The sequence below is a fragment of the Aliirhizobium cellulosilyticum genome (assembly GCF_014198105.1).
GTDB classification, from domain to species: domain Bacteria; phylum Pseudomonadota; class Alphaproteobacteria; order Rhizobiales; family Rhizobiaceae; genus Neorhizobium; species Neorhizobium cellulosilyticum.
The window spans coordinates 288,122-403,464 of record NZ_JACIGW010000004.1 but is presented as its reverse complement, the minus strand read 5'-3'; the positions used below and the strand labels follow the sequence as shown (position 1 = coordinate 403,464).

Here is a 115,343-nt window from a genome sequence, read left to right as displayed (position 1 = left end):
AGGGTGCAGAGATCTCGCGTCGCCTCGACCAGTTGCGGCTGGAAAAATTTCCTCCGAATGCAAGGAAGACGTTGCGCCTGTTCTCCATGGCCGAAGTCGCGCATTATCTCGGCGTCAGCCCCAACAATCTGAAGCGACTGCATCTCGAAGGCAAGGGACCGACCCCGAAGACGTCTACCGGCGGCCGCCGTTTTTATACCGGCGAGCAGATGCGCGAACTGCGCTTTTTCCTCGACAAAACCGGCAAATCCGACGCCAAGAAATACGTCCCGCATCGAAAGGATGGCGACAAGCTGCAGGTGATCGCCGTCGTCAACTTCAAAGGCGGTTCCGGCAAAACGACGACGACGGCCCATCTTGCCCAGCACCTGGCGCTGACCGGCCATCGTGTGCTTGCCATCGATCTCGACCCGCAGGCCTCGCTTTCCGCACTTCACGGTTTTCAACCGGAACTGGACCGCAACCCTTCGCTTTATGACGCAATCCGTTATGACGACGAGAAGAAGCCGATTGCCGATATCATCCAGCAGACCAATTTTCCGGACCTGGACATCATCCCGGCCAATCTGGAACTGCAGGAATACGAATACGATACGCCGCTGGCGATGCAGACGTCGAGCGAGGGCAAGCGTTTCTTCACCCGGCTCGGCAAGGCGCTGCAGCAGGTCGAGGACCGTTATGACGTGGTGATCGTCGACTGCCCGCCGCAGCTCGGTTACCTGACGCTGACGGCGCTGACGGCCGCGACCTCGGTGCTGATCACCGTCCATCCTCAGATGCTCGACTTGATGTCGATGAGCCAGTTCCTGCTGATGCTCGGCAACATCATCAAGACGATCAAGCGCGCGGGTGCCAATGTCGAGATGGACTGGCTACGGTATCTGATTACCAGATATGAGCCGACCGATATTCCGCAGGCCCAGATGCTCGGTTTCATGCAGTCCATGTTGGCTGAGGAAATTCTGAAAAATCCGATGGTGAAGTCGACGGCGATCTCCGATGCCGGTCTGACCAAGCAGACGCTCTATGAAGTCGAGCGCGCCAACTTCACCCGCGAAACCTATGACCGCGCCATCGACTGCATGGACAGCGTCAATTTCGAGATCCAGGGGCTGATCCACCGTGCCTGGGGGAGGATGTGATGGCGCGTAAGAACCCTTTTGCCAATGTGATGAACGAAGACCGGCCGGATAACGGCGTGGCGCTCGATTACACCGTCAAGGGCGCGTCCCGGACCATCATGTCGACGATCGACGAGCTGGCCGAACGCGCCGACAAGATGCTGGAAGGCGAAACCGTCGTCGAGCTTTCGCCGGAGACGATCGAGGAATCCTTTATCCGCGACAGGCTGGAAGAGGATCCGCAGGCGTTCGAGGATCTGGTCGCTGCCATTCGCGAACACGGGCAGACCAGCCCTATCCTCGTGCGCCCTCACCCACATCAGGATGGCCGCTACATGGTGGTTTTCGGCCACCGGAGGCTGAAGGCGGCCACCGCGCTCGGTCGCAACGTTCGTGCGGTGGTCAAGCCGATCTCCGACCGTGAACATGTGATTGCCCAGGGGCAAGAAAATTCCGCTCGTGCCGATCTGTCCTTCATCGAAAAGGCAACCTTTGCTCGTCGGCTTTCAGAGTTACACTACGACAATGACAGCATGATTGTGATGACCGCCTTATCTGTGGATAAGGCGACGCTCTCCAAGATGATGTCGGTCGCCAACATGCCCCGCGACATTCTCGACGCGATAGGTGGCGCCAAGCTGCCGGGTCGCGACCGCTGGTATGAACTCAAGCTGCTTCTCGAACGTCCGGCCAATCTCGCGAAACTGCGCGAAGTTCTGGCTGCGACCGATCTTGAGGGTTTGAACGGAGACGCCCGTTTTGCCTTCGTCGTCGATGCCCTGACCCGCAAGAAAGCCTCGGGTTATGCACGGCCGCCGAAGAAGTCGAAATGGGTTCCCAAGGATAAAGGCATTGCAAGGGCGGTCTCGGCCGAAATCCGCAACGACGGGAAAAGTTACACATTGGCATTGAAGGCCAAAGACGCCGTGGGTTTCGGTGAATTCATCGCCGACAGCCTGGACGATCTTTATGCCGAATATCGCCGGCTCATGAAGGAATAGGACCGACCAAAAGAAAAAAGCCCCCAAAACGTTTCCGTCGTGGAAGCTTCTCTCTGATTAAGCACCTGCAGAATCGCATTTCCACGAATCACAGTCAAGAGTTTTTGGCATCGTTTTGGTGAGCGGCTTTCTTTTGCCTGAAGAAAGGTGAAGGGAAAGATGCGAACTGGACTTGTGACGACGCCTTTCGGGCGGCGGCCGATGACGCTCGCCTTGGTAAAAGGCCAGCTGCAATCGTCCGACGACCGGATGAAGCGTCCTGTCGAAAAATGGAAGGTTTTCCGCGATATCTCGGAAGCCCGTCAACTGCTCGGTCTGCATGACCGTGCGCTTGCGGTTCTCGATGCGTTGCTGACCTTCCATCCGAAGAACGAATTTTCGGCCGGCGACAGGCTTGTCGTCTTTCCGTCGAATGCGCAGCTTTCTGTTCGTGCCCATGGCATAACCGGCACGACCCTGCGGCGTCATCTTGCGGCCCTTATCGAAGCCGGTCTCATCCATCGTCGCGACAGCCCGAACGGCAAGCGCTACGCTCATCGCGGACATGGCGGCCAGATCGAGCACGCTTACGGTTTCGACCTTGAGCCGCTGATGCTGCGCGCTGCGGAACTTGCCGGACTTGCACAACAGGTTGCGGCCGAAAAGATCCGCTTCAAGCGCGCCAAGGAAGCCCTCACCCTTTGCCGTCGCGACATCCGCAAGCTTTTGACCGCAGCCGTGGAAGAAGGCGCGGATGGTGACTGGTGCATGATGGAAGAGATTTACGAGACCCTGATCTCCCGCCTGCCCCGATCCCCCAACCGGGAAACGGTCGAAACCCTGCTCAGCGAAATGGACACTCTTCGTACGGAAATCGTCAATCGTCTGGAAACGCAGGTAAAAACCGAAAAAACAGACACCAATGACACCCAGAATGGATGCCACATACAGAATTCAGATTCCGAATCCATCTATGAACTTGAACATGGCTCTGAGAAGGAGCTTGAAGGAAAAACCGAGCCAACCAAGCTCAGGCAGAACGCGACGCAAAAAACGTTTCCGCTGAGCATGGTGCTGCGGGCCTGCCCGCAAATGCTGGATTATGCGAGAGGCGGCCAGATCGGCAACTGGCGTGATTTCATCGCAACCGCCGTTCTGGTTCGCTCCATGCTGAGTGTCAGCCCGTCAGCCTATCAGCAAGCCTGCGAAACACTCGGGCAGGAAAATGCCGCCGTGGCACTGGCCTGCATTCTTGAGCGTGCCGGACATATCAATTCCGCTGGTGGTTATCTGAGAGACCTGTCGGCAAGGGCACGGCGTGCCGAGTTCTCGCTCGGGCCGATGCTGATGGCGCTGATAAGGGCCAATGCGAGTGAGGGCCTCAAGCGAACGGGATAGCTTTCAAAACCCGTCGTTGACGGCAGTCAAAATCCCTATTTTCTTCAAATATTTCCGTTAGATACGCGGAAGTGAAGGACTTTCTTTGACTATAAATATCTCTATCGAGACGAATGCGCCTGTAATAAGTGTCGCGGTGGAGAAGAGACAATAAGAAAAGGGCCGCTCCTATTTTGTAAGAACGGCCCAAACCGGGTTTCGAATTATCAGACGATGCCGCCGCTACCGCCCACCACGGCCGGGCGCTCGCCTGCAACCTTCTTCCGATAACCGCTCTTGCGATAGGCGGCGATCGGGTCGATTGCACCACCGGCACGGCGACGGGCTTCGGCAAGGATCGGCTCGACATCGGTGCGGTAGGCGCGTTTCAGTGTGTCGGTTGCCATCAGGGCATCGTTGTCCTGCTGATAACCGTCCAGCGCCTTGCGGTCGACGATCAGGGCCTGGGCATAGGCGCGGCGGATTTCGTTGGCGCTGGAAATCAGGCTCTCGATTGGGTCGGTGACGTTATGCGACTGGTCGATCATGTGGGCCGGGTGGAAACCCTTGACCCCACGGTTTTCGGCATCGACCAGTTCGTTGAAGACGAGGAACAGGCGATAGGGGTCGATCGAACCCGCATCGAGATCGTCATCGCCGTATTTGGAATCGTTGAAGTGGAAGCCCCCGAGTTTCTTGAACTGGATAAGGCGAGCAACGATCATTTCGATATTGGTATTGGGCGCATGGTGGCCGAGGTCGACGAGGCAGAAAGCCTTGTCACCGAGCGTCTGGGCGATCAGCAGATTGCTGCCCCAGTCCTGAACGACCGTGGAATAGAAGGCCGGTTCGTACATCTTGTGTTCGGAAAACAGCCGCCAGTCGTCCGGCAATGCCTTGTAGATATCGGCCATCGACGAGAGATAGCGTTCGAACTGGCGGGTAAAGTTGGCCTGGCCCGGAAAGTTGGACCCGTCGCCGATCCAGACGGTCAAAGCCTTGGACCCGATGGCGTTACCGATCTCGATACATTCGATATTGTGCTCGACCGCCTGTGCGCGGGTTGCGGCATCGGTGTGGCTGAGCGAACCGTATTTGTAGGAATGCGCCTGGCCCGGTGCGTCGGAAAACGTGTTGGAATTCATCGCATCGAAGCCGAGACCGAGCGAATTTCCCTTTGCTTTCAGGTCTTTCGGGTCTGTCTTGTCCCACGGGATATGCAGTGAGACGGTCGGTGTCGCGCGGGTCAACTCATTGATGACGGAGCAGTCTTCCAGCTTGTCGAAAATTCCGCGGGGTTCGCCTTGACCGGGAAAACGGGCAAACCGGGTACCACCGGTACCGACGCCCCAGGAGGGGACGGCGACGAAGAATTCGGAGACCTTTTTGGTGATCGCTTCGATGTCGATGCCGCGGCGGGACAGGTTTTCGCCGAGCGCCGCATAGTCCGAGCCGAGTGCTGCCTCGTTGCTTTTGTTGTGTTCGCCGATCACATCGGCCGAAATCATCTGGTCCGTCATTTTTCCTCCTCCGCCGAGCGAACGAACTGGCTCCGCCTGCGTTATTGTGTGCAATTATTTCAAAGACGAGGATTTCATGGACGTCATTCGCATCCTTCTCGCCATCATCCTGCCGCCTGTGGGCGTGTTCCTACAGGTCGGCATCGGCCTGCATTTCTGGCTGAATATTCTGCTGACACTTTGCGGCTATGTGCCCGGGATCATTCACGCGATCTGGGTCATTCTGCGTAAGTAGCCGCGACCTGCCACCGGGATCAAATTCCACGGTAGCAGGCAGATGTGCTTAGCGGGTAAAACTCTGGGCGTTACCGGCATCGACATTGATGATGTTGCCGGTCGATTTGGCCGAGAGGTCCGAGGCGAGGAAGTAGATCGCTTCGGCAATGTCTTCAGGGAAGACGTTGAGCTTGAGCATCGAACGCTTGCGGTAATGTTCCTCCAGCTCGGTCACGTCGATCTTGGAAGACGTGGCCCGCTGTTCGCGCCACTCGCCGCTCCAGATTTTCGAGCCGCGCAGAACGGCATCCGGATTGACGGTGTTGACGCGGATGCCGGCATCCGCCCCTTCCAGCGCCAGACAACGGGCGAGATGGATCTCGGCAGCCTTGGCCGTGCAATAGGCGGACGCATTGGGCGAGGAAGCCAAGCCGTTCTTGGAGGCGACGAAGACGACATTGCCGCCGATCTTCTGGCGACGGAACAGGCGGAAGGCCTCGCGCGAGACGAGGAAATAACCTGTTGCCAGAATGTCGATATTCTTGTTCCACATCGCAAGCGTAGTGTCTTCCACCGGTGCCGAAGAGGCGATGCCGGCATTGGAGACGAGAATATCGACGCCGCCGAATTCGACGGAGGCTTCGACAAAGGCCTTTGCCACCGCATTTTCATCGGTCACATCCAGCTTGACGCCACGTACGGCGTCGGCACCGAAGCGCTTGGCAAAATCCGCTTCCGTTTCCGTGAGCGCGTTCTGGTCAATATCCGCCAGAACCACGCAGGCACCCTCGCCGATCAGACGGGTTGCGGTGGCGCGGCCGATGCCGCCGGCACCGCCGGTGACGAATGCTACCTGTCCTGCCAGGCTTTTCGGCTTCGGCATGCGCTGCAGCTTCGCCTCTTCCAGCAGCCAGTATTCGATATCGAAGGCTTCCTGTTCCGGCAGTCCCTGATATTCGGAAACGGTCGAAGCGCCGCGCATGACATTGATTGCATTGACATAAAACTCGCCGGCAATACGCGCGGTCGCCTTGTCCTTGGCGAATGAGAGCATGCCGACGCCCGGAACCAGGAAGATGACCGGGTTGGGGTCACGCATTTTCGGCGAGTTGTCGTGCTTGCAGGTCTCGTAATAACGGGTGTAATCAGCGCGGTAATCTTCCAGCGCCTTGTCCAGACCGGCAACCACTGCATCCGCATCCGGCTTGGAAGGATCGAAATCGACGATCAGCGGGCGGATTTTCGTGCGCAGGAAATGGTCCGGGCAGGATGTGCCGAGTGCGCCGAGCGGTGCGAGGTTCTTCGAATTGACGAATTCGAGCACGGCATCCTGATCATCGAAATGACCGAGCTTGCGTTCCGCCTTGCCGATACGGCCGCGGATTTCCGGCATCAGTTTTGCGGCAATGTCGCGGCGTTCTTCCGCACCGAGGCTCTTTGTAACGGCACCGCCGAAGATCGTCTTGCCTTCGGTCTGCTTGGCAAACCACTCGATCGCCTTGTTGATGATCTCCAGCGTCAGAAGATAGCAATCCTTGGCGTCATCGGCCCAGGTGAACAGGCCGTGGCTTTCGAGAACCACACCCTTGGCGGTCGGATTGGCCTTGACGAAAGCTTCGAGATCCAGCCCGAGCTGGAAACCGGGACGGCGCCAGGGGAGCCAACCGATATCGCTGCCGAAAATCTGCTGGGTCAGTTCCTTCGAATTCTTCGAAGCGGCGATCGCGATGATCGCATCCGGATGCATGTGGTCGACATGCGTAAACGGCACGAAACCGTGCAGCGGCGTATCGATTGATGCGGCGCGCGGATTGAGGTTGAAGGTGCAATGCGGCAGGAAGCCGACCATGCGGTCTTCATCTTCGACACCCTTGTAGATACCCTTCAGCGCTTCCAGCTTGTCCATGTAGAGAGTGGAGAAGCCATCAAGCTTGATGGTGCCGACATCGCCGCCGGAACCCTTGACCCACATGACCTTGACCTTTTGACCGGTCAGCGGATCGGTTTCCATGACCTTGGCGGACGTGTTGCCGCCGCCGTAATTGGTGATGCGTTTGTCGCTGCCCAGAAGATTGGAGCGATAAAGCAGCTTGCCTGGCTCATCAAGCTTGGCAGCGTAAGCATCATCCCAGCGGTTATCGAGAAGGCGGATTTGGCCCGACATGTCGTCCTCCCTGACGGTATTTTGTGACGACGCTGGTCCTCCTGCGCCGTTTGTGCGACAGGATATCGCGCGATGTTTGGTCGCTTGTCAATCGTAATTGATCAAGTTCGATCATGTTGCGTTGCGGTAAAATCAATCTTGATCGTTTATGATTGACAACTTTAGGAAACTGATAATAGTTGGCCTCAGGAGGAGACCATGCACGAACGCGAACGACATCGCATAATCTTGAGCGCGATCCAGGAAAAGCCTGTGATCACGGTGCAGGATATTGCCGATCTGACGGATGCGTCCGAGGCGACGATCCGCCGGGATATCGCGTCCCTGCATGTTCAAGGCAAGCTGCGCCGGGTGCGCGGCGGGGCGGAGGCGGTGCATCCGCCGCAGATCGGTCAGCTGGCGGCGCGATCGTTCCGCGTGTCGGAATCGGTCAATATCGATAAGAAACGCTCAATTGCGCGACAGGCCGTCGATCTGTGTGACGAAGGTGAATCGATCATCATCAATGGCGGAACGACGACGTTCCAGATGGTGCATTACATGGCTGCGCGCCGGATGCAGGTGATGACGAATTCCTTCGCGATCGCGGAACATCTGGTCAAGCATTCCAAGAACAATGTGACGGTGCCGGGCGGCACGATCTATCGTGAACAGAGCCTCATCCTGTCGCCTTTCGACAATGACGCAATCCGCAATTTCTACGCTCGCCGCATGTTTATCGGCGCGCAAGGGATTGGCCCTCTCGGGATCATGGAGCCGGATGCACTGGTGATCCAGAGCGAGCAGAAATTGATGAGCCAGGCCGAAGAACTGGTGGTTATGGTCGATTCATCGAAATTCCAGCGGCGGTCGAGCATGATCCTGTGTCCGCTGGAGCGCGTGACGACCATCATCACCGATGACGGCGTCTCGGAGGATGCGAAACGCATGGTGGAGGATGCCGGCGTGACGCTGATTATCGCCGGTATGGCAGGTGCTGCACATAAGGGTGAGGAAGATACCCCGTCGGTCGCATAAGGCGTCGACGGGAGGAAATGGACATAAGTTCAATCTTTGGGAGGAGAATTGGCATGAAACTTTCGAAACAACTGGCGAAGAAGCTGGCTCTTGGCGCGGCATTGGCCGTTGCCATGATGTCGTCTGCGGCGAATGCTGCCGACATGAAGATCGCACTTGTGGTGAAATCGCTCGGTAACGGCTTCTTTGAAGCCGCCAACAAGGGCGCACAGGAAGCGGCGAAGGAACTCGGCGGCGTCGAGATCATCTATACAGGCCCGACCTCGACGACGGCGGAAGGCCAGATCGAAGTGATCAATTCGCTGATCGCTCAAGGCGTCGATGCAATCGCCATTTCCGCCAACGATCCGGATGCGGTCGTGCCGGCGCTGAAGAAGGCGGCGCAGCGTGGCATCAAGGTTATCTCCTGGGATAGCGGCGTGGCACCCGAAGGCCGTATCCTGCAGCTCAACCCGTCTTCGAGCGAGCTGATCGGCAAGATGTGCCTGCAGCTTGCAGCCAGCCATCTTGAAGGCGGCAAGGGCGATTTCGCCATTCTGTCCGCCACCACCACCTCGACCAACCAGAATATCTGGATCGGCGAGATGAAGAAGCAGCTGAAGGATTTCCCCGGTCTCAACCTCGCCACTACGGTTTATGGTGACGACCTTGCCGACAAGTCCTATCGTGAAGCCCAGGGTCTTTTGACCTCGCAGCCGAACGTCAAGGTCATCGTCGCGCCGACCACGGTCGGCGTGCTGGCGGCATCCCAGGCGGTCAAGGATGCCGGCAAGATCGGCCAGGTCTATGTGACCGGTCTTGGTCTTCCATCCGAAATGGCGGGCGCCATCAAGTCCGGTGCGACCAAGGAATTCGCCATCTGGAACCCGATCGATCTCGGCTACAGCGCCACCCAGATCTCCTATCATCTGGTGAAGGGTGACGCCGACGGCAAGCCGGGTTCGGAAATCCCTGCCGGCCGCATGGGCAAGATCAAGATCGGTGACAACGGCGAGGCCGCGATGGCCGATCCGTTCATCTACGACGCCAAGAATATCGACGAGTTCTCTAAGATCTTCTGATCCCTCCCGGGACTTCAAGGTCCGGCGCCGCCAGCTTTTTGGCGCCGGACCAGCGATGACTTCCAATTGGCAGATATGATGATGACCGCAGTTGAACGGACGGGCATGGAGATGGCGCCTATTCAGGATTCGAGATCCGCGGACCGGACGACGATCCTGGAAATGCGTGGAATTTCCCAGATTTTTCCCGGTGTTAAGGCGCTGGATGGCGTCAATATCTCGCTTCATCCGGGTGAAGTGACTGCCCTGATCGGCGAGAACGGCGCGGGGAAGTCGACGCTGGTGAAGATCCTTACCGGGATCTATGTGCCGAGCGAAGGCGAGATCCTGATCGATGGGCAGCCGGTCAGCTTCTCAAGCGCGCAGGATGCCGTCGATGCAGGTGTCACCGCCATCCATCAGGAGACAGTGCTGTTCGACGAATTGTCGGTGGCGGAGAACATTTTTCTTGGGCATGCGCCGCGCACCCGTTTCGGTCTGATCGACTGGAAGGTGATGAATGCGCGCGCTGCCGAATTGCTTCACGCGCTGGAAAGCGAGATCGACCCGACTATACGGCTAAAAGATCTTTCGATTGCGCAACGGCATCTGGTGGCGATTGCCCGGGCGCTGTCGGTCGAGGCACGCATCGTCATCATGGACGAGCCGACCGCTGCCCTTTCCCGCAAGGAGATTGACGATCTGTTTCGCATTGTCGAGGGCTTGAAGAAACAGGGCAAGGCGATCCTGTTCATCAGCCACAAGTTCGACGAGGTTTACGAGATCGCGGAGAATTTCGCGGTGTTTCGCGATGGCCGGGCTGTGGGTCACGGGCGACTTTCCGAGACACCGCAGGATACGATCGTGCGGATGATGGTGGGCCGCGATGTTTCTAACATCTTTCCCAAGGTCGAGGTGGCGATCGGTAAGACCGTGCTTTCGGTCGAGAATTACTGCCACCCGACGGAATATCGCGACATCTCTTTCGATTTGAAGCGCGGCGAAATTCTCGGTGTTTATGGCTTGGTCGGTGCCGGTCGTTCGGAAATATGCCAGTCGCTGTTCGGCGTGACGCGGCCGTCTTCCGGTCAATTGGTGCTAGAGGGCGAGACGATTTCCATTCGCTCGCCGCGCGATGCGATTGCCGCCGGTATTGTTTATGTGCCGGAAGAGCGCGGTCGCCACGGGCTGGCGCTGCCCATGCCGATCTTTCAGAACATGTCGCTGCCCTCGCTGGCGCGCACCTCGCGATCCGGTTTCCTTAAGGCCGCCAATGAACTGGCGCTGGCGCGCAAATATGCCGAACGGCTGGATCTGCGTGCCGCAGCCCTTTCCGTACCTGTTGGTACGCTTTCGGGTGGCAACCAGCAGAAGGTGGTGATCGGCAAATGGCTGGCGACGCTGCCGAAGGTGATCATTCTCGACGAACCGACCAAGGGGATCGATATCGGCTCCAAGGCGGCGGTGCATGGTTTTATCAGCGAACTGGCCGCCGAAGGCCTGTCGATCATCATGGTCTCTTCCGAACTGCCTGAAATTCTTGGCGTGTCGGATCGGGTGCTGGTGATGCGCGAAGGTTTGTCGGCCGGGATATTCGAGCGCTCGCAGTTGAGCGCCGAGACGCTGGTGCGCGCCGCCACCGGAAATGCCTGAGGACGCAGAGATGAAGAAACTTCTGAAACACCGCGAGCTGCTTCTGGTCGGCATTATCGCCATCATGGTGGCGGGTTTTGCCACTCGTGCCCCCGGTTTTGCAACGCCCGGAAATCTCGCCAATATCTTCAACGACACATCGATCCTGATCATTCTGGCGCTCGGCCAGATGACGGTGATCCTGACCAAGTCGATCGACCTTTCGGTTGCTGCCAATCTCGCCTTTACCGGCATGGCGGTGGCGATGTTGGATGCTGCCTATCCCGGCATGCCGCTGGCGCTGCTGGTTATTCTGGCTGTGGGTATCGGTGCGGCTCTGGGCGCCATCAACGGCATGCTTGTCTGGTGGCTGCGGATCCCGCCGATTGTCGTGACGCTCGGCACGCTCACCATTTATCGCGGCATGGCCTTCGTGCTGTCGGGTGGAGCATGGGTGAATTCGCACCAGATGACGCCCGGTTTCCTCAACTTCCCTCGCCTGCCCGTTCTGGGTATGCCGCTTCTGTCATGGATGGCGATCGGCATCGTGCTGATGATGTGGGTGGTGCTGACGCGAACGCAGTTCGGCCGCGCGACCTATGCTTCCGGCGGCAACCCGACCGCGGCGGTGTATGCTGGTATCGATATCGGCCGGACACGGTTTTTCGCCTTCACCCTTTCGGGCGCGCTGGCTGGATTGGCCGGATATCTCTGGGTGTCGCGTTATGCGGTGGCCTATGTCGATGTCGCGGCCGGTTTCGAACTCGATACGGTGGCGGCCTGCGTCATCGGCGGTATCTCGATTGCCGGTGGCATCGGTACGGTCGCCGGTGCCGTGCTTGGGGCGCTGTTTCTCGGCGTGATCAAGAACGCCCTGCCCGTCATTGGCATCTCGCCCTTCGCGCAGATGGCGATTTCCGGCATCGTCATCGTCGCCGCCGTTGTTTTCAATGCCCGCGCCGAACGCAAGGCCGGGCGCATTATCCTGCGCGACCGTGGCGCCAAGGAGGTTTCCGCATGAGCGACACCCGCGACATGAGTGCTGAAACCAGAACCCGTTCCGCCATTCCCGATCGGCTCGGCACGCCGGTGAGCCGGCTGCTCGGCAGCTGGGAAGTGCTGCTGTTCGGCGTGGCAATCGCGATCTTCATCGCCAATTCCTTCGCCTCTCCTTACTTCCTCAACGCCTGGAACCTTTCCGACGCGACGTTCAATTTCACCGAAAAGGCGATGATCGCCTTTGCCATGGCGATGCTGATCATTGTCGGTGAGATCGATCTTTCGGTTGCTGCGATCATTGCGCTCGCCTCCACCGCCATGGGGGCAGCAGCCCAGATGGGGATTGGTGCGCCGGGGCTGGTGGCGGTCGGCATCAGTGTCGGGCTTGTCTGCGGTGCGATCAATGGCACGCTGGTCTCGGTGCTGAAACTGCCCTCGATCGTCGTCACCATCGGCACGATGAGCCTGTTTCGCGGGATTTCCTACATCACACTCGGTGACCAGGCCTATGGCAAATATCCGGCCGATTTCGCCTACTTCGGGCAGGGTTATGTCTTCTGGGTCTTCTCGTTCGAATTCGTGCTGTTCATCGTGCTCGCCATCATCTTCGGCATCGTGCTGCACGCCACCAATTTCGGCCGTCAGGTTTTCGTCATCGGCAATAACGAATTTGCGGCACGTTTTTCCGGCATTCCGGTCGAGCGGATCAAGTTCAAGCTGTTTCTGCTGACCGGCCTGATGTCTGGCATTGCTGCGGTCTGCCTGACTTCACGACTGGGCTCCACCCGCCCCTCGATCGCTCAAGGCTGGGAACTGGAGATCGTCACCATGGTCGTGCTCGGCGGCGTCTCCATTCTCGGCGGCGCGGGCACGATTGCCGGCGTCGTCATCGCGGCCTTCGTCATGGGCCTCGTCACCTTCGGGCTCGGTCTTCTCAACGTGCCGGGCATCGTCATGTCGATCTTTGTCGGCCTTCTTCTGATCATCACCATCGCGCTTCCCATCGTGGTGCGCCGCATCAGGTTCATGAGTACAAAATGATTTTAGAGAAATACGCATTCAAGATGAAACTGAACCCCGGCATGGAGGCCGAATATCGCAAGCGCCATGACGAGATCTGGCCGGAACTGAGCGCGCTTCTGCGCGAGGCGGGTGTGCGGGATTATTCCATCCATCTCGACCGCGAGACAAACACGCTGTTCGGCGTGCTGTCGCGGCCGGTCGACCATTCAATGGCGAGCCTGCCGGAGCATCCGGTGATGAAGCGGTGGTGGGCGCATATGGCGGATATCATGGAGAGCAATCCGGACAATTCGCCGGTTCAGAGCGATCTGGTCACGGTGTTTCATCTGCAATGAGTGCATTCGAAAGGATCGCCGTCCTCGATATCGGCAAGACCAATGCAAAGGTCGTGATCTTCGATGCCGCGAGCGGCGCGGAAATCGAGATGCGGCGCATGCCAAACCGGGTTCTCTCAGGCCCGCCCTACCCTCATTATGATGTCGAAGCGCTCTGGGCTTTTCTGCTTGAGACGCTGGCCGATTTCGCCAAGGCGCCGGGCTTCGATGCCATTTCGATCACGACACACGGCGCTGCGGCTGCGTTGATCGATGCGGATGGGCAATTGGCCTTGCCGGCTCTCGATTACGAGCATCAGTATCCCGAAGATATCCAGCGGGCTTACGACGAGATCCGCCCGGATTTTGCCGAGACCTTTTCGCCGCGTCTGTCCGGTGGACTTAATCTGGGTGCCCAGATCCATTATCAGAAGTCGGTCTTTCCCGAGGCGTTTTCGCGCGTCCGGGCGATCCTGACCTACCCGCAATATTGGGCCTACAGGCTGACCGGTGCCGCTGCCAACGAGGTGACGTCGCTCGGTTGCCATACGGATCTCTGGAGGCCCCATGAGGGACGTTATTCCTCGCTCGTCGATGTGTTGGATATTCGTGACCTGATGGCTCCGGTGCATTCGGCCTTTGATCAGGTCGGTATGGTCCGCGCTGATATTGTTTCGGGAATTTCCCTGTCCGAACCTGTGCCGGTGTTTTGCGGCATTCACGATTCCAACGCTTCCCTTTTGCCGTACCTTACGGAAAGGGACGCATCATTCGCTGTGGTTTCGACGGGTACATGGGTCATCAATTTCGCCGTTGGCGGCGATGTGGACCGGCTGGATATGATGCGCGACGCATTGGCGAATGTCGACGCATACGGACGTGTCGTCCCCTCGGCCCGTTTCATGGGTGGCCGGGAGTTCGAAATTCTGACAGGCGAACTGGGCATTCTGGATCAGGATCGGGCAAGGGCCGCATTGCCTGGCGTTATCGGGAAACGCCTGATGCTGTTGCCGAACGTCGTTCCCGGATCAGGGCCGTTCCCGGGGCGCGAGCGAAAATGGGTGAATGGGCAGAGCGCGTCTGCTGATGAGCGATGGGCTGCGGCCTGTCTCTATTTTGCGCTGATGACGGAGACCTGCCTTGATCTGGCAGGCGGCAGGGGGCCTATCCTCGTCGAAGGACCGTTTGCTCTCAACGCGCTCTATCTCAGTCTATTGTCCAGCCTGACGGGCAGGGGAGTATTTGCCGTTCCGGGTTCGACCGGCACGAGCCAGGGGGCGGCTCTGTTGGCGGGCATCAAGCCGGCTGACCGCCGTGGCGTTCCGGCCGTTGCAATCGATGGCGTCGGCCTTTCTGGTTACAGGGCGGATTGGCTCGCCAGCGTTTGAGCCTTGCGCTGGCCGGATAGGGTGCGGAGAGCCCAGTTGCCGGATGAGGCTGTTGACAGCTGTCAACAGCGATCCGCTTTATTGCTTTGGGGGCGGGTCAGGCGGGGGACGCGCTGCCTATCGGTCTTGGTTCCGATATGTCACAGTCTTTCGTAGGATTGCGCGTCTCGCCCCCGGCAATAGGGGAGGGGCATCTTTCCGAGCTGCGCCGAAGCTGTGCTGATTGATACGTCAGGGGAGGGCTGTTGACAGCTGTCAACGTCTTCCGCAGGTGCCGGAAAAACAAGGCTTTTGATAACCGGGATCGCATATTTTCAGACGATGCTCTTAAGCCTATAATACGAATCAGCAGGATTTGCCTGCATCGAGCCTTCAGCCAGATATGGTTAACTATCCGGTAGCGAAACGAAACGTTTGATTAGGTTTCGTATCGTGTTGCTGACGTCTATTTTTCAAGAAGTTAGCCTGTCGGGATTTTCCGCATAACGATGTGATCTCGACACCATCTGTCCCATATCCAGGCTATGCCCAAGGGTTTCACGATCCGTTAACGGACAGGCTGCTGCGGCTCCATCTTTCGTGCTCGAGACACGTTTGGCTGTAGGCTCAGCTCTCCGTGTCCGATCGCAGGTTTCAGTCGGCGGCGTGTCTCGCTGGGGCTTTCGGCGTAACTGGCGCGGTAGCTGCGCGAAAACGCCGAAGCGGAGTTGAAGCCGGTTTCGGCGGCAATATCGGCAAAGCTCGCTCTGGTCTCGATCACCTTTCGACGAGCGGCGTTGAGGCGGAGTGCGAGATAGTGGGTATGAGGCGCGACACCCATCGTCTGGTGAAAGAGATCCTGAAGGTGGCGGATGCTGACGCCCGATCGTCTGGCAAGTTTTGACAGAGAGAGCGGTGCCTCGACCGTCTTCTGCATGAGCTTCACTGCAGCCTGTACGCGCGGGTCGATTTTTCCCGTGCTGCTGATGAGCGGATGATCGGGACGATCTTTTTCGCTGCGCTCCTGTTCGTAAATGAACAGCCTCGATATTTCGAGCGCCAGTGAATAGCCGTTGGTGCGGCGGATCAGTTCCAGCATGAGGTCGAGCGTCGGGAGAGGCCCACCGGTGGTGATACGCTTGGCGTCGATGACGAACCGCTCGCGGACCATGGTGACCTGCGGGTAGGCGCGGGAGAAATCGTCGAAATCCTCCCAATGGCTGGTAGCCGAAAAACCGTTGAGCAGACCGGCTTCGGCAAGGATGAAAGCGCCGCTCTCTATGCCGGCGATCGATGTCCGGTGGCGGGCGGTGCGCGACAGGAGAAATTTCAGTTCGCGGGTTGCCGCGCTTTTCCAGTTGTAACTGGCCAGAACAAAAAGCGGATCGGTTTCGCGGGCAGGGCGGAATGGGCCTGAGACAGGTGCGGGGATGCCGGATGTCGTCTCGACCGGTCGGCCGTCAGGAGAGTAGATCGTCCAGCGGTAGAGATTTCGCCCGGCGATACGGTTTGCAGCGCGTAAGGGCTCGATGACCGAGGATAGCAGAATGAGGTTGGTTTCAGGCAGGAGGAGAATGTCGATATGCTGGTTATCATCCATGCGCTTCCCTTTGCAGCATTCCGAAAATGTATAGAGCAGCGCCGATAGTGGAAAGCATTTTCCTTTTCCCTCGCTCGTAATGGCGGCAGCGAAAAGGAGGGAACAATGCCGCTCGAGATGAACCGCGAGGTCTTCATTACCTGTGCCGTGACCGGTGCCGGCGATACGACCGGAAAATCCGGTCACGTTCCGATCACCCCGAAAGAGATTGCGGACTCGGCTATCGATGCCGCCAGGGCAGGGGCGGCGGTGGTTCACTGTCACGTTCGAAACCCCGAGACCGGGGCAGCGGCGCGCAACCTCGAACTCTACAGGGAAGTCACCGATCGCATTCGGTCTGCTGATGTGGATGTCGTGTTGAACCTGACGGCTGGCATGGGTGGCGATCTGGTCTTCGGCAATGTCGAGGCGCCATTCCCTTATAATCCCGATGGCACCGATATGGCGGGTGCGACCGAGCGTGTTGCGCATGTGGGCGACTGCCTGCCGGAAATCTGCACGCTTGATTGCGGCACAATGAACTTTTCACTCGGCGATTACGTGATGACCAACACGCCTTCGATGCTGCGCGAAATGGCGCGGCAGATGACGGCGCTCGGCGTGCGTCCCGAGATCGAAGCCTTCGATACCGGTCACCTGTGGTTCGCCAAGCAACTGGTGGAGGAGGGGCTGATCGAGGACCCGGTGCTGATCCAGCTCTGCATGGGCATTCCCTGGGGTGCGCCGGACGATCTCAACACATTCATGGCAATGGTCAACAACGTGCCGAAGAGCTGGACCTTTTCGGCCTTCTCGATCGGCCGAAATGCGCTTGCCTATCCGGCGGCCGCGGTTCTTGCCGGCGGCAATGTCCGGGTTGGGCTTGAGGACAATCTCTACGCCGGCAAGGGGCAGCTCGCCACCAATGCGCAGCTTGTGGAGAAGGCTGTCGGGGTGATCGAGGGCATGGGGGCGAAGATCATCGGGCCGGATGCGGTGCGCGAGAAGCTGAAGCTGGTGAAGCGGTAGAGGTCGGGGTGTGCCCCTCATCCGCCTGACGGCACCTTCTCCCCGCGTGCGGGGAGAAGGACAGGTGTCGCAACGTCTCCGTTCCTCTCGAAAGTTGAGCAGGGCACGTCCCCTCTCTCCGCTTGCGGGGAGAGGGTTAGGGTGAGGGGCAGTGGTTAGGCCGGACGAAACAAGGGAAGAATTCATGACTACCATCCAGAAGGCCGCCTGTATCGGCGGGGGCGTGATCGGCGGGGCATGGGCGGCCCGTTTCCTGCTCGGCGGGATAGACGTGTCGATGTACGATCCGCATCCGGAAGCCAAACGTATCGTCGGCGAGGTACTGGCGAATGCCGAGCGCGCCTATGCCATGCTGACCATGGCGCCGCTGCCGCCGAAGGGAAGGCTGACCTTCTGCGAGAGCGTGGAAGAGGCTGTCGCAGGGGCTGACTGGATTCAGGAAAGCGTACCCGAGCGCGTCGACCTCAAGCGCAACGTGCTCACCGAGATCGACAGATATGCCGATCCGGAAGCGCTGATCGGTTCGTCGACCTCGGGCATCATGCCGACCGAACTGCAACGTGACATGCAGCATCCCGAGCGGATGTTCGTCGCCCATCCCTATAACCCGGTTTATCTTCTGCCGCTGGCCGAACTGGTCGGTGGGGAACGGACCTCGGCCGAAACGCTGGAACGCGCCAGAGACAGGCTTGCACCGATCGGGATGAAGGGCGTCATCCTGAAAAAGGAGATAGAGGCGTTTGTCGGCGACCGGCTGCTGGAAGCCATATGGCGCGAGGGGCTGTGGCTGATCCATGACGACATCTGCGATACCGAGACGCTTGATGACGTGATCCGCTATTCCTTCGGCATGCGCTGGGCTCAGATGGGCCTGTTCGAAACCTATCGGATTGCCGGCGGCGAGGCGGGCATGCGCCATTTTCTCGCGCAGTTCGGCCCCTGCCTTTCATGGCCCTGGACGAAGCTGACGGATGTGGTCGATCTCGATGATGCGCTGGTCGACAAGATCGCCGCGCAATCGGACGCGCAGTCCGGCGCTCGCGGCATACGCGAGCTTGAGCGTATCCGCGACGAGAACCTGATCGGCATCATGCAGGCTCTCAAGGCGGGAGATGGCGGAAAGGGCTGGGGTTCTGGGAAGGTGCTGGCCGATTTCGAAAAGCTTCTCTGGGCAAAGGGTGGCGGCAGGAAGGATGCGCCGGACATTTCGCAGCCGTTGCGCCTGGTCGATACAAGGGTAAGCGCTGCATGGGTGGATTATAACGGTCACATGACTGAACACCGTTATCTGCAGGTTTTCGGCGACACGTCCGATGCGCTTTTGCGGCTGATCGGTGTCGACTTCGCCTATGTCGAAGGGGGACACAGCTATTATACGGTCGAGACCCATATCCGGCATCTCGGCGAGGCAAAGCTCGGGCAGGTGCTTTATGCAACGCTGCAGGTGCTCGGCTTCGATGAAAAACGCATCCGGTATTTTACCACCATTCATGATGCGCAGAGCGGCGAGGTGCTTGCGACAGCCGAGCAACTGATGCTGCATGTGAGTGCCAAGGCCGGCAAGTCTTCCGCCGCACCGCCGGAAATTCTGGCCAGACTTGCGCCCATAGCAAACACTCATGCCAGGCTGCCGGTGCCGCAAGGGGTAGGGCGGTCCGTGGGGCAGAAGGTCATGTAGGGTGCGGTTACGTCCAACAAGCGATCCTTCTTGCCAGATCAGGGAAACGGCCTGATCCGGTAAGGACGCCACAATTGCGAAACCGAAAAAGCCGCCGAGGACATTCCCGGCGGCTTTTTGCTCATTGGAGGTGGCTCTGGATCAACCGGCCTTTGCCTTCAGCTCCAGCCTGCGACGGTGAAGGACCGGCTCGGTGTAACCATTCGGCTGCTCGCGCCCCTTCAGAACCAGATCGAGTGCCGCCTCAAACGCGATAGAGCCGTCGAAGTCTTTTGCCATCGGACTATAGAGCGGATCACCGGCGTTCTGGCCATCGACCACCTTTGCCATGCGCTTCATCGTCTCGACGATCTGGTCTTCGGTCACGACCTTGTGGTGCAGCCAGTTGGCCATGTGCTGGGCCGAGATGCGCAGGGTCGCGCGGTCCTCCATCAGGCCGACATTATTGATGTCCGGCACCTTGGAGCAGCCGACGCCCTGGTCGATCCAGCGCACGACATAACCGAGAATACCTTGTGCATTGTTGTCGAGTTCGCGGCTGATTTCCTCCGGCGTCCAGTTGGGGCGCGGCGCCACCGGCACGGAAAGAATGTCGGAAAGCTTGGCTCGGGCACGGCTCTTCAGGCTCTTCTGAACTGCTGCCACATCGACCGTGTGATAGTGGGTAGCATGCAGCGTTGCCGCCGTCGGTGACGGAACCCAGGCGGTATTGGCGCCCGCCTTCGGGTGGCCGATCTTCTGCTCAAGCATCGCCGCCATGAGGTCGGGCATCGCCCACATGCCCTTGCCGATCTGGGCATGGCCGGAAAGACCGCATTCGAGCCCGATATCGACATTCCAGTTCTCATAGGCCGCGATCCATGCAGCCTGTTTCATGTCACCCTTGCGGATCATCGGGCCGGCTTCCATCGAGGTATGGATTTCGTCGCCGGTGCGGTCGAGGAAGCCGGTGTTGATGAAGACGACACGATCCTTCGCAGCCCGGATCGCTTCCTTGAGGTTGACCGTCGTGCGACGCTCCTCGTCCATGATGCCCATCTTGATGGCATTCCTGGGCAGGCCGAGCGCCTCTTCCACGCGCGAAAAAATTTCGGCGGCGAAGGCTACTTCTTCCGGCCCGTGCATCTTTGGTTTCACCACATAAATCGAGCCAAGCCGTGAATTCTTCCTGCGGCCCTTAGGGCCGCCGGTCCGGCCGATATCGTGGATGGCGATCAATGCGGTGACCATTGCATCCATGATGCCCTCCGGCACCTCAGCGCCGTCGCGATCGAGGATGGCCGGGTTTGTCATCAGATGGCCGACATTGCGAACCAGCATCAGCGATCGGCATTTGAGCTCGAAACTCGAGCCGTCCGGTGCCGTATAGTCAAGATCAGGATTGAGCTTGCGGGTGAATGTCTTACCCCCTTTGGACACCTCTTCCGTCAGATCGCCCTTCATCAGGCCGAGCCAGTTGCGGTAGACGACGACCTTGTCTTCGGCATCGACGGCTGCGACCGAATCCTCGCAGTCCATAATCGTGGTAATCGCCGATTCAACCCAGACATCCGAGATATGTGCCGGATCTTGCCTGCCGATTGCGGTCGTCGCATCGACCAGGATCTCGACATGGAGATTGTTCTTCTTCAGGAGGATCTGCGTCGGCGCCGCAGCTTTACCCAGATAGCCGGCAAATTGAGCCGGATCGGTGAGCCCCGTTACCTGTCCATCGGTGAGCGTCACGAACAGGGCCGAGGCATCAATCTTGAATGACGCAACATCGTTCCAGCTCGCGCCGGAGAGCGGTGCAGAGCGATCAAGAAAATCGCGCACCCAGGCAATGACTTTCGCACCGCGGACCGGATTGTATCCCTTGCCCTTATCGGCGCCCTCGTTTTCCGGGATCGCATCGGTACCGTAAAGCGCATCATAGAGCGAACCCCAGCGAGCATTGGCAGCATTCAGGGCGTAGCGGGCATTCATCACCGGCACGACCAACTGAGGGCCGGCGATAGTGGCGATTTCCGGATCGACGTTTTCTGTCGAAACCTGGAAATCGGGGCCTTCGGGCAGAAGGTAGCCGATCTCACGGAGAAAGGCCTCGTAGGCCGCCATATCGCTCGGGGCACCGTTCTTCCGGTACCAGTCGTCTATCTGAGCCTGGAAGGCATCGCGCTTGACGAGAAGGGTGCGGTTTTTCGGAGCCAGCTCGTGGACGATCGCCGAGAACTGCTCGAAAAAGCGATCGGTATCGACGCCCGTATCGGGAAGAGCTTCCTCCACCAAAAAGCGATAGAGTTGCTCGTCAATCTGAAGACCGGCGATTTCCTTGCGTGCCATACGGTTTCTCCCCTAAAACGTTTCTATTCTGCGAAAGATGGCGGCGAATGATTGGTAATTACAACAGACATCAATGAAAATGACTTGTTCCCAAAAGGATAAAATCATTTTTTTGAACCTGTCGTTTCCCAATAAGGTTCTGGTCCGTAGATCCGCTGAAGATGTTCCGAAAATGCGCGAACCTTTGGCGGAATGAACTGACGGCTGGGATAGACAGCCGAGACCGTTGTGTTTTGCGGCCCTTCGTAACCTGGAAGCACCTGCACCAGACGGCCTGTCGAAAGCTCCGTGCCGATATCCCACGTGGAGCGCAACGCTATGCCAAGTCCGGAAATCACCGCTTCACGGACAACTTCGCTGGAATTCGTCTTCAGTTTGCCCTCGGGACGATAGGTGAGAGGTCCTTCCGGCCCATCCAGTCGCCAGGGCTCCCCGTTGTGTGCCGGCAGGCATGTGTGATTTGCAAGCTCCCGCATTGTTTTTGGAACGCCGAACCTCTCGAGATATTCTGGAGAGGCGCAGAGTATCCGTCGGGTTGCCGCCAGTTTTCGCGCGACCAGTCCGGAATCCTTGAGAGCGGAGATACGGATGGCGAGATCATAGCCTTCACTGATGATATCCGTGAAGGCGTCAGACAACACGAGCTCTACAGAAACATTCGGATAAAGCTCCATAAAGCCTCTGAGATGCGGTGCTACATGCATTCGCCCGAAAGAAGTCGGGGCACTTACCCTCAACTCGCCCGCGATTTCTGCGGAACGTCCCGAAACGAAATTCTCGGCTTCCTGCACGCTTGCCAGAATCTCGATAACACGCTCGTAAAATGCTTGCCCCGTCTCGGTGACCGCGATCTGTCGGGTCGTTCTCTGGAGTAGTCGTACCCCTAGTGAAGTTTCAAGACGCTTGATCGCCTTGGAGACGACGGCAGGAGAAAGGCCGAGAATGCGGCCGGTCTCCGACATGCTGCGCGTCGACGCGACCTTGGCGAAAATCTGGAGATCGCCCAAGTCTTTCATCGATATTTTCTCCCCGCCAGAATAAATAATTTACATTATTTCCCATAGCGGACCTTAGAGGATTGCACCAGATTTCGATTTCGTGCACGAACCCTGCCGAATTCTGGAAGTCTTGTGGTGTTGGTTGTCAAGCGTCTTGAGGAATAGCGCTCCATCAGCGACGCTGACCGCACTTACCGGCGTGTCGCAGCAGCATTGTTGCCAGTCCCATGCCTATGTTTGGCGTGTGCCTTCAAGATTCCGGCGCCCGAGGGCGGACACATCCAGATGAAATCCCACATCGTTCCAACCAAGGGTGTCCCCGGTTGGAACGTAGATTTCACAGGGTGGGCGGCTTGATATCGAAGCAGTCTCGCGTGGTTGAATAGGCGCTACCTCCCATCCTTCCAACGGCGTCGAGTGCCATCGGGTCTATGTGGAAACGCTCGTTGATGATGTCGCTTCGCAGTCGTGCGGCGACGATCTCGCCAAGAATAATTTCTCGCGATTTACCCAGGTCGATGAAGCTATGCAGCCTGCATTCCAGTGCCGCGGGAGATTCAGCGATTGCTGGAGACGCGACCTTGATGCCCGTACGAAGGGTCAATCCCGCCATTTCGACTTCGTTGACATGTTCGTCAAACGGGAAAGCGGTGGTGTTCATTGCATCTGCGAGCGAATGGGAGACTATGTTCACCGTAAAAACGCCGACATCGCGAATGTTGCGAGCGGTGTCCTTTGAACGGCCATCGGCTCGGTATTCGATGCCTAGGCCGATGATCGGCGGATCGGAACTGAGGCAACCGAAAAAGCTGTAAGGGGCTGCATTGGGCCGGCCACCGGCATCGACCGTCGTTACCCAGGCGATTGGCCTGGGTACGATCGTGCCTATCATGATCTTGTATTTGTCGCGCGGCTCTATTTCCGAAAAATCGATGGTAATCGTGTCTGTCATTGACCTGCTTGAATTCCTTAAAGATATCCCTTCGGCCATGATGACGGCCGAAGGGAAAGAAGGCTTGCCTTTCGGCGGCTATTACTGGCCTGCGTCGATTTTCACCTCGGCCATTGCTTGTCTTTCCAGGCCGTACTTCTTGAGCAGGGACATATAGGTACCGTCCTTGATGAGTGAGGTGATTGCTCCCGCCACCGCGTCACGCATGGCCGGGTCTTTCTTGCTAACGGCAAGACCGAAAAGTGTCTCGATCAGCGGATCGCCGACGAGAACATAGGTGTCAGGCTCGTCTCGCATTAGGTGGCTTACATATTCCGGGCCAAGCACGGCGGCATCGAGACGACCCTGCTTGAGATCCAGGCGCGCCGCAGTGGCCCCTTGCGTGCCGTTCACGGTCATGGCCGCCTTGCCGGCGCCGACGCAATTCTTTTCATTCCATGCTTTTGTAGCAGGGAAATAATTCGTTGAACTGGGCGCTCCCACGGTCAATCCGCAGAGGTCGGCACCGGTCTTCAACTTTTGTGCATTGGCAACAGTCGTGAAGGGCTGTGCCCCGGTGCGCAGATAATCCACGAATGTCATTTTCTCGCGGCGGCTCGGAAGATCGCTGATCGCAGTTCCCACAAGATCGACGCGCCCAACTTCCAAGGCGGTCGCCAACTGTTCGAAACTCAGTTCTTCCCATTTGACCTCAATACCCATTTTTTGGGCCATTGCGGTGACCAGGTCGACATTGAAGCCAAGTCGTTCATTGGTCTTCGGGTTCCGATAGGCCATCGGCGGATAGGTCGATTCGATCGCGACAATTATGTTGCCTTTTTCCTTCAGTGCTGGCGGCACGACAAGTTCCGAGGCATTCGAGGTGTATGGAGCAAGCAGTGTCGCGGCGAGAAAAACGGCCGGGGCGAATATTGATTTTGCACTTTTCATATCTGTTCCCATTTTTTCTTTGTCACAGAGTATCCGGCCGCTAGCGTTGCCGGACTGGTATGCGTGGAAAGAATGCGAATGAGAATTTTTTCAGCCCAACGAATTAATTTCGTAGAATCTAGTCGCATTTGGACTAGATCGGGCTGACGTGATGAAAACCGGGCGGTTGGCAAGGATGTCTATTCGCGCGCCGAATAATCCTGCCCGATTTATTATAGTCAGGGCCAAAAGTACTCAGGGAGTGCGACCGCGTGAATAGAAGGCTCAAACCTGCGTATTCCGTGTGGCGTGTTGTTCCATCGCGACCCTAACGCTTCGAAGAAAGGCTCTTGCAACACGCGATAATGGCCTTTTCCCTGATTGCACGGCCGACGCACTGACCTCGCAGGACGTGCTGAGCGGGCGCACCACGATCGCATCCTGTTGTACACAGAGCGGCGATAAAGGATCGACGATCGCAACCCCTACCCCATTGCTGGCCAATATGCAGGCCGCGTGGCAATAGCGAACCTCGATCGAGAATTGATACGGCACGTTGGCCTTGTCGAAAATTGTGCGAACAAGATTTCCCATGCGCGTGTGACGGTCGAGCGCAATGAACGTGTGCTGTGCCAAATCCTCCGGCATGATGATGGTTTTATCCGCAAGTGGATGTCCAAGCGGCATGACGCAAACCATGCTGCCGGAGTAGAGCCGTTCGGTGTCAAGCATCGGCTGGTGCTCGCCCAGCGCCATGACAAAGCCCAGCTCTGCAATGCCGGCGTCGACGCTGTCCAGAACATGCTCCAATCGTCGTACATCGAAGGAGACCTTCACATTGGGCATATCGCGTCGGAACGCCGACAGCGCCTTGGGGATGATGCTGTAACCCATGGGTGGGGTCGCAATGATCCGCACATGGCCGGCCTTGTGTTCACGAAAGTCCTGCACCCGCAATTCAAGCGCGGCGTGCAGCGAGAAGATCGGCTCGGAGTCTTCATACAGCGAACGGGCTTCCATGGTCGGAAACAGGCGGTTGTTAATCCGCTCGAACAGGGGAAAGCCGAGTTGTGTTTCCAGATGCTTGATTGCATTGCTGACCGCTGGCTGAGAGAGCCCTAGCTCACGCCCCGCGCCTATCGTCGTTTCGTTGCGAATGACCGCCCGAAGCAGTTCCAGTTGACGCAGGTTCATATAATTTCGCTCGATATATCCATGCTATTCCATTCAATATGCAAATAGTATGCCGCATGGGAACTCATTCACCTATAATCACCTCGAATAGCAGGACGGTTTTTATAATAGCCGTCTCGACTGCCGTCATGAGCACCTCTCGGCTAAGCTATGGCAATCAGGTGCTCCGGATTTTGTGATCCTGCAAGTCCAGCGCCAAGTGCTTTGTCGGCTTCCTTTCCTCGAATAAAAGTCATGCAGATATTGATCATCAATCCGAACTCGTTGCTCGAAGCAACGGAGGCCATCGATGAAAGCATCGCGGAGATGCGCCTTGCGGGCGCGCCGCAACTGCGTGTCGAGAGGCCTGAGGACGGCGCGTTTTCACGATTAATGGAGTAAGGACATGCCGCAAGTGCCGCAGAAGGCAACCGGAACCACAGCCGTTTATGGCAGCTATGTCCTCGTTCGCGAGGAAGGCTTGCCGGTTGTCAAACGCGACCAGTGGGTGGTGATCGAAGGAGATCGCATCGCTGCCGTTTCCGCATCTCGGCCGGCGAGTGCCGATCATGTGCTCGACCGTCCCGGCCGGTTCATTCTTCCGGGGCTGTTGAACCTGCACAATCACTGCTTCTCCGAAGCTGTCGCCCGTACCCATGCGGAGGACGGTGGCGGTCGCAAGAATAGCCAGAGCGTCGTCTACAGCGTGCTTCTGCCTCTGACGAAAAGCGGCATCGACATCCTGACGCCCGAGGAGCGCATGGCGATCGGGCGTCTCGGCATCCTGCAGCTTCTCAAGGGTGGTGCGACGACGGTGATGGAACCGTTCCGCAACGGGATACCCGAAATGTTCGATGCGGCGCTCGAAATGGGACTGCGTTTCTATGGTGCTCCCTATCTGTTTTCCAGCGCCAATCCGAAGGCTGATGCAAAGGGCGTCGTGCAATATGATGTTGCTGACGCGTCAGGCAGCGATTCCGAGCGAGATCTTGCCACCTGGAACACTATCCACGGCAAATGGCATGGACTGGACGGCGGGCGTATCCAGGTCACAATGAGCCCGCATGCCACGGATACTTGCGATCCCGACCTGCTGCGGGCAGCTCACGCACGTGCCCGCGAACTCGGCGTCCAGGTGACCACACATCTTGCCCAGAGCGTGCGTGAAGTCGAAGTGATCGGCCAGCGTTACGACGGGCGTACCCCTGCGGAATATCTCGACTGGCTCGGCCTGCTCGGACCGGATCTTCTGGCAGCGCATTGCATTGCCTGCTCCGATACCGACCTCGACCTGATGGCAAAACGCGACATGACGGTTCTCAACTGCCCGCGCGTTTTCGCGCGCACCGGCAAGACGGCGGCCTTCTCCCGTTTCGCCGAAAAAGGCATTCGGACCGTGGTCGGCACTGACGGCTACAACATGGACCTGCTCGGAGAGATAAATGCGGCAGCAATGATTTCCAAGATCGTCTCCGGCGATGCGACCGTCGCATCCTCGCCGACGATGATCGATGCCGTGACGGCTCAGGCCGCGGCCGCGATCAAGCGCCCGGACCTCGGGGAAATCCGCCCCGGTGCCACCGCCGATTTGACGATAGTCGACATGACCCATCCTCATCTACAGCCGCTGTTCGATCCCATGAAGGCGCTTGTCGCGCTCGCCAACAGGGCCAACATCGACAGTGTCATCGTCGATGGCCGGGTTCTGGTCGAGAATGGCGGCTACACGCTGGGTGATGAGGCGGCAATCACCGCGGCAGGAAGTGCCGCTATCGCCCGCATATGGGACCTGCCGGAAGCCCGGGCGGCCTTCGCATCCTGATCCGGAGCGTTAGCCTCACTCGCTGACGCATTCAATTGACGAATGTCGGACGTGGGTCGGCAGTCAGTAGCGACATAAAAAAGGGAGGCAATTGCCTCCCTTTTCCGTTCTCTGTTTGTGACTGGCCGTGGAAGCGTCCTCAGGCCTCCGTTTCCCATTCCGATCCCCAGACCTGAACCTTGTGATCCACTGAAATCTCGCGGAATTCACGCTTTGGCGGAACATAGTCGATCGAGCGAATGGGGCTTTTCAATTCCAATGGCGCGGCGGCGCTTGGCCCCCGGCGTAAAGTGGGATCGGGGATCGGGACGGCTGAAAGCAGGCGCTTGGTGTAGGGATGCTGCGGGTTCTCGAAAATTGCGGTCCGCGAGCCGATCTCGACGATTTCGCCCAGATACATGACCGCCACCCGATGGGCGATGCGTTCCACCACCGACATGTCGTGACTGATGAAGAGGAATGAGACGCCGAGAGACGCCTGCAATTCCATCATCAGGTTGACGACCTGTGCCTTCACGGAAACGTCCAGCGCCGAGACGGATTCATCGGCGACGATCAGCTTCGGGTCCAGCATAAGCGCACGCGCTATGCAGATGCGCTGACGCTGGCCGCCGGAGAATTGGTGTGGAAACCGGTCGATCGCATCCGGCCCCAGGCCGACGCGGCGCAGAATTTCCGCGACCTTCTCCATGGCCTCAGCGCGCGTGCCAAGGCCGTGTTCGAGGAAAGGCTCGGCAATCGAAGAGCCAATCCGCGCGCGGGGATTAAGGCTGGAGAATGGATCCTGAAAGATCATCTGGATACTACGACGCATCCGACGCAGGTCGGGGCCACGAACCGACTTGGCATCGAACCCGTCGACGGTGATGGAGCCCGAGACCGGCTCGGTCAGCCTCATGATCGAGCGCCCGGTCGTCGACTTGCCGCAACCGGATTCTCCGACCAACGCCAGCGTTTCGCCTTCGGCAATCGAAAAGGAAACATTCTCGACCGCATGAACCCGGCCTGAGATGCGGTTGAGCAGGCCTGAACGGATGTCGAACCGCGTCACCAGGTTCTGCACGTCAAGGACCATCGGCCGGTAACGAGCCGGTGCCGCTGCCGGTTTCTCCGGTTCCTGAATTGCGCCGGTTTCCATATCCACCTTGGGGAAAGGAACCGGCAGTTCGGTGCCGCGCATGGAGCCGAGCCGGGGCACGGAAGCCAGCAATGCCCTTGTGTAAGGATGGGCGGGCTGCTGGAATATCGCTTCGGTATGCTCGGTTTCCACCTGATCGCCTCGGAACATCACCACCGTGCGGTCGGCGATCTCGGCGACGACGCCCATGTCGTGGGTAATGAACAGCACGGACATGCCGCCGTCTGCCTGCAGCTCGCGGATGAGGTCGAGGATCTGCGCCTGGATGGTGACGTCGAGCGCAGTCGTCGGTTCGTCAGCAATGAGCAGTTTCGGGCGGCAGGCGAGCGCCATCGCGATCATCACACGTTGCCGCATCCCGCCGGAAAGGTTGTGCGGATATTCCGCCAGCCGCCGTTCGGCGGCTGGAATGCGGACACGGTCGAGCAGCCTGCGTGCCTCGGCGAGCGCCTCGGCGTTGGAGAGATCGCGATGCCATTTCAAGGCTTCCGCCAGCTGGAAGCCGATGGTCAGAACCGGATTGAGGCTGGTCATCGGCTCCTGGAAGACCATTGCCGCCTCATCACCGCGCAGGGCCTGCATGGCCTGCGGCGGCAGATCGAGCACATTGCGGCCGTTGAGCAATATCCGGCCGTCGATCCGGCTTGTCGCCTTGGGCAGGAGCCGCATGATTGCAAGAGCCGTAACGCTCTTGCCTGACCCGGACTCGCCGACCACGGCGACAGTCTCGTTGGCGCCGACATCGAAGGAAATATTGCGGACGACAGATTTCCAGTAATCGGCAGAACCGAAGGAAACGGTGAGGTCGCGCACGGAAAGGACTGCATCGGAAGTCGTTTCAGGTGCCGGATGAAGAGTGTCTGACATGATCATGGCGCTCACCGGGACGTCGTTCTTTGGGCATTGCGGGGATCCAGCATGTCACGCAGACCGTCGCCGAGGAGATTGATGGCGAGGACCGTGATCGACAGGAAGACCGCCGGGTAAAAGATGATGAAGGGCTTCACCAGCCAGAGGGCACGCCCCTCCGCCATGATATTGCCCCAGGAGGGAATGACGGGAGGCACGCCCGCTCCGATGAAGGACAGGATCGATTCCGAAATCATCGCGCTGGCGCAGACATAGGTCGCCTGGACGATCAGAGGCGCAAGCGTGTTGGGAAGGATGTGCTTGAAAATGATCGTTGGCAGGCGCGTGCCTCCGGCGACCGCGGCTTCGACATAGGGTTGTTCGCGCAGGCTGAGCACCGTGCCGCGCACCAGGCGCGCCGTTCGCGGGATTTCCGCAATGGTGATGGCGATGATGACGTTGGTCACCGACCCTTTGCTGATCGACATTAGCGCCACCGCAAGCAGGATCGCCGGAATGGACATGAGGCCGTCCATAAACCGCATGACGACGGCGTCGATTGCCTTGACGAAACCCGACATCAGGCCGATGGCAAGGCCGCCAATCGTCGACAGAACCGCCACCGCAAAGCCTACGATCAACGAGACCTGGGCACCGTAGAGAACGCGCGTATAGAGGTCGCGACCGAGCATGTCTGTGCCGAACCAGTGGCTGGCCGAGGCGGGCTGGGCGCGGCGTGCGGCGTCGATATAGGACGGATCGGTGTTCGACAGCAGCGGTGTGAGAAATGCGATCAGAAGGATGATGCCGAGCAGGATGGCTCCGGCAATGACAGTGGGATAACGCGTCGTTTCCTTGAGGAAGCCGCTTGCGGATGTGTTGATGGCAGACATCGTTTCGCTCCCTTCAATAGCGGATGCGTGGATCGACGAAGGTGTAGGCGATGTCGATCAGCAGGTTGACGAGAACGTAGGAAATGGAAAACAGCAGGACGATCGCCTGGATCACCGGGTAGTCGCGCCGCATGATCGATTCCATCGTCAGGCGTCCGAGGCCCGGAATGGCAAACACGCTTTCCGTTACGACGGCGCCGCCGATAAGAAGCGCGACCCCGATGCCGATGACGGTGATGATGGGAACCGAGGCGTTCTTCAGCGCATGGACGAACAGGATAGCGCGACGACCGACGCCCTTTGCTTCGGCAGTGCGGATGTAATCCTGCTGCAGCACTTCCAGCACGGCCGTTCGGGTGATGCGGGTAATCAGTGCGATATAGGCTGAACTCAACGTCAGACACGGAAGAACGAGATGCTGGAACCAGCGCGAAACACCCTGGCCGATCGGTGCATAACCCTGAACCGGCAACCAGCCGAGCTTCAGGGAAAAACTCCAGACCAGCGCATAACCGACGACGAAGACGGGAACGGAAAAACCGAGGACGGCAAAAACGGTGATGAAGTGATCGACCTTGGTGCCGGCGCGCCATGCGGCGATGACGCCGAGCGGCACGGCGATGCAGACCGCCAGGATGAGGGTCGGCAGCATCAGGGACAATGTCGGCTCGATCCGCTGCCCGATCATTTGCGACACAGGCATATTGGTCAAAAGAGAGGTGCCGAGATCGAACTGCATGATCGATGCAATCCAGGTGCCGAACCGTAGGAGAAAGGGGTCGTTCAGCCCGAGATTGGCACGAATGCGCGCAATGTCTTCAGCCGTCGCGTGTTCGCCGGCGATGACCGCCGCAGGGTCGCCAGGCGTCAGATAAAGAAGTGAAAAGACGATGAAGGCGACGATCAGCATCACCGGGATGGTCGCCAGGATGCGTCTCAAAATATAGGCATACATTGACTGTCCCCTTATGCGCTGTTTTCGGCGAAGGTATTCGCTCGCGTCGCTGTTTTTTCCAGAGGGGAATCGACATGGTCGGCGACCCACAAGGCAAGCAGGGCACATGCCTTCATGAAATCGTCGATCTCCATGGCTTCGTCCGGATTGTGGCTGCCGTTTTCGTTTCGAACAAAGAGCATGGTCGAAGCGACGCCGGCTTCCGCAAAAGCTGCCGAGTCATGCGATGCCGGGCTGCCGATCTGAGTGACGTCGAGGCCGGCGGCCACGGCCATCGCCTGCATTTCCGAGATGATCTTTTGCGACATGACGCCGACGGCTGCGCTGGCACGTTTGCCGAGTTCGAAGCGCACATCGCGTTCACGTTCTATGCGCGCGACCTGTTCAAGGAAAAAGGCCTCGAGCCTTGCGAGCACTGAGGGGTCGTAGGCACGGACATCGAGGCTGAAGGCGAAGCTGCCTGGTACGCTGGTCATGCCATGGACTGCTGCATCGGTGTGGAAGCGCCCGAACGTCACGGCCAGCGGCACGCCGGCTGTCTGCTCCTCACGCCATTTTGCGTCCATCGCCATGGCAAGGTCGGCTGCCGCCATCGCTGCATCCCTGCGAAAACGCCGGGGCGTGCCGACATGGTCCTGACGGCCAATGATATTTGCTTCCGGATAGCGGAAATTACCGGGAATGCCGCTGCAGATCGCAAGCGGCATCTGCATCTCGGCGAGGCTTGGTGCCTGCTCGATATGAACTTCCAGAAAAGCCCGGATGGACGAAGGGTCAAGGGATTTTTCCCGGCGGCCGATTGCCTCCGGATTGCCGCCGCATTCGGCGATATGTTCGGCCAGTGTCCGGTTTGTATCGATCCGGCGGGCTTCGAGCCCGCCATCCGGCAAGGTGCCCAATGCCGACCGGCTGCCGATATAGGAAACGCCGAACCAGACGCTTTCTTCCGCCCTGACGCCCATGGCGATGACATCGCAAGCGGGCTTGATGCCCAGTTCCTTCAGGGCGGCGATTACCGTCAGTCCGGCGACAACCCCTGCAGCGCCATCAAAATTGCCGCCATGCGGGACGCTGTCGAGATGCGAGCCCATGATGATTGAGCCTGCGTGCGGGTTGCTGCCTTGCCAGGTGGCAAATGTGTTGAGGGCAGCGTCCCGCGTGATGGTCAGGGATAGTGCCTTTGCGTGGTCGGCGATGAGTGAATGTGCGAAATTCTCGCCGGCACCGTATGTGTCGCGAAGGATGCCGGGCTTGCCGGGGCTGCCGGCTGCGAGTGTCGCGAAAAGATGTTCGACATCGCCACGGCGTGCTTCGACGGCGGAGAGAATCTGCTGAATGCTAGGGGGCATGGAATCAGGGCTTCTGCTGGTGTGATGGCCGGCCCGCCCGAAGGCGAGAAGCCGGCTCCGGCTTGGTGGGGCCAGCCCGTTCGAAACGAGACGGGCGGCCCCAGGGATCGCATTGGGGTCAGACGCGGCGGACGTTCCAGAAGACGGACGTGCCCTTCATAATACCCTCGATATCGGCGCGGTGCAGAGCGGGCTGCTTGTACTGGCCGATCGGATAATAGGGCACTTCTTCGAAAGACAGCTTCTGGATATCGTCTGCGATGCGGACCTGTTCGCCAGCGTCCGCAGTCTCGATCCACTGTGTGCGAAGGGCTTCCATCTTGTCGCTTTTGTACCAACCGGGAAAGACGCCATCGCCGCGAAGCGTGCTGTGGCCGAGCGGATTCAACCAGTCGATGCCCTGCCAGTTGCCGACGAACGCATTCCAGCCGCCTTCTTCTGCCGTGCCCTTGTTGACGCGCCGCTTGAGGACCGATCCGAAGTCGATCGCCACATATTCGACGTTCATGCCGGCCTTGCGCATCACATCGGCTGCGATATCGCCAAGCGGCTTCTGAGCGAGTGAATCGGCTGGAACGAGCAGAACGACTTTCTCGCCATTATAGCCTGCGGCCTTGAGCTCGGCCTTGACCTTTTCGTAGTCGCGCGGACCGGTAAACACGTCGAGGCCGCTCTTGCTGGCCATCGGGGTATTCGGGGTGAAATAACCGAGCGGCGAATAGCGGAAGCGCGGATCCGAGCCGGCGACCGCCGTCATGAATGCTTCCTGATCGATGGCCCCGAGCAGGGCCTTGCGGATGGCCGGATTGTTGAAAGGCGGTTGCAGATGATTGACGCGCATCTGGCAGGTGAAGCCTAGGTCGTCGAGGATCTGGGTTCGCAGGTTGGAATCGGCCTCGACAAGCGGCATGAAATCATGCGGCATCGCTTCCTGCCAGTCCTGCTCGCCGGCCTGGACAGCGGTCGTTCCCGTTGCTGCGTCGGGCATCGTGGTCCATTCGACGCGATCGAAATTGACGATCTTGGGTCCGGCAGTCCAGTCCGGTGTGCCGCTTTCACGCGGCTTGTACTTGTCGAACCGTTCATAGACATTGCGCGAGCCCGGTACACGCTCGCTGGCGACATAGCGGAAAGGGCCGCTGCCGATCATTTCCGGGATCTGCTTGAAGGGATCCGTATTGGCAAGCCTTTCCGGCATCATGAAGCAGGCCGGCGAAGCCACTTTTCCAAGCGCCAGAGGAAGATAGGGGAATGGACGCTTCAGGCGGAAGCGGATGGTCTTGTCGTCCGGTGCCGAAAGCTCGTCCGTCACCTGCATCAGCGAGCTGCCATAGGTGTCGCGTGCTGCCCAGCGGCGGATACTTGCAACGCAATCGCGCGCCAGAACCTTCTCACCATCATGCCAGAACAGCCCGTCGCGCAGCGTCAGCGTCCAGAGCTTTCCGTCATCCTCGACCGTGTGACCCTCAACCATCTGCGGCGACACTTCGAGGTTCTTGCTCATTCCGTAGAGCGTGTCGAAAACCATGTATCCGTGGGTACGGCTCACCTGAGCGGTCGTGGCGACGGGATCAAGAAAGGCAAGATCGATGACGGGAATGAAGCGCAAGGTCGATTGCGACGCCGCACGTGTAATGGAGGGGCTCCCGATAATCGTCGCGGCCGCAGCGGCCTGAAGGAAAGTTCGGCGTCTAAGCATGTGTTCCAGCCTCTTTGACGACGCAAGCCAACTCGCGCGCAGAGCATGGCTCTGCACGAGTGATCAGGTCGCGTCTTTGTTGTTATGACTTGGAAAGAATGCCGCAGGGGGTCAGCACAAAGCAATGGATGCTAGTATGAAATATCGAGGCGTTCTATTCATCTTCTGAATAGCCCGGTAGATCAGAATCTCATCGATATTCTGGACGTAGTCCGCCTCCGGCTGGTGCTGGGTACCTAATCTCTTGCGAGAGCGCCTTCCCTGTTAATCCATTGCGTGAAAAGCCGCATGGACTGGCTTGTGGGAAGACTGCGCGGGCGCGCGAACCAATAGCCGTAATCGCTGCGGTATCCGATACCTGCGGGGTTCACGAGACGGCCGGAGGCAAGTTCCTCAGCGATCAGCCCCTGCGGAATCAGCGCCATGCCCTGGCCGGCGAGAGCGGCACGTATCACCATTGTATAGTAACCAAACCGCATCGTATGGCGTGCTTCGAGGGTTGGGCTGCCGTGGAAGGCAGCCAGGAATGGCCAGTGAAATGGTGTCTGGGGATGTTCAAGCATTACACCCTTCGAAGCAGCTTCGACCGATGCTGGCTCGCCTATTTTTTCCCAATAAGAGGGCGCACTGACAAGACGGATATCGTGACCAAACAGATAGTCTCCTTCCTCATCATCAGACGGCTTTACAACGAAACGAACCATACCATCGGGAACTTCGGTCTGGGTCTTGGAGACGAAGGTCGTGAACTGTACCTCGATTTCCGGATGAGCCTCGGTAAACTGGGCGAAGCGCGGCAGGAGCCAACGATCCCCGAAGATCGGCGGCACCTGAAGGCGAAGCACGCGAGGCCCGGGTTTCAGACGTGAAACTTTCAGGGCTGCGTCTTCCATCGCCTTGATGGCAGTGCGCGCATGCTCGATATAAATGCTTCCCAGCTCCGTCGAGATCATGCCGTTCGGCGTGCGAATGAAGGCGGGGCCGCCAATGGCTTCTTCGAGATTTATCAACTGCTTGCTGACTGCACTCTGTGACAGCGACATGGGCTCGGCTGCGGCGCTGGTAGACCCTCTTTCAGCCACGGCCAGCAGCACCTGCAGTCCCGTCATCGAAGGGAATTGTTTACGACCTGCCACTTCGACCTCATGCAGCATTTGGCGCTCCGTTGCCCGCACATGTCGGACAAAACGGAATGCGGGAAGAGAAGGGATATGGGACGCATCTCACGTGAACCCGCATCACCTTGCCATAGCTGTGTTCAGAATAGGCCCTATACCATCCACTGGCTAGTCGCTTTCTTCATAGGGCAACCAATTATCTTCGCTTGCCTCTTTATAGGCCCAGTGAGACCGTTGCCTAAATTTTTGACAAATAAGGGAACACTGATGTCTGAACCGACACAGCTTTGGGGTGGGCGTTTCAAGTCCGGCCCGTCCGAAGCACTTGCCAATCTCTCTCGCGCACATCCCTCGTATTTCCGTCTCTATCGCGAAGATCTGGCCGGTTCCCGCGCGCATGCTTCCGAACTCAAGCGCGCTGGCGTATTGGACGAGACTGAATTCACCACGATCCGTGCCTCACTCGATCAGATCGAGCTCGACATTGCCGAAAAACGCGAAGAGCCGATCCCGTCGGACGAGGACATTCACACCTTCATCGAGCGCCTGCTGATGCAGCGTCTCGGCGCCCTCGGCGGCAAGTTGCGCGCCGGACGTTCGCGCAACGACCAGACCGCCAACAACACCCGCCTCTATCTGCGCCGCATGGCCCGCGAAATCTCGCGCGGCATCATCGATGTCGAGAAGGCACTCGCCGCACAGGCTGCAAAGCATACCGAAACCGTAATGCCCGGCTTTACTCACCTGCAGCCGGCACAGCCTATCGTGCTCGGCCATCATCTTATGGCGCATGCGCAGAGCCTGTTGCGCGATATCGAGCGTTTCGAGGATTTCGATCGCCGCTTCGATCGTTCTCCGCTCGGTGCAGCCGCTCTTGCAGGTTCAGGCATCGTCAACCGCCCGGATCTGGCTGCCATCGAGCTCGGTTATTCCGCTGCCTGCGAAAACTCGATCGACGCCGTTGCAGCGCGTGACCACGTTGCGGAATTCCTGTTCATCTGCTCGCTGGTCGGCGTCAGCCTGTCGCGTCTGGCGGAAGAAATCTGCATCTGGGCCTCCAAACAATTCAGCTGGGTCAAGCTGCATGACAGCTATTCGACCGGCTCGTCGATCATGCCGCAGAAGAAGAACCCCGACATTGCTGAGTTGACGCGTGGCATGAGCGGCACGCTGATCGGCAACGTCGCGGGCTTCCTGGCGACGATGAAGGCCATGCCGCTTGCCTATAACCGCGACCTCGCCGAAGACAAGCGCGTGCTGTTCGAGAGCCTCGACGTTCTCGAACTCATCCTGCCGGCTTTTGCGGGCATGGTTGAAACGCTGGAATTCGACGTGGCCAAACTGCGTGAGGAAGCGCCTAAGGGCTTCACGCTGGCAACCGAGGTTGCCGACTGGCTGGTCTCGCAGGGCGTGCCGTTTGCCCAGGCTCACGAAATCACCGGTGCTGTCGTCCGTTACTGTGAGGAACACGGCCACGATCTGGCCGGCCTGACGGAAGCCGATCTGCCGAATATCGATGATCGCCTGAACTCTGGCGTTCTAAACGCCATCACGATCGAAGGTGCGCTTGCAAGCCGTACCGGTTATGGTTCCACCTCGCCGGCAAGCGTGCGCGATCAGATCGCGCGCTTCAATGCCGCATTGGAGGCCAAGGCCGCTTTCGCTGCCGCCGAACTGCTTCAGGCGGGCGCAGCAGCCGTACCGCAGCACACGCGAGGCGCGCGATGAGCACAGCAGACGTAACATCTTCGACCAATGACCAGAAATACGAAATCGCCCATCTGAAACTGGTGCCGAAACGCCATATCGGGCGGATGATCGCAGCAGCCATCGTGCTGCTGATCCTCGCGGCGATCGTGCGCGCCTTCAGCGTCGGCCAGATCGAATGGAGCTATGTTCGCGACTTCCTCTTCGCCCCGGCCATTTTGGAAGGATTGAAGAGTACGCTGATCATGACGGTTGCAGCAATGGCGCTGGGCATCGTCCTCGGCGTCGTCATTGCGATCATGCGTGTATCCGGCAATCCGGTGCTTTCCTCGATCGCGATCGGCTACGTCTGGATCTTCCGTGGAGCGCCTGCGCTGCTGCAGCTGATGATCTGGTTCAACCTGGCGCTGATCTTTCCGACGATGGGCATCCCCGGTTTATTCGAGTTCCGCACCGTCGACATCATGACGCCGTTTGTCGCCGCCATGCTCGGTCTCGGCATTTCGCAGGGTGCCTACACGTCGGAAGTCGTGCGAAGTGGTCTTCTGTCGGTTGACAGCGGCCAATATGAGGCCGCCCGCGCGATCGGTATGACGCAGTTCAAGATGCTTCGTCGTATCGTGCTGCCGCAGGCCATGCGCGTCATGGTGCCGCCGATCGGAAACGAGGTGATCGGCATGGTCAAGCTGACTTCGCTTGCCAGCGTCATCCAGTATTCGGAAATCCTCCACAACGCCCAGATCATCTACTTCGCCAATACCCGCGTGCTCGAACTGCTTCTGGTCGCGTGCTTCTGGTACCTCGTAGTCGTCACTCTTCTGTCGATCGGCCAGTACTATATCGAGCGCTATTTCGGCCGTGGCAGCAAGTCCATCACGGCGTCGATGTGAGGTGTGAGATGACCAAGGATATTATTGTAAAGGCCGTCGACGTTACCAAGCTCTACGGCCCATTCACCGCCCTCGACAAGGTCAATCTGGAGATCGCCAAGGGCGAAGTCTGCTGCATCATCGGTCCGTCGGGATCGGGAAAAAGCACGTTCCTCCGCTGCATCAACCAGCTCGAGAAAATGAACTCGGGTGCGATCTGGGTGAATGACGAACTGGTGGGTTATCGCCGTGAAGGCAACAACCTTCACGAGATCAACGATGCGGACATGGCGCGCCAGCGCCGGCGGGTCGGCATGGTCTTTCAGAGGTTCAATCTTTTCCCGCACATGACTGCGCTGGAAAACGTGATGGAAGGCCCCGTTCAGGTTCTAAAGGAGCCTGTGGCGGAAGTTCGCAAGCGCGCCGAGGATATTCTCGTTCGCGTCGGGTTGAGCGACAAGATTGGTCATTATCCGTCGCAGCTTTCCGGTGGCCAGCAGCAGCGCGTGGCAATCGCCCGTGCGATGTGCATGCGCCCCGATCTGATCCTGTTCGACGAGCCGACGTCTGCACTCGACCCGGAACTCGTTTCAGAAGTGCTGGACGTGATGAAGGATCTCGCCGCGAGTGGCATGACGATGATCGTGGTGACCCACGAACTCGGCTTCGCCCGAAATGTCGCCAACACCGTGGCCTTCATGGAGGCGGGAAAGATGGTTGAGATCGGCCCGGCATCGGAAGTCCTGACCTCACCGAAAAGCCCGCGCACTGCGGAATTCATCAGGGCTGTGCATAGTTGAGACAATCGGGCAGGCAGGAATTTTCCTGCCCGCAAATCAGAAAACAAACATCAATCCAATCCAGGTTCAATAAGGGGAACTTACATGAAGACTGCATTCATTGCCCTCGCGGCAGTTCTGGCATCGACGGCCGCACATGCCGAGGGGCTGCCGGACCGCGTCAAGACCGCCGGCAAGGTCGTCGTTGCCAACCAGCCGAACTACCCGCCGATGGAATACAAGGATCCGGCCACCAACACGCTGATGGGTGTTGACATCGATCTCGGCCTGGCGCTGGCAAAGCAGCTCGGCACCACCGTCGAATGGGCCGATATCGGCTTCGAGCAGATGGTTTCCTCGCTGGAAACCGGTCGCGTAGACCTTATCCATAGCGGCATGAGTGACTTGCCGAAGCGTCGCGAGACGCTCGACTTCGTCGACTACATGAAGTCCGGTGCACAATTCTACACCTCGGCTTCACGCAAGGAAGAGTTCAAGACACCTGCCGACTTCTGCGGCAAGACGATCGGCATGAGCCGTCGTACCTCCTTCCCGGATGAAACGGCGAAGTGGAGCGCCGCCAACTGCGAAGCAAAGGGTCTTGCTGCGATCAAGGTTGTAGGCACTGAAGGTTCGGCGGATGCGCGCGCCCAGCTGAAGCAGGGCCGCCTTGACGGCGCAGTCCAGGGGTCTGAAACCCTTCCATACCTGACCAACCTGGAAAAGAACACTTATGCCATCGTCGGCGAGCCCTTCACGGCTGTCTACCAGGGTATTGCCTTCTCCAAGAAGGATCCGGCCCTGCGCGATGCCTATGCCGCGGCCCTCAAGGCTCTGATGGCATCCGGCGAATACAAGGCCATCTATGCCAAGCACGGTCTCGAAGGCACGATGCTCGACGGCATCTACATCAACGGCGAAGCCGTCAAGTAACGCCCATATCAGGATGTCCGGACGCGAAATCTCGCGTCCGGATGCATCTGCGGCATCTGCTTTGAAGATGGCCGCTTCGTCGAGCATCTCCAGAGCATCCCATGAACCGTTCTCTCGCCGACTCGCCGGTCGACAGGCTGGCCCGCTTCGTTTCCTCTCTCGACTATGACGCCCTGCCGGCGAATGTCGTTGCCAAAGCCAAGACCCATATTGCCGATACGCTGGGCGCCGCCCTGGCTGGCGCGCGCTCCAATGAGTTCGCCATTTCGGTAAAGTCACTTCGACCCGCCGGTCCCGTCCCGCTTTGGGGAACCGGTCTTGCTGCCTCGACCCGTGACGCTGCAATTCTCAACGGCTGTGCCGCGCATGCTTTCGAGCTGGACGATTCCGGCGGCTGCGACCATTCCGGCGCCGTGGTGCTGCCGGCCTTGTTCTCGGCATTGCACGAGATAGGTCGACCAATGGACGGCCAGCGGATGATCACTGCTGTGGTCGCAGGCTATGATGTCGGGCGACGCGTCCTGGAGGCGACGGGCGGTTATGATGCCCATAATAGTCTCGGGTGGCACTCGACCGGCACCTGCGGCACTATTGGAGCGGCGGCCGCATGCGCCAACCTGCTGGGTCTCGATGCAGCCGCGACACGGGATGCCATCACTCTGGCCACGAGTTTTTCCTCCGGCCTTTGGGCCTTCATTCATGACGGCTCGCAGGCGAAGAAGCTTCACGCCGGCCGCGCTGCCGAAGGCGGCCTGCTCGCGGCCTTGCTGGCCTCAAACGGCTTTGCCGGCCCATCCCGCGTTTTCGATGATGTATGGGGCGGTTTTTTCAAATCCTATAACAAGTCCGCCTGCCAGCCCGAATTGCTTGCCGAAGGCTTGGGCGAAGTCTGGAAGGTCAATCGAGCCGTGCTGAAGCCTTATGCATCCTGCCGCGGTGCGCATTCGGCCGTCGATGCACTTGAAGACCTCCTGTCGGAAACCGGGCAAAACGCCTCCGATATCCAGCATATCGACCTGCGCATGAGCGCCATGCTCAAAGACATGTGCGGCGCCAAGGTGGGCGCTGCGATGGCCCCGACACAGATGAGCCTTCCCTATGCGCTGGCAGCGCGCTGCACATTCGGCACGGCCGGCCTGCAGGCCTATACCGAAGAGCATCGTAATCATCCTGATGTTCATGCGATGATGGACCGGATCGATGTTGCGGTCGATGAGGCAATGGATCCGATGGCCGAGCCGGTCGTGACGCTTCGGTTCAAGGATGGCATGGTGGTCGATCGCATGGTTCCCCGCGCGACCGGTTCCGCCGAGCGGCCAATGCAGGCAGCTGCCGTCGAAGCCAAGTTCCGCGAACTTGTGGCGATGAGCCTTCGATCCGATCAAGTCGAAGCCTTGTGGAAAACCTTGGGCTCGCTCGAACGAATCGAAGACTGCTCTGAAATCGAAGCGCTGATGGCAGGCAATGCCGACAGCATCCCCACCTTCCGTTGAAAGCTCAAGAGATGACATTCGATCTTTCCCCACGCCCGCTGAACCCCGCTCCAGCCACACCGAAGATGATCTGGCCGAATGGTGCAAAGAGCGCTTTGTTCATCGGCTTTGACGTTGATGCTGAGACCGCCTGGATCGGCAACAATCCCTCCAATGTCGACCGGATGGTCACGACATCGCATGGCGGTTACGACGCGCGCGTGGGCATCGCCAAGATACTCGAACTGATGGCGGAACTGGGCCTGAAGGGCACGTTCTTCACACCCGGCTGGACGGCACTCGCCCACCCAGCGCAATGCGAGGCGATGGTCGCTGGCGGCCACGAAATCGGCCATCACGGTTACCTTCACAAGCTTCCGGACCGGACCAAGCGCGATGAAGCCTTTGAAGAGATCGACCGCGGTTTTGACGCGCTAAAATCGGCTCTCGGCATCCGTCCGGTCGGCTATCGCGCGCCTTCCGGTGAAAATTTCCCCGAACTGCTCGCTTATCTGAAGAAGGTCGGAATTCGCTACTCCAGCTCTTTCCGCGACGACATTCTCCCCTATCGCCATGCCGGTCCCGATGGCGCTGTCGGACCGGTCGAAATCCCCGTCAATTTCGCGTTCGACGACTGGAATTTCGGTATGTCGAGCCGCACCAGCTCGCGTCCGCTGTTCGGCCGCGATCCCGTGCTCCAGCTGTGGAAAGACGAATTCGAGGCGACCCATGCCTGGGGTGGCGTCACTACGCTCGTGCTGCATCCCCAGGTCTCGGGCCGGCCGATGCGCTGGCACATCCTGCGCGATTTCCTCAAGCACGTCATCGACAAGGGCGACGTCTGGATTGCCACTGGAGCCGAGATCACAGATCATTACGAGACGCTCGAGGCGGCTTCGGCCCGATAAACAGTTAGCATAGCGAAGGATTTGACCATGGCTCTCGATGAAGAAGCGCTCAAGCGTCTGCGCGAACGGTATGGCGAAGGCCATGGCGGAAGCATCCACGACCCGGAATTTCGCGCGGTCGCCGACCGCATTTTCTCGGCTTCCGGAACACGGGCAGCGCCGTTCAGCGGCATCCCGACCTTGCTCGACGCGACTTACCGGCAGATCGATCCGGCAAAGCCGGATCTCTCCGATCTCGATGTAGCGCTGATCGGCGTTCCGATGGATCTTGGCGTCACCAATCGACCTGGCTCTCGTTTCGGGCCGCGCGCCTTGCGATCGATCGAGCGCGTCGGGCCTTATAACCACGTGCTGAAAACCGCACCACTTTTCGAGATCAATGTGGCCGATATCGGTGACGTGCCGTTCCGCAGCCGCTACCGGCTGGAAATGAGCCATGAGGATATCGAGGCGCATTTCAACAAGGTCATCGATGCCAATGTCATTCCACTGGCAGTCGGCGGCGATCACTCGATTACCCACCCGATCCTCAAGGCTGTTGGTCGTGACAAACCGGTCGGCATGATCCATATCGATGCCCATTGCGATACCGGCGGCGCCTACGACCTGACGAAGTTCCATCACGGCGGTCCGTTCCGCAATGCCGTTCTTGACGGCGTGCTCGATCCGACCCGTGTGATCCAGATAGGCATTCGCGGCGCCGCCGAATATCTCTGGGAGTTTTCCTATGAGAGCGGCATGACGGTCATCCATGCCGAGGAAATCGGCAAGATGGGCATCGAGGCGGTCATTGCCAAGGCACGCGAGGTCGTTGGCGACGGACCGACCTATCTCTCGTTCGATATCGACAGCCTCGATCCGGCCTTCGCTCCCGGCACTGGCACACCGGAAATCGGCGGCCTGACCAACCGTCAGGCACTCGATATCCTGCATGGGTTGAAGGGCCTGAACTTTGTCGGCGGCGACGTCGTGGAAGTCGCACCGCAATACGATGCGACCACCAATACGGCCCATAACGGTGCACAGATGCTTTTTGAAATTCTGAGCTTGATCCGATTTAGCCCGGCTGTTTCGCCGCGGTCCTGATCATCGTTGAAGCATGTCTCCCGAAGCGGATTTCCTGCTTCGGGAGAAACGCTCTAAACAACACAGAAGATAATGGCCGATCCCATATCCACGCCCTCAACCAGCCCTATAGCTTCGGTCATCGAGAGCCTCAAGCAGGTCGTTGGCGCGCAAGGCTGGAGCACCGACGAAGCCGAGCGCCGCAGCCATGCAACCGACTGGGTAGGGCGTTTTTTTGCCGATCCTCTCCTTGTCCTGAAACCGTCAACCACCTTCGAAGTCTCGGAGATAGCAAGGATCTGCAACGACAACGGGCTGAAGATCGTGCCGCAAGGTGGGAATACCTCGCTGGCCTGCGGTTCCATTCCGACAGGTCAGGGTGACGAGGTCATCGTCAACCTGTCCAGGCTCAATCGTATCCGTGACATCGATATGTTCAACGACACGATTTCAGTCGATGCCGGCTGCACGCTTGCCTCCGTACAGCAGGCCGCCGAGCAGGCAGATCGACTATTCCCCTTAAAGCTCGGATCGGAAGGCAGCTGCCAGATCGGCGGCAATATTGCCAGCAATGCGGGCGGAACGAATGTCTTGCGTTACGGCAACATGCGCGACCTCGTTCTCGGTCTCGAAGTCGTACTCGCGGACGGTCGCATTCTTGATGGAATGCGGGCGCTTCGCAAGGATAACACGGGCTATGATCTCAAGCATGTCTTCATCGGCAGCGAAGGAACGCTCGGCATCGTCACAGGAGCCGTTCTTAAACTTTTCCCCATGCCCAGCACGGCTGTCGCAGCAGTCTGCACCGTTCCGTCTCTGCAGTCTGCGCTTGATCTTCTAATCCTGTGCAAGAAGCACGGAGGTGAAAGCCTCACCACTTTCGAACTGATGCCACGCGCCGGGCTCGAACTTGTGTTCAAGCATTTTCCATCAACCCGCTTTCCACTCGGGGAGCTACAGGACTGGCAATTGCTGATTGAGTTCAGATCGAATGACGGAGAGGAGAGGGTTCGCGAACTTTTCGAAACCATTCTGTCTCAAGCGTTTGAATCAGAGTTGGTCGTCGATGCGGCGATTGCCCAGTCCATCCAGCAAAACAGGGATTTCTGGGCACTGCGCGAAGGATTAGCGGAGGCGGACTTCATGGAAGGGGCTGTGATCACCACAGATATCTCCTTGCCTCTTTCCGCCGTTCCGGCATTCATGGATGCCTGCTCACGTGCCGTGCTCGCAATTGTTCCAACGGGACGCGTTATTGCCTTCGGCCATCTTGGAGATGGAAATATCCATTTTGGCCTGCTGCAACCGCTGGGTTCTGACTCTGAGCAATTTCTTAGCCGGGGCAATGAAATCCAATCCATCATTCACACCATGGCGCTGTCGATGAACGGCTCCATGTCTGCCGAGCACGGGTTGGGTTTTGTGAAAAACGATGCGGTCGCCCAATATCGCAGCCAAGTGGAACATGATCTCATGCTGACGATGAAAGCAGCCTTGGACCCGAAGTCGACGCTCAATTTGGGTAAGGTTCTGAGAATCGAAAATGGCGCGTTTAGCGCATGCAAGACCTAGGTGACAAACAACATTTCCGGACGGATCATGAGGGCGCAAAAACAAGCGCTTTGATTTTTAGTCGGATAGATTGGGTCACGGCATTCTTTAAATGCCAGGAACACCGCGGCCCCGATGCGTATCAACGCGATCGGGGCCTCGATTTTATCAAGCCAGATCGTCCGGCAGGACGCCGGCCGGAATGTTCTGATAGCTCACGGGCCGCAGAAACCGTCGGATAGACATGGTTCCGACCGAGGTTGCGCCGAAATTGGTACTGGCCGGATAAGGACCGCCGTGAACCATGGAGTCCACGACCTCGACGCCCGTTGGAAAACCGTTGACCAGAACCCGTCCCGCCTTGCGCTCAAGGATAGGAAGCAAATTCCGAGCAAGGGCGGTGTCTTCATCCGCCATCTGCATTGTGGCCGTAAGCTGGCCCTCGAAATTCTTTGCCAATGCAGGCATTTCATCAGCCGAAGCGACGCGCACGACAAGGCCAAGCGGGCCGAAGACTTCCTCGGATAGAGCATGATCTTCGATGAATGCCTCGGCCTGCACCTCGTAGAGATTTGGGCGGCATTCACGTCCGGTGCTTTCGGTTGCAAGCACTGAGCGAACGGAATTGCGGCCATCAAAGCGCGCCTTTCCGTCGTGATATGCCTGCGCTATCCCTGACGTCAGCATGGTTTGCGGAGCCGTCTTGGCAAGAGCTTCGGCCGTTGCCGCGACGAAAGCATCGCCTTCGCTGCCGCGAGGAACGATCGCGATGCCCGGATTGGTGCAGAATTGCCCGGCTCCCATGACAAGCGATCCCGCCCAACCGGCCGCAAGTTCTGTTGCCTTCTCCTTCAGCGCGCCTGGAAGTACGAACATCGGGTTGACCGATCCGAGTTCACCAAAGAACGGGATCGGTTCGGGGCGCTGTGCGCAAAGATCGAACAATGCTCTACCGCCCGCGAGTGAGCCGGTGAAGCCGACAGCCTTGATGAACGGGTTTTTGACAAGAGCGTGGCCGACGTCCCGCTTGCCGCCTTGGATAAGCGAGAAGGTTCCCGGATGAATGCCGCAGCTTTTGATGGCGGCAAAAATGGCCTCTGCGACGATCTCGCTGGTGCCTGGATGCGCCGAATGGGCTTTGACCACAACGGGGCAACCCGCGGCAAGCGCTGCAGCCGTATCGCCGCCGGCTGTGGAAAATGCCAAAGGAAAGTTTGATGCGCCAAATACGGCGACCGGCCCGATCGGACGTTGCATCAGCCGTATTTCCGGTCGAGGTGCAGGTTTGCGATCCGGCTGAGCCTCGTCATGCCGGCGATCGAGATAATCGCCCTTGAGGATATGGTCGGCGAAAAGTCTCAATTGTCCCGTCGTTCGACCTCGCTCACCCTGCAGGCGGGCGGCAGGCAAACCGGTTTCGGCACTACCGATTTCGGTTATCGCTTCGGCGCGCGCCTCGATCTCGTCCGCGATCGCGTTGAGAAAGGCCGCGCGTTGCGCCCTGCTGGTATAGCCGTAGGACCAAAATGCCTCTTCTGCGGCCGCGCAAGCGCGGTTGACCAGATCTACTGTTCCGACCGAAAAATTAGATATCTCGCCATGTGCCGGATCGTTGGAGAAGGTTTCGGCTGTTGCTACCCATTCTCCGGCGACCAGATGCTGGCCATGTGGTTTAAACACGATTTTCACTCCAGTTCATTGAAATCATGATGCTAAAGATTGAGCGCGCAGGTTTTAAGTCTGCACGCTATGGTCGCTCAGCGTCCGTGTTTCTTGCGCCAAGCCTCATATTTTTCTCGGTATTCGTCCTTTGTTTGAGGGTATAGGCCGATGATCGCATCACCGGCTTTGACCTGTTCAAGAACAAATTCCTCGTAGCTTTCCATTCCGGTGCATTCGTCAGCGAGCTCATCTGCCAGATGCGCCGGAATGACCATAACGCCATCGCGATCTCCGACCAGCACGTCCCCTGGAAAAACCGGGGCGTCGCCGCACGAAATCGGCACATTGATGTCCAAGGCTTCATGCAGCGTCAGGTTGGTTGGTGCAGAGGGCTTGGCATAATAGGCCGGCATGTCCAGTTCGCCTATGCCGTTGGCATCGCGAAAACCACCGTCTGAAACGACCCCGGCAGCGCCGCGAAGCGCAAGGCGGGTGATAAGAATAGATCCAGCAGTTGCAGCTCGTGCGTCCTTGCGCGCGTCCATGACCAGGACCCAGCCTGGAGGGCAGGTTTCCATTGCGACGCGTTGGGGATGCTGGGGATCACGAAAGACGGTGATTGGATTGCGGTCCTCGCGTGCAGGGATGTATCGCAACGTGAAAGCCTGGCCAACCATGTTTTCGGCTTTTGGAGAAACCGGAATGACACCCTGAATGAACTGGTTTCGCAGCCCGCGCTTGTAGAGCGCAGTCGCAATCGATGCCGTGGAGATTTTCTTGAATTTGGCGCGTGTCGCCTCGGAAAGGATATAGTCTGTCATGATGTCCTCAAAAGATATCAGGTTCGCCAGGTGCGCAACTCATTTCTCTCTGCCAAAGATATACTGATGCATTAGTGCTCCAATGGCAATGAGTCTATCGCGAGAGCATCCGCGTGCCGCCGAGCCGGTTGCCACTGCGCGAAAAGACCTCGAAATGCGATGGCCATTACGGTCAGCAGCGCCGTGCGCCCCTCGACGGTAACGCCTTCGAGCCGTTCCTTGGCGGTTTATTTCTCGATGAGTTTCTGTGTCTCCATCGCATGGCTTGCGAGATCCAGAATGCCAGGTTGACGGGTGACCGATACTCGTCTTTTCCCGCGCCATGCTCGGACAAGCCGGTCCCTCACCCTAGCAATTGCAGTTACGCCGTTGATGAACAATCGCATAATTATCCTCCCGAAAATGAGGGGCGCTTGCCCTGTCTTCACGTTACTCCCAAAGCGAATAAATACATTGAAGCACTAAAACATCAGTGCATCAAAGCGAGATTTATGTTCTAGATGGGCTGGCATTATTGGGGTTGATGGAAACGATAAATGGGTGACGTTATCAGGCGTGGTCAATTGGACCGTTCTAGGCCGGTGGCACTGCAAGTGCATGAGATCTTGCGCGAACGGATCCTGAAAGTTGAGCTTGTGCCGGGCACGGTACTTTCTCGGGCCTCACTCCAGCTGGAATTCGGCGTGAGTCAGACGCCTGTTCGCGATTCGCTGATGCGTCTGCAGGAGGAAGGACTTGTCGAAGTTTATCCGCAATATGCAACGGTTGTCGCCAAGATTGATGTCGATCACGCGAGGCAGGCGCAATTTCTACGGCTGTCCATTGAGCTTGAGGCCGTGCGACGACTGACCGGCAGCGCTCCCATGGAAACGGCCGATGAATTGTGCGAGATTTTGTCACGGCAGAGAGCTGTGGCAAGCCCCGAGACTTATGACAAGTTCGATGCAGTCGATCGTGAGTTCCATCGACGGCTCTATGAGAAGGCCGGTATTGCGCAGCTTTGGGCGAATGTCCGCAGGCAGAGCGTGCATCTTGATAGACTTCGACGGCTTCATTTGCCAATGCCGGGTAAGATGGAAACAGTTCTCGCAGACCATCAGGCAATTATCGATGCCATTGCGTCTGGGGATCCGAATTCAGCAGCCGAGGCCTTGCGCAAGCATCTTTCGGGAACACTATCGATTATCGATGTGATCAGCGCCGAATTTCCAGAATATATCGAGGAAGTTCCGTCTCGGAGCTCGTACCTTCTCAATGACCGGTCATAATTAGCTTTATAGAGAAAATACCTTCGGGGTGTCGGCTGATGCGGTGGGAAGCGAGCCCGAAACAAGGTGTAAGCCACATCCAGATTGCACCTTGATCCCGGTTCCTTGGGCGGTTCTCGATCAACGGAAAATTGCTTCACGCCTGTCCGTTATAGCGCGTAAGACCGATGCTCGCGTGGCAGAAACGTTCCTGTAATGTTGTTTCGTGTCTGCCTTCACGTCCACCGAAGATGTGCAGAGAATGCTGGTCGATGCCAATAGGTTCTGGATTTCGGCGCGATGCATGGCCAGATCCTGCTGACGATCGCCATCTGGATCGGTTCGACTGCCTCGATGTCTGTCGGAGCAGCTTGTCTTTCAGCTTTTGACGACGCCAGCGACAGTTCTGTCGATCCGGGGATATCCCGAACTTCTCTCGGTCGTCGAAGTCCAATGTTGTCTGTTCTGAAGTCGTTCGGAGAAAACATCTTGCTTGCAGCTAGAACGAACTCCTGCGATAGCTAATCGAACGTGCCTGACAGGTTGGTAATAGCGAGGCGATATTGGAAGACATTACCGCGACAGCTGGACGGGATACATCCCACGCATCAAGGATCAGTTCGGATCTCCGCAAGCAACTGACGAGCGGTGTATTTCAAGCTGGTGACCGGCTGCCCAGTGAAAACGCACTTGCCAAGCAATATTCCGTCAGCCGAACAGTCGTGCGCGAAGCGATCGCCATTCTACGTGCAGACGGTCTCGTTCAGGCGCGTAAAGGGGCGGGGGTTTTTGCGCTCGAGGCCAGGCGCGAAGAGGAACGCCCGTTCAAAGATCTGAAAACCGAGCGTATCTCGTCGGTCATCGAGCTGCTCGAATTGCGAACGGTTTTTGAAGTTGAGGCCGCTGCGCTGGCGGCGGCGCGGCGTTCGGCCGCCCAGATCGAAGCCATACTGGAGGCGCATAATCAGGTCAGGATCTGCCTTGCAAACGGAACACCAACCCGCGATGCGGATTTCGGACTGCATCTGGCTATTGCCCAGGCAACGCAAAACCGGCGGTTTCCCGAGTTTCTTCAGTTGATCCGTTCAGGGATCATTCCTCGCGGAGAGCTTCAGGGGGCTGCGCCGGGATCCCGCCCCAAGGATTATAATCTTCATCTGCAGGAAGAGCATGCGCGAATTGTCGATGCGATCATTGAAGGTGATGCCGATGCCGCGCGCGAGCACATGCGCGCCCACCTGCGTGGAAGCCTGGAGCGTTACAAGGCTCTGCTGCGTGCGAGAACCTTGCCCATGGACGACGTAGTCACTTCGTCATAGACGTGTTGTCATACAGAAGTTAAACCTTATATGGTGACATTGTGATTGTTGTCAGTGAGGTTTCATGTCTCTACCTGTTTTTCCCATCATATCGCCCGATAAGGGTGTCCAGCGGCAGGTCCTTTCCGAAGCGCCTGAGCTGATGGTTGTGTCGTTTCGCTTCGAGGCCGGGGCCGAGGGCAAGTTGCACAGTCATCCGCACGTGCAGTCGACCTATGTCGCTCGCGGTCGCTTTAGGTTTATCCGTGGAAACGAAGCTTATGAGCTGGCTGCGGGTGACAGTCTCGTCATTCCCGGCAATGTCACGCATGGCTGCGAGTGCCTTGAGGAAGGCGAGCTGATCGACTGCTTTACGCCTCGGCGCGAAGACTTCCTCTGATCAGTGCTTGACAGTACGAACAGCATGTGACAACTTTCATTAAGTTGTCTGACAGGATGGGAGCCTGTCTCCGCCGATGACCGGCGGCCGACATACGGAGGATACATGTCGACAAGACGCCCCTCAATGCAGGGCGCTTTAGGGCAAATCGGTACCATTCTGGTGACTTTGCTCGGGCTGCTCGTACTTACCTTCATCATTGGCCGGATGATGCCTGCGGATCCCGTGCGCGCCATGGTTGGCGAGGACGCGACCCGCGAGACCTATGAGCAGGTTTTCCGCTCGCTCGGTCTCGATCGGCCGCTCTGGGAACAGTTCTTCTACTATCTCGGCGACGTGCTGACAGGCAATTTCGGCACATCGATTCGCACCGGCCAGCCGGTCATCCAGGATATCCTGCATGTCATGCCGGCAACGATGGAGCTGGCGACCTTCGCCATTCTGATCGGTGCTGGCCTTGGCGTGCCGATGGGCGTCATCGCCGCGGTCAACAAGGACCGCTGGCCCGACCACCTTGTGCGCGTGCTCAGCCTCTTCGGCCATTCGATGCCGATCTTCTGGACCGGCATGATCGCGCTCATCGTTCTTTATGCGAAGCTCGATCTTGTCGGCGGCAGTGGCCGCATGGACCAGTTCTATATCGGCCTTGTTCCTGAAACGACCGGCTTCCTGTTGATCGACAGCCTGCTAGCGGGCGAGATGGACGTCTTCTGGTCGGCGGTGAACCACCTGATCCTGCCGGCGTCGCTGCTCGGTTACTCTTCGTCCGCCTATATCACGCGCATGACGCGCAGTTTCATGCTCGACCAGCTCGGGCAGGAATACATCACGACCGCCCGCGTGAAAGGACTGTCGAAACACCAGACCATATGGCGTCATGCGTTCGTCAATATCCGCGTGCAGCTCGTCACCATCGTGGCGCTTGCCTATGGTTCGCTTCTGGAAGGCGCGGTGCTGATCGAAACGGTATTCGCCTGGCCGGGCTTTGGGCAATACCTGACCAGCAACTTGATCATTGGCGACATGAATGCCGTGATGACCTGCGTGCTGATCGTCGGCGTCATCTTCATCGCGCTCAACCTGCTCTCCGACGTGCTTTACCGTCTGTTCGATCCGAGGACCCGCTGATGTCAGTCACAACCGCTTCCAAGCTGCGCGTGCCGGCCTCGGTCAATGCCCTGCGCAACATCGTTCTCTTCCTGATGAAGAGCCCGACCTCGCTTTTCGGCCTTGCCGTGCTCGCACTGTTGATCCTGGTCGCCATCTTCGCGCCGCTCATCGCAACCCATGATCCCTATGCGCAGGATCTTGCCAATACGCTTCAGGCGCCCGGCAACGGGCATCTGTTCGGGACCGACGAACTCGGCCGCGACATCTTCAGCCGTCTGGTCTGGGGATCGCGCATCACGCTGACGATCATCTTCCTGGTGTCGATCGTCGTCGGGCCGATCGGGCTCGCCGTCGGTGCGGCCTCGGGTTATCTGGGTGGTCGCTTCGACACGGTGATGATGCGCATCACCGACATTTTCCTGTCCTTCCCGAGCCTGATCCTGTCGCTTGCCTTCGTCGCTGCACTCGGCCCGAGCCTCAACAACGCGATCATCGCCATCGCGCTGACATCCTGGCCGCCGATTGCCCGGCTTGCGCGCGCCGAGGCGATGACTTTTCGCAATGCGGACTACATTGCCGCTGCACGCCTTCAGGGGGCTTCGCCGACCCGCATCATCGTCAAGTCGATCGTGCCCATGTGTCTGCCCTCGGTGCTGATCCGGCTGACGCTCAACATGGCGACCGTCATCCTGACGGCGGCCGGTCTCGGCTTTCTCGGCCTTGGCGCACAACCGCCGCTGCCGGAATGGGGGGCGATGATCGCCACCGGGCGTCGTTACATGCTCGACAGCTGGTGGCTGGTTACCTTTCCGGGCGTCGCCATCCTGTGCGTCAGCCTCGCCTTCAACCTACTTGGCGACGGACTGCGCGATGCGCTTGATCCCAAGCAGATGAACCGGAGGTAGGCCATGACCCGTCCAATCCTCGACGTTGAAAATCTTCACATCCGTTATGGGGGCGCTCCGACCGATGCCGTGCGCGGCGTGTCCTTCACGCTCGGGCGCGAGCGGCTCGGCATTGTCGGCGAAAGCGGCTCGGGCAAGTCCACCGTTGGCCGAGGGCTGCTGAGACTGCTTCCGTCGGCCAAGATTACCGCCGACAAGATGCGGTTCGAAGATGTCGAACTGCTGTCGCTGACGGAAGAACAGATGCTCGGCGTGCGCGGGCGGCGCATGTCGATGATCCTGCAGGATCCGAAATTTTCGCTCAACCCGATCCGCAAGGTCGGCGACCAGGTGGCGGAAACCTATCTGCGTCACTTCAAATGCAGCAGGAAGGATGCCCTTCAAAAGGCGGTCGCCATGCTGGAAGCGGTCAAGATCCGCGATCCGGAGCGGGTCTGCGAGCAATATCCGCACGAGATTTCCGGCGGCATGGGCCAGCGCGTAATGATCGCGATGATGCTGCTTGCCGATCCGGATGTGGTCATCGCCGACGAGCCGACCTCGGCACTGGACGTCACGGTGCGGCTGCAGGTGCTGAACATTCTCGACGGTCTTGTTCGGGATCGCGGGATCGGTCTGATCATGATCAGCCACGATCTCAACCTGGTGCGCAATTTCTGCGACCGGGTGCTGATCATGTATGCGGGCCGCGTGGTGGAAACGCTTGCCGCCCGCGACCTCGACAAGGCGCAACATCCCTATACGCGGGGTCTTATTGCGGCCCAGCCGCGCATCGGCGGCGCGCGTGCGCCGCTGGCGGTGCTGGACCGCCGCCCCGAATGGCTGGAGGAGGTTTCCCGATGACGGTATCAGTCGAGACACGCAATCTCTCCATTACTTTCGGCCACGGGCCAACAGCGCTCAAGGTCCTTCCCGACATATCCTTCTTGGTGGAGCCGGGAGAATGTTTCGGCCTGGTGGGCGAAAGCGGATCGGGCAAATCCACCGTGCTGCGCTGCATCTCGATGCTGACCGACTTCTGGAAGGGAGAGATCCTGATCAACGGAAAGTCCGTGCGCGACATGCCGCTCATCGAACGCTGCCGCACGCTGCAGATGGTTTTCCAGGATCCTTACGGTTCGCTGCATCCACGCCAGTCGGTAAGAACCGTCCTTTCGGAGCCGCTGAGAATCCATAAGCTCACAAATCACGAGGAGCGGATGCAGAAGGTGCTGTCCGATGTCGGACTACCCGGATCCTTTCTCGATCGTTTTCCGCATCAGCTTTCCGGCGGGCAGCGCCAGCGCGTCGCAATTGCGCGGGCGCTGATCCTCGAGCCTTCGCTGCTGCTTCTGGACGAGCCGACATCGGCTCTCGATGTTTCCGTGCAGGCAGAAATCCTCAACCTTTTGCAGCGCCTGCGCGAAGAACACGGCTTCACCTACATCATGGTGACGCATGACCTGGCGGTGGTCGATCACATGTGCGACCGGTTCGCCGTGATGCTGCGTGGTGAGATTACCGAGATATTGCCGCGCGAGGCGATCCCAGGCTGCGAGGCGGTTCATCCCTATTCCCGCGAGCTGATCGGCGCGTCTCTGGAATATGAAGGGCATGTCTGACAGGCAGTGCGGTTAAAAAAGCTCCTCCCTGGCCCGGCCTTGAGTGCCGGGCTCTTTTTTGGCTGGAGGAGAGGGGAATGAGAATTACAGAGCCATCTGCGCGCGCAGGCGGGGAGAGATCCAGTCGAGGAAGCATCGCACCTTTTGCGGCATGGGGTCTGCTGGGTGATGGATCACGTTGACCGGCAGGGGTTCTGGCGCAAACTCCATCAGTAACTCTTGCAGTGCACCGGAGCGCAACTCATCGGAGATTTGGTAGGAAAGCACGCGAATGATGCCGATACCGGCCAGCGCCGCCTGAATGGCGGCCTCCGTCGTGTTGACCGAAAGTTTCGAGCGCGGCTCTATGGTGAAGGCGGCGCCATCGCGGCGATAACGCCATTCCGGAGAAGTCGCGAACCCCTGAAAGCTTATGCCGTCATGCCGGGCGAGGTCTTCCGGCCGGCGCGGCACACCCCGGCGGGCAAGATAGTCGGGGCTGGCGCAGATCACCCGACGCACGGCGCCCACACGGGTCGCGATCAGTGCGCTGTCCGCCAGATGCCCGATCCGAAGGGCGACATCGACATGCTCGTCAGCGAGGCTAAGCTGCCGATCAGCCAAGGTCAGGCGCAGGTCGATTTCGGGTTGTTCCTTAAGGAACTCCAGCGCAATCGGCAGCAGGTGGCGCTCGCCAAAGGCAATCGGAGCCGTCACGTGCAGCCCGCCGCGCAGAGCGCCATGATCGCTGCCGGCCTGTTTCTCCGCGGCATCCAGTGCCTCGAGAATGCTCCGTGACGCGGCGACGAAGGCGCGGCCCTCTTCCGTCAAGGCGAGGCCGCTGCGGCTGCGCAGCAGCAGGCGCACGCCGAGATGCTTTTCAAGATCTGCGACCTTGCGGCTGACCGTGGCGAGCGGTGAACGCAATCGCCGCGCGCCGGCCGAGAGGCTGCCAGCCTCGACCACTGCGAGCAGAACCGACATTGCTTCGAAACGGTCCATCTAAACCTTCCGGAATTTGAGAGGGCAGCTTTCCGATCGGCAGAGTATCTTATCGGTTGCGTGTGTCATAGCCTGCACGCGTTCTTGGGGGCGGCGGCTGTCGCCCGTATTTTTCAATGATTCGGGGGGCCGCATCATGGCTGAATTTTCACGCAGATCCTTTGTCTCCACTCTTCCTCTCGGCCTCGCCGGGGCAAGCCTGATCGCAGGCGCGCCAACAACGGTCATTGCGGCGGCGCAGGCGGCCACGGGCTCGCCGGTCAGCGTTACGCCGCTCGCGCAGATCCGCATCGGTCGCTTCACGGTCACCGCCCTGACGGACGGTTATGCCGATATGCCCTTTGACTATTTTCCGGGACGCGATGCGGCCGAGGTCGAAAAGGCGGCTACCGCGCAGTTCACCGCCCGGCCGAGCGGCGTGCGGTTTCTGTTCAACCAGTATCTCATCGAGGATGGCCAGCGCCGCATCCTGATCGATGCCGGTGCCGCGGGCTCTATCGGCCAGACGGGCCAGTTGCCGCAGGCTCTATCCGCGCTGGGCTTGAAACTTGACGAGATCGACGCCGTGATCGTGACGCATCTGCATCAGGACCACATGGGTGGGCTGATCGCCGGCGGTAAGAACAATTTTCCGAAGGCGGAACTCTATATCGATCGCCGCGACGTCGCCCACTGGACAGACCCGGCAAAGCGCAACGGTGCGCCCGATTTTCTGCAGCCCAGCTTCAAGATGGCGGAGGAGGTCGTCCGGCTCTATCCAAAACTCCAGGCGATCGACGGCGAGCGCGAGATCTCACCGGGCGTTTCGATCGTCGACCTGACGGGCCATACACCCGGCCATATCGGGGTCAGGGTCGAAGATGGCGGGCAGAGCCTGATCATGGTTTCGGACATGATCTTCCCGGTCGTGCATCCTGCCGCAACCGATGTGTTCTTCCTGTTCGAGCAGGACCGCGAAGCCGCCAAGGCGATGCGCGACCGCTTTTTCCCCATGGCTGCTTCAGAAGGTGCGCTCATTGCCGCCACGCACATGCCTTTCCCAGGTCTCGGCCGTGTCGTCGCCGATCGCGGACAAATGCGCTGGCAGGTGGCGGACTGGGCGTTGCAGAACTGAAGCCCGTTCGGCCCGATTTGGACATGCGGTGCAATTTTGACCTTCTGTCTGGGCCAACTACCTAGAGGATGCCCAGGCGAAAAGAGGCGCATGTTGCCATGCGCCTCTTCGTCGAAACAGCTGCCTGGAGGGGTTAGCGCTGTTTCGTGATGCCCTCAAAACGGGAGAGCCAGGGATTGACGATCATGCCGCCGACATCGCTGCGGAATGCGGCGGTATCGACCACTTCCGAGAAGGGCTGGAGAGACATGACGATCTCTTCCATGTAGGCTTGGATGTCTTCATAGGCCTTGGTCTGTTTTGCCGGATCGCGCTCGACAAGCGCGTCGCCGATCATCTTGTTGAGCTTTTCGTCATAGAAGCTCGTACGCCAGCTCTGATAGTTGGTGAGCTTGGCTTCATCCGAATTGTCCGGATTATAGGCAAGTGCGCGCAGGTTGTTGTCCGGGTGAGGCTGCTGGCCGCCGCCGCCGCGGCCGACAAGCAGCTCGAACTTGCGCTCGCGCATCGCGCCATAGATCTGGTCGCCGGAACCGGTGATCAGTTCGGCCTGAATGCCGGCCTGGGCGAGCGTGTTCTGGATGGCGGTCGCCGCCTTCATGAACGGATCTTCCGACAGGACGCGGAGCGTTGTCTTGAAACCGTTCGGATAACCGGCTTCCGCCAGCAGCGCCTTTGCCTTTGCAACGTCGAGCTTGTAGCCCGGATCCGGCAGCGAACCCATGACGCCGGTGCTGATCTGGCGCTGGCGGACCTTGCCGTAATAGGGCATGACGGCCTTGTCGAGACCTTCATAATCGATGAGGTAACGCAGCGCTTCGCGCACCTTCGGCTTGGCAAAACGCTCGTCCTTCATCGACACGCCGAGATAGTAGAAGCCGGAGCCGGGTGTCGACTCGATCTTGATCTTGGCATCGGTTTCCAGCGACTTCAGGTCCGGTGCCTGCAATGAATAGGCGACGTCGATATCACCTTTTTCGAGCATCAGGCGCTGCGACTGCGATTCCGGCAGATGGCGCATCAGCACGCGCTTCATCGCCGGAGCCTCGCCCCAGTAATCGCCGTTGCGGGTGAGGATGATATATTCGTTCGACTTCCACTGGCCGAGCGTGAACGGACCGGAGCCGGCCGAATTCAAGGTCAGCCATCCGGCGCCGAGATCGCCGTCCTTCTCGTTTTCAAGCGCCGTCTTGCTGTCGATGATCGAGCCGGGGCCGTTCTGCGCCAGCACCATCAGCACGAGGTTCGGGTCATCCGGCTGCGGCAGGTTGAGGACGAAGGTCTGTTCGTCTTCGGCGACGAAGAGCTTGTCGGCCGCTTCCGCCTTAAAGCCGCGGGTCTTGAGCAGAGAAGCCTGGGCAAGGTTGCGGGTGAGCAGGCGTTTCAGGCTCCAGACCACGTCATTGGCGGTGACCGGATTGCCGGAGGCGAACGTTGCCTTGCGCAGATGGAAGCGGATCGACATCCGGTCCTCGGAAATCTCCCAGCTTTCCGCGATGCGCGGCTGGATCGAGCGATCCTTGTCGCTCAGGACGACAAGCGTGTCGTAGATATTGTTGAGCACCTGAACAGTCTCGCGGCCGGTAATGGCGGCCGGATCGAGCGTCAGGATGTTGTTCATCGTGGTCGCCACGACAAGCTGGTCTTTCGGCGTTTCCGCCAGAGCGTTGAGAGGCATGGCGCCGAGCAGGAGCGCTCCGACGGCTGCAGTTGCAAAAAAGTGTCGCATGTTTCCTCCGTTTGATGCCGCTTCGCGTGGAATACGGCCCCTCCATGATTTCATTCCTTCGGCCTGTCGCTCTCCCAAGCCAAGCCGATCACCCGAGAATGTCTGCCACCGGGCCCGACAGCGCCCTGCCCAAAGCCTCCGTGTTTGCGATATCCATGTGCACGCCGTCGATCGGCGAAGCGCTTGCGGCACTGCCTGCATCGAAGAAGTCGTGTCCGAGTTCTGCGGCAAGTTTGCGGTAGAGCGGCGCAAGTCTTTGTGATTCCGCAATACTGCGGCCGCCGGCCACCTGGCCGTTGTCGTCCGTCACGCAGGGTGGTGGAGCAACCAGCATCAGCCGCGGACGTGCCGAGCGCGGCTTATAGGGAAAGGTCTCGACGATCTCGGCAAGCCGCCGCATGCCGGAAAACGCCGCCTCGGCGCGGCCACCATGGACCGGCTTCAGGTCATTGGTGCCGAGCATGATCACGACGAGATCGAGCGGCATGTGGACGGCCAGCGCCACCGACAATGCGCGGGCGCCGTTTCGGCAGGCTGGCCCGGTGTGATCGTCATAGCATGTGGTGCGGCCGCCAAGCCCGTCGGACAGGACATCGACCTGAAAGCCGAGTTCGGCTTTCAACACTTCCGGCCAGCGATGCTGACGCGGGTGTCGCAGACCCGTTTTCGGATCCGCTCCCCAGGTCAGGCTGTCGCCGAAGGCCAGAAGTGTTTTCATGATCTCACCTTACCCGGTTGTTTTCAATGAAGGCGAAATCGATGTCTTCACCGAGGCCCGGACGATCGGGAACATGGACGTAACCGTCCCTGTCCATCGGGTCCGAGAGCGACTTGAGATAGTCGTGGCCGTCGTCGTATTCGAGGAAGGGATGAAGCAGGCCGCGCTCATACCAGCGGCAATTCTTCACCGCCGCCACGACATGCAGGTTCATCGCCGTGTTGCCGTGCACCTCGCATTCGATTCCGAAGGATTCGGCCATATGCATCGTCTTCAAGGCCGGCGTGATGCCGCCGACATCGTTGACGCCGGTACGCAGGATGTCGCAAGCGCCGGATTTTACCCACTCGGCACGATGCCAGTGCTTGCCGGCGGCGCTTTCAGGGCCGACGACCGGGATATCCAGATTGTCGGCAAGCCACTTGTAGGAAGACATGGACTGCTCGTCCATCGGCTCCTCGATCCAGTCGAAGCCGAGTTTTTCAAGACCGCGTCCGAGTTCCAGCGCATCGGTGCGCGAATACCAGTGGAAGGCATCGATCATCAGCCGGATATCGGGGCCGACAGCTTCGCGTACAGCGGCGCAGGCCTTGATGTCCATCTTCACATCCGGGGCCCAGCTGACCGGCGGCATCCAGGTATGCAGCTTGATGCCCTTGTAACCGCGCTTTACCAGCGTTTCGGCAAAACGTCCGTAATCTTCCGGCGTTGCGAGGCCGCCCTCGATCTCGTCTCCACACATGATGGAGCCATAGGCGAGCACCTTGTCGCGATAGGCGCCGATTAACTTGTAAACAGGTGTGTTGGTCGCGCGGCCGGCGAGATCCCAGAGCGCGCAATCGACGACGGCAAGGGTGCGATCGGTCAGCTGTGCGGCGGAGCCGCGCTGCCAATGGGCAAGATCCTGCCACAACCTTTCCCGATCCCGGTAATCCTGACCAATCAGGACCTTCTTGACGAATTTCTCGATGACATGTGGGCGAACGATTTCCGGCGCGGTGAAGGAGTGGCCTTCTTGGCCGTCCTCGGTACGAATGGTCAGCATCGCCTGTTCCACCTGATGCGGCGGACCGGGATGCGCGTGACCGGCGCTGTCGGAATGCCGACGAGTGGTCGTGCGGAAGACGCGGACTTCGACGTCGGTGATGATCATAGTTCCTCCCAGAAATATTCTAACTTGCCAGACAGATTTACGCATGTTGTTGACAGCATGTCAAATGCGTTCTGCATATCCGTTGCCTGATCGCCAATTTGATCGTTTCTGGCAGACAGGTGCTGTCACCTCATCTGCTCGGCCACGAAGATGCCTTGACCTGGATGAGGTTGTCGTACAGATATACGCAACACGTAGGATGAGATGGCTGCGGCCAATAGGAGGAGATGTCTATGCTAAAAGTCGAGACAAGGCACGCGGTGCACCCCGCTCAAGCGAAAGCCATGGGCACCGCGGAACTTCGTGCGCATTTCCTTGCCTCGGATATGTTTCGCGAAGGCGAAATCCGGCTGATATATACGCATTACGACCGTTTCATTGTCGGTGGCGCTGTTCCTGCCGGCGGAACGTTGGTGCTCGATAAAGTGGAGGAAACCAAAACCCCTTCTTTACTTGATCGGCGGGAAATGGGCATCGTCAATATCGGTGACACCGGCACGGTAAGCATTGCCAGCGAGAGCTGGGAGCTGCAGCACGGTGACGTGCTTTATATCGGCGCGGGCGCAGGTGCTGTTACCTTCAGCGGTGCAGGGCGTTTCTATATCACTTCTTGCCCGGCACATCGCTCCTGCCCCAACCGATTGATCACCAAGGCAGACAGCAAGGAAGTGAAGCTTGGCGCGTCCGAGACTTCCAACAAGCGGACCATCAACCAGTTCATTCACCCGCTGGTGATGGAAAGCTGCCAGCTCGTTCTTGGATATACGGAACTCGAAGACGGCTCCGTCTGGAACACGATCCCCTCACATATCCATGATCGCCGTATGGAAGCTTACCTCTATTTCGGCATGGAGCCGAAATCCCGGGTCCTGCACCTGATGGGCGAACCGCATGAAACCCGCCACCTCTTTATCGGCAACGAGGAAGGCGCGATTTCTCCGCCGTGGTCCATTCATTCCGGTGCCGGCATCGGCAGCTATACTTTTATCTGGGCGATGGCCGGGGACAATATCGATTACACCGACATGGATTTCATCCAGCCTGAGGATCTTCTCTAGGCATGCGGCCAAACTCGAGGGCCGCAGGGCCCTCGTTTCCAAATGGAACAAGAACCATTCTCTTTCAAAACGAAACCAGTTCGGGTGTGTCGTTGTTTGTCTTGCACCGCAAACGCGCGAGAGAAGTAAAGATTATCGGGCGGCGATCGTTGGTGATCCGTCACCTCATGATTCAACTGATAGACGATGCGAGAGACAGGTCTCTCGCATGCGTTCCAGTCAAACGTAGTCCAGGACTACGACAGGGTAGCGACTGCCTGATCAGCCACCGAGCACAAAGCGGGAGAAAGCGAGCGCATTGCGCGCGTCTTCGTCCATCTTCGCCTCGTCTGCACCATTGGTCAGGTCGCGCCAGACCTTGATGTCTGATCCGATCGTTCCGCCGGTCTTGACGAAGGGTTCCATCACCACGGCGCCGGTGTAGTTGATCTCGCGCAGCGCAAGACCGATCTCATGCCACGGCATTCTGCCGACACCCGGCACGCGACGATTACTTTCGCCCGTGTGGAAATGGCCAAGCAGCGGGCCGGCGGTACGGATGGCTTCGCCAAAGCTGTCTTCCTCGATGTTCATATGGAACGTGTCGAGCATGACCTTGACGTTCGGCTTGCCGACTTCCTTGACGAAGGCCACACCTTCGGCTGCAGTGTTGAGAACGTGGTTCTCAAAGCGGTTGAGCACTTCGATGCACAGGTTGATGCCAAGATTATTGGCGAAGTCGGCGATGCCGTGGATGCCTTCGACGCCGCGGGCACGATCGCCTTCCTTGTCGACCGGTTTCGAATAATCGACCGGCCAGTAGGAATGAAGCGCGCCGCCGATCGTTTTGATGTCGAGCTTGGCGACATTGGTCAGTGTCTGTTCGAAGAATGCCTTGCCGGCCTTGCGCACGTCGGCATCGGGCGACGACAGGTTCTTCGTCTTTGATGGGCCGATACCCGCGGTCAGGATGATACCATTATCCTTGGCGCTCTTATTGATGGCGGCGAGATCCGCATCGCTATATTCGTTGATGTGATGGGCCGCGACTTCGATAATGTCGAAGCCGAGCTTGGCGACCTTTTCGACATAGGGGCCGAATTTGGCGCTCCATTCGTGTTCCCAGTAGGAGTAATAGATGCCGTGTTTCATGGGAGCCTCTCTCAATTTTCAGCTGTCGCTGTCGGGGTTTCGATAAAGCGGCCAAGGGCTTGCCTCATTCGGCATCTCCTCCCTCTGACCAGTGTCGAAGGCAGTTGGAGCGTCATTCCTTTGTCTGACTGCTCCCCGGATTTTTCACGCGAAGGTCGGGCTCACTGCTGTTGGCGATGATCGACAGGCCGTTGGGAAGATCGTTTTCCTCGACCTTCCTGGTGATCTCGGCCTCATCCAGACCAAAGCCGCGCCAGCGATCCTGCAACCTGGTTCGCAGATCGCTCTCATCGACATCGACGAAGACGGTAAAGTCGAAGATCGGCTTCAGACGATCCCAAGGTGACTGGCTGGCGAGCAGGTAATTGCCTTCGCAGACGATGATATCGATGGATTGCGCGATCAGACGACCGCCGGCACGGGCGATTTCAATCGAGCGATCGAAGACCGGCACGGCGATCACGTCATCCTGATTGGCCTTGAGGCGCTCCAGCATATGTCGAAGCCCATGCGCATCGAATGTATCGATAGCGCCCTTGAACGGTCGACGTCCCATGTCTTCCAGCACCACGTCATCATAATGGTAGCCATCCATCGGGAAGAGCGCTGCCGAAATATCGCCCTTGCCGTTCAGCTCATCCACGACCCGTTCGGCGATCGTCGATTTACCCGATCCGGGAGCTCCGGCGATCGCGATCATCACCCGTCGGCCTTTCTCCTGGCCGAAGCGATGGTGGGCTTGTGCGGCGATCTCGCGCGCATTGTCTTCTATCTTGCTCAAGGTGGTCCTCACCACGGTCATTGAAGAAAAGGGCCGGCTGCCTCAAGGGCGGGCGGTCGCTTGGAAAATCCGGTACTGTTCCGCTTTGTTACGCAGGAATGACAGGCCATTGTTGAGCACTTCGTCAACATCACGGGCGACGGGGCGCCAGGTCGAGATATCGCCCGGCATCACAGCCTGCATTGTCACGAAGCTTTCAAGCGTCAGCAGGCCCTTGAAGCCGATCGCCGCGAGCGCACCAAACAGTTCATCCCAGGCGATGTTGCCATAACCCGGCGTGCCGCGGTCGCTTTCCGACATATGCATGCATTTCAGATGATCACGCGCGGCGATGATGCCGTTGGCAATGCCCTTTTCCTCCATGTTCATATGGAATGTGTCGAGGTGGACAAAGACGTTGTCGAGGCCGATCCGCTCGACCAACGCGACCGCCTGCTCGGCGGAATTGATCAAGTGGCTCTCATAGCGGTTGACTGCCTCGATGCCGAATTCCAGCCCGAGCGCCTTGGCATGTTTGGCGGCGGTACCGAGCGCACGGGTCAGGTTGTCGTATTCGCCCTCAGTCGGCGGAAAACCGGTCCGCTCGTTGGTGCCGCCGAAGGTCACACCGGTGAGCGCCTCGGCGCCGATCTCCTTGGCCTTATCAAGGGCTGCCGTCAGATGCTCGATCGCCGCATCAGGGCGAACCGAGGCCCAGGCCCGTTCCGGCAGCACGAGCGAGCAGACGGAACGGAGACGATGCTTTTCGAGCAGCGCACGCGTATGGCCTGTATCGACAGACGCAAGATCGATCAGCGGGATCTCGATATAATCCTGGCCATGCTGGGCAGCACCGGCAATGGCGCGCTCGGCACCGGCATAGTCCCAGACGGTGGACCAGACCATTGCGTGAATACCGAAACCTTGCATGTCAGATCTTCTTTCTACGGGATGCGAAATAGGAGGAAACGATGGTGCGGGCCGCCATCACCACGATCATCAGCACGCCCCAGAGCGCCGTTGCCAGATGCTGGTTGGCGCCCATCAGGTTGAGACCCGAAGACAGAAGCTGCAGCACTACGAGCGCGACAAAGACCGGCAGCACACGGCCAAAGCCGCCGAACGGATTGATGCCGCCGAGAAATGCCGCAAGCACGGTGATCAGCAGATAGGATTCCCCGTGGCCGATACGGACCGAGTTGAAACGGGCAAGCATGATAATGCCGGCGACGGCACACATGACACCCGACAGCGTGTAGACGAGCATGATGATGCGGCGGGTGTTGAGGCCCGAATACTGCCCGGCCTCGACATTGGAGCCGATCATCAGCAGCCCGAAGCCGAGCTTGCTGCGGGTCAGGAGAACCTGCCAGATCCCAACACAGACAATGAAGATCAGAAGCGGGATAGGCAGACCGAAGATCGATCCATGACCGATCGGCTCCATATAGCTCGGGAAGCCCGAGACATCGCCGCCACGCGTCAGGAACTCGCCAAGACCGCGCAGGAAGATCATCATCGACAGGGTGACAAGGATCGGGTGAGCCCGGGTATAGGCGATCGCCGCGCCGGTCATCAGGCCGGCCGCGGCACCGGTTGCCACGGCGGCTGCAACGGCAATCACGAAGGCGCCACCCGACGCATCGACGCCGCCAAAGGCCTGCAGAACGCTTGCGGCGGCAAGGCCGGAGAGATTGGCGGTGAAGGTCACCGACAGATTGATCCCACCGGTCAGGAGAGGCAGCAGCATGGCAAGTGTGAGCAGGCCGAGTTCGGGAAGCTGGAAAGCGACCGAACCAAATGTGCCAAGCGACAGGAAGTTGTCTGCGCCAAGGCCGAAGATGACCATCACCACCACGAAGGCGATGACCGGGCCTGCCATGTCCGCACCGAACGTTTTGTTGAACTTCTGTATCAGCGACGACATCAGTGCGCCTCCCTCTTCTGGGCTTGACCCTTCTGGATATTGCCCTTGGCAAAGAACGGCAGGAGCTTGTCGATCCGCGCGGAGGAGAGCGTTATGGCGACGAGGATGATGGCGCCGACGATCATCTTGAAGGCGAAGGGCGAAACGCCCATCAGGTTGAGACCGTTCTGGGTAATCGACACCATCAGCACGCCAAGCACGCAACCGATGACCGATCCCTTGCCGCCGCCAAGCCGCGCACCGCCGAGAACGGTTGCGGCAAGCACGTCGAGTTCACGGCCGTAAAGTGCGTTCGGCACGACTTCTTCGGCATAATGCGCCTGCATCAATCCGCCGATACCCGCCATCAGGCCAAGCCATCCAAACGAGATGTAATGCATGGCTCCGATATTGATGCCGAAGCGGCGCGCACCTTCCGGATTGTCGCCGAAGGCATAAAGCTGGCGGCCGATCGTGGTGCGGGACATCATGAACCAGGTGGCGACGCAGCAGAGGATCATCACCACGACCGGCAATGTCAGTTCCAGCCAGGAGCCGTCACTCATCTCACGCTCGTAGAAGACGACGCGCGTGGTCAGCCATTCCGGCAGGTCGTAGATCGATACGCCTTTTGTGAAGAACATCAGCAAGCCGAAGAAGATATTGAAGGTCGAGATGGTCGCGACGATCGAGATGATCTGCAGCTTGTAGACAAGCGCCGCGTTGATCAGACCGAGGCCTATGCCGACTGCACCGGCGATGATGAAGCCCTCGGCCCAATTGCCCCCGCCCAGATACGCAATTGCCAGCGCGGTCACATACTGCACCACCGAGGCCGCCACCGCGAATGAGATGTCGATGCCGCCGGAGATCAGCACGACAAGCAGGCCGACCGCGAAAATGATGTTGACGGCCGAGACGTTCAAAACGTCGAAGGCATTGGAGATCGTGAAGAACCTGTCTGTCGCGAACGAAAGCGCGACGCAAAGGACGATCATCACGGCGAACAGCGTGAACTCGGTCGTGTGGCCAAGCATCAACCTACGCATAGACTTTTCCTTCCAGGTCGGTCAGCGACATCTGCCGCGGGTCATAGGTCGCCTTGATCCGGCCTTCGGCCATATGGATGATGCGATCCGCGTTGAAATAGACCTCCGGCGGCTCGTCGGAGATGAGGATGATCGACAGACCGTCGGCAGCAAGCTTGCGGACGATCTCGAAGATGCCTGCGCGGGCGCCGACATCGACACCGACCGTCGGCGCATCGAGGATGAGAATCTTGGGTCCGATCGCGAGCCATTTGGCAATCGCGACGCGCTGCTGGTTACCGCCCGACAGCGTTCGGATTGGATCTTCCGGCTTGCCGATCTTGACGCCGAGCGCGGAAATCCAGTGCGCGACGACATTTTCCTTTTTCGGAGGCGAGATGAGGCCACCCGACAGGATGCGGCCAAGCGAGGCCATGACGAGATTGTCGGCGATCGACTGCGGCTGGTTGAGGCCGAGCGACAGGCGATCCTCCGAAAGATAGGCGACACCCGCACGAATGGCTTCCCGGTTGGAGCCGAAGTGGACCGTCTCTCCATCGAGCACGATCTCGCCGGAATGCGGTTTGCGCATGCCGAAAAGGGTGAGCGCCAGTTCTGTACGGCCGGCACCCAGAAGCCCGGTCACGCCCAGCGTTTCGCCGCGGCGCAGATCGAAGGAAATATTCTCGAATTCGTTGGCACGGGAAAGGTTCTTCACCGACAGAACGACCGGCTGATCGTCGTGATCGGCAGCGATGACGGCGCTATCGAAATTGCGGCCGGTCATCAGCTCTGTCACTCGTGACTGGGTCATGCCTTCGACGGGGAAGACGCCGACCAGCGCGCCATCACGCAGGACGGTCATGCGATCGGAAATCTCCAGCACTTCGGCCAGGCGATGCGAAACGAAGACAACTGCCACGCCGGATGCTGAGAGATTGCGGACGATCTCGATCAGGTAATCGGTTTCGGACTGGGTCAGTGACGCCGTCGGCTCGTCCATGAAGACAAGCCGCGCTTCGCCGACCAGCGCGCGGGCGATGGCGACGATCTGGCGTTGCGCGATCGGCAGCTCCTTCAACGGCAGATGCAGGTCGAGCGAGACGCCGAGGCGGGCAAGCGCCTTTTCGGCGGCCTTCTCCATCGCGCGCTTGTCGACAAGGCCATATTTGCCGCTCACGGCGTATTGGAAGCCGATATTCTCGGCGACGGTCATCTCGCCGAACAGCGCCAGATCCTGCCAGATTACCTGAATGCCGAGCGACTGGGCCATGCTCGGCGTCATCGCCGTGATCGGCTGCCCGTCGAAGAAGAACTCCGCGCCGTCTTCAGGCTTGTAGACACCGGTAATGATCTTGATCAGGGTACTCTTGCCGCAGCCGTTTTCGCCGGCAAGGCAATGCACTTCCCCGGGATTGACCTCGAACGAGACGCCTTTCAGGGCGCGAACGCCGCCGAATGTGATCTTGATGTTCTTGAGGGACAGGAGCGGTTCGGCGCTCATCATGGCAAATCTCTTCGCTCAGCCGCCTTTGTGGGCGGATGCTGTGGACGACGGAATTGTCGAGGATAGGTCGCGCCCGGCATGCCCGGGCGCGACCCGTTGGGCTTGGGGAGGATCAGAGGCCCATGGAAACCAGCTTGTCGATGCTTTCCTTGTCGATCTTCAGCAGCTGATCGACGACGATCGTGTTACCTTCAGGATTGATCTTGCCGAGGCCCGGAATGTCGTCGCCAGCCTTGGGATCCTGACCCTTGGCAATGCGATCGGCAAGCGTGATGAACACTTCCCCAGCCTGTTTGGGGTTCCACATGAACCCGCCTGTCAGCGCACCGGACTTGATCAACTTTGCACCCTGTCCCGGCGAGAACGGACCGATGACGAAGACCTTGCCGTCCTTGCGGCGTTCTTCCACCGCGCGGCCAGCGCCAATCGGTCCCTGCGAACCGAAGGCCAGGAAGCCCTTGAGATCAGCGTTGGCCGACATGAGATCGAGTGCCGTCGAGCGGCTCTTATCCAGATCCTCGGCCACGCCGTAACGATCACCGATGAGTTTCATGTCGGGATAGTTGGCCTTGATGTAGGCGATGGCTCCATCCGCCCAGGCATTGTGCAGCGGCACGGTCAGCGAGCCGACAAACACCGCGTAGGAACCTTTGCCGCCCATCTTTTCGGCAAGCAGCTTGCCATGCGCCTCACCAAAGCCCTTGGCGGATGCAAGTTCGAAATCCCAGGTGGCCCCGGCCTGATTGGGCGATTCATGGGTGATGACCTTGATGCCTGCGTCCTGCGCTTTTTTCAGCACGGGCTCCAGCACCTTCGCGTCGTTCGGGACGACGCCGATGAAGTCAACCTTCTGAGCGATCAAGTCTTCGATGGCGCGCACCTGAAGCGCCGGGTCTGCGCTCGTCGGGCCGACCATGAAGCCCTGGACGCCGAGCTTGGCGCTCTGCTCCTTGATACCGGCTTCCATGGCGTTGAACCACGGAATACCACCGATTTTCACGACGACGCCGACCTTCGGTCCATCGGCAAATGCCGCGGATGAAAGCAGCGCCAGCGACAGGCTGATAGCGGCCGCGATCATTTTCTTCATGGATGTTCCTCCTCCAAAGACACTGCGGCAAGCAGATCCGCGCAACAGCTCTTCCCTGCTGCGCTTTAAAATCTCCCGTCTCGCCCATTCGAGACGCTCCCTTGCCACTCCCATAGCAATCTACATAGGCACAATCGATATTGCATTTTTGCACAATCGATGGTGCAATAACCATAACACGAACATGCCTTTCGTCAAGTGGACTAATATTCTACCAATCAGAATCATTCGGGAGATGAGGATGACGGTTCAGAATTCCAAGAAAGCTACCATCTACGACCTGTCAGTCCTGTCCGGTGCGTCGGCCTCGACCGTGAGCGCGGTTTTGAACGGGTCATGGCGCAAACGGCGGATTTCCACGGAGACGGCCGAGAAGATACTCTCGCTTGCCAAAGCGCAGCGTTATACGACAAACCTTCAGGCGCGTGGCTTGAGAAGCTCGAAGTCCGGTCTCGTCGGGCTATTGGTTCCGGTTTACGATAACCGCTTCTTTTCCTCCATGGCCCAGACGTTCGAGGCGCAGGCGCGTTTGCGCGGTCTGTCCCCTATGGTTGTCTCCGGCCGTCGTGATCCTGAAGAAGAGCGCCGGACTGTGGAAACCTTGATCGCCTATTCGATCGATGCGCTGTTTATCGCAGGCGTTACGGATCCGGACGGCGTCCATCAGGTCTGCGCGCGGGCCGGCCTTCCCCATGTGAATATCGATCTTCCCGGCAAGCTGGCATCCTCGGTGATTTCCGATAACAGGAACGGAGCCGAGGTGCTGACCTCGGCAATTCTGCGGCATGCGGCCCAAGGGGGGGCGCTGGTTCCTGATGATGTCGTCTTGTTCGGCGGCCACGACGACCATGCCAGCCGCGAGCGTATCGCCGGCTTTCATGCGGCGAAGGATGCGTTCTTCGGCATTGAAAGCCAAAACGACATCGAGATTACCGGTTACTCGCCGCGTATGACGGAGCTGGCCTTTGAACGGTTTTTCGCCCGTGAGGGCCGGTTGCCGCGCTGTCTTTTCATAAACTCGTCCATCAATTTCGAAGGCCTGCTTCGTTTCATGGGACGGCACGATGAAGCGGTCTTCGCGAACATCGTCGCTGGCTGCTTCGATTATGATCCGTTCGCATCGTTTCTGCCTTTTCCAGTCTACATGGCCAAACCGAATATTTCTGCGATGCTGGAGAAGGGGTTCGAACTGCTTGAGGCGGCGCCGATTCATCCCGTCGTTACCATTATCGAACCGCAATTGATCCCTCCGCGGACGGCGCTTGAAGGCCCTCTCGACGATATCAGGGATCCGGTGCCTGCATCACGCATCCCTGCGTCCACATCCTGAGAACATTCCATCTCCAGGTCGGGTTCGTGAGATGGGCTCTGTCGTTTCCGCATGACCGGTATTCTTCTCATACGACAGACACAGCAAGAAGGCCTGACCCCGCATGTCCTTTCGACAGCGGGGTCAGGCAGTCGTATGGCGAAAGTCAGCCGATCGAGAACGGAACGGTGACAAAGCTCTGGTTGTCGCCACGCTGGATCAGCAGCAGCACTGCCTTGCGTCCGGCCTTCCCGGCATCAGCGACCGCGGTCTTGGCTTCGTTTGCAGAATTGACCGCATGTTGGTTGACCGAAACGATAATGTCGCCCTCTCGCAGGCCTGCGTCCGCAGCGGGTTTCCCGGGTGCAACGCTTGCGATGACAGCACCTTTTTCTTTCGCTGGAAGGTTCAGGGCCTGCCGCACCTCCGCCGTGATATCGGCAAGCCCAACCCCGATGTTTGGGATTTTGTGAGCTGCCGGGCCGGATTTTCCTTCATCAGACGAAGCTTGCTGCTGATCCTCGCTGTTTTCACCGATCGTCAAACGCAGGTCTTTCGGTGTGCCCTGGCGCCATACCGTCAACTCCTCCTGCGATCCGGGAGCAAGATCGGCAACCATGCGCGAAAGATCACGGGGTGACGAGATTGGTTTACCGCCCAGCGCAGTAATGACGTCGCCGGTCTCGACGCCGGCCTTGGCTGCGGGCGTGTTGTCGTTGACGCCGGCGACCAGTGCGCCTTCAGCCTTGCCGAGGCCAATCGCGTCGGCGATATCTGCAGTTACCGGCTGGATCTGTACGCCTATGAAACCATGATCGATTGAGCCGTCTTTCATCAGCTTGGCGACAACCTGCCTGGCCTGATCGGAGGGGATGGCGAAGCCAACCCCGACACTTCCGCCATTCGGGGAGTAGATGGCCGTATTGATACCGACGACATGGCCGTCGTGATCCACCAGAGGGCCGCCGGAATTGCCGTGATTGATCGGCGCATCGATCTGGATGAAATCATCATAAGGGCCGGAATGCAGGTCGCGGCCACGGGCTGACACGATGCCGGCCGTGACTGTCGTGCCGATCCCGAAAGGGTTGCCGATCGCCAGGATCTGGTCCCCGAGTTTCAGGGTGTCGGAGTCACCCCAGGTGACGGTTGCGAGCGGTTTCTTGGTTTCGATCTTGACCACGGCGAGATCGGACTTCGGATCGGCGCCAATCAGTTTGGCGGGAAGTTCGGTGCCGTCATCCAGCGTCACCTTTATGTCCAGTGCCTTGTCGATCACATGGTTGTTGGTAACGATATAGCCGTCGAGAGAAATAATGAAGCCGGACCCGAGTGCTTCGGCACGTTCGGACTGACGTTGCCGAGGCGCTTCATGTGGCATCGGAATTCCGTTCTGGCCGAAGAACTGTCTGAATTGCTCATTGAAGGGAGAGTTCTCGCCAAAGGGAGATGTTTCGTCGCTGGCAGCAGCTTCTGCTTTCATCGTTGTGGTGATGGTGACAACTGCTGGTTTGTCAGCGGCGACGATCGAGGCAAACGACCCTGCCGGCGCGATAATGCCGCCTACGGCTGCGGCGGGAGACGAAGATGCGGCAAACGCCGCGTTGTTGCCAAGAATGATTGGCGTCGCCAGGGGAACTGCGATGATTGCAGCGCCAACGAGAGCCAGGATGCGGTTTCTGCGAATGATGTTGGACATGGCGTTTCACTCTTCAGCTAAGTTGAGAGATGTAAGGGCGCGAAAGCCGAGAAAGCGGCGCGCCGGAACTTGACGTGATTGTCGGGAGGGTGCTGATCCTGCCTGTGTCGGCTCAGTCGCAGACGCGGGTGCGATACATGTCGCCCCAGTGGTCCTGATGCCAGACAACATGGCAGGAAGGGTAATAGGCAGCGACCGGTGGAGGTCCGTATCGCGTAGGAAGAGGGCCATAGGGTGCAGCAGCATAGGCAGGTGCGTGGCTGACGCCGGCAATCAGCGCTCCGCCGATGACTGCGCCCGCTATGCCAGCGGCGAGGCCGCGGCCGAAATTGTTATGTGCTTCAGCCTGGGAGGCGGTGGCGAGAGCCGTTCCGGCGATCGTCAAGGCGACCAGACCGGTGGTGACGAATTTACGTGCTGTGATCCACATGGCTCTGATCCTAAGTTGCGGTCCGTATTCGCCTGCTCAGGCGTGATGACCATGAAGCCACGTTAGTCCTTGCTTGATTACCGTTGGATATCCGTCTCGTTAAAGCTTGGTAAGCTTTGCACGAAATCCGGTGTCCGCACATCTAGTGGTGAAGATCGGCGCCGCACTTTGTGCAGATCGTCCTCATCGTTGCATGAGGTCGCTGAAGAAGAGAATGAAAATCTCTCAGCATTCATGCCGTTCTGGGCGTGTCGTGTCCGAACGCGTGAATGTAAATGCGATAGTTTAACGCGTTATGGTGTCTGTTTTTACCGATGAGAAATCGGGTTTGTTGAAAATGTTCGTATTTTTCTCTTCTTCTCGCCAATACTTCGATGTCTGAAGGATTCACTCGAACATGAATCTGTATTAGCGTCGGTTTTGCGAGATGATTCGCAGTAACGCTGATGAATAGCGAGGCTACATTGAACGCGCAAAGTCATGCACTGGATCATGGCAGTTCAATTGAACACTGGGCCATGAATCGCGCGCACCAGATCGTGGTGCATCAAGGCATGCGGCTCGTAGAGGCCGCCCAAAGCCTGGACCGGAAACAAACAAGTGCCAATACTTACGCCCTGCGAGCGGCGATCATGGAATGCCTGATCGAAGCGATGAAGGATGGTCCGCACCCCGCGGCTGCAGAATAAGACATCACTGAAATTTGAGCCACGCGCTGCCCTTGGGTCAGGGGAGGGGGTCGCACCGGCAATATCCTGTGTTACAGTCCGGCAATCGACACTGCAGTGAATGGATTGCCATGCTCACAACACTTGCAATGTTAATGACCCTGACCGCGACCAATACCGCAATCGTGCAAGGCGGGCAGGAAGTGGATGTCGAACTCGTACTCGCAGTCGATACGTCCCGATCCATGGACACGGAAGAAGCTCGCATCCAGCGCGAAGGTTACGTGTCGGCCCTCAAGCATAAAGAGTTTATCGATGCGGTCAGGAACGGGCTGACCGGGCGCATCGCCATCAGTTATTTCGAGTGGGCAGGCGATGTCGTTCAGGGTTCGGTGATCGACTGGCAGATCATCGAGAACGAACAGGGTGCGATCGCCTTCGCCAACAAGGTCGAGGCACGGCCGGTCGAGATGCAGCGCAGGACATCGATTTCGGCCGCCATCGTGCACGGTGCGACCATGCTCGTCTCCAATTCCTATCATGGTCTTCGCCAGGTGATTGATGTCTCGGGTGACGGGCCGAACAATTCAGGCAACCCGGTCACGCCGGCGCGCGACAAGGCTGTCGAGGCGGGCATCGTCATCAATGGCCTAGCGATCATGCTCAGGCCGTCGGGAACGCCGGGCGGGCTCGACCAATATTACAGCGACTGCGTTGCGGGTGGGCCGGGGTCTTTCGTTCTGCCGGTTCACGATATCGATGATTTCGGTGTTGCGGTTCGCCGCAAGCTGGTGATGGAAGTCAGCGGTATCGAACCCCAGCCGCTTATTCGCCGGATTGCCGACAAGCCGGTCAAAAGCGATTGCATGGTCGGCGAAAAGCAATGGCAGGACATGTTTGATCGTTGAGTGAAAACATCAAGATTTTCCGCCGAAAAGCCTTGCTGGGCACCGTTTCTGCCGGGAGAATGGGGAATGCCGGCCGTAGTTAAATCGATGGCTTCCGGCGCGTCGATCCGCTAAGAACGCGCTCGGTCATCGTCAGCCGATAAGTGCTGGAGCCGAAGGACTGCATTTACCGAATTGCGGTATCTTGTCACACGGGCTCGGTTGACGTACTCCAAACCCGAAGGCCTTGGGCCGCATAATTTTCCGGTGGCGCTGCGTTTCAGCGCCAAAAAGCTAATGACGTTGGGACTGTGATGAACCTGTACTCGGAATACCTGGCTGAAATCAAAAGCAGAGAACCCCAAGGGCTTGCCCCCAAGCCGATCGATGATGGCGCGCTGATCGCTGAAATCATCACATTGATCGAGGATGCCGGTAACCAGCATCGGGCGGATGCCCTGAAATTTTTCATCTACAACACGCTGCCGGGCACGACGAGTGCCGCCGGCGTCAAGGCCGCCTTCCTGAAGAAGATCATTCTCGGCGAAACGGTCGTTCCGGAAATCACACCGACATTTGCGCTCGAACTCCTGTCGCACATGAAGGGCGGTCCTTCGGTCGAAGTGCTGCTCGACATCGCGCTTGGCGATGACGCGGCAATCGCCAAGGAAGCCGGCGACGTCCTGAAGACGCAGGTCTTCCTTTATGACGCCGACATGTTCCGCCTGCGCGATGCCTACAAGGCCGGCAACGCCATCGCCAAGGACGTGCTGGAAAGCTACGCCAAGGCCGAGTTCTTCACCAAGCTTCCGGATGTCGAAGACGAGATCAAGGTCGTTACCTTCATCGCCGCCGAAGGCGATATCTCGACCGACCTTCTGTCGCCGGGCAACCAGGCGCATTCGCGCTCCGACCGCCAGCTGCATGGTCAGTGTATGATCACGCCGGAAGCGCAGGCGGAAATCGTCGCGCTTCAGAAGCAGCATCCCGACAAGCGGGTGATGATGATCGCCGAAAAGGGCACGATGGGCGTCGGCTCGTCGCGCATGTCCGGCGTCAACAACGTCGCTTTGTGGACCGGCAAGCAGTCCAGCCCTTACGTGCCCTTCGTCAACTTCGCTCCGATTGTCGCCGGCACCAACGGCATTTCTCCGATCTTCGCGACCACGGTCGATGTGACCGGCGGTATCGGCATCAACCTGAAGAACTGGGTCAAGAAGCTCGACGAGAATGGCAAGCCGATCCTCAACAATGACGGCAACCCGATCCTCGAGCAGAAATACTCGGTCGAGACCGGTACCGTTCTGAAGATCGATGCGAAGAACCGGAAGCTGCGCGACGAAAACGGCGAAGAGCTGGTCGACATCGCTTCCTCCTTCACGCCGCAGAAGACGGAGTTCATGAAGGCGGGCTCGTCCTACGCGATCGTCTTCGGCAAGAAGCTGCAGACCTTTGCCGCCCAGACGCTCGGCGTCGAAGCAACGCCGGTTTTCGCTCCGAACAAGGAAATCTCCCTCGAAGGCCAGGGCCTGACCGCGGTTGAGAAGATCTTCAACCGCAACGCCGTCGGCGTGACGCCGGGCAAGGTTTTGCATGCCGGTTCCGACGTTCGCGTCACCGTCAACATCGTCGGTTCGCAGGACACAACCGGCCTGATGACGGCGCAGGAACTGGAAGCGATGGCGGCAACCGTCATTTCGCCGCTGGTCGACGGCGCATACCAGTCGGGTTGCCACACGGCTTCCGTCTGGGACAAGAAGGCTCAGGTCAACATTCCGAAGCTGATGTCCTTCATGAACAACTTTGGCGTCATCACCGCGCGTGACCCGAAGGGCGTCTATCACTCGATGACCGACGTCATCCACAAGGTGCTGAACGACATCACCGTGGACGACTGGGCGATCATCATCGGCGGCGACAGCCATACGCGCATGTCGAAGGGCGTCGCTTTCGGTGCCGACTCCGGTACCGTTGCGCTGGCGCTTGCCACCGGTGAAGCCACCATGCCGATCCCGCAGTCGGTCAAGGTGACCTTCAAGGGCACGATGCAGCCTTACATGGACTTCCGCGACGTGGTGCATGCCACCCAGGCGCAGATGCTCAAGCAGCATGGCGACAACGTCTTCCAGGGCCGTATCATCGAAGTGCATATCGGCACGCTGCTCGCCGACCAGGCCTTCACCTTCACCGACTGGACGGCCGAAATGAAGGCCAAGGCGTCGATCTGTATCTCCGAGGACGCGACGCTGATCGAAAGCCTGGAAATCGCCAAGTCGCGTATCCAGATCATGATCGACAAGGGCATGGACAATGCCGCCCAGACGCTCAAGGGTCTGATCGACAAGGCGGATGCCCGCATTGCCGAAATCCGCTCCGGCGAAAAGCCGGCGCTGAAGCCGGACGACAACGCGAAGTATTTCGCCGAAGTCGTGGTCGATCTCGACCTGATCGACGAGCCGATGATCGCCGACCCGGACGTCAACAATGCCGACGTCTCGCGTCGCTACACCCACGACACGATCCGTCCGGTTTCGTACTATGGCGGTACCAAGAAGGTCGATCTCGGCTTCGTCGGTTCCTGCATGGTTCACAAGGGCGATATCAAGATCGTCGCCCAGATGCTGAAGAACCTTGAAAAGGCTGAGGGCAAGGTCGAGTTCAAGGCACCGCTCGTCGTTGCAGCACCGACCTACAACATCATCGACGAGCTGAAGGCCGAAGGTGACTGGGAAATCCTGCAGAAGTATTCGGGCTTCGAGTTCGACGACCTGAAGCCGAAGACGTCTAACCGCACCGAATATGAGAACATTCTCTATCTGGAGCGTCCGGGCTGCAACCTTTGCATGGGCAACCAGGAAAAGGCGGAAAAGGGCGATACGGTTCTGGCCACCTCGACCCGTCTGTTCCAGGGCCGCGTTGTTGAAGACACCGCGGAGAAGAAGGGTGAATCGCTTCTTGCTTCCACCCCGCTGGTGGTGCTTTCCGCGATCCTCGGCCGCACGCCGAGCATCGAGGAATATCGCGTCGCGGTCGAAGGGATCAACCTGACGAAGTTCGCGCCGCCGAAGACGACACCGATCGACAGTCTGTCGGTCCACTACTAAACTTTCGAGCCTGACTTACGATGCCCCGGGAAGGTGACGCCTTGCCGGGGCATTTGCTTTTCTGCCTGCGGTCTTTTGGCCTATTCCTTACTTTCAGCATAAACGGGATAATCGAGCTGATAGTAGGAAACAGGTTCCTCGTCTGGTTACAGGCGGGGAATGCGCCATGAGACTTATTCGCAATCTCTTTTTGATCATTGCATTGCTCGCAACGGCAACCGGAAGCCAGGGCGTGACGCCGCTTGCCGGGCCTGATCCGCTGCATTCGTCTCATATGAACTCGGATCAGATGCAGGTCTCGATGGTCGACGATCACATCAACTGCGATCAGCCGTGCCCCTCGGATGATCAGGGCTCCGATAGCCAACGTCATCATTCTTGCCCTTCGGCGCTTCTCTGCGCGCCTCCGGTTGCTTCGATACCGGTTTCCGCAACTTCGAGCATGAAGCTTGCCTCGAAAAAGGTCCGTTATGATGCGGCCCCTTCGCGACAGATGGCATCTGCAACGATCGCGCCTGCTGGGCCGCCGCCCAAAGCCTGATCTCCGCTGAAATTGGATCGCCTTCTGATGAAGTCCGAACGCACACGCGCGCCGGTATTCTCGGATGGCTTGTAGTTTCACCTCGCGACGCAAGGACAGACGTCGCAGCGAGATCCAGAACCATGAACAGAACATTGTCTTCCGGGAGAGCCGTGCTCCTCCTCGGCCTTTTGGCCATGAACCCGGTCAGTGCCGGTGCCGCTGCACAGGATTATGAATTCACCCTCCTGAAAAGCGATATCAGGCAAAGTCGCAATGCGATGGTCGAACTTCGGATGACGGACCGGCGCAGCGGCGCGCCCGTTTCGGACGCCATCATTTTCAACACGGCGCTCGACATGGCTCCAGATGGCATGCCGGATATGGGCGCGGCGATCGAGCCGGTCGGGTCGAGTGAGCCCGGGGTCTATCACTTCAAGGCGGACCTTTCGATGGCGGGTGGTTGGCGCCTGCGCATCGGTGTGATGATCCAGGGCGAGCCTGAGCCTGTCGAGCGCGATCTCATCCTCAAGGTGTCGCCATGAACTGGCTGGCCCGTTTTGGAATGATCCTCGCTGCTTCCGCCGTTATCGGTTCCAGCGGTTATCGGGTGTTTGCCGAGGAGCCTCATTCGGGGGCGGCGCATGGCGCTGCTACCGGCGCGGCACATGACCATTCGCATGAGGATGGATGCATCCTCTACTATCGGCACCCGGATGGATCGCCGCAATTTTCGGCCCAGCCGAAATCCACCGATGACGGCAGGCCTTATGTCGCCGTGAGAGAAAAATCGGGCGGGGCGGGCGGAAATGCTCCGGCCGCCAAAACGGCCACGGCCATGCTGGCGGAGCTTGGCTCCACCGCGCCCCGGCGCATCCTTTATTATCGCAATCCGATGGGGCTGGCCGACACGTCGCCGGTGCCGAAGAAGGATAGTATGGGCATGGATTACCTGCCCGTTTTTGCCGATGAGCAGCAGGACGGGGCGACGATCAGGGTCTCTCCCGGAAAACTGCAGCGGACGGGGGTGAAAACCGCGACCGCCGGGATGGCCCGGATCGGTCGGGCAGTCCGGGCACCCGCCACCGTGACCCTGGACGAGACCCGTGTCAGCGTGGTCGCGATGCGCACCGATGCGTTCATCGACACGGTTTCGACCGTGACGACGGGCGAGCGGATCGAGAAAGGGCAGGTGCTTTTCGGCTTCTATTCCAAGGAAATTGCCACTGCCGGAACGGAATATGCAGCACCGGGAGGAGATAAGGCAGGTTCGGCGCTTCGCCTGAAAAATCTCGGCGTGCCGGATGAGGCGATCCGGACGATTGCCGAGCGGCGGCAGGTGCCGGCGACCATCGATTATACCTCGCCGCGGGATGGCATTATCCTCGAGCGGCTTGCGATTGCGGGCATGATGGCCAAGCCCGGCGATGTGTTGTTTCGCATCGCGGATATGTCGCATCTGTGGGTGCTGGCTGATCTTCCGGAATATGATCTCGCCTCCGTCCGAGTCGGTGCCGAGGTGCGTTTGACCGTTCGCAGTCTGCCCGGCCGCACCTTCCATGGCAGCATCGACCTCATCTATCCGCAGGTGGATACCCAGACGCGGACAACGAAGGTTCGCATCGAACTTCCCAATCCGGATGGTGCGCTGCTCATCAACATGTATGCGGAGCTGGAGATCGATACGCGCTCCGAAGACCCCGTCATCGTGGTTCCGAACAGCGCCGTGATCGACACGGGTGATCGCAAACTCGTGTTCCTCGACAGGGGCGAAGGGCGGTTCGAACCGAGAGACGTCAAGCTTGGCGCGCGCGGCGACGCGCAGACCGAAATAGTCACTGGCATCAAGGCCGGTGATCAGGTCGTGGTCGCTGCAAACTTTCTGCTCGATGCCGAGAGCAATCTCAATTCGGCGCTGAGCGCGATGACGGCGGAGGGCGCGAAACAATGATCGCCTGTGTCATATCCTGGTCCGCCCGCAATCTTGTCCTGATCTTTGTCGCGACCATGCTGGTCGTCGCCGGTGGAATTTACGCCTTGCGGTCGCTGCCGCTCGACGCCATTCCCGATCTCTCCGATGTTCAGGTCATCGTCTACACCGATTATCCCGGCCAAGCGCCGCAGGTGGTCGAGGATCAGGTCACTTATCCGCTGACGACATCGATGCTGACCGTGCCAAAATCCAAGGTGGTGCGGGGCTTCTCCTTCTTCGGCGCATCCTTCGTCTATGTGATTTTCGAGGATGGAACCGATCCCTATTGGGCGCGCAGCCGTGTGCTCGAATATCTCAATGTCGCGCAGAGCCGCCTGCCGGATGGCGTTACGCCGACGCTTGGTCCCGACGCGACAGGTGTCGGCTGGGTCTATCAATATGCCGTGGTGGCGAAGCAGATGTCGCTTGCCCAGTTGCGGTCGCTGCAGGATTGGGTCGTGCGTTTCGCGGTGTCGAAATCCGAAGGTGTTGCCGAGGTCGCCAGTGTCGGCGGTTTCGTCAAGCAATATTCCATCGTGGTCGATCCGGTCCGGCTGAAGGCGCAGGACATTTCGCTAAACGACATCGCCAATGCCGTGCGCGCCAGCAACACGGATGTCGGGGGCCGTACGGTCGAGCTTTCCGAATTCGAGTTCATGGTGCGTGGACGCGGTTATCTGAACGGCATTGCCGATATCGAGACGATCGTCCTGAAAACCATGGGCGGCACGCCGCTCAGGCTCGGCGATGTCGCAAGAGTGGAAATGGTTCCAGACGAGAGGCGCGGCATCACCGAACTCAATGGTGAGGGCGAAGTCGCGAGCGGTATCGTGCTGCAGCGGTTCGGTGCAAATGCGCTTTCCGTCATCGATAATGCCAAGGCGAGTCTTGAGGGAATCAAGGGCAGCCTGCCGGCCGGTGTCGAAATCGTGCCGGTCTATGATCGGTCGCAATTGATCGAGGCTGCGATCGAAACCCTGAAAGGCACGCTTGTCGAAGAGGCGATCGTCGTTGCGCTCGTCACGATCGTCTTTCTTCTGCATGTCCGCAGCGCGCTTGTCGCCATCATCATGCTGCCCGTGGGCGTATTGATGGCCTTCATCGCCATGCATTTCCTCAATATCGGCGCCAATATCATGAGCCTCGGCGGCATTGCGATTGCGATCGGGGCGATGATCGATGCGGCGATCGTGATGATCGAGAACGCCCACAAACATCTGGAACGTGCACCACCGGACAAGCCGCGTGTGGATATTCTGATCGAAGCGGCAAGCGAGGTCGGCCCGGCCCTGTTTTTCAGCCTGTTGATCATCACCGTCTCCTTCCTGCCGATTTTCACGCTGGAATCGCAGGAGGGGAGGCTGTTCAGCCCGCTTGCCTTCACCAAGACCTTTGCAATGGCGGCGGCTGCGATCCTGTCGGTGACGCTGGTGCCAGCGCTGATGGTCGTCTTCGTCAGGGGGCGGATCGTTCCGGAGCATAAAAATCCCGTCAATCGCTTCCTGATCTGGATTTACCGTCCGGTCATCGCCGGGGTTCTGAAGGCGAAGGTGCTGACGATCGCGATCGCGCTTCTTGTGCTCGGCGCCACGGTCTGGCCGATCCAGCATATCGGCAGCGAGTTCATGCCGGATCTGGACGAAGGTACGCTGATGTACATGCCGACGACCCTGCCCGGCCTGTCGGTGACCAAGGCAGCGGAACTGTTGCAGACGCAGGACCGGATCATCAAGTCCTTCCCTGAAGTCGAAAGCGTATTCGGCAAGGCGGGACGAGCGCTGACGGCGACCGATCCGGCGCCGGTCGAGATGTTCGAGACGATCATCACGCTGAAGCCGAAATCCGAGTGGCGGCCGGGCGTGACGACGGCAAGCCTGAAAAAGGAGATGGACGAGGCTTTGCAGTTTCCCGGCGTCGCCAATGCCTGGACGATGCCGATCCGCGCCCGCATCGACATGCTGTCGACCGGCATTCGTACCCCGATCGGCGTGAAGGTCTATGGCACCGATCTGAATGAAATGGAGAAGGTCGCAAGGCAGATCGAAACCGTGCTGAAGGATGTGGAGGGGACGTCGAGTGCGTATGCCGAACGGGTGATCGGCGGTTATTATCTCGATATCGTGCCGGACCGGATGGCGCTCGGGCGTTACGGGCTGACGATCGGGGATGTGCAGGACGTCGTGTCGATGGCGCTCGGCTCGGAAGTGGTGACCTCCACCGTGGAAGGCCGCGAACGATATGGCGTGGCGATCCGTTATCCGCGCGCGTCCCGCAGCGATCCCCAGTCGATCGCAAGAGATGTGCTTGTCTCGCTGCCCGGAGGCGGAACGGTTCCGCTTGGCGAAGTTGCCGAGGTAAGCCTGACGCGGGGCGCAACGACCGTTCGCACCGAAAACGGCCAGCTTGCGGTCTATATCTATGTCGACATCACAGGGCGGGATCTCGGCGGTTATGTCGCCGAGGCCCGGCAGGCGGTGGCGGCACGGGTGGAACTTCCAACGGGCTATTCCGTGGCATGGAGCGGCCAGTTCGAATATCTCGAACGGGCGGCCGCGCGGCTCTCCATCGTCGTGCCGCTGACGCTCGCGCTGATCTTCCTGCTGCTCTATCTGAACTTCAGGGCGCTGACGGAAACCCTGATTGTCATGCTTTCCCTGCCTTTCGCGCTCGTCGGCGGCATCTGGCTGATGTGGTGGCTCGGGTTCAATGCGTCGGTTGCGGTGGCCGTCGGTTTCATCGCGCTTGCGGGCGTTGCAGCGGAGACGGGGGTGATCATGCTGATCTATCTGGACCACGCCTTGAAGGAGCGGCGTGCCTTATGCGCCAGCGAGGGGCGGCGGCTGACGAGAGAGGACCTTCATCGCGCCATCATGGTCGGGGCTGTCGAACGGGTTCGCCCCAAGATGATGACCGTGGTTGCAATCATGGCCGGTCTCCTGCCTATCCTGTGGAGCACGGGAACGGGAGCGGAGATCATGCAGCGCATCGCGGTGCCGATGATCGGCGGCATGGTGTCTTCGACGCTGCTGACCCTGATCGTCATTCCGGCGATCTATGCTCTGGTGAAGGGGAGGGGGCTCGGTCGAGAACGTCTGCGTTCGGCCAATGTGGCTGAAGCCGATCTCGGCATCAAGGCGCCGGCAAGATGAGCTGAATGCGAATAGAAAATTCGGGAGCCGGGCGTGGCCCGGCTCTTTCCGATCGCTGAAGTCAGCGTTTTCCAGCCGAGGTGACCGCTTTTTCGGCGCCGCCATCCTGCTCGAGTTCCTTGACCAGCATGGCAAGGAGACCGGGAAACCGCGCGTCGATGTCTTCGCGGCGAAGCGAGGAGGCGCGACGGTTTCCGTAATCGATCTGGCTGATCAATCCCGCCTCGCGAAGGATCTTGAAGTGGTGGGTGAGCGAAGCCTTGGCGACCGGAAAGCCGAAGGACACGCAATTGCGCTCCACGCCGTCCGGCAAGGTTGCCAGAATGGCGATTGCGGTGCGGCGAAGCGGATCGGACAGCGTCGAGAAGACGGTGCTCAGGTCGATCTCGTCTCGTGCTGGCTGGGGAAGCAGGTCTGGCATAGGATAAATCTACGAAAATTGGCTTCTCGATGCAAGCAGCAGGTATGTCTTGACGCATACCTTTGGGAGGCATAGGTATGTCTCACACCATACCAGCACTTCTACCGCACCTGCGGATATCGGTCGAATCTACAAGCAGCCGGCGGCGTCTCGATATTGAATGCGGCGTCGAACCCTATCATTCCGAAAGTGAGCGACATGCCTCAGCCACAGCTTTTCACACCGTTCAAGATCCGCAATCTCGAGCTTGAGAACCGTATCACCATTGCCCCGATGTGCACCTATTCCGCCGTGGATGGATGCATGACCGACTGGCATCTGATCCATCTGGGGCAGTTGGCTCTGTCCGGTGCCGGACTGTTGACGATCGAGGCGACGGCTGTCGTTCCCGAAGGTCGGATCAGCTATGCCGATGTCGGCCTCTATGATGACGCGACGGAAGCGGCGATGCGCCGGACGCTGGAAAGCATCCGCAAGTGGTCGAACATTCCGATCGCCGTTCAGCTTGCCCATGCCGGGCGCAAGGCATCGTCAAACCTGCCCTGGCTTGGTGGTGCGCAGCTTCCGATCGATCACAAGGATGGCTGGCAGACCGAGGCACCGTCCGCAGTTCCGTTCAAATCGACCGACACGGTGCCGACCAAACTTTCCCGCGAGCGGATGAACGAAATCCGTGATGCCTTTGTCCAGGCGGCAATCCGCGCCGCGCGTATCGGCATCGATGCGGTGCAGATCCATGCCGCGCACGGCTATCTGCTGCATTCATTCCTGTCTCCGCTCGCCAACCAGCGGACCGACGAATATGGCGGAAGCCTCGAAAACCGCATGCGCTTCCCGCTGGAAGTGTTCGATGCGGTGCGGGCCGTTTTCCCGGCCGACAAGGTCGTGTCGGTTCGCGTTTCGGCAACCGACTGGTATGATGGCGGCTGGAACCTCGACGAGACGATCGAGTTTGCCAAGGCTCTGGAGAGCCATGGTTGCGACGCGATCAACGTGTCGACCGGCGGGCTGCATATCGACCAGAAAATCCCCGTGTCGCCGAGCTATCAGGTGCCGTTCGCGCGTGCGGTCAAGGCCGCGGTGAAGATGCCGGTCGTGGCCGTCGGCTTGATTACCGAACCTTCGCAGGCGGAAGCGATTATCGCCACAGGCGATGCCGATCTCGTCGGCCTGGCCCGCACCATCCTTTATGATCCGCGCTGGCCGTGGCATGCCGCTGCCGCTCTGGGCGGCGAGGTTTCTGCAGCACCTCAGTATCACCGCAGCCAGCCATCGACGCTGAAGTCGCTGTTCAAGGCGTGAGTGAAGAATGACGCAAAGGCCTTCGCTCCGGCATGGATCGAGGGCCTTTTTGCAAATCAAGGAGAGCGATCCCGGCTCTTCTGGCTTTCGTCAACAGCTTGCGGGAATGAGGTGGAATTTCCGCGGTTCCGCCAAAGGTCGCAACTTCGTTTCCGCTTGTGGGCGGCAATAGTATATAATTTTTGTATACTGCCGGAGTCGGCCGGCGGTAAGCTCCTGTGCCCGGCGGTGTTCATCTGAACAACGGCCGGCTCATCGATCAGGAGACGAAACAGATGTCGACATTGAAGGATTACCTGGCTCAAAAGCGGGCGGCACTGCTTGAGCGGCGCAGACGTATCAAATCCGGCGAACTTGGTGTCGCGACGCTGAAGGCAAGTGCCAGTGCGGAAGGCCGTAGCGGTGTGCGCCGCATCCGCATCCGGGATTTCCAGGTCGTCTCCGACAGCCCGCCGGATTTTGCCGGTTACAATCTCGGGCCAGCGTCTCCGGAGCTGCTGGTCGGTGCGCTTTCGAGCTGCCTGACGCATACCTGGCTGATCCATGCGGCAGATCAGCAGGTGGTGCTGGAAGCGTTGAATGCTGAAGTCTCGGCCAAGATCGATCCGCGTGGCGGCTCCGAAGGGCATGAGGATATTCCGGTCTATCCGCATGATTTCGACTACACTGTTTCGCTGGTTTCGGACGCCAGCCCGGAAGAGATTGCCCGTGTCGCGGCGGCTGTCGAAAAGGCCTGCCCGATCCTCAATCTTCTCAAGCGTGGCACCAATGTTACCGGTCGTATCGACCACAAGTCTTCCGCATCCGCGGCTGCCGCTTAACTTCCAACGCGACCAGGCAATGCTCGAAAATAGGTGATCCGCAAGGCGATTGGTGCGGATTGCTTTTCCGGTTTCGATATTATGGAACATATTTATGAGTGATATTGCATCCCCCAATTTTCCTCCTTCACTCTGGAACGCGGTAACGCGCCCGCGGACCTCCAATTCCAGCCTCTCAGGCGAGGCGAGGGCAGGGGTTGCGATCATCGGAGCCGGCTTTACCGGCCTTTCGGCCGCTCTTCATCTTGCCGAGCGCGGGCACAAGGTTATCGTGCTCGAGGCTGTCCAGGTCGGCTGGGGGGCGTCCGGCCGCAATAACGGCCAAGTCATTCCGACCATGACCGGTGCCGAACCGGACAGCATTGCGAAAACCCATGGGGAGGCCGGGGAGCGGTTTGCCCAGCTTGTCAGCGATAGCGCTTCCTATTTTTTCGATCTGGTGCGCAGACATGAGATCGATTGCGAGGCGCAACAGAACGGCTGGTTTCAGCCGGCGCATTCGCCGGGGCGCGTGCGGCTCTCGGCAAGTCGCGTGGAAGCCTGGTCGCGCCGTGGTGCGCCGGTTCGCCTGCTCGATGCGGCCGAGACTGCCGATCTCATCGGCTCGCGAGACTGGTATGGCGGCATGCTCAACAGCAGTGGCGGGCACATCAATCCGCTGGCATTTGCCAGAGGGCTTGCCGATCGCCTCACCGCTGCCGGCGCGGTGCTTCACGAAAACACGCCTGTCCAGTCGATCGAGAAAACCCCATCGGGCTGGGTGATCTCGACACCCGCCGGGCGCGTCATATCCGATCAGGTCATTTTAGCCTCGAATGGCTATACGGACTGGTTTGAAAGCCGGCTGGCGCCGAAGATAGCGCATTCGCTCGTGCCGATCCTGTCGTGGCAGATGGCGACGGAACCGCAACCGGACGCGGTGCGCGCCAGTGTCCTGCCGGGGCGACAGGCATTGTCGGATACCCATGGCGACCTGCGTTTCTTCCGCTGGGATGCCCGTGGCCGGCTTGTGACCGGTGGGGCGCTGATGTTCCCGTTCAATGGTGCGGAACGCCTGAAACAACGTATCGGCAAACGGTTGGCCGGGATCTTTACGCAGATGGGTAGGCCGAAATTCGACTTCGTCTGGAACGGCCGCATCAGCATGACGGTGGACCGGATGCCGCAATTCTATAATCCCGCGCCCGGGCTGTGGACATGGAGCGCCTGCAACGGCCGCGGTGTTGCTCTGGCAACCTCGCTCGGCAAGGTTTTTGCCGACGCGATCGAAGGTGTCGGTCAGCGGGATCTGGCTGTTCCGATAACCCCGGTCCGCACCATTCCCTTCCATCCGATTGCAAAACGTGTCGCTCCGGCCATGCTCGGTTGGTATCGGCTGAAGGACAGGCTCGAGCCGGCCTATAAGTGAACAGAAAGACGATCCGCATCATGAGTGAGAACAGCAAAACCGGCCATCTGGTGCCGATCGAATGGCTGCAGGCGGCTTTCAATATGCGCGCCGCAGCCTATGCCAACATATTCGACGTGCTGCGGGATGCCTTCGGCACGCAAAAGTCCGTCGAGCTTCTGTCCGAAGCGACGCGCCGGATGGGTGTTGCCGCCGGCGCCCGGTTTGCCGATCTCGGCCCGGACGGGTTGGTCGCGTTGAAGGAGCGGTTTCTCGGCACCATTCCGGCAGGTGATATCCTCTTTCAGCCGGAAGTTCGCCAGAGCGATGACGAGCGACTGGAAATCAAGTTTCACCGCTGTCCGCTGAAGGAAGCATGGCAGGCGATGGGGCGGTCCGATGACGATCTCGAACTCTTGTGCAAGGCGGGCGGAGCGATTGACGGCGGCCTTTTCAAGGCGGCCGGTTTTGTCTTCAAGGGGGAAACCTGGAGGCCAGGTGAAGAGGGGTGCTGCAAGCTTGTGGTGGAACCGGGGCCTGCCGCCTGACCTAGTCTTTGGAATTTCTAGCGAATATCAGGCCCGACAGGAAGCGCTTCTCTTTGTCGGGCCTCAGCTTCTAATTCTCAAGGAATGCCGCGGCGAGATCACCACGGCATTCCTGTGATCTCAGATGAACTCGACCACTGCTCCGCTCGCATCCGCCGGTGAAACGGCAATGCCTCCGGCAGATGTCCTGATGAACGGGATGCCTTGTCCGGTAAGCAGCTCCGCTGTCTTTTCGCGATCCTTCACCCGAATGCGCAGCACGGCAAAGCCATTGGCGGGTGTCCCGGCAATATCGAGACCGGGGTAAAGCCCGCCAATCGCCGCCGGTTCGAAGAAGAACAGCGGTGCCGAATTCTCGCCGGTCTCGACACGAAAACCACCTTCGATTTTTTCGACGCGACCTGCGGCATAGAAGCTTGCATAGGTTTCCGCCGTCTTGCGAGGATCGTCGCTGATGCCGGTTATGCCGCCGAGGCCTATCGCGCCATTGGCATGATCCTGCAGTTCCGGCCTCCACACCATGTCGCGCGTTTCGTGCTGGCAGAGGAAGAAATGTCCGAGTGGAACTTGGCCAGGATCGAAGCCAAGTGTCCTGAAGGCGGCAATGCCTTCGCCGCCGCCGGGCAGGGGGAGCGGACGTGAAAACGCGCTGATCTCTCCCGTCCTGATGCCGAGTTCGGCAAGCGCCGGCTTGGCCGCGTCCGCACTTGCGGTGCGATTGGCAATCGCCTGCAGGCCCTGGCCATAGGTCGCAAGCGTCTTGCGCTGCGGCGCGTTGAGTTCGGTCTCGGCGACCAGCCCAAGAAGCTCGAGGTAGTCGTCTTGAAAAATGATCGTGTAGTTGGCCGATCCCTTTTGCGGACTGTGAAGCCCGCGGGGAGAAAGCGTGAAGCCAAGGCGGCGGTAACGTTCGGCGCTGTCATCGAGATCATTGACCAGCAGATAGCTGTGATCCACGCCAAGCACAGGGTGGGACATGATTTTCCTCATCGGATCGAAGGATGGTGCCCACCGGCGGCAAGCCAGCCGAGCGATTGATCGATGGTTGTGAGCCTATCCGGTCCCGGCAGATTTCTACCGATTTGCTATTCTATTTTCAGGGCAGGTGCGGAAGTTCTTTGCGGGCCCGGAGCGTCTGGAACAATCGTGTTCCAGCCATGACACCGGTGTGGGCCCGTCACCAAGACGGTGAAAAAGTTGGTCTTTCAGTCGCGATAGCGCAATGCTTCGATAAGCAGCCTGAAGGCGGGGGATACCTGTCGGCGGCTGGGATAATAGAGGTGGTATCCGGGGAATGCCGGGCACCAGTCCTCGAGCACGCGTTCCAGCTTTCCCTCGTCGAACAGCTTGCCGAACTGATCGTCCGGAAGGCAGACGAGACCGAGGCCGTTGACGGCTGCCTCGACCAGCATGGGAACGTCATTGCAGGTAAATTGGCCCTGGACGCGCACATTGAGCGGCCTGTCGTCCTTCTCGAATTCCCAGACATAAAGGTCGCCAAGCGTAGGAAGCCGAAGGTTCATGCAGACATGCTGCGTCAGGTCATGCGGCGATAGCGGCCTGCCGTTTTTCTCGAAATAGGCGGGTGATCCGGCAACGACCATGCGCAGTTCCGGGCCGATGCGCACCGCCACCATATCCTTCTCCACCCGCTCGCCGAGCCGGATGCCGGCATCGTAACGTTCGGTGACGATATCGGTGAAGCGCTGGTCGACCGAGATCTCGATGTTGATGTCGGGATATTCCGCCATCAGCCGGCTTGCGGCGGGCATGACGATGCCGACCGCTGGCTGGCGGCTCGATGTCAGGCGGATTGTTCCGGCCGGCTTGGCACCGAGCGCGCTTATCGCATCGACGCGGGTTTCGATGTCATCGAATGCCGGGCGCAGCGTTTCAAGCAATTGTTCGCCGGCATCGGTCGGGGCGACATTGCGTGTGGTGCGGGTGAGAAGGCGCACGCCCATCCGCTCTTCCATGCGCCGGATCGTGTGGCTGAGCGACGATTGCGACGTGCCCATTCTGGCCGCTGCGCGGGTAAAGCTACGTTCTTCCGCAACGGCCATGAACGCCAGAAGATCGCCGATTTCATCGCGCCGCATTTATTAATCTCCAGCATATGTGCATGTATGATTTAGCGCATGGATAGCTGGGCGCCAATGACAAAGCCGAGAGCATGAAGAGGCTCGGATGCGCAAGAATGATCGGCCACAAGCGATCTTCGTTGACGAGTGCGATCCGCTTGCCCATGGTTTTCAAATCAGGTGATCTGTCGCGGTATCGCACGACGCCGCAGCAAGGGAGAGATCGGTGCAGCCCGAACAATGCAAGCGGCCGGATGCCGCACAGTCGCAAAAACCTCTCAAGGTGGGTTTCATCCTTGCCCGGTCGTTCACACCGTCGGCATTTGCCATGTTCATCGACACGTTGCGTCTCGCCAGTGACCAGAAGGACCGATCCGGTCGGGTTCTTGCCGACTGGCAGGTTCTCAGCAGCACTCGGCACATGGTCACGTCCAGCTGCGGAATACAGGTTGCTCCGACGACGGATTTCATCGATCCGGCCCGCTTCGACTATATCGTCGTGGTCGGCGGGCTTCTGTCGGTGTCGCAGCCGGTCGACAACGAGACTGTTTCCTATCTGAAACGGGCGGCCGCCAGCGGCGTGCCGCTTATCGGCGTCTGTACAGGCTCCTTCATTTTGGCAGAAGCCGGCCTGATGGCGAACCACGAGAGCTGTGTCAGCTGGCTCCATCACCAGGATTTTCGCGAGCGGTTTCCGGATCTTAAGGTTCGCTCGGATCGGCTTTTCCATATCGACGGTGAGCGTGGTTCCTGTGCCGGAGGCAGCAGTTCGGCGGATCTGGCTAACGTTCTAGTCCAGCGCCATATCGGCAGGGACGCAGCCAGGAATGCTCTTGAAGTCCTGCAGATCGATCAGGCCAGATCTGCCACCCATTCGCAGGCGCGCCGACCGTTTGTCGTCGAAGCGAGAGATCCGCGCATCATCTCGGTGCTGATTACAATGGAGCAAAACCTGGAAGGCGACCTGTCGCTGGAGGGATTGGCAAAGTCGGTCGGGCTTTCCCGCCGTCAGCTCGAGCGGCTGTTCGAGGAGCAGACGGGGCTTTCCCCGGGAGCGGCCTACCGCAAGATACGCCTGGAGCGCGCCAGAGAACTCCTTCAGAACACGAACCGCGCCGTGATCGATATTGCCTTCGACGTCGGATATTCAAGCGCGTCGCATTTTACCAAGGCGTTCAGGCTTGCCTTCGGCAAGACGCCGCTGGGCGTGAGAGAAAGCCAGGCTGCAATCCATTGAGGAGCGGGGTGCCGAACGAACCGCCCTGTCGATTGCGACTGGCCTGATGTGGATAGTGCGGGGGCGCGTCCAGAAAGCCGCGCCCGCCGGAATTCCGCTAATATCTCGATTTAGCCGAAAGGCTTCTCGATCGAATGGGCAGGCTCGGTGAAGAAGACCGGGCCTTTGTCCGACATGTAGATGATGTCTTCGAGGCGCACGCCGCATTCGCCGTAGACGCAGAGCATCGGCTCGTCGGAGAAGACCATGCCGGGCTGAAGTTTCGTCTTGTTGCCGCGAACGATGAACGGGGTCTCGTGCAGGTCCATGCCCAGCCCATGGCCGGTGCGGTGCGGCAGGCCGGGAACCTGATAATCCGGTCCGTAGCCGGCATCCGTCAGCACCTTGCGGGCGGCGGCATCGACATCTTCGCAAGGTGAGCCGAGCCGGGCTGCCTCGAAGGCTGCGCGGTGGGCCGCCTTTTCCATGTTCCAGAGTTCGCGCTGGCGCTCCGTCGCTTCGCCGAAGACATAGGTGCGGGTGATATCCGAGCAATAGCGGTGGATATGCGCGCCGAGATCGATCAGCACCATGTCGCCCTTGGTGAGCGTCTGGGCGTAAGGCACGCCATGCGGATAGGCGGTCGCCTCGCCGAACTGGGCGGCGGCGAAGACATGGCGCATGCCGAGTTTCTGGTGGGCGGCGGCGATGAAATCCGTCACTTCGGTGGTCGATACACCTTCGTAAAGCCCTTCCCACACGGCCTTGTGGACGCGCAGGCTGGCGGTCATCGCCGTCTGGATGATGGCGATTTCGGTGGCCGACTTGATCTGGCGGCATTGTGCGATCAGATCGCCGGCGCCGATGACCTTAAGCCGCGCGCCGATATGGGCGGTGATCGGGCTTGAGAACATGAAGGGCGTGGCGGGATCGAAGGCCAGCACATTGCCCTCTGCGGGCAGATCGCAGATCCGGTTTGCGACGAGCAGGGCCGGGTCTTCATGCTCTTCCCAGGTGGCGATTTCACCCTCGATCTTGATAAGGGTGACCGTTTTCGGTTCCTCGAAGGCCGGGCTGATATAGATCGGCGCGCCTTTGGACGGGATGATCGCGCCGTGCAGGCGCTCGCTGGCGCCGAGCGTCATGCCGGTGAAATAGGTGAGGCTGGTCGAGGTATCGAGATAGACGGCCTTGACGCCCGCCTCCATCATCAACCCTTGCAGCTTGGCGATGCGCGATTGAAGTTCCTTATTGGAGATCGGGGCAACGTCGGCCGCGATATTTTCGAATTCGGTAAGCGATTGTTCGAAGGACTTGTAGACGGGGGCACTCATGGTCTTGTTCCTGAAACGGACTGGATTTCGAATATTCTGATTAGAAGACGACGGGGTGGGTGGCACCGGTCTCGACATTGACGAGGCCTTGCGGGGCATGGTCGCACGGCGCAACCAGAACCCAGCGCCACGGCGCGCAGGTAAGCGTGGCAAAGGCAAGCCGTTCCGGGAAGCCGGCGAACCAGCGCGGATGGAAGCTTGGCTCGTACATCCAGTCGACCTTTTCGCCTTCGGCATAGAGCGCCTGCATCTCTTCATGTAGGTCTTCCGCCGGGCGGCAGCTCATCAGGCCGGCGACTTCGTAGCGCATGCGGGCGACGACCTCACCTTCGCGCACCAGGGCCCAGCCGCCATCATTGTCGGCAACCGCGTTAACCGCCTTCGCCATTGCTTCGTCGGAAGAGCCGACGCACCAGACATTATGCTTGTCATGCGCCATGGAGCAGGCGAGTGCCGTATCGGGTGTCGACGGGCCGCAGCCGAGCCAGAACATTTTCGATACGGCGGCCTTGCCGGAAAAGCGGTCGATGACGGAGAACTTGGTGATGTTGCGGCTTTCGTCCCGTTGCACGAGACCGTTCCTGACCGGCAGGTCGAATGTCAGAAAGTCGTCGGTCCAGTGGAAGGGACGCAGAACCGCTGCCGTCATCGTCTCGCGGCCGGGTTCGGCCTTGATGGCAAAATCCTCCGCCGTCAGATCGCGACCGATATTGATGGTGTTCGTCGCCCATTCCGGCCAGTCGATCCTCGGCACGTCCGGCAGATAGGTCTTGCCGTCCGAGACCTGTTTTCCATCGGCCCAGACCTTTGCGATTTCGAATTTTTCGACATCCGACAGAAGCACGATATCGGCATAGCGGCCCGGCGCGATGGAGCCGACCCAGGGGGTGAGGCGCATGTGGCGGGCGGGGTTGATGGTGACGCACTGGATGGCGATTTCCGGTGCAAGCCCGGCCTCGATCGCAAGCCGCACATTGTGGTCGGTGGCGCCGAGCTTAAGCGTGTCGGACGCAGAGCGGTCGTCGGTGGTCAGCGCGATCTGCGACCAGTCGGCAAGGCCGCGGTCGAGCAGGCCCTTGATGACTTCCGGCAGGCTGTGCGGGCGAAGCTCCATGAACAGGCCGTGGGTGAGCTTGTCCCAGAACTCTTCTGGCGTCCATGCTTCATGGTCGGAGGCAAGGCCCGCGGCGGCGAAGGCGTTGATTGACGGCAGGTCGCGGATGCCGGCGGCATGGCCCTCGACGACGGCGCGCTTTTCGAACGTGGCGCGGATCATGCCCCAGAGGCGTTCATGCGATGGGTTTTCCGGGTTCCACACGGCCGGCCAGTCCATCACTTCGTCGAGGCCCGCCGTCATCAGGCTTTGTTGAAGAAAGGTCTTCTGCTCGTCGTAACCGAGATAACCGCCGCCATGTTCATAAGCCGTGGGCGGAACGGCGGAGCCGGGCAGGGGGAAAATCTTCAACGGTGAACCGGCCTCGCGGGCCTTCAGCCAGAATTCCAGCGTCTTTGCGCCGTTGACATTGGAAAATTCGTGGCTCGCCTCGCAGGTCCAAGTATTGCCGCGCGGCAGGACGAGAGCGGCTTCCCATTCCGGCGTCAGATGCGAGCTTTCGATATGCTTGTGCACTTCGCCAAGGCCCGGCACGGCGGAAAGATCCGGTTCGTGAACACGGGTGCTCACTTCGCCCGGATAGGAGCCGGCCTTGCCGACATAGGCGATGCGGCGATCCTTGATGATGATTTCCTGGTCTTGCGACCATGTGCGGGTCGCGACATCGAGAAGCCGTCCGACACGCAGAGCCACATCGGCCTTTTCCTTGCCGAGCGCGACCAGCGTCAGGTGCTGGCGGATCCGCACTTCGCTGTCGGCATCGATGATGGTGTCTTGAATTTCAAAAGGCATGGTTTTCTCTGCGTCGTATTTCCGGGTCGCGGGCCCTGCAGTGATAGTCCGTGGCGGGGGCCAGTCAACCGTTCAAATCCATCGGGCCGGATTGTGAGCCAAGCTTTCGCCGCTATGCACGGGTCGAGCGAAAATTGACATATGTCATTGTAGGTTTTTGCAGCCGCGACATAGTTTCCGGGAGGCCGCGAAAGGCTTGCTTCCTGGCCGCATTGGTCCAGAATTTAGTCTTCTAAATCGATTTAGTCCGCGTGATGAGCGCGACAAACCATGCACCATGATACAATTTGAGGTGGAATTATCATGACAGTTAGCACGATTGCGGATCTGGACGCGCTTGTTGCGCGGGTTGAAGCTGCGCAGAAGGCTTTTGCGAGTTTCAGCCAGGAGCAGGTAGACGAGATTTTCCGCAACGCCGCGCTTGCCGCGGCCAATGCGCGTATCCCGCTTGCCAAGATGGCGGTTGAGGAGACCGGTATGGGCGTGATGGAGGACAAGGTGGTGAAGAACCATTTTGCTTCCGAATATATCTACAACAAATACAAGGACGAGAAGACCTGCGGCGTTCTCTCCGAAGAGCCTGAATACGGGATTGCGACGGTTGCCGAGCCGATCGGCCTGATCTGCGCCATCGTGCCGACCACCAACCCGACCTCGACGGCGATCTTCAAGGCGCTGATTGCGCTGAAAACCCGCAACGGCATCGTCTTCTCTCCGCATCCGCGCGCCAAGCGCGCCACCTGCGAGGCAGCCCGCCTTGTTTTGGAGGCCGCCGTCAAGGCCGGTGCGCCGAAGGATATTATCGGCTGGATCGATGAGCCGAGTGTCGAGCTTTCCAACGCGCTGATGCATCATCCGGCGATCGACCTGATCCTGGCAACCGGTGGCCCCGGCATGGTCAAGGCCGCTTACTCGTCCGGCAAGCCGGCAATCGGCGTCGGTGCCGGCAATACGCCTGCCGTCATCGACGAATTTGCCGATATCAAGCGCGCGGTCGCCTCTATCCTGATGTCGAAGACCTTCGACAACGGCGTCGTCTGCGCCTCGGAACAGTCGGTCGTCGTGGTCGATGCCGTCTATGATGCGGTGCGCGAGCGTTTCCGCACCCATGGCGGTTATGTTCTGTCGAGCAACGAGGCAGGCGCGATCAAGAGCCTGATCCTGAAAAAGGGCTCGATCAATGCCGAGATCGTCGGCCAGTCGGCACACAAGATTGCCGAAATGGCGGGCTTCGAGGTTCCGACCGGCACCAAGGTGCTGATCGCCGAAGTCGAGGCGATCGACGAGACCGAACCCTTTGCCTATGAGAAGCTCTCGCCGCTTCTGGCCATGTACAAGGCGAAGAACTTCGAGGATGCCTGCAGCAAGGCGGAAGCGCTGGTTGCCTTCGGCGGCGTCGGCCACACCTCGGTTCTCTACACCGACCAGGATCTCCAGCCCGAGCGCATCGCCACTTACGGCGCGAAGATGAAGACCTCTCGCATCCTGATCAACTCGCCGGCCTCGCATGGCGGTATCGGCGACCTCTACAACTTCCGCCTGGCGCCGTCGCTGACGCTCGGTTGCGGCTCGTGGGGCGGCAACTCGATTTCGGAAAATGTCGGCCCGCAGCATCTGATCAACAGGAAGACGGTGGCCATGCGCGCCGAAAACATGCTCTGGCACAAGCTGCCGCCATCGATCTACTTCCGCCGCGGCAGCCTGCCCTTCGCGCTTGAAGACCTGAAGGACAAGAAGCGTTGCCTGATCGTGACCGACCGCTTCCTGTTCGAAAACGGCAATGTCAACGACACGATCCGCATCCTCAAGGATCTCGGTCTCGAGGTCGAAATCTTCTTCGAAGTCAGCGCTGACCCGACGCTTGCCGTCGTGCGCAAGGCGACAGCACTTGCCAACGCCTTCCAGCCGGACCTGATCCTTGCCGTCGGCGGCGGCTCGCCGATGGATGCGGCCAAGATCATGTGGGTCATGTACGAGCATCCGGATGTCGAGTTCACCGATCTGGCGCTGCGCTTCATGGATATCCGCAAGCGCATCTACCGCTTCCCGACGCTCGGCAAGAAGGCGATGTTCGTGGCCGTTCCGACGACCTCGGGCACCGGTTCGGAAGTGACCCCGTTTGCGGTCGTGACCGACGAGAAGACCGGCATCAAGTATCCGATCGCCGACTACCAGCTGACGCCGCATATGGCGATCGTCGACGCCAATCTGGTCATGAACATGCCGAAGTCTTTGACCGCGCACGGCGGTATCGACGCGGTGACACATGCGCTCGAAGCCTATGTCTCTGTCATGGCCAACGAATATTCGGATGGTCAGGCGCTGCAGGCATTGAAGCTGCTCAAGACCTATCTTCCCTCGGCCTACAAGAACGGCGCCAAGGACCCGAAGGCTCGCGAGCAGGTTCACAATGCCGCAACGCTTGCCGGCATTGCCTTTGCCAATGCCTTCCTCGGCGTATGCCATTCGATGGCGCACAAGATCGGTGCGGAATTCCACATTCCGCACGGCCTGTCTAACGCGCTGCTGATCTCCAACGTCGTCCGCTACAACGCGGTCGACAATCCGAGCAAGCAGGCGGCGTTCAGCCAGTATGACCGGCCGAAAGCGCTGTGCCGTTATGCCGAGATTGCCCAGCATCTCGGTCTCGGCGGCAAGAACGACGCGGCATCCGTCGAGAATCTCGTTCAGTGGCTGGAACAGCTGAAGAAGGATCTCGACATTCCTGCCTCGATCCAGGCAGCCGGTGTCGGCGAAGCCGACTTCATGGCCAAGGTCGACAAGCTCGCCGAAATGGCTTTCGACGACCAGTGCACGGGTGCCAACCCGCGTTATCCGCTGATCGCCGAAATCCGCGACGTTCTGATCGCCAGCTATCATGGCGAAGCCTATGTCGAGGAACAGGACAAGCCGGCCGCAAAGGAACCGCGTGTCGTTCCGATGAAGGCCAAGGGCTGACACTGACGTAAAACAACCTGCGCGCTGGCGGTCGCCGGCGCGCAGGGGGCCGCCTTAAATCTGGGTTGCGACTGGCTTTGGCAGGGTCACCAGGCCTGATGTCGTTGGCCGGTATCCAATGGATCAGGCTGGAATCGCATTCAGCTGAAATGGCGCTGGGTCGACTCGCGAATGATCAGAGCAGGCTCCAGCGTAAGATCCGTGGGTTGCGGCTTTTCTTCGATCATCGCAATGATCTTCTTCATCACCACCTCGCCGGTTGCCTGGCTGCAAACGTCGACAGTTGTCAGCGGTGGCGTGACGTAGCGGCTGATCGGAATATTGTCGATCCCGGCAAAGGCCACGTCATCGGGAACCTTGAAGCCAAGCGAACGGGCCTCGTTCATCATACCGATCGCCACAAGGTCATTCCAGCCAATGATCACATCCGGGCGATCCGGACGCAGCAACACGCGGGCCGCGGCGCGTTCTCCTGCTTCATTCGTCGGTTCATCCACGTCGAAGATCAGAAGTTCCACCCCTGCCGGCTCCAGGATTTGCATCAAGCCCTGAATGCGGTCAGCATTGGATGGTGCGCGCGAGTAGCCCATGTAACCGAACCGCTTGAATCCCTGCCGAACGAGATATCGCGCGAGCAGTGCGGCAACCTGAACACTGTCCGTGCCCACTGTCAGGACATCATCGCGCTCTGGCTGTCCTAAAAAGGCGACCGGTTTGTCGAGTTCGGCCAGCCAGTCAGTGACGTCTTTCGGAATGCGGGCGCTGACGATCAAGCCATCCGTGCGCGGCGCCAAGGCCTCCAATAGCGGGCGAACTGCCGCAATACTCTCCTCCATGTCCACGACGAAGAGATTGTAGCCGTTTGCCAGCGCCACCCGATTGGCACCCTTCACGACATTGGAATAATGAGGATTGGCGAGATCCATCACTGCAAGCCCGATTGCGGTCGTACGGCCGGTGACCATGGCGCGGGCAAGAGAATTCTGGCTGTAGCCCAGATTCTCGATCGCTTCGCGCAGCTTCTCTTCCACTGCCGGTGAGAATGACTGCTGGCCATTCACATATTTCGACACCGTCGCGATCGATACGCCGGCTTTCTCCGCAACATCCCGGATGGTCGGTCTTTTCGGGCGCTTCATGCAGATAAACGCTTTCCTTGTTTTCTTCTATTTAACGCAGCTGCCGGCGATGCGGATTTCGTTCTCATTTCGGGTGTTGACAATAACACATTATTTTCCGCGATTTCGGTTGATCCATATCATTCTATCAAGCTCCTGCCGCGCTAAAAATATCAGTTAAACGTTTTCCTTTTTTTGGGAAGCGTACCTTTGAGCCGATGGCTTAGAGGAAAGCGGCTCTGCCGGGGACAGACGTTTGGCATGTTCTGGAGGCGTGCAGGGCGAATGGCTATTTTAGAGGAGGTTTCCCATGAAGAAGGTAAGGGCGTTCGCGTTTGCAGCGCTGGCAAGCACGACGATGGTGTCTACGGCCTATTCGGCAGAGACGATCAATGTCTGGATGCGATACGGCGATGCCGAACGGCCGACGATTGCGCGCATCGTTGACGGGTTTACGGCCGAGACAGGGATCAAGGTGGACCTCTTTCTCGCAAATATCGATTTCGAAACGCGTCTCACACGTGCTGCCGCGGGTGGCAGCCTTCCGGATCTGGTTGTGAACGACGCCACTTTCATGGGGCAGTTGCTCGATATGGGGGTGGTCAAGCCGATCGATCGCGCTTCTTTGAAGGGTGGTGATGAGCTTCACGATGTCGCCTGGAACAGTGTTCAGGCCGCCGATGGAAACTATTACGGCGTGCCGACATCGGCGCAGGCTTTTGCGGTCTTCATCCGCAAGGACTGGCGTGAAAAGCTCGGCTATGACGTGCCCAAGACCTGGGAAGATCTCTACAACCTGGCGAAGGCCTTTACGGAAAACGATCCTGACGGGAATGGCAAGAAGGACACCTACGGCTATGTGATGCCGCTTTCCGGCACGCGTGGTTATGCATCCTGGTTCATGTCCGATCTGATCTGGCAGGCGGGCGGCGACTTCCTTCAGCAGAAGGGTGACGCCTATGTTTCGTCCATGGCAACGCCTGCCGTCGAAAAGGCTGTGACCTTCGCACGCAAGATGATCTGCGATGGTTATGCGCAGCCGGCCGCAATCACTTCGACCACCGGCGACACGCTGCCGGTCTTCGTCTCGGGACAAGGCGGGATCTTCCGCTCCGGGCCTTATCATATCGCGGCGTTTACGCGTGAACCGGGACGTGACAAGTTCGAGGTTATTGCCCCGCCTGCCGGCCCTGCCGGTCAGGCCGAACTTGCCGAAGGCGAGGCCGCATTCGTTATGGCTTCGACAAAGCATGAGGCAGAAGCAAAGCAGTTCATCGAGTATCTGGTGTCGAAGAAGGGCCAGGAAACCGGCATGGCCGCCGGTACCGGCGACAACGCCATTGTCCGCCTGTCGGTCAACAAGAATGTCGATGTGGTAAAGGTCCAGCCCGATCCGGCCTGGGGCGTTTTCGCCGATCTCTATGCCACGAATGCACGCTACTTCCCGCGCGTGCCGAACTGGAAGCCGATCCGTCAGGTCGCAGCCGATGGCCTCAATCAGATACTCTCCAGCTGCAACTCCGACATCATGTCCGGGCTGCAGGGGCTCGACAAAGCTCTTAATGCGGAACTGAAACTTCAAGAGGTCCTGGCCAAGTAACCTCTCAGGCAACATTGGCGCCGCGTGACCGTCTTTGCGTGACGCGGCGCCAACCCGGCAAATCTGCCGGCCAATTCCTCACCGTAATACTCGCAATTTATCGCCCGAGCGCCACCCGGCGCTCGCCAGGATTTCCTGGTGCCAAGCGGAGGAGCATATGTGGTTTCACTCTAAACGCCTGAGATGGATCGTTCCCTGGCTGTTTCTGGCTCCGGCCCTGATCATCTTCACATGGTTCAAGTTCGTGCCCATCATCAAAGGGCTGTTCATGAGCTTCTACAAGGTGCGCTTTTCAGGATCGGATCAATGGGTCGGGCTTGCCAATTTCGAGCGCGCGCTCTCCGACAGCGCCCTGCATGCGGCAAGCCTGAACACGCTGATCTATGTCGTCTCGACGACAATCGCGGGCGGTATCTTCGCCTTCGCCGTCGCGTTGGCGCTCGAAGGTCAGGCCCGCCACATACGGTTGATCCGCACCGCAATCTTCATTCCAGCAGTAACCTCGATCGCTGTTCTCGCTGAAATCTGGCGGATCCTGTTCTATCCCGGCGCAGATGGTGTCGTGAACCAGATGCTCGGCGTTTTCGCCGTCGGGCCGCAGGGCTTCATGTCCGATCCCGATCAGGCACTCTTCATCGTCATCCTGATGCAGATCTGGAAGAACGTACCTTATAACATGATGATCTTCATTGCCGGTCTCGCAAGCATCAATCGTGAGCTTTACGATGCAGCATCCGTCGATGGGGCCAGCGCGTTTCGCAAGCTGTGGCACGTCACCATTCCCGGCCTCGTCCCGGCATTCTCCGTCGTCGTCATGCTCTCGCTCATTCGCGGCTTTCGCGTCTTCACCGAGGTCTACACCACGACCGGCGGCGGCCCGGCTAATGCCACCGAAGTCATCATGACGAATATCTTCAAAGCCGGTTTTGAACGCTTCGACTACGGCTATGCCGCCGCGGTTTCCTTCTTGCTGTTCGCCTTCACCGTATGCCTGACAATCGTGCATGTCAGCGTGAAGAACCGGATCGATCGGACCTGAGGAGCTTCCGATGAAAATGACAATCCCGCAACGCATTGCCCGCGGTCTGGTCTATGCTCTGTTGCTCATCGTATTCTGCGGTCCCTTCTGGGGCATCCTGGCGACCGCCTTCACAAAGAATACGGTTCAGCCGGGCCAGCTTGTCCTGTGGCCGAGCAATCCGACTTTCGATCACTTCATCTACGCATGGTCTGAAGTCAAAATCTGGATCTACCTCTTCAACTCGCTGTTCGTCGTCGCGATCGCGACGGTGCTGCAGACATTTGTCAGTGCTCTTGCGGCCTATGCGCTGGCTCGCAAGAAGTTTCGCGGTGCAGCCATCGTCAGTCTGGCAATCATCTCGACCATGATGCTGCCCGACGAGGTCATCGCGATCCCGCTCTATCTCATCCTGCATGCGGAACTGCCGCTGCTGCATACGTCGATCTACAACACCTATGCGGCCATGATCCTTCCAGTTGTCGGCTGGGCTTTCTCTGTCTTCCTCCTTACGGAATTCATGAAGGCGATCCCGCGTGATCTGGAAGATGCAGCACGCGTTGATGGCGCCAATGAGCTGCAGATCTTCTGGCGCGTGGTGCTGCCGCTCGTCAGGCCGGCGCTTGGTACGGCAACCATCTTCGGCTTCCTGATGATCTGGGATCAGTATCTTCTGCCGCTGATCGCCGTCGATGATCGCAATCTCTACACGCTCCCCGTCATCCTGCGCTCCCTGCGCGTCGACGAGGTGCTGCAGCAAAACATCTTCATCGCCGTCACAGTCGTCGCCACGGTGCCCTGCATCGTCGTCTATCTCCTGCTTCAGAAACAGTTCAATCGCGGGCTGATGTCCGGCGCAGTCAAGGGCTGAAGCGAAAGGTTCGGGTGAATAAAATGGGTTCAGTTAGCCTTCACAATGTCAACAAGTCCTTCAAGGCCGTCGATGTCATTCATGATGTCGCTCTTGAGATCGAAGACGGAGAGTTCTGCGTCCTGATCGGTCCTTCGGGATCGGGGAAATCGACCCTGCTCCGCATCATTGCCGGCCTGGAAGAGGTCTCGAGCGGAACCGTTTCGATCAACGGCAAGGATGTCACGGAGCTTGCTCCGAAACAGCGCGATATCGCGATGGTGTTCCAGACCTACGCGCTCTACCCGCAGATGACAGTCGCCGAAAACATGGGGTTCGCGTTGAAACTGGCGGGAATGCCGAAAGCTGAAATCGCGGAAAAGGTAAGGCAGACGGCGCGCATGCTGGAATTGGAGCCGTTGCTCGATCGTCTTCCAAAGGCACTGTCCGGCGGTCAGCGGCAACGCGTCTCGATGGGCCGCGCCATCGTGCGTGATCCTTCGGTTTTCCTGTTTGACGAACCTCTTTCCAATTTGGACGCCAAGCTTCGTGTCCAGGTGCGCGGCGAAATCGCCGACCTGCATAAGCGTCTCGGTACGACCTCGATCTACGTGACGCATGACCAGGTCGAGGCCATGACGCTCGGCCAGAAGATCGTCGTGCTGAGGGACGGACGCGTGGAACAGGCGGGGCCGCCGCTGACGCTCTACAACGATCCGGTCAACACATTCGTCGCCAGTTTCCTCGGCACGCCATCGATCAATCTGATCGAGGCCCGTGTGGAATTAAACGGCGGTGAAGCTGCCGCGCGCCTCACGGACGGAGCATTGCTTCCATTGGGAGCCGCCCAGGATTTCACGGAAGGTCAGGCAATCCTTTATGGCATCCGGCCGGAGCATGTCGGGATTGTCGCCGGCACGCAGGAGGGCGGTATCGCCGCCACCATTCACGCGGTCGAAAATACCGGCTCGGACATGGTGATCCTTTCGGATGCGCAAGGATTCCGCGTCTCTGCCGCCTTCAAGGAGCAACGGCCTCTGGAAGCGGGACAGATCGTGACGCTTATCCCGGACCATTCCAAGGTTCGCGTATTCGACGCGGAAAGCGGAAAACGCATCCGTCGGCATGAAGACAGCTGAACCATCAGAAATAACGGAAGTGGCGCGCCGGCCGGTTCTGGAACCGACGGCGCTGCCTGAATGGGAATATCGAAATGTTCAAAGACGCGATGAAGATCGAACAACTTCTCAAGGGATTGTCCGAAAACCGAAACTGGAAGCCGTTTCCCGGCATTCAGGACCGTTCTCAGTGGAAGGCCGTCGTCGGTGATCCGAATCTGAAAGTCGCGGCGGAGGCGATAATCGCGGTCGCGGATCTTTTGCTGGATCAGGAAATCGATCCGCTGACCGGCTCCATGTACATGAATTTCATGACGAATGGCGACCGGCTTCTTTATGAGGAGAACTACTTTCGCCGCCGCTACGAACTCTCCCATCTCGTCATCGCCGAATGCCTGAAGGCCGACGGAACCTATCTTCCTAAGATCATTGACTACTTCTGGGAAATCCTGGGCGAAATAAGCTGGTGCGTGCCGGCGCATAATTTTGCCGGGCAGCACGATATGGTGATGTTCAAGCAGCCCAATCCGTGGAAGGAAGACGATCCGCTTCCGGTTCCCGGCGACGACTATCTCGATCTCTTTGCCTGCGAAACGGCGGCGACATTGGCCGAGGCATGTTATCTTTTGAAGCACACCCTGCTCGAAACCGTGCCGTCGCTCTATTATCGCATCCAGGGCGAGATCGATCGCCGTGCGCTGAAGCTTCTCGAAGGACCGAAACATTACGGCTGGTATCTCGGCCGCAACAACTGGACGGCATGGTGCGCGCACAATCTCTTGCTCGCCGCCTGCTATACGGTCGAAGACGACCAGCGCCTCGCGGCTATCGCCATGAAGCTGATGGTGCCGATGCAGCGCTTCTTCGATACAATCGAGCCATCGGGCGCCTGCATCGAGGGACCGGGCTACTGGGTGGTCAGCGCCGGACGGCTTGCCGGTTTCGTCAGCCTTGTCGAAGAACGTTTCAGCATCGATCTGAAGGCGGGGGACAATCAGAAATTCCGCAATTTCGGGGAGCATATCCTGCCGCTCAATATCGGGGGCAACCTCTTCGTCAACTTCGCGGATGGCAGTCTGAAGATCGATCTGGATCAGGGACTGCTCAGCCGCTATGCGAGCCTTATCGGCTCTGACCAGCTGTCCGGTCTCGTTGGCGATGATATAGACCGCTCGGCCAGGCACAAGCTGGCCAATCCGGGCCGGGGCCGGGGGCGCAACGATTACGCCCGCCAGTTTCTCGTTCATCTGACCCGACTGCTTTTGTGGACGCCGGAAAACAGGAAGTCGGCGGCAAGGACATGCGAGAAAAGCGTTTGGCTGGCCGACATGCAGATGATGATTGCCCGCTCCGACGAAAAAGCCGGTGCCGGGCTGATGCTGAGCGCAATCGCCGGCAGCAATGACCCGGAGGTCAACCATCACTCCCATAACGACGTTGGCCATTTCAGCGTCTATCTGGACGGTGAGCCGATGATTATCGATCTGGGGCAGGGGGCCTATTCGCGCGCTACTTTCACCGAGACGCGATATGATATGTGGCATATCAGTTCGAAGGGGCACAACGTTCCTGCCGTGAACGGCCATCTGCAATATGCGGGAAAAGGCTCGCAAGCGCGCGATGTTGCGTACCGCCACGAAGGTACCAGCAGCTACCTGTCTCTTGACGCAAGCCCGGCTTATTTCCGTGATCCCGGATCGCGGCGAATGATCCGACACCTCAATTTCAGCCATGACACGGCAAAGATAGAGATCAGCGACAAGATCGATTTGGGCGAGCCGCTCACCCGCTTTGAACTTCCTCTTTACGTCTCGGATCGAAAAATAGTGGTTGGGACTGACGGGGTGTGCCGGCTCTACGGGACGCACAGCGTACTGGCCATCACCCCGGAAAATCTTCGCGTCACCGGTTTGGAGCCGATCGAGATTACAGATCCGCGCCACCTCGATGTCTGGGGAAGCCGGGTTTTCAAGATCGGTTTCGAGGCGATTGACATCGAAAAGGCGATCTTCGGTTTCTCGATCGAGATCGGCTGATCTCTGTTGAGTTCTGCGCAGCGCTTATCGTTGATCCATCAGAGGGTGAGTGAAAGCGCTGCCGATGTTGGCCCCGAGCTCCGTGCCGGATGCTGGCAGATAGCATATCGTGAGAGATGTGGCATATGTTGTCGGAAGCGGAAGATCCGGCCTGGCAGTCATTATCGAAATCACGAGATCCAATCCATGAACATCAAGCAACTGGAAGTGCTTCGCACGCTTCTGGCAACCGGCTCGACGATTGCCGCTGCAAAGACGATGGGCCTCAGTCAGTCCGGTGTCAGCCGCATGCTGCAGCAGCTGGAGCAGGATCTCTCGATCACGTTGTTTGTGCGTGACAAGGGCCGTCTCATCGCGACGCCCGAGGCGCTTGCGCTGGGCCATGACGCGGAAAATGTTCTTCTTGCCGTGGACCGTATGTCCAGCCATGCGGAAGATCTGCGCAGCGGTGCATCCGGCCCGGATATCGTGCGCATCGGGCTGCCAAGCAGCATGTGGGAAAATTTCGCTCCGGCCATGCTGGTGGATTATATTCGTGACTTTCCAGGTGTGCGCATAGAGACTTTTTTCGAAACCACGACGGCGATCAACAAGCTGGTTGGGGAACGTATCATCGATCTCGGTTTCCTGCGCATGGAAGGGGAGACAGGACCCGGTATTGTGGTCGACAAGGTGGCAAGCGGCACGAGTGTCTGCGTCGTGCCCAAGGACCATCCATTGGCGGAACTGGAAACGATCTCGGCAAAGGACCTGCGCAATGTGCCGCTGGTTCTTATCGGTCGGCAGAGACCGAACCGGATGGCACTCGACCAGCAGTTTGCACGCGCCGGTGTGAAGCAGATGGTGAAGATCGAGACGCATACCAACAGCTCGGCCTGTGCCTATGTTGCGCAGGGGTTGGGTGTGTCGATCATCAGCAGTTTCTACGCCAATCTGTATCGGCATCTCCCTGTCGTGCAGCGCCCTTTCGTTCCACAGGCCAGGCAGGATTTCGGCCTGGCGCGGGCTGCGGGCTTTCCGCTGTCGATCGCGGCGCAAGCCTTGAGCGATGCACTGCAGCGGCAAATTCAGCTTTCTCAAAAAATCGAATGAGATTAGCTAATTAATCCTGAAACTCGGGCTTTCCGGCCGACGAAGTGCGGCCCGCGAGATGCATAGACATATGACAAAATCGCATAATATTGCGTATCAAAAGTCATTTCGTCATAGTCTTAACTAACGAAACCGATGCTGGCGGGATGGAAAGCCGCCTTCAATCGTGGGGAAACAATGCTGAGATTTATCCTGAGCCGTCTTCTGATGGCGCTGCCAACGATCGTGCTTGTCTCGATCACGGTTTTTGCGTTGATCCGCTTCATTCCCGGTGACCCCGCAGCGCTGATGCTGGGCGACATGGCGCAGCCCGACCAGATCGCCGCCATGCGCACCGAGCTTGGCCTCGACAAATCGATGCCGCAACAATTCGCCATCTGGGCTGGAAATGTCCTGCAGGGTGATTTCGGGCGCTCGATCGTCAATGACGAGGAAGTCCTGCCGCTCGTCGTCTCGCGCTTCATGGTCAGCGCGGAAATCGTCGTGATCGCCGTTCTGCTGGCCAGCCTGATTGCGGTGCCTGCCGGTGTGATTGCAGCCTGGCGGCAGAACAGCGCAACCGATCTGGCGCTGGTCGGTACCGCGACGGTGCTTTTGTCGATCCCGACATTCTGGCTCGGCCTTCTGCTGCTGCTTTTGTTCGGGCTGAAACTCGGCTGGCTGCCGGTTCTCGGTTACGTGTCGATCGGCGACAATGTGGTCGGCGGCTTGCTCTATCTGGTGCTGCCGGTGATGACGCTGGTCATCCATGAGGCGGGCGTGCTGATCCGCATGGCGCGCGCCTCGACACTGGAAGTCCTGCGTCTCGACTACATCACCCATGCCCGCGCCAAGGGGCTTTCGGAAAGCGCCGTGTTGTGGCGGCATGCATTCAAGAACGCATTCGGCCCGACATGGACGATGATCGGCCTCATTCTCGGCAACCTGCTTGGCGGCATTGCGGTCATCGAGACGGTGTTCACCATTCCCGGTCTCGGCCGCCTGATGGTCGACAGCATTTTTGCCCGCGATTATCCGGTTATCCAGGGCTGCCTGCTGTTCGTTTCCCTCTCCTACGTGCTGGTCAATCTCGTCGTAGACCTGCTTTATCCCCTGTTCGATCCGCGGGTTGTCGCCGAATGAAAAAGTTCACTCTCAACGGCCTTATCGGCGGGTTTCTCATCACCGTTCTCATCGCAACCGCCGCACTTGGCTTGTTCTGGACGCCGTTCGACCCGATGAAACTGTCGTTCACCGCCCGTCTTGCCGGGCCGAGCGCCACGCATCTTCTCGGGACGGACGAATTCGGCCGCGATGTCCTGAGCCGCCTGATGGTCGGAGCCCAGGCAAGCGTCTGGATCGGCTTTCTGACCGTCAGTTTCGCCACGATCTTCGGCACTCTCATCGGCCTTGTCAGCGGTTATGCGCGCGGCTGGGTGGATGGGGCCATCATGGCCGTCAACAACGCGCTTCTGGCATTTCCCGGCATTCTTTTGGCGCTTGGCCTGCTCGCCGTTTTCGGCGCCAACCAATACGGCATCATCTTTGCGCTCGGTATTGCCTACACGCCGTCGATGGCGCGCGTGGTGCGCGGCGCCGTGCTGTCGCTGCGCGAGCGCGAGTTCATCGAAGCCTCGCGGGTGATGGGCAATGGGGAGCTGTTCACGCTGTTCCGACATGTCCTGCCGAACTGCCTTGCGCCGATCACCGTGCTTGCCACCTCGATGTTCGGCTGGGCGATCCTGTCGGAAAGCGCGCTTTCCTTCCTCGGTCTCGGCGTGCCGCCACCGGCACCCACATGGGGCAATATGCTGGCCGCCGGCCGTCCCTTCATCCAGCAGGCCGTCTGGCTGGGTCTTTTCCCCGGTATCTGCATCGCGCTGACCCTGCTCGGCATCAATCTGCTCGGCGACGCCCTTCGCGACCGCCTCGACCCGCGCATGAGGGGCCTGAAATGACCAAGGACATGTCCGCAGAAACGCTTTTGAGCGTCAACAGCCTTTCGCTTGAAGTTGCTCATACCGGTCTCGAGGTGGTCAAGGGCATCTCCTTCGACATCGCGCCGGGCGAAATCTTTGGCATCGTCGGCGAAAGCGGTTCCGGCAAGACGCTGGCCACCCGTGCGCTGATCTCGCTTCTGCCTCCGGCGATCAAGGTTACGGGTGGCTCCGTCCGCTACAAGGGCCGCGATGTCCTGACGATGAAGGACAGGGAGCTTCGGCATCTGCGCGGCGGCGAAATCGGCGTGGTTTTCCAAGAGCCGATGACATCGCTCAACCCGTCGATGACCATCGGCCGGCAGCTGGAGGAGGGGCTTGTCCTTCACACCAAACTGTCGCCACAGGAACGTCGCGCCCGCATTCTCGACATGCTGAAGCGTGTCGGCATCAAGGATCCGGAGGGAGCGCTTGCCGCCTATCCGCACGAATTTTCCGGCGGCATGCGCCAGCGTATCATGCTCGCGTCGGTCATGCTGCTGAAACCGGCGCTGTTGATCGCCGACGAACCGACCACAGCGCTCGATGCCGTCATCCAGCGCGATGTGATGGAACTGATGGTGGAACTGACGCGGGCCGAAGGCACCGCCGTTCTCTTGATCAGCCACGACCTGCCGATGGTGGCGCGTTATACGAGCCGCATCGTGGTGATGGAAAAAGGCTCGATCGTCGAGCAAGGGCGCACCGAAGACCTGCTGGATGCCCCGCAGCACCCCTATACGAAGAAGCTGCTCTCCTCGCTGCCGTTCCGCGGTGAAGCGCGTGCGCTCGATACGTCGAAGGCACCGATGGTTTCGGCCCGCAATATCGTTGTCGATTATGCGGGACGCAAATCTTTGCTCAAGAAGGCGAAACCCAAGCGCGCCCTGCATGGCATCAGCATCGATATCCACGAGGGCGAGGTCGTCGCGCTGGTCGGCGGCTCCGGTTCCGGCAAGACCACGCTTGGACGGACGATTGCCGGTCTGGTCAAGGAAAGCGAAGGCGATATCCGCTTTCAGGGCCGTTCACGCGACGAGGACTGGCGCGACTATCGCCTGAATTGCCAGATGGTGTTTCAGGACCCGTATTCCTCGCTCGATCCGCGCATGACCATTCTTGCGCTGGTAGAGGAGGCGCTTCGCCTGGTGCCAGATCTCGACGCTCAGGCGAAGCGCAAGCGGGCGCTGGAAACGCTGGAGGAAGTAGGCCTTAACGCCGATTACGCCAGCCGCTATCCTCACGAGCTTTCCGGTGGCCAGCGGCAGCGTGTGGCGATTGCCCGCGCGATTGCCCGCCGGCCGCGCTTCCTGATCGCCGACGAGCCGGTCTCGGCGCTCGACGTGACGGTGCGCGCACAGGTGCTCGACCTCTTTTCCGACCTGCAGAAACGCTACGGCTTTTCCTGCCTGTTCATCAGCCACGATCTCGGCGTGGTCGAGCAGGTGGCTGACCGTGTCGTCGTCATGCAGGACGGCCGGATCATCGAAGAGGGAGATCGCGACACGATCTTCGACAACCCCAGGCAAGCCTACACCCGCCGCCTGCTCTCGGCCATTCCCGCGCTCGGCCACAACGAGCGGGGCGGCGTGACACTCAAATGGCGGCTCGAAAACGATGCATAACAGGATGAATACGATGACCATTTCCGACCAGCTGTTCGCGATCTGCGATGCACAGCCCTTTGTCACCCGCTTCATGGTGCGCAATCTGCTGACCGGTGAAGAGATCAGACGCGGCGCCGATGAGGAAACGCCCTCCGGCAGCACCCGCAAGACGTCGATCATGATGGCCGCACTGAAGGCGGCACATGAAGGGCGGCTCGATCTGGATGAACCGGTGACCTACGAGGAAAGGTTGGCCAAGGAAGTGGCGAGCGGCATGTTCCGCTACATGACGCCGGGTATCGTGATTTCGCTGAGAGACGCGATCACCGGGATGATGACGCTGAGCGACAACGTCTGCACGAAAATGGTGCTGGAGCGGCTGACGCTGGAAGAGGTGGATGGCTATTGCAAGGCGCTCGGCATGGCCAATACACATCATCGTTTCCTCATTCCGCCGCTCGCCCTGCCGGCCGACCATGCGCTGACGACGGTGACGACGACATCGGCCGCCGATCAGGTTCTGCTGCTGCAGACCATTCTCGATGCGCAATCCTCGACGCAGGCGCAGGAGAAGCTCGGATGTAGCGCCGAACTGTGCTCCTTCGCCATGGAGACGCTGAAGCACCAGATCCTGCGTTACGGCATCCGTTCACGCCTGCCGTTCGAAACGCTGGTGGCGAGCAAAAGCGGGCGCGGCAAGCGCGGCCGCATGGATGCCGGCATCGTTTACAAAGGTGGCGCGCCGTTCTTCATCATCACCGCCTATACCGATGACGTGCCGCAGGTCATGGCCGATGGCACGCCGGGATACACGCTTTCGCTCGAAACGATCGGCCGGCTGGCGCAGGCCTGCTGGAACGGGTTCCAGTCGTAGACATCAACAATAGCAAAAAGAGGGTAGAACAATGAAAAAGCTTCTTCTGGCAGGCACGGCTCTGCTTGCAATGACCAGTATAACCAATGCCCGCGATATCACGATCGCGCAGAGTTCCGATCTGCGCAGCGCCAATCCCGGCGTCAACCGCGATGGCAATACCGATGGCGTCATCCTGCATATCGTCGAGGGGCTTGTCGGTTACAACAATAGCGGCGAGGTGAAGCCGCTTCTGGCCAAGAGTTTCGAAACCTCCGCCGACGGCCTGACCTATACGTTCAAACTGCGCACGGATGTGAAATTCCACAACGGAAAGACGATGACGGCGGAGGATGTCGTCTGGAACTGGACGCGGTACCTGAAGCCGGAAACCAAATGGACCTGCCTCAACGACTTCGCCAAGGGCGGTGCAGCACCGGTTACGGACGTGAAGGCCGCGGATGCTTCGACCGTCGCAATCACTCTTGAAAAGCCATCTGCGGTTTTCCTCGGCCTGATGTCGCGTCCGGAATGCGGTTATACCGGCATGATCTCACCGGATTCCGTTGCTGCCGATGGCAGCTTCGTCAAGCCGATCGGCACCGGACCGTTTCAATGGGACGAGTGGAAGAAGGGTGAGTATATCCATCTGAAGAAATTCGCTGATTACGTCTCGCCGGAGAATGACGGCAAGCCGGATGGCATGGTCGGCTCCAAACGGCCGCTGGCCGACGGCATCAAGTTCATGATTATCCCGGATGCATCGACCGTGAAGGCCGGTCTGGAGTCCGGTGTACTCGATACGGCCGAAATTTCACCCGATCTTATCCCGGAGTTCAAGGCCAGCGATAAGACGCAGCTGATCGTTTCGCGCAACAACGGCAAGAACCTTTTCTATATCCAGACCCGCGACAAGGTCTTGAGCAATCCTGGCGTGCGTCGCGCCATGGCGATGGCGCTCGATCTCGATGAACTGGTGGCCGCCGCGTCAAACGGGACCGGCGAGGCGAACGGCTCGATGGTGTCGCAGGACAGCGTCTATTTCGACGAGACCCAGAAGACGCGTCTTCCCTACGATATCGAGGCTGCCAAGAAGGAACTGGCGGATGCCGGCTACAAGGGTGAGCCGATCTCGATCATCGCCAACAAGCGCGGCAACGTGCCGAGCTTCCCGGCGGCCGTCATGGCGCAGGCGATGATGCAGCAGGCGGGCCTCAACGTGCAGATCGAAGTGCTGGACTACGCGACCCAGGTCGACCGCCGTCGCTCCGGCAATTATCAGGTGATCTCGCAGTCGGTCGCGCCGCGTCTCGACCCGGCGCTGATGTATTCTTTCTATGTCGGCAACAAGGACAAAAACGCCTCGCTGATGTGGGACGATCCGAAAGCCGTCGAGCTGATGAATGCCGCCTATGCAGAAGCCGATCAGGAAAAGCGCCAGAAGATCTTCGATGAGTTCCATGAGCTGATGCTGAAGGAAATGCCGGGCATCTTTCTCTACGACATGGTGGACGTCTGGGGCGCGACGAAGAAGCTGAAAGGCCAGCCGGTCTGGCAGTCGAATGCCCGCCTCTGGGAAGTCTCGGTCGAAGACTGAGTTTTGAGCGCGCCGGCAAGGATCGGCGCGCCTGTCTACCTTTTCAAGGAAATTCAACCGGCGGGAGATCGCCGGATGTTTTTCTGCGTCCTGAGGGCGCTCACACATTCATGCGAGGACAGGCCATGAACCGCGATGCCGTGACGTCGATTGCCAACGCGATCGAAGAGATGAAACCGGAATTCTCCGAACTCAGCGACAGAATCTGGGATTTTGCCGAGTTGAAGTTCGAAGAAAGGCGTTCGTCGGATATGCTGGCAAAAGCGCTGGAGAAGAATGGGTTTGCTGTGCGTCGTGGCGTGGCGGGCATGGACACGGCCTTCATCGGCGAATTCGGCAGCGGCAAGCCGGTGATCGCGCTGCTCGGAGAATTCGACGCCTTGGCGGGAATGAGCCAGGCTGCGGATGTGGCCGAGCCGAAGCCGATCGTTTCCGGCGCGACCGGCCACGGCTGTGGCCACAATCTCTTAGGTGTCGGTTCCCTGATGGCGGCCATCGCGCTCGCCCGGCATATGAAGGACAACAACCTAGCTGGCACCGTGCGTTATTACGGTTGCCCGGGCGAGGAAGGCGGCTCCGGCAAGACATTCATGGTGCGTGCGGGCCTGTTTGATGACGTCGATACGGCGCTTACCTGGCATCCGGCGCCATTCAACGGCGTACGCTCCACCAACAATCTGGCGGTCCTTGAATATTTCTATCGCTTCAAGGGCCTTGCCGCCCATGCCTCGAATGCAGCGCATCTCGGCCGTTCGGCGCTGGATGCCGTTGAACTGATGAATGTCGGCGTCAATTTCCTGCGCGAACACATGCCCCAGGATTGCCGCGTGCATTATGCGATAACCGATACCGGAGGGCGCGCCGCCAATGTCGTGCAGGCCCAGGCTGAAGTTGTCTATCTGGTCCGCGCGCCGGAAATGTCGCAGGCGCTCGATCTTGCCAAGCGGGTCGACAAGGTTGCCCGCGGCGCGGCGATGATGACAGAGACCGACGTTGAGATCGTCTTCGACACAGCCTCCACCAATCTTCTGCCAAACATCACGCTCGAAACGGCCATGCATGACAACATGGTGGCGCTCGGTCCCATCGCTTTCGATGAAACGGATCTCGCATTCGCCAAGTCTATCCAGGACACGTTTACTGACGAAGCTATCAGGAGCAGCATCCGCCTTTATCAGATCAAGGGCGATGTTTTTTCCAATGCAAAGGTCGATGGTTCGACACCGTTGCATCTGGGTCTGCGCGACTTCGAGGGGTCTTCGCATTTCCGTGCCGGATCTACGGACGTGGGAGATGTAAGCTGGGTAACGCCGACAGCGCAATGCTGGACGCCCACCTGGGCAATCGGCACCAATCCTCACACCTGGCAGGTGGTGGCACAGGGAAAAAGCGCGGGTGCTCACAAAGCCATGGCACATGCAGCCAAGACGCTGGCGGCGACTGGCCTCTCGCTTATGACGTCTCCCGAACTTCTGGAAGCCGCAAAGGCGGAATGGACAGAGAAGACAGATGGCCGGAAATATGTGTGCCCGATCCCCGACAATGTGATGCCCGCCACACATTCCTCTGTGTGAAAAGAGATACGGCCATTCAGGGAATGGCCACACCATATGCTGACACGAAGTGCCCGGGCAAATCGCTAGTGGTGCGAAGCGGTCGAGAACGAACCTTTGCGTGGGCGGTAGATGACGGCCAGCACCGCGATCCAGTAGCCAAAGAAGACAATGAGCTGCATCAGGTTCGGCCGGGCGCGATAGCCGGTCATGGATGCGAAGAAACCGCCGACTGTCGTGCCGTCGGACATTAGGAAATTGCTGTTCCACAGCGCACGAGACAGGCGCGGCAGGATATCGAGATTGATCAATCCGTCGATCCCGGTCATCAGCAGGCCGCAGGCGAGGAAGAGCAACACGATCTCGGAAATCCGGAAGAAAACCCTCCAGGAGATGACCCGGCTGCCGGTCATCAGCAGGGCATAGGTGATTGCGGCTGCGACGAAACCGGTCACTCCGGCAAGAATGCCGGCAAGCAGCGAGCCCATGACACCAGCAGACAGAATGCCATAGATGAACACGACCGTTTCACTGCCTTCGCGGGCAACCGCAATGAGCGCAAGCGCGAAGACACCCCACCAGCTGCCTGCGGCAACCGCCGTGCTGAGCGAGCTTTCGAGCTCGCCGCGCATCGAGCGGCCGTGGCTGCGCATCCAGAAGACCATCTGCAGGATCAGCCCGGCTGCGAGCAGCGCGATCACCGTCTGGTAGATCGTCTGGGCGTCGTCGGAGACTGTTTCGCCCAGCCAGAGCAGGAGTCCTGCAAGCACACCGGCGACGCCGAGCCCCGCCGCTGCGCCTCCCCAGAGAAAACCGCGGGCGCGGCGCGTCTCCACGCTCCGGCTGACCAGCCAGGCATCGAGAATGCCGATCACCAAAAGGGCTTCGACGCTCTCGCGCCAGACGACAAAGGCAATGGAGGCAAACATGTCAGTCCTCAGAAGGAACCGCGACGAGAACGGCGGGCGGAGCGTCCGGATGAAAATCGTCGAAGAACGAATATTCGCCCGGATCAAGATATTTGATGACGATGAAGGTGGAGACCCCCGGTCCGATCACCTTCTCCTTGCTCAACGGAATGCTCTCGAACTCCGCCGGTGTCTTGCCGTTGTTGATCAGCCGGATTTCGAAGCGGGTTTCGGCCGGCACTTCGAGACGCGACGGCGAAACCACGCCATCGTTGAACGTTATGGTGAAGCTTGGATCGTCAGCGGCCGCCACTATTGCCGGCGGAACAATCGAAAACGCGAGGAACAGCGCCATGGTGAGGCCAAGGCACTGTTCCTTACGGGGGGAAGAGTGATCAGTAGCCACCCTTTTTGCCCACGCCCGTGAAAGTGAAGTCATAGCTGGTCTCGAACGGCTCGAACCATTTGGCGACGCCGGTTTCGTCATCGACATGGCGGCCGAACATCATCCCGTCCGGCGCTGCAATCTTGAACACGAGGTTATAGTCGCCGGGGCCGTCGAGCTTGACGTTGTCGCCGTAATGCGGCCCGTCGGAGGCAACCATCGGCATCAGCGGGCCTTCCGACACTTTCACGCCGCCCTTGGTCAGCACATAGCTAATCGTCAGGTTCGGCACCCAGTCGCCATTGGCAAACCCGTTCTTGTTATCCTTCGTCGCGTGGATATCGGCTTCCAGATGCACGTCGGAATCGGCGGCTGCGCGCATCATGTGAGCCGGCTCCATCAGGATCGGCTGCAGATAGACCGCAGCCACTTCCATACCGCCTGCTTCCTGCGGCTCGCCGATCGGATATTCCAGGGCAGATGCCGAGCCGGCGGAAAAGAGTGTTGCAGCAGCAAAAGCGGCGGGCAGGAATGCCGTCTTGAAAATTCGGGTTTCGCGCATAACAGGTCCTTTTCGGGAAAATGTGGCGCGAACATCTGCCTGGAAAAATGTGGAGTCAAGCCTGAAAGTTTTCATCAAGGTCATGATATAAATGACAAAATTCAAATACTTCGGCTGATCTCCATGTTAAATATGAGAGTGTTTATCCTGATTGATTGGTATCTCATTCCAATTCGGGCGTGCGACATATTTACACGCTGGAATTGTTGTTGTGCCGAGAGAGATGAAATGACAGAGATTTACCGTCATCGTGATTTCGCTCCGGCGGCAACGTTCGCGCCATCGCTGCTGGTTGAGGCGGAGGAACTGCCCGAACGCCCAAACTGGCTCATCGCACTCGAAGCATTCTTCGTGCGGACGCGCCCGTATTACTGGATCATCCAGGGCATCATTTTTCTCGTGTTTCTTCTGGTGCTCGGCCTGCCGCTTCTGCTGCCCGATCCGCCGCCGGAAACGACGCCGCTGTCGAATGGAACGCTGGCGCTGCAATATCTGCTCTGGGGCATCTGGTTCCCGCTTGTCTTTCTGTCGGTCATCGTCTTCGGGCGGATCTGGTGCGGTCTTTTGTGCCCTATGGGGGCTGCTTCCGAGCTTGCCAATCGTTATGGCCTGCAACGCCGGATCCCGGCCTGGATCCGCTGGGAAGGCACGCCCGCACTCAGCTTCATTATCATGACGCTTTACGGCCAGACGATCGGTGTGCGGGATCATCCCGAAGCTGCGGCAGGGCTTTTCGGCGGCACCATGCTTTTGGCAATAGCGATCGGCGGCCTTTATGGCCGCAAGAAACGCGTCTGGTGCAGGCATCTCTGCCCGATCGGCCGGGTGCTCGGGCTTTATTCCCGGCTTGGCGCAGTTCAGTTCACGCCGAAAATCCGGCTGCCGGGCGGCGATGCCTATAGCCAGAAAGGTGCCTGCCCGACGATGATCGACCTGCCGCGCAAGAGTGAAAGCCGGCACTGTATCGAGTGCTTTCGCTGCGTCCACCCGCACGCAGCTGGCAGTATCCGGCTGGATATCCGTCGTCCGGGCCGCGAGATCGAGGATATTCGTGATCATCGCGCCAACAAGGCGGAGGCCTGTTTCCTGTTTCTGGATACCGGCGTCGCCCTCGGCGGCTTCCTCTGGCTGGTGCTGCCGCAATATCAGCAATGGCGGCAGGCTTTTGGCGTGTTTGCAATCCAGCATCACTGGAACTGGGTCACTACTGTCGGCCCATCCTGGCTGATGAGCGTTCATCCGGCGCGTGCGGAAGTGTTCCGCTGGCTCGATTTCGTCATGATCGTCTTCTTCATGTTGGCGATCATGGCGGCATTGACCGCTGTCCTTGCCTTGTTGACTGCGGTGAGTGCCTTTCTGGCGAAGCGTGCAGGGGCAGATGGCGGCTTCGGGCAGTTGTTTACCGAACTCGGTTATCAATATGCTCCGATTGCGCTGATTAGCCTGATCATCGGGCTTGGGGCAGAACTGCTGGAACCGTTGCGATATACCGCTTTTGGTGCAAGCGGCGCGGGCGCGATCCGCGGCGGGCTGTTTCTCATGGGGCTGCTGTGGAGCGTCTGGCTCGGAATAAAGATCCTCGAACGACAGCAGGTCGCACCAATCAGGCGCTTTCTGCCTCTGCTTCCGGGCATTGCCGGCAG

Annotated in this window: 97 protein-coding genes (2 of these 97 running past the window's edge); 59 read left to right on the top strand and 38 right to left on the bottom strand. The window is 59.1% G+C overall.

Annotated elements, in window-relative coordinates:
- The 3 genes from repA to repC all read left to right on the top strand — a co-directional run.
- Positions 1–1,142, top strand: partial view of a plasmid partitioning protein RepA gene (gene repA / locus GGE33_RS19005; RefSeq protein WP_183826584.1) — the 3' portion only. 55 nt of this gene lie to the left of the window's left edge; 1,142 of the gene's 1,197 nt are visible here — the last part of the coding sequence; its start codon lies beyond the left edge, outside the window; it ends in the stop codon at positions 1,140–1,142.
- Positions 1,142–2,122, top strand: coding sequence for a plasmid partitioning protein RepB (gene repB, locus GGE33_RS19000; RefSeq protein ID WP_183826581.1), 981 nt, complete (start codon positions 1,142–1,144; stop codon positions 2,120–2,122). Before repA ends, repB begins: the two co-directional genes overlap by 1 nt.
- A gap of 159 nt (positions 2,123–2,281) precedes the next feature.
- Positions 2,282–3,499, top strand: a complete 1,218-nt coding sequence (gene repC, locus GGE33_RS18995) for a plasmid replication protein RepC (RefSeq protein WP_183826578.1) — start codon at positions 2,282–2,284, stop codon at positions 3,497–3,499.
- 206 nt (positions 3,500–3,705) lie between these two features.
- Here the strand turns inward: repC and rhaI are convergent, their stop codons facing one another.
- Positions 3,706–4,998, bottom strand: coding sequence for an L-rhamnose catabolism isomerase (gene rhaI, locus GGE33_RS18990; RefSeq protein WP_183826575.1), 1,293 nt, complete (start codon positions 4,996–4,998; stop codon positions 3,706–3,708).
- 76 nt (positions 4,999–5,074) lie between these two features.
- On the opposite strand from rhaI, the gene GGE33_RS18985 reads away from it, so the two are divergent.
- Positions 5,075–5,233, top strand: a complete 159-nt coding sequence (locus GGE33_RS18985; protein ID WP_148146741.1) for a YqaE/Pmp3 family membrane protein — start codon at positions 5,075–5,077, stop codon at positions 5,231–5,233.
- Between the two features lie 48 nt (positions 5,234–5,281).
- Here the strand turns inward: GGE33_RS18985 and GGE33_RS18980 are convergent, their stop codons facing one another.
- Entirely contained in the window at positions 5,282–7,378 is a 2,097-nt protein-coding gene (locus GGE33_RS18980) for a bifunctional rhamnulose-1-phosphate aldolase/short-chain dehydrogenase (RefSeq protein WP_183826572.1), read from the bottom strand.
- A 198-nt stretch (positions 7,379–7,576) separates the two neighbouring features.
- On the opposite strand from GGE33_RS18980, the gene GGE33_RS18975 reads away from it, so the two are divergent.
- The 7 genes from GGE33_RS18975 to GGE33_RS18945 all read left to right on the top strand — a co-directional run bounded on the left by GGE33_RS18975 (position 7,577) and on the right by GGE33_RS18945 (position 14,791).
- Positions 7,577–8,395, top strand: a complete 819-nt coding sequence (locus GGE33_RS18975) for a DeoR/GlpR family DNA-binding transcription regulator (protein ID WP_148146745.1) — start codon at positions 7,577–7,579, stop codon at positions 8,393–8,395.
- Between the two features lie 53 nt (positions 8,396–8,448).
- Entirely contained in the window at positions 8,449–9,456 is a 1,008-nt protein-coding gene (rhaS, locus tag GGE33_RS18970; RefSeq protein ID WP_183826569.1) for a rhamnose ABC transporter substrate-binding protein, read from the top strand.
- Between the two features lie 105 nt (positions 9,457–9,561).
- A complete protein-coding gene (locus GGE33_RS18965; protein WP_246436270.1) occupies positions 9,562–11,088 on the top strand; it encodes a sugar ABC transporter ATP-binding protein in 1,527 nt (508 codons plus the stop codon).
- 10 nt (positions 11,089–11,098) lie between these two features.
- Positions 11,099–12,088: an ABC transporter permease gene (locus GGE33_RS18960; protein ID WP_183826563.1), complete on the top strand. Its 990-nt coding sequence runs from the start codon at positions 11,099–11,101 to the stop codon at positions 12,086–12,088.
- A 14-nt stretch (positions 12,089–12,102) separates the two neighbouring features.
- The gene (locus GGE33_RS18955) at positions 12,103–13,107 is read left to right on the top strand and encodes an ABC transporter permease (protein ID WP_148147059.1); all 1,005 of its coding nucleotides are present in this window, start codon (positions 12,103–12,105) and stop codon (positions 13,105–13,107) included.
- Positions 13,104–13,424 (top strand): L-rhamnose mutarotase, encoded by a 321-nt coding sequence (gene rhaM / locus GGE33_RS18950; RefSeq protein ID WP_183826560.1) that lies wholly within the window; start codon positions 13,104–13,106, stop codon positions 13,422–13,424. Before GGE33_RS18955 ends, rhaM begins: the two co-directional genes overlap by 4 nt.
- Positions 13,421–14,791: an FGGY-family carbohydrate kinase gene (locus GGE33_RS18945; protein ID WP_183826557.1), complete on the top strand. Its 1,371-nt coding sequence runs from the start codon at positions 13,421–13,423 to the stop codon at positions 14,789–14,791. Before rhaM ends, GGE33_RS18945 begins: the two co-directional genes overlap by 4 nt.
- A 547-nt stretch (positions 14,792–15,338) precedes the next feature.
- Here the strand turns inward: GGE33_RS18945 and GGE33_RS18940 are convergent.
- Positions 15,339–16,370, bottom strand: coding sequence for a GlxA family transcriptional regulator (locus GGE33_RS18940; protein WP_183826553.1), 1,032 nt, complete (start codon positions 16,368–16,370; stop codon positions 15,339–15,341).
- A gap of 105 nt (positions 16,371–16,475) precedes the next feature.
- Here GGE33_RS18940 and bcoG point away from each other — a divergent pair, with 105 nt between their 5' ends.
- Positions 16,476–17,378 (top strand): 3-dehydrocarnitine:acetyl-CoA trimethylamine transferase BcoG, encoded by a 903-nt coding sequence (gene bcoG / locus GGE33_RS18935; RefSeq protein ID WP_183826550.1) that lies wholly within the window; start codon positions 16,476–16,478, stop codon positions 17,376–17,378.
- A gap of 184 nt (positions 17,379–17,562) precedes the next feature.
- Positions 17,563–19,056 carry a carnitine 3-dehydrogenase gene (locus GGE33_RS18930; RefSeq protein ID WP_183826547.1) on the top strand — a complete coding sequence of 498 codons (1,494 nt, stop codon included), beginning with the start codon at positions 17,563–17,565 and terminating at the stop codon, positions 19,054–19,056.
- Between the two features lie 141 nt (positions 19,057–19,197).
- Here GGE33_RS18930 and GGE33_RS18925 read toward each other — a convergent pair whose 3' ends face one another.
- The 5 genes from GGE33_RS18925 to GGE33_RS18905 form a co-directional block, all read right to left on the bottom strand.
- A complete protein-coding gene (locus tag GGE33_RS18925) occupies positions 19,198–21,378 on the bottom strand; it encodes a malate synthase G (protein WP_183826544.1) in 2,181 nt (726 codons plus the stop codon).
- Positions 21,379–21,482: 104 nt separating this feature from the next.
- Positions 21,483–22,394 carry a LysR family transcriptional regulator gene (locus GGE33_RS18920; protein WP_183826541.1) on the bottom strand — a complete coding sequence of 304 codons (912 nt, stop codon included), beginning with the start codon at positions 22,392–22,394 and terminating at the stop codon, positions 21,483–21,485.
- A 319-nt stretch (positions 22,395–22,713) separates the two neighbouring features.
- Positions 22,714–23,328: a flavin reductase family protein gene (locus tag GGE33_RS18915; protein WP_183826538.1), complete on the bottom strand. Its 615-nt coding sequence runs from the start codon at positions 23,326–23,328 to the stop codon at positions 22,714–22,716.
- Between the two features lie 81 nt (positions 23,329–23,409).
- Positions 23,410–24,258: a transporter substrate-binding domain-containing protein gene (locus GGE33_RS18910; RefSeq protein ID WP_246436248.1), complete on the bottom strand. Its 849-nt coding sequence runs from the start codon at positions 24,256–24,258 to the stop codon at positions 23,410–23,412.
- Between the two features lie 264 nt (positions 24,259–24,522).
- Complete coding sequence (locus GGE33_RS18905; protein WP_210303769.1) at positions 24,523–25,431, bottom strand: LysR family transcriptional regulator; 909 nt, start codon at positions 25,429–25,431, stop codon at positions 24,523–24,525.
- A gap of 234 nt (positions 25,432–25,665) precedes the next feature.
- Between GGE33_RS18905 and GGE33_RS18900 the strand changes: the two genes are divergently transcribed.
- The gene (locus GGE33_RS18900; RefSeq protein ID WP_183826532.1) at positions 25,666–25,812 is read left to right on the top strand and encodes a hypothetical protein; all 147 of its coding nucleotides are present in this window, start codon (positions 25,666–25,668) and stop codon (positions 25,810–25,812) included.
- A 4-nt stretch (positions 25,813–25,816) separates the two neighbouring features.
- A complete protein-coding gene (locus GGE33_RS18895; RefSeq protein ID WP_183826529.1) occupies positions 25,817–27,232 on the top strand; it encodes an amidohydrolase family protein in 1,416 nt (471 codons plus the stop codon).
- A gap of 139 nt (positions 27,233–27,371) precedes the next feature.
- Here the strand turns inward: GGE33_RS18895 and GGE33_RS18890 are convergent, their stop codons facing one another.
- From GGE33_RS18890 to GGE33_RS18865, 6 genes are all read right to left on the bottom strand, one after another.
- Positions 27,372–29,243: an ABC transporter ATP-binding protein gene (locus GGE33_RS18890; protein WP_246436246.1), complete on the bottom strand. Its 1,872-nt coding sequence runs from the start codon at positions 29,241–29,243 to the stop codon at positions 27,372–27,374.
- 5 nt (positions 29,244–29,248) lie between these two features.
- Positions 29,249–30,112, bottom strand: a complete 864-nt coding sequence (locus GGE33_RS18885) for an ABC transporter permease (protein ID WP_183826526.1) — start codon at positions 30,110–30,112, stop codon at positions 29,249–29,251.
- A 13-nt stretch (positions 30,113–30,125) separates the two neighbouring features.
- Positions 30,126–31,067 carry an ABC transporter permease gene (locus tag GGE33_RS18880; protein WP_183826523.1) on the bottom strand — a complete coding sequence of 314 codons (942 nt, stop codon included), beginning with the start codon at positions 31,065–31,067 and terminating at the stop codon, positions 30,126–30,128.
- 11 nt (positions 31,068–31,078) lie between these two features.
- A complete protein-coding gene (locus tag GGE33_RS18875) occupies positions 31,079–32,416 on the bottom strand; it encodes a hydantoinase/carbamoylase family amidase (RefSeq protein ID WP_183826519.1) in 1,338 nt (445 codons plus the stop codon).
- Between the two features lie 118 nt (positions 32,417–32,534).
- Positions 32,535–34,115, bottom strand: a complete 1,581-nt coding sequence (locus tag GGE33_RS18870; RefSeq protein ID WP_183826515.1) for an ABC transporter substrate-binding protein — start codon at positions 34,113–34,115, stop codon at positions 32,535–32,537.
- Positions 34,116–34,351: 236 nt separating this feature from the next.
- Positions 34,352–35,269 carry a LysR family transcriptional regulator gene (locus GGE33_RS18865; RefSeq protein ID WP_183826512.1) on the bottom strand — a complete coding sequence of 306 codons (918 nt, stop codon included), beginning with the start codon at positions 35,267–35,269 and terminating at the stop codon, positions 34,352–34,354.
- A gap of 231 nt (positions 35,270–35,500) precedes the next feature.
- Here GGE33_RS18865 and argH point away from each other — a divergent pair, with 231 nt between their 5' ends.
- The 8 genes from argH (at position 35,501) to GGE33_RS18825 (ending at position 44,538) form a co-directional block, all read left to right on the top strand.
- The gene (gene argH, locus GGE33_RS18860; protein WP_183826509.1) at positions 35,501–36,961 is read left to right on the top strand and encodes an argininosuccinate lyase; all 1,461 of its coding nucleotides are present in this window, start codon (positions 35,501–35,503) and stop codon (positions 36,959–36,961) included.
- The gene (locus GGE33_RS18855) at positions 36,958–37,830 is read left to right on the top strand and encodes an amino acid ABC transporter permease (protein ID WP_183826506.1); all 873 of its coding nucleotides are present in this window, start codon (positions 36,958–36,960) and stop codon (positions 37,828–37,830) included. The genes argH and GGE33_RS18855 overlap by 4 nt, the downstream gene beginning before the upstream one ends.
- Before the next feature lie 8 nt (positions 37,831–37,838).
- Complete coding sequence (locus tag GGE33_RS18850; RefSeq protein ID WP_148146786.1) at positions 37,839–38,609, top strand: amino acid ABC transporter ATP-binding protein; 771 nt, start codon at positions 37,839–37,841, stop codon at positions 38,607–38,609.
- 84 nt (positions 38,610–38,693) lie between these two features.
- On the top strand, positions 38,694–39,521 hold the full coding sequence (locus tag GGE33_RS18845; RefSeq protein WP_183826503.1) for an ABC transporter substrate-binding protein: 828 nt from the start codon (positions 38,694–38,696) through the stop codon (positions 39,519–39,521).
- Positions 39,522–39,622: 101 nt separating this feature from the next.
- Entirely contained in the window at positions 39,623–41,014 is a 1,392-nt protein-coding gene (locus GGE33_RS18840) for an MmgE/PrpD family protein (protein ID WP_183826500.1), read from the top strand.
- A gap of 11 nt (positions 41,015–41,025) precedes the next feature.
- The gene (locus GGE33_RS18835; protein WP_183826497.1) at positions 41,026–41,901 is read left to right on the top strand and encodes a polysaccharide deacetylase family protein; all 876 of its coding nucleotides are present in this window, start codon (positions 41,026–41,028) and stop codon (positions 41,899–41,901) included.
- Positions 41,902–41,928: 27 nt separating this feature from the next.
- Positions 41,929–42,987, top strand: coding sequence for an agmatinase (gene speB / locus GGE33_RS18830; RefSeq protein ID WP_183826494.1), 1,059 nt, complete (start codon positions 41,929–41,931; stop codon positions 42,985–42,987).
- Between the two features lie 72 nt (positions 42,988–43,059).
- Positions 43,060–44,538 carry an FAD-binding oxidoreductase gene (locus tag GGE33_RS18825; RefSeq protein ID WP_183826491.1) on the top strand — a complete coding sequence of 493 codons (1,479 nt, stop codon included), beginning with the start codon at positions 43,060–43,062 and terminating at the stop codon, positions 44,536–44,538.
- A gap of 147 nt (positions 44,539–44,685) precedes the next feature.
- Here GGE33_RS18825 and GGE33_RS18820 read toward each other — a convergent pair whose 3' ends face one another.
- Together GGE33_RS18820 and GGE33_RS18815 are read right to left on the bottom strand one after the other, a co-directional pair.
- Entirely contained in the window at positions 44,686–46,200 is a 1,515-nt protein-coding gene (locus GGE33_RS18820) for an aldehyde dehydrogenase family protein (RefSeq protein ID WP_183826787.1), read from the bottom strand.
- A 74-nt stretch (positions 46,201–46,274) separates the two neighbouring features.
- Entirely contained in the window at positions 46,275–47,000 is a 726-nt protein-coding gene (locus GGE33_RS18815; protein WP_183826488.1) for a ribonuclease activity regulator RraA, read from the bottom strand.
- Positions 47,001–47,536: 536 nt separating this feature from the next.
- Between GGE33_RS18815 and GGE33_RS18810 the strand changes: the two genes are divergently transcribed.
- From GGE33_RS18810 to GGE33_RS18780, 7 genes are all read left to right on the top strand, one after another.
- Positions 47,537–48,268, top strand: a complete 732-nt coding sequence (locus GGE33_RS18810) for a GntR family transcriptional regulator (protein ID WP_183826486.1) — start codon at positions 47,537–47,539, stop codon at positions 48,266–48,268.
- Between the two features lie 551 nt (positions 48,269–48,819).
- Positions 48,820–49,566: a FadR/GntR family transcriptional regulator gene (locus tag GGE33_RS18805; protein ID WP_394353676.1), complete on the top strand. Its 747-nt coding sequence runs from the start codon at positions 48,820–48,822 to the stop codon at positions 49,564–49,566.
- 64 nt (positions 49,567–49,630) lie between these two features.
- A complete protein-coding gene (locus GGE33_RS18800) occupies positions 49,631–49,945 on the top strand; it encodes a cupin domain-containing protein (protein ID WP_183826480.1) in 315 nt (104 codons plus the stop codon).
- A gap of 105 nt (positions 49,946–50,050) precedes the next feature.
- Positions 50,051–51,073 carry an ABC transporter permease gene (locus tag GGE33_RS18795; protein ID WP_183826477.1) on the top strand — a complete coding sequence of 341 codons (1,023 nt, stop codon included), beginning with the start codon at positions 50,051–50,053 and terminating at the stop codon, positions 51,071–51,073.
- Positions 51,073–51,960 carry an ABC transporter permease gene (locus GGE33_RS18790; RefSeq protein WP_148146804.1) on the top strand — a complete coding sequence of 296 codons (888 nt, stop codon included), beginning with the start codon at positions 51,073–51,075 and terminating at the stop codon, positions 51,958–51,960. Before GGE33_RS18795 ends, GGE33_RS18790 begins: the two co-directional genes overlap by 1 nt.
- Positions 51,961–51,963: 3 nt before the next feature.
- The gene (locus tag GGE33_RS18785; RefSeq protein WP_183826474.1) at positions 51,964–52,803 is read left to right on the top strand and encodes an ABC transporter ATP-binding protein; all 840 of its coding nucleotides are present in this window, start codon (positions 51,964–51,966) and stop codon (positions 52,801–52,803) included.
- Positions 52,800–53,561 carry an ABC transporter ATP-binding protein gene (locus GGE33_RS18780; protein ID WP_148146808.1) on the top strand — a complete coding sequence of 254 codons (762 nt, stop codon included), beginning with the start codon at positions 52,800–52,802 and terminating at the stop codon, positions 53,559–53,561. Before GGE33_RS18785 ends, GGE33_RS18780 begins: the two co-directional genes overlap by 4 nt.
- 84 nt (positions 53,562–53,645) lie before the next feature.
- On the opposite strand, the gene GGE33_RS18775 is transcribed toward GGE33_RS18780, so the two are convergent.
- Positions 53,646–54,542, bottom strand: a complete 897-nt coding sequence (locus tag GGE33_RS18775; RefSeq protein ID WP_183826470.1) for a LysR family transcriptional regulator — start codon at positions 54,540–54,542, stop codon at positions 53,646–53,648.
- Between the two features lie 136 nt (positions 54,543–54,678).
- Between GGE33_RS18775 and GGE33_RS18770 the strand changes: the two genes are divergently transcribed.
- Positions 54,679–55,656 carry an MBL fold metallo-hydrolase gene (locus GGE33_RS18770; protein ID WP_183826467.1) on the top strand — a complete coding sequence of 326 codons (978 nt, stop codon included), beginning with the start codon at positions 54,679–54,681 and terminating at the stop codon, positions 55,654–55,656.
- A 133-nt stretch (positions 55,657–55,789) separates the two neighbouring features.
- Here GGE33_RS18770 and GGE33_RS18765 read toward each other — a convergent pair whose 3' ends face one another.
- The 3 genes from GGE33_RS18765 to GGE33_RS18755 form a co-directional block, all read right to left on the bottom strand.
- Positions 55,790–57,385 carry an ABC transporter substrate-binding protein gene (locus tag GGE33_RS18765; RefSeq protein ID WP_183826464.1) on the bottom strand — a complete coding sequence of 532 codons (1,596 nt, stop codon included), beginning with the start codon at positions 57,383–57,385 and terminating at the stop codon, positions 55,790–55,792.
- A gap of 88 nt (positions 57,386–57,473) precedes the next feature.
- Entirely contained in the window at positions 57,474–58,103 is a 630-nt protein-coding gene (locus GGE33_RS18760; RefSeq protein ID WP_183826460.1) for an SGNH/GDSL hydrolase family protein, read from the bottom strand.
- Positions 58,104–58,107: 4 nt separating this feature from the next.
- Positions 58,108–59,256, bottom strand: a complete 1,149-nt coding sequence (locus GGE33_RS18755; RefSeq protein ID WP_183826457.1) for a mandelate racemase family protein — start codon at positions 59,254–59,256, stop codon at positions 58,108–58,110.
- Positions 59,257–59,489: 233 nt separating this feature from the next.
- Between GGE33_RS18755 and kduI the strand changes: the two genes are divergently transcribed.
- Positions 59,490–60,314 carry a 5-dehydro-4-deoxy-D-glucuronate isomerase gene (gene kduI, locus GGE33_RS18750; protein WP_183826784.1) on the top strand — a complete coding sequence of 275 codons (825 nt, stop codon included), beginning with the start codon at positions 59,490–59,492 and terminating at the stop codon, positions 60,312–60,314.
- Between the two features lie 261 nt (positions 60,315–60,575).
- Here kduI and GGE33_RS18745 read toward each other — a convergent pair whose 3' ends face one another.
- The 7 genes from GGE33_RS18745 to GGE33_RS18715 form a co-directional block, all read right to left on the bottom strand.
- Positions 60,576–61,445 (bottom strand): D-psicose 3-epimerase, encoded by an 870-nt coding sequence (locus tag GGE33_RS18745; protein WP_183826454.1) that lies wholly within the window; start codon positions 61,443–61,445, stop codon positions 60,576–60,578.
- A 112-nt stretch (positions 61,446–61,557) separates the two neighbouring features.
- On the bottom strand, positions 61,558–62,247 hold the full coding sequence (locus GGE33_RS18740) for a nucleoside triphosphate hydrolase (RefSeq protein ID WP_343062531.1): 690 nt from the start codon (positions 62,245–62,247) through the stop codon (positions 61,558–61,560).
- A gap of 21 nt (positions 62,248–62,268) precedes the next feature.
- On the bottom strand, positions 62,269–63,135 hold the full coding sequence (locus GGE33_RS18735; RefSeq protein ID WP_183826448.1) for a sugar phosphate isomerase/epimerase family protein: 867 nt from the start codon (positions 63,133–63,135) through the stop codon (positions 62,269–62,271).
- Position 63,136: 1 nt separating this feature from the next.
- Positions 63,137–64,132: an ABC transporter permease gene (locus GGE33_RS18730; protein WP_148146825.1), complete on the bottom strand. Its 996-nt coding sequence runs from the start codon at positions 64,130–64,132 to the stop codon at positions 63,137–63,139.
- Positions 64,132–65,160 carry an ABC transporter permease gene (locus tag GGE33_RS18725; RefSeq protein ID WP_183826443.1) on the bottom strand — a complete coding sequence of 343 codons (1,029 nt, stop codon included), beginning with the start codon at positions 65,158–65,160 and terminating at the stop codon, positions 64,132–64,134. The genes GGE33_RS18730 and GGE33_RS18725 overlap by 1 nt, the downstream gene beginning before the upstream one ends.
- Positions 65,153–66,643, bottom strand: coding sequence for a sugar ABC transporter ATP-binding protein (locus GGE33_RS18720; RefSeq protein WP_183826781.1), 1,491 nt, complete (start codon positions 66,641–66,643; stop codon positions 65,153–65,155). Before GGE33_RS18720 ends, GGE33_RS18725 begins: the two co-directional genes overlap by 8 nt.
- Before the next feature lie 115 nt (positions 66,644–66,758).
- Positions 66,759–67,736 (bottom strand): substrate-binding domain-containing protein, encoded by a 978-nt coding sequence (locus GGE33_RS18715; RefSeq protein ID WP_183826440.1) that lies wholly within the window; start codon positions 67,734–67,736, stop codon positions 66,759–66,761.
- 241 nt (positions 67,737–67,977) lie between these two features.
- Here GGE33_RS18715 and GGE33_RS18710 point away from each other — a divergent pair, with 241 nt between their 5' ends.
- A complete protein-coding gene (locus tag GGE33_RS18710) occupies positions 67,978–69,066 on the top strand; it encodes a LacI family DNA-binding transcriptional regulator (RefSeq protein WP_183826437.1) in 1,089 nt (362 codons plus the stop codon).
- 145 nt (positions 69,067–69,211) lie between these two features.
- Here the strand turns inward: GGE33_RS18710 and GGE33_RS18705 are convergent, their stop codons facing one another.
- Positions 69,212–70,744 carry a DegQ family serine endoprotease gene (locus GGE33_RS18705; RefSeq protein WP_183826434.1) on the bottom strand — a complete coding sequence of 511 codons (1,533 nt, stop codon included), beginning with the start codon at positions 70,742–70,744 and terminating at the stop codon, positions 69,212–69,214.
- 112 nt (positions 70,745–70,856) lie between these two features.
- Entirely contained in the window at positions 70,857–71,174 is a 318-nt protein-coding gene (locus tag GGE33_RS18700) for a hypothetical protein (protein WP_183826431.1), read from the bottom strand.
- Positions 71,175–71,620: 446 nt separating this feature from the next.
- On the opposite strand from GGE33_RS18700, the gene GGE33_RS18695 reads away from it, so the two are divergent.
- The 7 genes from GGE33_RS18695 to GGE33_RS18665 all read left to right on the top strand — a co-directional run bounded on the left by GGE33_RS18695 (position 71,621) and on the right by GGE33_RS18665 (position 81,474).
- On the top strand, positions 71,621–71,863 hold the full coding sequence (locus GGE33_RS18695; RefSeq protein ID WP_244654614.1) for a hypothetical protein: 243 nt from the start codon (positions 71,621–71,623) through the stop codon (positions 71,861–71,863).
- 110 nt (positions 71,864–71,973) lie between these two features.
- Positions 71,974–72,750 (top strand): DUF1194 domain-containing protein, encoded by a 777-nt coding sequence (locus GGE33_RS18690; RefSeq protein ID WP_183826428.1) that lies wholly within the window; start codon positions 71,974–71,976, stop codon positions 72,748–72,750.
- Between the two features lie 293 nt (positions 72,751–73,043).
- On the top strand, positions 73,044–75,833 hold the full coding sequence (locus GGE33_RS18685) for a bifunctional aconitate hydratase 2/2-methylisocitrate dehydratase (RefSeq protein ID WP_183826425.1): 2,790 nt from the start codon (positions 73,044–73,046) through the stop codon (positions 75,831–75,833).
- 166 nt (positions 75,834–75,999) lie between these two features.
- Positions 76,000–76,374 carry a hypothetical protein gene (locus tag GGE33_RS18680; RefSeq protein WP_183826421.1) on the top strand — a complete coding sequence of 125 codons (375 nt, stop codon included), beginning with the start codon at positions 76,000–76,002 and terminating at the stop codon, positions 76,372–76,374.
- A gap of 122 nt (positions 76,375–76,496) precedes the next feature.
- The gene (locus GGE33_RS18675) at positions 76,497–76,898 is read left to right on the top strand and encodes a FixH family protein (protein ID WP_183826418.1); all 402 of its coding nucleotides are present in this window, start codon (positions 76,497–76,499) and stop codon (positions 76,896–76,898) included.
- On the top strand, positions 76,895–78,304 hold the full coding sequence (locus tag GGE33_RS18670) for an efflux RND transporter periplasmic adaptor subunit (protein WP_183826415.1): 1,410 nt from the start codon (positions 76,895–76,897) through the stop codon (positions 78,302–78,304). The genes GGE33_RS18675 and GGE33_RS18670 overlap by 4 nt, the downstream gene beginning before the upstream one ends.
- A complete protein-coding gene (locus GGE33_RS18665) occupies positions 78,301–81,474 on the top strand; it encodes an efflux RND transporter permease subunit (RefSeq protein ID WP_183826412.1) in 3,174 nt (1,057 codons plus the stop codon). The genes GGE33_RS18670 and GGE33_RS18665 overlap by 4 nt, the downstream gene beginning before the upstream one ends.
- A gap of 61 nt (positions 81,475–81,535) precedes the next feature.
- Here GGE33_RS18665 and GGE33_RS18660 read toward each other — a convergent pair whose 3' ends face one another.
- A complete protein-coding gene (locus tag GGE33_RS18660) occupies positions 81,536–81,895 on the bottom strand; it encodes an ArsR/SmtB family transcription factor (RefSeq protein ID WP_183826410.1) in 360 nt (119 codons plus the stop codon).
- A 198-nt stretch (positions 81,896–82,093) separates the two neighbouring features.
- On the opposite strand from GGE33_RS18660, the gene GGE33_RS18655 reads away from it, so the two are divergent.
- The 4 genes from GGE33_RS18655 (at position 82,094) to GGE33_RS18640 (ending at position 85,953) form a co-directional block, all read left to right on the top strand.
- The gene (locus GGE33_RS18655; RefSeq protein WP_183826407.1) at positions 82,094–83,197 is read left to right on the top strand and encodes an NADH:flavin oxidoreductase/NADH oxidase; all 1,104 of its coding nucleotides are present in this window, start codon (positions 82,094–82,096) and stop codon (positions 83,195–83,197) included.
- Between the two features lie 275 nt (positions 83,198–83,472).
- Positions 83,473–84,018, top strand: a complete 546-nt coding sequence (locus GGE33_RS18650) for an OsmC family protein (RefSeq protein ID WP_183826404.1) — start codon at positions 83,473–83,475, stop codon at positions 84,016–84,018.
- Positions 84,019–84,112: 94 nt separating this feature from the next.
- On the top strand, positions 84,113–85,426 hold the full coding sequence (locus GGE33_RS18645; RefSeq protein ID WP_183826401.1) for an NAD(P)/FAD-dependent oxidoreductase: 1,314 nt from the start codon (positions 84,113–84,115) through the stop codon (positions 85,424–85,426).
- 20 nt (positions 85,427–85,446) lie between these two features.
- Positions 85,447–85,953, top strand: a complete 507-nt coding sequence (locus GGE33_RS18640; RefSeq protein WP_183826398.1) for an L-2-amino-thiazoline-4-carboxylic acid hydrolase — start codon at positions 85,447–85,449, stop codon at positions 85,951–85,953.
- Positions 85,954–86,073: 120 nt separating this feature from the next.
- Here GGE33_RS18640 and GGE33_RS18635 read toward each other — a convergent pair whose 3' ends face one another.
- Both GGE33_RS18635 and GGE33_RS18630 read right to left on the bottom strand, forming a co-directional pair.
- Positions 86,074–86,931 (bottom strand): VOC family protein, encoded by an 858-nt coding sequence (locus tag GGE33_RS18635; RefSeq protein WP_183826394.1) that lies wholly within the window; start codon positions 86,929–86,931, stop codon positions 86,074–86,076.
- Positions 86,932–87,158: 227 nt separating this feature from the next.
- On the bottom strand, positions 87,159–88,052 hold the full coding sequence (locus GGE33_RS18630) for a LysR family transcriptional regulator (protein ID WP_183826391.1): 894 nt from the start codon (positions 88,050–88,052) through the stop codon (positions 87,159–87,161).
- A gap of 208 nt (positions 88,053–88,260) precedes the next feature.
- Between GGE33_RS18630 and GGE33_RS18625 the strand changes: the two genes are divergently transcribed.
- Positions 88,261–89,271 carry a helix-turn-helix domain-containing protein gene (locus tag GGE33_RS18625; RefSeq protein WP_183826387.1) on the top strand — a complete coding sequence of 337 codons (1,011 nt, stop codon included), beginning with the start codon at positions 88,261–88,263 and terminating at the stop codon, positions 89,269–89,271.
- Positions 89,272–89,381: 110 nt separating this feature from the next.
- Here GGE33_RS18625 and GGE33_RS18620 read toward each other — a convergent pair whose 3' ends face one another.
- Together GGE33_RS18620 and GGE33_RS18615 are read right to left on the bottom strand one after the other, a co-directional pair.
- A complete protein-coding gene (locus GGE33_RS18620; protein ID WP_183826384.1) occupies positions 89,382–90,584 on the bottom strand; it encodes a M24 family metallopeptidase in 1,203 nt (400 codons plus the stop codon).
- A 40-nt stretch (positions 90,585–90,624) separates the two neighbouring features.
- Positions 90,625–92,490 carry an adenine deaminase gene (locus tag GGE33_RS18615; RefSeq protein WP_183826381.1) on the bottom strand — a complete coding sequence of 622 codons (1,866 nt, stop codon included), beginning with the start codon at positions 92,488–92,490 and terminating at the stop codon, positions 90,625–90,627.
- Between the two features lie 303 nt (positions 92,491–92,793).
- Here GGE33_RS18615 and adhE point away from each other — a divergent pair, with 303 nt between their 5' ends.
- Positions 92,794–95,448, top strand: a complete 2,655-nt coding sequence (adhE, locus tag GGE33_RS18610; protein ID WP_183826378.1) for a bifunctional acetaldehyde-CoA/alcohol dehydrogenase — start codon at positions 92,794–92,796, stop codon at positions 95,446–95,448.
- Positions 95,449–95,588: 140 nt separating this feature from the next.
- Here adhE and GGE33_RS18605 read toward each other — a convergent pair whose 3' ends face one another.
- On the bottom strand, positions 95,589–96,587 hold the full coding sequence (locus GGE33_RS18605) for a LacI family DNA-binding transcriptional regulator (RefSeq protein WP_183826375.1): 999 nt from the start codon (positions 96,585–96,587) through the stop codon (positions 95,589–95,591).
- A 289-nt stretch (positions 96,588–96,876) separates the two neighbouring features.
- Between GGE33_RS18605 and GGE33_RS18600 the strand changes: the two genes are divergently transcribed.
- The 12 genes from GGE33_RS18600 to GGE33_RS18545 all read left to right on the top strand — a co-directional run bounded on the left by GGE33_RS18600 (position 96,877) and on the right by GGE33_RS18545 (position 111,866).
- Positions 96,877–98,166, top strand: coding sequence for an ABC transporter substrate-binding protein (locus tag GGE33_RS18600; protein ID WP_183826372.1), 1,290 nt, complete (start codon positions 96,877–96,879; stop codon positions 98,164–98,166).
- 157 nt (positions 98,167–98,323) lie between these two features.
- On the top strand, positions 98,324–99,205 hold the full coding sequence (locus GGE33_RS18595) for a carbohydrate ABC transporter permease (RefSeq protein WP_148146875.1): 882 nt from the start codon (positions 98,324–98,326) through the stop codon (positions 99,203–99,205).
- A 10-nt stretch (positions 99,206–99,215) separates the two neighbouring features.
- Positions 99,216–100,055, top strand: a complete 840-nt coding sequence (locus GGE33_RS18590) for a carbohydrate ABC transporter permease (RefSeq protein ID WP_148146877.1) — start codon at positions 99,216–99,218, stop codon at positions 100,053–100,055.
- Positions 100,056–100,078: 23 nt separating this feature from the next.
- The gene (locus tag GGE33_RS18585) at positions 100,079–101,173 is read left to right on the top strand and encodes an ABC transporter ATP-binding protein (RefSeq protein ID WP_183685585.1); all 1,095 of its coding nucleotides are present in this window, start codon (positions 100,079–100,081) and stop codon (positions 101,171–101,173) included.
- 74 nt (positions 101,174–101,247) lie between these two features.
- Entirely contained in the window at positions 101,248–103,188 is a 1,941-nt protein-coding gene (locus tag GGE33_RS18580; protein WP_183826369.1) for a heparinase II/III domain-containing protein, read from the top strand.
- 186 nt (positions 103,189–103,374) lie between these two features.
- The gene (locus GGE33_RS18575; RefSeq protein ID WP_148146883.1) at positions 103,375–104,280 is read left to right on the top strand and encodes a LysR family transcriptional regulator; all 906 of its coding nucleotides are present in this window, start codon (positions 103,375–103,377) and stop codon (positions 104,278–104,280) included.
- Positions 104,281–104,457: 177 nt separating this feature from the next.
- Complete coding sequence (locus GGE33_RS18570) at positions 104,458–105,402, top strand: ABC transporter permease (protein WP_148146885.1); 945 nt, start codon at positions 104,458–104,460, stop codon at positions 105,400–105,402.
- Positions 105,399–106,217, top strand: coding sequence for an ABC transporter permease (locus tag GGE33_RS18565; protein WP_148146887.1), 819 nt, complete (start codon positions 105,399–105,401; stop codon positions 106,215–106,217). The genes GGE33_RS18570 and GGE33_RS18565 overlap by 4 nt, the downstream gene beginning before the upstream one ends.
- 8 nt (positions 106,218–106,225) lie before the next feature.
- Complete coding sequence (locus GGE33_RS18560) at positions 106,226–107,860, top strand: ABC transporter ATP-binding protein (RefSeq protein ID WP_183826776.1); 1,635 nt, start codon at positions 106,226–106,228, stop codon at positions 107,858–107,860.
- Positions 107,861–107,873: 13 nt separating this feature from the next.
- Positions 107,874–108,716 (top strand): serine hydrolase, encoded by an 843-nt coding sequence (locus tag GGE33_RS18555; RefSeq protein ID WP_394353673.1) that lies wholly within the window; start codon positions 107,874–107,876, stop codon positions 108,714–108,716.
- Between the two features lie 31 nt (positions 108,717–108,747).
- A complete protein-coding gene (locus GGE33_RS18550; protein ID WP_183826363.1) occupies positions 108,748–110,292 on the top strand; it encodes an ABC transporter substrate-binding protein in 1,545 nt (514 codons plus the stop codon).
- 125 nt (positions 110,293–110,417) lie between these two features.
- Positions 110,418–111,866, top strand: coding sequence for a M20 family metallopeptidase (locus GGE33_RS18545; RefSeq protein WP_148146893.1), 1,449 nt, complete (start codon positions 110,418–110,420; stop codon positions 111,864–111,866).
- Positions 111,867–111,931: 65 nt separating this feature from the next.
- On the opposite strand, the gene GGE33_RS18540 is transcribed toward GGE33_RS18545, so the two are convergent.
- Genes GGE33_RS18540 through GGE33_RS18530 form a run of 3 tightly spaced genes read right to left on the bottom strand, consistent with a single transcriptional unit; the run spans position 111,932 to position 113,700 of the window.
- Positions 111,932–112,774 (bottom strand): FTR1 family iron permease, encoded by an 843-nt coding sequence (locus GGE33_RS18540; RefSeq protein WP_148146895.1) that lies wholly within the window; start codon positions 112,772–112,774, stop codon positions 111,932–111,934.
- Between the two features lies 1 nt (position 112,775).
- Entirely contained in the window at positions 112,776–113,108 is a 333-nt protein-coding gene (locus tag GGE33_RS18535; RefSeq protein WP_148147068.1) for a cupredoxin domain-containing protein, read from the bottom strand.
- A 40-nt stretch (positions 113,109–113,148) separates the two neighbouring features.
- Entirely contained in the window at positions 113,149–113,700 is a 552-nt protein-coding gene (locus tag GGE33_RS18530; protein WP_183826360.1) for an iron transporter, read from the bottom strand.
- 228 nt (positions 113,701–113,928) lie between these two features.
- Between GGE33_RS18530 and GGE33_RS18525 the strand changes: the two genes are divergently transcribed.
- A protein-coding gene (locus GGE33_RS18525; protein WP_183826357.1) for a 4Fe-4S binding protein crosses the window boundary here: on the top strand, positions 113,929–115,343 show its 5' portion. Its footprint extends 46 nt past the window's final position; 1,415 of the gene's 1,461 nt are visible here — the first part of the coding sequence; its start codon is at positions 113,929–113,931; its stop codon lies off the right edge, out of view.

What these genes read in the sequence shown, in the direction of transcription:
- GGE33_RS18975 (WP_148146745.1), top strand. Translation starts at nt 7,577, where the DNA reads ATGCACGAACGCGAACGACATCGCATAATCTTGAGCGCGATCCAGGAA.
- GGE33_RS18635 (WP_183826394.1), bottom strand. Translation starts at nt 86,931, where the DNA reads ATGTCCCACCCTGTGCTTGGCGTGGATCACAGCTATCTGCTGGTCAAT.
- GGE33_RS18960 (WP_183826563.1), top strand. Translation starts at nt 11,099, where the DNA reads ATGAAGAAACTTCTGAAACACCGCGAGCTGCTTCTGGTCGGCATTATC.
- GGE33_RS18620 (WP_183826384.1), bottom strand. Translation starts at nt 90,584, where the DNA reads ATGAGTGCCCCCGTCTACAAGTCCTTCGAACAATCGCTTACCGAATTC.
- GGE33_RS18890 (WP_246436246.1), bottom strand. Translation starts at nt 29,243, where the DNA reads ATGATCATGTCAGACACTCTTCATCCGGCACCTGAAACGACTTCCGAT.
- GGE33_RS18955 (WP_148147059.1), top strand. Translation starts at nt 12,103, where the DNA reads ATGAGTGCTGAAACCAGAACCCGTTCCGCCATTCCCGATCGGCTCGGC.
- GGE33_RS18980 (WP_183826572.1), bottom strand. Translation starts at nt 7,378, where the DNA reads ATGTCGGGCCAAATCCGCCTTCTCGATAACCGCTGGGATGATGCTTAC.
- GGE33_RS18545 (WP_148146893.1), top strand. Translation starts at nt 110,418, where the DNA reads ATGAACCGCGATGCCGTGACGTCGATTGCCAACGCGATCGAAGAGATG.
- GGE33_RS18770 (WP_183826467.1), top strand. Translation starts at nt 54,679, where the DNA reads ATGGCTGAATTTTCACGCAGATCCTTTGTCTCCACTCTTCCTCTCGGC.
- GGE33_RS18790 (WP_148146804.1), top strand. Translation starts at nt 51,073, where the DNA reads ATGTCAGTCACAACCGCTTCCAAGCTGCGCGTGCCGGCCTCGGTCAAT.
- GGE33_RS18825 (WP_183826491.1), top strand. Translation starts at nt 43,060, where the DNA reads ATGGCCGATCCCATATCCACGCCCTCAACCAGCCCTATAGCTTCGGTC.
- GGE33_RS18985 (WP_148146741.1), top strand. Translation starts at nt 5,075, where the DNA reads ATGGACGTCATTCGCATCCTTCTCGCCATCATCCTGCCGCCTGTGGGC.
- GGE33_RS18535 (WP_148147068.1), bottom strand. Translation starts at nt 113,108, where the DNA reads ATGGCGCTGTTCCTCGCGTTTTCGATTGTTCCGCCGGCAATAGTGGCG.
- GGE33_RS18870 (WP_183826515.1), bottom strand. Translation starts at nt 34,115, where the DNA reads ATGCTTAGACGCCGAACTTTCCTTCAGGCCGCTGCGGCCGCGACGATT.
- GGE33_RS18640 (WP_183826398.1), top strand. Translation starts at nt 85,447, where the DNA reads ATGAGTGAGAACAGCAAAACCGGCCATCTGGTGCCGATCGAATGGCTG.
- GGE33_RS18700 (WP_183826431.1), bottom strand. Translation starts at nt 71,174, where the DNA reads ATGTGGATCACAGCACGTAAATTCGTCACCACCGGTCTGGTCGCCTTG.
- GGE33_RS18845 (WP_183826503.1), top strand. Translation starts at nt 38,694, where the DNA reads ATGAAGACTGCATTCATTGCCCTCGCGGCAGTTCTGGCATCGACGGCC.
- GGE33_RS18710 (WP_183826437.1), top strand. Translation starts at nt 67,978, where the DNA reads ATGACGGTTCAGAATTCCAAGAAAGCTACCATCTACGACCTGTCAGTC.
- GGE33_RS18945 (WP_183826557.1), top strand. Translation starts at nt 13,421, where the DNA reads ATGAGTGCATTCGAAAGGATCGCCGTCCTCGATATCGGCAAGACCAAT.
- GGE33_RS18940 (WP_183826553.1), bottom strand. Translation starts at nt 16,370, where the DNA reads ATGGATGATAACCAGCATATCGACATTCTCCTCCTGCCTGAAACCAAC.
- GGE33_RS18725 (WP_183826443.1), bottom strand. Translation starts at nt 65,160, where the DNA reads ATGCGTAGGTTGATGCTTGGCCACACGACCGAGTTCACGCTGTTCGCC.
- GGE33_RS18735 (WP_183826448.1), bottom strand. Translation starts at nt 63,135, where the DNA reads ATGCAAGGTTTCGGTATTCACGCAATGGTCTGGTCCACCGTCTGGGAC.
- GGE33_RS18785 (WP_183826474.1), top strand. Translation starts at nt 51,964, where the DNA reads ATGACCCGTCCAATCCTCGACGTTGAAAATCTTCACATCCGTTATGGG.
- adhE (WP_183826378.1), top strand. Translation starts at nt 92,794, where the DNA reads ATGACAGTTAGCACGATTGCGGATCTGGACGCGCTTGTTGCGCGGGTT.
- GGE33_RS18560 (WP_183826776.1), top strand. Translation starts at nt 106,226, where the DNA reads ATGTCCGCAGAAACGCTTTTGAGCGTCAACAGCCTTTCGCTTGAAGTT.
- GGE33_RS18575 (WP_148146883.1), top strand. Translation starts at nt 103,375, where the DNA reads ATGAACATCAAGCAACTGGAAGTGCTTCGCACGCTTCTGGCAACCGGC.
- GGE33_RS18570 (WP_148146885.1), top strand. Translation starts at nt 104,458, where the DNA reads ATGCTGAGATTTATCCTGAGCCGTCTTCTGATGGCGCTGCCAACGATC.
- GGE33_RS18600 (WP_183826372.1), top strand. Translation starts at nt 96,877, where the DNA reads ATGAAGAAGGTAAGGGCGTTCGCGTTTGCAGCGCTGGCAAGCACGACG.
- GGE33_RS18590 (WP_148146877.1), top strand. Translation starts at nt 99,216, where the DNA reads ATGAAAATGACAATCCCGCAACGCATTGCCCGCGGTCTGGTCTATGCT.
- GGE33_RS18595 (WP_148146875.1), top strand. Translation starts at nt 98,324, where the DNA reads ATGTGGTTTCACTCTAAACGCCTGAGATGGATCGTTCCCTGGCTGTTT.
- GGE33_RS18965 (WP_246436270.1), top strand. Translation starts at nt 9,562, where the DNA reads ATGGAGATGGCGCCTATTCAGGATTCGAGATCCGCGGACCGGACGACG.
- GGE33_RS18695 (WP_244654614.1), top strand. Translation starts at nt 71,621, where the DNA reads ATGAATAGCGAGGCTACATTGAACGCGCAAAGTCATGCACTGGATCAT.
- kduI (WP_183826784.1), top strand. Translation starts at nt 59,490, where the DNA reads ATGCTAAAAGTCGAGACAAGGCACGCGGTGCACCCCGCTCAAGCGAAA.
- GGE33_RS18650 (WP_183826404.1), top strand. Translation starts at nt 83,473, where the DNA reads ATGTCGACATTGAAGGATTACCTGGCTCAAAAGCGGGCGGCACTGCTT.
- GGE33_RS18740 (WP_343062531.1), bottom strand. Translation starts at nt 62,247, where the DNA reads ATGACCGTGGTGAGGACCACCTTGAGCAAGATAGAAGACAATGCGCGC.
- GGE33_RS18850 (WP_148146786.1), top strand. Translation starts at nt 37,839, where the DNA reads ATGACCAAGGATATTATTGTAAAGGCCGTCGACGTTACCAAGCTCTAC.
- rhaS (WP_183826569.1), top strand. Translation starts at nt 8,449, where the DNA reads ATGAAACTTTCGAAACAACTGGCGAAGAAGCTGGCTCTTGGCGCGGCA.
- GGE33_RS18565 (WP_148146887.1), top strand. Translation starts at nt 105,399, where the DNA reads ATGAAAAAGTTCACTCTCAACGGCCTTATCGGCGGGTTTCTCATCACC.
- GGE33_RS18685 (WP_183826425.1), top strand. Translation starts at nt 73,044, where the DNA reads ATGAACCTGTACTCGGAATACCTGGCTGAAATCAAAAGCAGAGAACCC.
- GGE33_RS18920 (WP_183826541.1), bottom strand. Translation starts at nt 22,394, where the DNA reads ATGAAAGACTTGGGCGATCTCCAGATTTTCGCCAAGGTCGCGTCGACG.
- GGE33_RS18865 (WP_183826512.1), bottom strand. Translation starts at nt 35,269, where the DNA reads ATGCTGCATGAGGTCGAAGTGGCAGGTCGTAAACAATTCCCTTCGATG.
- GGE33_RS18530 (WP_183826360.1), bottom strand. Translation starts at nt 113,700, where the DNA reads ATGCGCGAAACCCGAATTTTCAAGACGGCATTCCTGCCCGCCGCTTTT.
- GGE33_RS18655 (WP_183826407.1), top strand. Translation starts at nt 82,094, where the DNA reads ATGCCTCAGCCACAGCTTTTCACACCGTTCAAGATCCGCAATCTCGAG.
- GGE33_RS18715 (WP_183826440.1), bottom strand. Translation starts at nt 67,736, where the DNA reads ATGAAGAAAATGATCGCGGCCGCTATCAGCCTGTCGCTGGCGCTGCTT.
- GGE33_RS18780 (WP_148146808.1), top strand. Translation starts at nt 52,800, where the DNA reads ATGACGGTATCAGTCGAGACACGCAATCTCTCCATTACTTTCGGCCAC.
- GGE33_RS18605 (WP_183826375.1), bottom strand. Translation starts at nt 96,587, where the DNA reads ATGAAGCGCCCGAAAAGACCGACCATCCGGGATGTTGCGGAGAAAGCC.
- GGE33_RS18795 (WP_183826477.1), top strand. Translation starts at nt 50,051, where the DNA reads ATGTCGACAAGACGCCCCTCAATGCAGGGCGCTTTAGGGCAAATCGGT.
- GGE33_RS18760 (WP_183826460.1), bottom strand. Translation starts at nt 58,103, where the DNA reads ATGAAAACACTTCTGGCCTTCGGCGACAGCCTGACCTGGGGAGCGGAT.
- GGE33_RS18660 (WP_183826410.1), bottom strand. Translation starts at nt 81,895, where the DNA reads ATGCCAGACCTGCTTCCCCAGCCAGCACGAGACGAGATCGACCTGAGC.
- GGE33_RS18840 (WP_183826500.1), top strand. Translation starts at nt 39,623, where the DNA reads ATGAACCGTTCTCTCGCCGACTCGCCGGTCGACAGGCTGGCCCGCTTC.
- GGE33_RS18615 (WP_183826381.1), bottom strand. Translation starts at nt 92,490, where the DNA reads ATGCCTTTTGAAATTCAAGACACCATCATCGATGCCGACAGCGAAGTG.
- GGE33_RS18680 (WP_183826421.1), top strand. Translation starts at nt 76,000, where the DNA reads ATGAGACTTATTCGCAATCTCTTTTTGATCATTGCATTGCTCGCAACG.
- GGE33_RS18690 (WP_183826428.1), top strand. Translation starts at nt 71,974, where the DNA reads ATGCTCACAACACTTGCAATGTTAATGACCCTGACCGCGACCAATACC.
- GGE33_RS18745 (WP_183826454.1), bottom strand. Translation starts at nt 61,445, where the DNA reads ATGAAACACGGCATCTATTACTCCTACTGGGAACACGAATGGAGCGCC.
- GGE33_RS18765 (WP_183826464.1), bottom strand. Translation starts at nt 57,385, where the DNA reads ATGCGACACTTTTTTGCAACTGCAGCCGTCGGAGCGCTCCTGCTCGGC.
- GGE33_RS18580 (WP_183826369.1), top strand. Translation starts at nt 101,248, where the DNA reads ATGTTCAAAGACGCGATGAAGATCGAACAACTTCTCAAGGGATTGTCC.
- bcoG (WP_183826550.1), top strand. Translation starts at nt 16,476, where the DNA reads ATGCCGCTCGAGATGAACCGCGAGGTCTTCATTACCTGTGCCGTGACC.
- GGE33_RS18550 (WP_183826363.1), top strand. Translation starts at nt 108,748, where the DNA reads ATGAAAAAGCTTCTTCTGGCAGGCACGGCTCTGCTTGCAATGACCAGT.
- GGE33_RS18885 (WP_183826526.1), bottom strand. Translation starts at nt 30,112, where the DNA reads ATGTCTGCCATCAACACATCCGCAAGCGGCTTCCTCAAGGAAACGACG.
- GGE33_RS18555 (WP_394353673.1), top strand. Translation starts at nt 107,874, where the DNA reads ATGACCATTTCCGACCAGCTGTTCGCGATCTGCGATGCACAGCCCTTT.
- GGE33_RS18800 (WP_183826480.1), top strand. Translation starts at nt 49,631, where the DNA reads ATGTCTCTACCTGTTTTTCCCATCATATCGCCCGATAAGGGTGTCCAG.
- GGE33_RS18905 (WP_210303769.1), bottom strand. Translation starts at nt 25,431, where the DNA reads ATGAACCTGCGTCAACTGGAACTGCTTCGGGCGGTCATTCGCAACGAA.
- GGE33_RS18540 (WP_148146895.1), bottom strand. Translation starts at nt 112,774, where the DNA reads ATGTTTGCCTCCATTGCCTTTGTCGTCTGGCGCGAGAGCGTCGAAGCC.
- GGE33_RS18880 (WP_183826523.1), bottom strand. Translation starts at nt 31,067, where the DNA reads ATGTATGCCTATATTTTGAGACGCATCCTGGCGACCATCCCGGTGATG.
- argH (WP_183826509.1), top strand. Translation starts at nt 35,501, where the DNA reads ATGTCTGAACCGACACAGCTTTGGGGTGGGCGTTTCAAGTCCGGCCCG.
- GGE33_RS18930 (WP_183826547.1), top strand. Translation starts at nt 17,563, where the DNA reads ATGACTACCATCCAGAAGGCCGCCTGTATCGGCGGGGGCGTGATCGGC.
- GGE33_RS18730 (WP_148146825.1), bottom strand. Translation starts at nt 64,132, where the DNA reads ATGTCGTCGCTGATACAGAAGTTCAACAAAACGTTCGGTGCGGACATG.
- GGE33_RS18835 (WP_183826497.1), top strand. Translation starts at nt 41,026, where the DNA reads ATGACATTCGATCTTTCCCCACGCCCGCTGAACCCCGCTCCAGCCACA.
- GGE33_RS18915 (WP_183826538.1), bottom strand. Translation starts at nt 23,328, where the DNA reads ATGACAGACACGATTACCATCGATTTTTCGGAAATAGAGCCGCGCGAC.
- GGE33_RS18855 (WP_183826506.1), top strand. Translation starts at nt 36,958, where the DNA reads ATGAGCACAGCAGACGTAACATCTTCGACCAATGACCAGAAATACGAA.
- GGE33_RS18895 (WP_183826529.1), top strand. Translation starts at nt 25,817, where the DNA reads ATGCCGCAAGTGCCGCAGAAGGCAACCGGAACCACAGCCGTTTATGGC.
- GGE33_RS18900 (WP_183826532.1), top strand. Translation starts at nt 25,666, where the DNA reads ATGCAGATATTGATCATCAATCCGAACTCGTTGCTCGAAGCAACGGAG.
- GGE33_RS18645 (WP_183826401.1), top strand. Translation starts at nt 84,113, where the DNA reads ATGAGTGATATTGCATCCCCCAATTTTCCTCCTTCACTCTGGAACGCG.
- repB (WP_183826581.1), top strand. Translation starts at nt 1,142, where the DNA reads ATGGCGCGTAAGAACCCTTTTGCCAATGTGATGAACGAAGACCGGCCG.
- rhaM (WP_183826560.1), top strand. Translation starts at nt 13,104, where the DNA reads ATGATTTTAGAGAAATACGCATTCAAGATGAAACTGAACCCCGGCATG.
- GGE33_RS18585 (WP_183685585.1), top strand. Translation starts at nt 100,079, where the DNA reads ATGGGTTCAGTTAGCCTTCACAATGTCAACAAGTCCTTCAAGGCCGTC.
- GGE33_RS18665 (WP_183826412.1), top strand. Translation starts at nt 78,301, where the DNA reads ATGATCGCCTGTGTCATATCCTGGTCCGCCCGCAATCTTGTCCTGATC.
- GGE33_RS18815 (WP_183826488.1), bottom strand. Translation starts at nt 47,000, where the DNA reads ATGACAGACTATATCCTTTCCGAGGCGACACGCGCCAAATTCAAGAAA.
- GGE33_RS18910 (WP_246436248.1), bottom strand. Translation starts at nt 24,258, where the DNA reads ATGAAAAGTGCAAAATCAATATTCGCCCCGGCCGTTTTTCTCGCCGCG.
- GGE33_RS18755 (WP_183826457.1), bottom strand. Translation starts at nt 59,256, where the DNA reads ATGATCATCACCGACGTCGAAGTCCGCGTCTTCCGCACGACCACTCGT.
- GGE33_RS18720 (WP_183826781.1), bottom strand. Translation starts at nt 66,643, where the DNA reads ATGAGCGCCGAACCGCTCCTGTCCCTCAAGAACATCAAGATCACATTC.
- repC (WP_183826578.1), top strand. Translation starts at nt 2,282, where the DNA reads ATGCGAACTGGACTTGTGACGACGCCTTTCGGGCGGCGGCCGATGACG.
- GGE33_RS18925 (WP_183826544.1), bottom strand. Translation starts at nt 21,378, where the DNA reads ATGGCACGCAAGGAAATCGCCGGTCTTCAGATTGACGAGCAACTCTAT.
- GGE33_RS18810 (WP_183826486.1), top strand. Translation starts at nt 47,537, where the DNA reads ATGGGTGACGTTATCAGGCGTGGTCAATTGGACCGTTCTAGGCCGGTG.
- GGE33_RS18775 (WP_183826470.1), bottom strand. Translation starts at nt 54,542, where the DNA reads ATGGACCGTTTCGAAGCAATGTCGGTTCTGCTCGCAGTGGTCGAGGCT.
- GGE33_RS18875 (WP_183826519.1), bottom strand. Translation starts at nt 32,416, where the DNA reads ATGCCCCCTAGCATTCAGCAGATTCTCTCCGCCGTCGAAGCACGCCGT.
- GGE33_RS18630 (WP_183826391.1), bottom strand. Translation starts at nt 88,052, where the DNA reads ATGCGGCGCGATGAAATCGGCGATCTTCTGGCGTTCATGGCCGTTGCG.
- GGE33_RS18705 (WP_183826434.1), bottom strand. Translation starts at nt 70,744, where the DNA reads ATGTCCAACATCATTCGCAGAAACCGCATCCTGGCTCTCGTTGGCGCT.
- GGE33_RS18675 (WP_183826418.1), top strand. Translation starts at nt 76,497, where the DNA reads ATGAACAGAACATTGTCTTCCGGGAGAGCCGTGCTCCTCCTCGGCCTT.
- rhaI (WP_183826575.1), bottom strand. Translation starts at nt 4,998, where the DNA reads ATGACGGACCAGATGATTTCGGCCGATGTGATCGGCGAACACAACAAA.
- GGE33_RS18670 (WP_183826415.1), top strand. Translation starts at nt 76,895, where the DNA reads ATGAACTGGCTGGCCCGTTTTGGAATGATCCTCGCTGCTTCCGCCGTT.
- speB (WP_183826494.1), top strand. Translation starts at nt 41,929, where the DNA reads ATGGCTCTCGATGAAGAAGCGCTCAAGCGTCTGCGCGAACGGTATGGC.